Genomic DNA, 105,300 nt, shown 5'->3' with positions numbered 1-105,300 from the left:
GATCGCAAGGCGGCCGCCTTCTATGCCGGCGTCTTGTCATCGCTTGATCCTGAGATCAGTCCCGTCAACAAGACGCTGAATGCAGAGCTGGTGAGCGAGTTCAGCAACGACGAGATGACGGAATTGGATACTGCAGGCATCGTGTGTTTCAAGAAGACGCTCAAGAAGGGCGTTGTCTGTGCAACCTCCAGCTGCGCGGTGGCCACGGAAGATAGTGCGCACAAGCACATTGCCAACTTCCGGATTGCCCAGTGGCTGATACAAGAGATTGCTGAGCAGCAGGAGCTTCTAGTAGGGCGGACAGGCTACGCACCAGTCCTGGAAGATCTCAGACGCATTGCTGAAGACACACTTCAAGATTACGTCGATCTGAATCGCATCAAATATGGCACGTATGAAGTGAGGTCCGAGTGGCCTTACATGATGACGGACATTGAGGTCGTCCCGATCTTCTCTGTCTATCGCATGACTTCGACGTCCCAAGTGAGGGTGAGACAATGAGTGCTGAAACGTTTGTAAGTGGCTACGATCCAACCAAAGATCCGTATCTGGACTCTCGGCTTCGATCGGAGAAAGCGGCGACGTTCCTGAGCTTTATCGACGATCTGGATCGGCTCTGGAAGCTGGCCGGCAAGCCCGGCGTGATTAAGCGGGAGTCCCCACTTGATGATGAAGCCCAGTTTCCAATGGTCGCGTTCAAGATTCTGCGGCGCCTGGTTAATCAGGAGTTCAAGGATATTAAGCCGCGGCTTCGGACCACCATCCGTCATCCGTATGTTCCAGACGAGTACGTCCAGCTGTACGGGCAGATCTTTGATGTCTGGGTTCAGTTCACCGTGCTTTCGACATCGGCCGAAGAAGCCGATCTGATCGCGGATGAGCTCGACGACTTCATCCAGATGTATAAGGGCCAGTTCAAGAAGAACGGTGTTCATGAAATGCTGTTCTATGCCCAAGAATCCGATCAGGTGATCACGGACTACCGGTTCCCAATTGCCGTTAGGCCGATCCAATATACAATGCGGTTTGAAAAAATTACCCCTGTGTTCTTGAACCAAATTGAGCAGATTCTTGCTCAAGCGAGTGCAGTAAAGCCCCAAGCTTAATTAAAGGAGGAGACTGAACATGGCAACGACGGAGAAGTATCAAAATCTCCCTGGTGTCAAAGTCACCTATGAAGATGGCAATCTTTATGCAGGTGATCAGCGCCTGGCAGCCGGCACGCAATCCATCTTGATCATTGGTAGCGCGGTGGACGGTCCGGTAGGCGAGCCGATCTCGGTTCGTGATCTTGGCGTGAAATCTGCCGAAAAACTTTTCGGTGGACTCATTGACCGTGTAACGAAGGAACCGGTTAGAGCAAGCTTGGTTCGCGGCATGTACGAAGCAATTCGCGCCGGCAACGAAGACGTTCGCTTGCTTCGGGTCGATGGCGTTTCGGCGCGCACGGAACTGAAGGCAAAAGACATCGCCCGCAGCATGGAGCAATTCCTTGATTATGCGGATGGCAACAAGGCTTTCTCGGTCGATCTGAATGTGCCAGCAGGCGGCACGTTTGTTGATATCACAAAGGTAGAAGCGGTCGATGCCCTGAACAACGCGACGGTCGTGGCAAACGCTATCGATTATGTGGACCGCACGGCTGGCGCAGAAGCAGCATACTTCTTCGCTGATAAGATGCGTCCGGGCGAGGACATCAAGGTGTCCTACAACTACGAAACCCGCAATTACATGCTGGTTCCACGGTTGGACGGCGGCGGCCTGCCGGATCTTACGGATCCGGACTACACGCTGACGCGCGATACGGTGCGTACGCACTACTTCTATTCGGCCCGCCGCAACTGGTCGGATAAGTTGGAAAGCGGACATATTCCAACGGTCACCGTGAAGGACTTGACTAACAACGCGGTATTCACGATTCCATCGTTGACGCCATCCGGCGACTACATCTACCGCGTAGGTAAGGGTGCTTCCGGCGATCCGCTGAAAGACGCTTGGTCGGCGGCAGATTATGCAGACGGCGGTATCTTCTTCACGGCAGCTTATGACGCAGAGGTGGCAAAGGGCACGTACCCGAACATCACCAGCAACGTCAAGGTCTTCGTGGAGTATGCATGGTACACGTCGATGAACAACGAGGGATCGGTAACGGACCGCATTCCTGGTGTCGATGCCGTATACGATCTGAGCTATACGCCACAGGCGGACGGTTTCAGCGTGTACTACATGGACGGCGCGAACAAGGTTGAGCTGGTTGAAGGCGTGGACTACACGTACAGCGCGCTTAACAAGAATGTGACCGTATTTGCAGGAGCAGCTCCGGTAAGTAAGCAGCTGTATGCTTCCTACAAAACCAACGCGAGCACAGTCCAGGATCCGAAGATCGTCGTTGAAGGCAAATACCCGGGTACCGTGTATGGATCCCTGACGGACATCTTCGATGCGGAGTCCATTCGCGGTGTATCCGTGAAAGTCGAGATCGACCCGCAGCATGCGGCTGACAACGAGAAGATCATCACGTTCTTCAAACCTGCGGAGAAGAAGCTGTTCGCAGCTGATGAATCGCTGGTGTACAAGACGGTCGATCTGGCGAAAGTCAAAGTCCGCACGGTTCGCGAGTTTATCAAATACGTGAATGCTGATCCAATGAACAACATCGTCAACCTCTCGGCTGATAATGCGTTCGGCAGCGTCCCGGCTAAAGGTCTCCTGCAGACGGGCGATGGTGCGATTCCTGAAGCGGTATTCCTCGGTCAAGAGGCTCCTGGACAACTGAAGGAAGATCCTGCAGCTGAGAAGAACACGCCAGCTCGCTACCCATGGCTCGGCCAAGACGGTATCTTCGACGTCACGAAGGAAGCGGACATGAAGAAGATGTTCGAGAAGCTCGGCGGCGTTTACACGGAGAACGCGAGAGGGGAGACGAAGCTCGTTCAAAACGGCATCTACTCCAACCTCGAGAACTACGTGGTGGACGTGATCGTCCTGCTCGACGCTTACGCAAACACGGCAGTTGACAGTGAAGTTCCGAACAAGAACTTTGCCACGCAGCTGGCGCAGCACTGCGCAGTCGTAACGGCGAAGACGTGGGAAACGATCGGTGTCCTCGGCGTATCCCCGGCACTTGACTCCAGCCTGGTATCCATCCAAGAGTACGTGGACATCTTGACCGGCGAGATCACGGCGGACAGCCTGAGCGACGCACGTAAGGGCCTCTATGCCGGCATCGGCGTACGTCTGGACTACGTGAACAACCACTACATGTTCAACGAATCGAACTTCGATTATGTCCTGGATGAAGAAGGGACGCAAATCGATATTGGCCGCTACGTCAGCGTAGTCTTCGGTCCGGAGCTCGGTCAATCGAGTGACAAGCTGGGCAGCTACGTAACGAGTGGTGCGGCAGTATACGGCGCGCTGATCACGACGCTGAGCGCTGAGAGCGCAACGACGAACAAGGCGCTGGATTCGGTAACGGGCCTCCGTTATATTCTGTCGGAAGCACAGCACAACCAGTTGGTTGGCGGACGCTATGTCACCTTCGATCGTAAGATCTTCGGCGGCACTGCAGGGCAAGCTGCACGCTTCATCGTCAAGGACGGTGTGACGGCGGCATCCTCGATCTCCGACTACAGCCGGCTGTCCACGCTGCGGATTACGCATGCTGCTGTTCAGCTGATCCGTCAAAAAGCAGATCCGTTCATCGGCCTGCCGAACGGAATGGCACAGCGCAACGCGCTCTCCGCTGAGATTCAAGCCGGACTGGACAAGTTGAAGGAGAACGGCGTCATCCAGCGCTTCAAGTTCACCATCTACAGCTCCGTTCAAGACGCGGTGCTCGGCAACGCGTTCATCACGCTCGAGCTCGTGCCGCAGTTCGAGACTCGGAAGTTCATGACCTCCGTGGTTCTGAAAGCTTCCTAAAGGTTTGGTTAGGTTCAATAAACTAAACTAATAAGATCAATCATGCGGGGGCCTTGCGCCCCTTCATGAATGAATATAAAGGAGTGAAACAATCATGACTGCGCCTAACATGGAAGGCTACTCCCGCACGTTCAGCTCCTTCTCGGGAGCGGACATCGTGGCTACGTTCAACGGCCGTCTCATTGGTGAGCTGCAAGCGATCAGCTACTCGGTTGTTCGCGAGGTCGCTCCGATCTACACGATGGGTTCACCGGATCCAAGAAGCTTCAGCCGCGGCAAGCGGGGCATCAGCGGCTCGCTGATTTTCACGCAATTCGATCGCGATGCGCTGATGGACGAAATGAAAAAGCAATACCAAGGCGCGCCGGTTATGCAGACGTTCCAACAGTTCGTTGCAAACTCCAGCCAGTTCGAGAATGCAATCATCTCCGGACTGAAGGGCACCGAGCGCGGCTATGGCGTCAAAGCATGGGATGATGTCATGACCCAACTTGGCTATGCCAATGTATCGGGTGCTGGCGAGTTCGATGACAGCGCCATTACCGGTTTCTACACGCCGGAATACGCGGACCAGCTGATGCCATTCAACATCGCCATCTCGATGGCGAACGAGTTCGGCCAACGTGCAGGTATGGAGATTTACGGTCTTCAAATCCTGAACGAAGGATCCGGCTTCTCGGTTGACGACGTGGTAACGGCAAAAGCCTACACCTGGGTTGCACGGAAGGTCAAAGGCGTTACGCCGAAAGAAAACCTCCGCAGCGAAGGTGGCGACTCCTACAACGGGACGGTCGGCAACTACTTCAAAAACCTGTTCGCTTAAAGCGATTGGGCCAGGTGGGGCAGCTTCGCGGCTGCCCCATTTTTACATACCAAAGCGAGGTGAGATAGATGAAAATTGCACCAACGGATTACATGAGAACCTTTGCCAGCTTCGGTGGCACCGATATGGTTGCCACGCTCAATATTCCAGGGAGCGGACCGATCGTGTTCGGCGAGCTGTCCACCATCTCCTATTCTGTGTTTCGTGAGAAATTCCCGGTCCGATCGCTCGGACGTGTTACCATGAAAGGCTTCACGCGCGGGATGCGAACGATCACAGGCATTCTGAGCTTCACCGTATTCGACGAGACGATCGTGTACCGAGCCATGCAGGAAGTCGCCGATCGTGGCTACCGGATGCTGATGGACGAGATGCCGATGTTCGACGTTACGATCAGCTTCGCCAACGAGTTCGGGCAGCGGAGCAAGATGACGATCTACGGAATCACGACCTATACAGAAGGTAAAGTCCTGTCAGTCAATAACCTGCTGACAGAGAACACCTACGAGTTTTATGCACTCGATCTGGATCCAATGACCAAAATCAAAGAGCCAGGGGTGAGCATGTAATGGCGAATCTATATGGAGCATCAGGTCGATCCCAGCGCGATGTGCAAGGCGTCTTCCGAAACACAATTCCAGCGCCACAGGGGAATATCTATCGCAGACCCGACAGCCGGCTGGAATATCAGCTGTTCTCGGAGGACTACTTCTCCGGCGCCGACGTGAATCTGTTCTTCGGTGACATCTGGGTGGACGAAGCCGTCGCGCTGAATTTCTCCATTCAAGAAGAAGTGCTGCCGATCTACGGCTATGCGTCCTACACGTTCGACACGGCAGCCCGCGGCCGCCGGTTGGTGCAAGGCACCTTTGGCATCAACTTTAAAAATGTTGGCTATCTTCAACAGATTCTGGCCAACGCTAATGCTGTCCAGTACGCGGTTCAGTCTGCGCAGCAAGAGGGCGTGATCAAGCCGGGTGACTTCAAGAAATACAAACTGGATGAAATCCTGAAGAAGTACGGCAAGGAAAGCTTCGATCAGATCGCTGATGAATACGAGAAGGCGCTATGGGGCGTCCAGGATGACGAGAGTAATCTGCTGTCCTCGCCGGCCAACACCTATTTCGGATACGACCCTTTTGGATTCGATATCAAAATCAATTACGGAGCGGTATCCGAGGCGATGAGCCCGTATGCGCGGAATTATGCGACGACGAGCCTCAACGTGAAGCCAAACATTACGGTGGAGACGATCAATGGCGTGCAGATCAACGGCATGACCAAGAACGGGATCGCGACCGATGCGCAGGGGCAGCCAATCGTGGAGTATTATACATTCCTGGCCCGCGATATAAATGGCCCTTTATCCAGATAGGGAAAACAAGTATAATGAAGATAATGTAATACATTACAATGAAGACCAGGGAAGGGGATCAACCATGAGCCAAGAACAGCTGCAGTTGCCATTGGATGGCGAAGGGGCGCCGGATAATGAGCATGAGGATGCAAACCAGCAACCAGAGGAGCCGTTGAATGAATACGGCTACACAGAAGCAGAATGGAATGCACCGGTCTTTGACGGATTCGGGCCAACACGCCGAGAAGTTGAAGAATGGAAAGAGAAGCATCCGAAAGGCGTTTACTTCACGCCATTTGATGGCGAAGTCTACATCTGGCGCGTGTTGGAGCGTGAGGAGTATAAGGGCTTCATCAATAATCGTGAGCTGACGACAATGGACCGGGAAGAAGAAATGACAGTCAAGTGCGTACTCTATCCGCGTAACCTGACGCGCGAGAAACTTCGCACGGATAAAGCCGGCGTACCGAGTCTCTTGTCTGAAATGATCATGGATAAGTCCGGCTTCGTAGCACAAAGCGCGCCGATCAAACTCTAATACATGCCAACCAGCAGGGCCACCGAGTCCTGCTTGAATTTTATATAAGGACTGATGCAGGGTGCTGACAGAAGATCTCGTAATGCACTACAAATCCATCTATGAAGAAGTGTTCCTGCTAAACTTGCTGGAGCAGCAATTCGTCTTCCGTGTTATCGGACGGGAGGAGTACAAGGCTATCCTGGCCGAGAATGAACAGTTGAGCGACGTTCAGGAGGCGATGTGCAAGGCGGCCGTCGTGTACCCGGCGGACTACGACTTCCTCGACAATGTGGCCGGACTTGCAGAGACGATTAGTAATTTCATACTGGATGCGTCCGGTTTGCAAGAAGGTCAGGCCAAAGGGCTGCTGGACCAATACCGGCAGGATATGCAGATTTTCGATTATCAGGCGGACGTCATTATTCACGAGGCGTTTCCGGAGTTCTCGATCGAGCATATTCAGAATTGGACCGTCAAAAAGATGATGTTCTATCTGGCAAGGGCGGAATGGGTGCTTGTGAATCTGAAAGGCGTGCCGCTCATGCCGATTGATCAGATTGCACAGGCGCATGCTGTGGCGGAGATGGATGAGCCGGGGGCGCCTATGCCGCAAGAGCCGCCGCAATTTATCACACCGCAGCAGCGCGCGGAGATGTCGCCACTTGCCAACCCGCAGCAGCCTGTACCTCGTCAGCCGGCGGCGCAGAAGCAAGGCGATCTGTCCAAGGAAGATGTGGAGCGAATGCTGTCTCAGGCAGAGGGGCGAAACATTAACCTCGATCAACCAACCAGCATGAAAGAAGTCTTCCCAGAATTGGCATGGTTTAAAGCCGAAGAATCACTGAGAGGCGAGTATGATTGATTTTGGTATAAATACGCAGACGAGTAGGTGAAGGTCATGGCCGATGAAAACGGACAATCCAAATATGCACAATTCTACGGGACGGATGATCGTCCCTTCACTCGTTTCTTATCGGATAATGAAGATACATCGCCGGCCCGATCTTTGCTCGTCAAAGCGGCTATCGGCATTGGCGCTGCTGCTGTCTTGCACCGAACCGGTGCGCTCAGGCAAGCTGCCCGTTTCATCGGGACAGAAGGAAAGGGCTCGCTCATGGCGCTCCGCGAGACGCTCGATCATGAAGGTACGCTCCTGCAGGATCTGAGCAGCACGCGGCTCGACCGGATGCGGCGCAGTTTTTTGGACCGGCGTCGCCGGATCGTCGATGATCGCAAGCAGCGGCTGAATGACTTCTCGAGCGCGCGCGAGTACGACCTGCAGCGGTATATCCGTCAGGTCAATCAGAACGTCAAAGAGCTTGTGCCTTATGGCATCCAGAGCGAACTGCGGCATCGGGACGTCATGCTGGAGCTCGGCCAATTGGCCGGCCGGGAAGATGCGCACCGCGTCCGTGAAGCGTTCAAGGTTGGCAACCTGGATGACATGGACTTTCTTCATAACTTTTCCGACGAACAGTTCCGTGGACTCCTGCGGCAGCAGGGCATCGAAGACAACCTGATTCAGCTCGCCGAGCAAGCCCGCGGCGTTCACCGCAATACGGTTTACAAAGACTCTAGTGAGTACAAGGCAGCCGTATCACGCATGCAGGATAAACTCACGACAAAGGCTGCAGAGAATGCCGGCGGCGTCGTGCGAAAAGAATGGGCTCATAAGAAATACATCCGCGGCCAGCGTCAGGCGACCGTTGAGGACGTGCTTGCCATGCACAGTTCTGGCCGGATCAATCTGGATGATGCCACGCGAGTCGACCTCGAGCACATGATCAAACGCAGTAGCGACTTCCGCAAGCAAATCTTCGACTCGAATCTGTTTGTTAAAGAAGATGCTGCCGGCAACATCGTCGATTACACCGACTATAAAGTATTCGACGAGATGATGCATGGGCTCAAGAAAAAGGCAGCCAACACCGTCCCGGGTGGCCTCATGCACCTACGTGACCAGTTGAACATCCGGGAGGCGCGTGAGATCGGCAGCTTCCGCGTTGTCCGCCGCGGCACTCGGCACCAGAGCTTGCAGGCTCAGATGGGGCAGGATATCAACTCGACGCTGGACCAGAACCTCGTCTATATCAATGGCGACTTCGTGCCACTGTATGATGTGGCGGCTATTAACGATCCGCTCAAGGAGCTGACCGTTCTCAACCAGAAGCGTAAGATGTTTGCGACGTCCTCCCGCTTCGGCACGATCGCCAAGCTTCACCGCAGCACCGGCGGTCTCATGACAACGCAGGAGGATAAGCGCGGCGCGATCCGAAAACTGTTCGACATCGGCAAGCAGGATAAGGATGCTGTCGGGCCCAAACTGCTAAGTCAGGTAACCAAGCTCTGGAGCCCAGAGTGGGAACGCAATATCATGACCGAGGCAATGAACCGAGGTGTGGATGAGGAGAGCTTGCGTTCGATGCGCGGCTACTTCGACAAGTATACGCAAGAGCTCTCCCCGCGCGTACTGAATCGGATCCGCACGTACTTGCCAGGCAACATTCAGCAGTTTCTGGATGACAACGAGATCAGCTTCTCGAATGAGGAGCACATTATGAAGCTGTTCAGGTTCATGGGTGAAGCCACTGACATTCCAGGTGACACCGCGATCAAGCGGACGTGGCGCAATTATAGCCGCGACCCAGATTCATTCCTGGCCGCCAAGCGTCCGATCGGTGAAAGTAACCTGATTCTTGGTGAACACACCCGCATTCAAACCGGACAGGATAAGATCAAGCGAGATGTCAGCATGGAACTTATCAGGCAGATCACGGCGCCGAACAGCACAAGCCCGCGCAACTTGAACCTTCGCAAGGTCTTCAATGACCTGTATGAAGGCCGGCACATTCATACCGATGAAGCGGAGAATGCCAACTTTCTGCTGAACTATCACTTCCTTCGGGAGGCGGGTGGAGATGCCTATGGAAACCCAACCGCTGCCGTCGATGAAGTCAATCACATGATTCTTGGCCAGGGCGCCTTCTCATCGCAGTTCCGAAGCGACGTCATGAAAGCCGTGAAGCGCAACAACCCGATCTATGAAAAGTTCACCGGACAGAAGCCGCCTAACACGGTCAACGACGAGTTCCTCTACGTAAACAAAGCGATCAATGGCTGGGAAGGCATTGGCACGATTAAGGACATCGCCAAGCAGCTCAGCTGGACGACCGGCCGTCGCAATATGGAAGATGTGACGACGCTCTCGATCTTCGGCGGTCAGTACCCATGGTTCCGTCTACAGGATGCGCTCGGGGACTGGGGCTTAGGCTTCTCAGATGACTCCCTATCGAGTCCGCTGAAGATGGTGTCCTCTTTGTTCCTGAAACGGTTCCTGCCGCTCTACGGGGCGTACGAAGGCTACCAGTATGCAGACTACGAGGTGGACAAGCATACGGGCATGGGCATCACGGCGCGCTGGCAGAACATGCGGGCTCGCAGTGATCTCTCGGCAGCCTTCACACGTGATGCCATGGGCACGAACGAGGGGCTGGCGCACCGCCAAATGCTGCATCCGGGCATTGAGCACTTCGCCGCCATGCCGGATTGGTATCTGCCCGGCGTCGGGGAATTTGGGCCCGGCCACGTCTTAGGCGCCTTGTTCGCACCGGGCACGCCGATTGACGAGAAAGACACCTTCACTGGCGAGGAATATCAGAACTACCTGCAAAATGGCGTTGAGGAAGTGCGCAAAGGTCGTTGGTGGCTATGGGGATCCAAGACAGCTTTCCGTGGCGACCGCATTTCCGAGTTCAGGCCGAACGACTGGCGCCTGGCGATGAGCGACTGGGAGTATTCCAATACAAGCCTCACCGGCGAAGAACGTTATGGTGAGATGAATATCCTTCCGACCTTCGAGAATCCACTCGGGATATTCAAGCGCATGCTGGACGGAAATGAATACTATTGGGAGCAGAAGCATTACTATGACCGGCCTTACATGATGACCGGCTCCTTGTTCAATCCGAACACAATGTTCTTTGGCGATATCGGCAATGCAACAATCGGGCAGCTCGTGAAACCAAGCCGCCGCATGCATCCGGATTACTGGGGTGATCCGGTACTCATCGAGCAGGAGAATGAAGGGCTCGGCAATCGTCCGACTGAACCGGTCGTCACACGGGTGTCGCCGGCAGGCCGGACCGAGGATGTCGTCTATGCAGGGCCAACCAGCTACGGCGCGCCATATAGCGGCAAATGGGCCGGAACCGGTGATGTGAATCCGGGTGCCGTTGCCGCACCGGTGAAGTATTTCGTCTCGAGCGAGCTGGATGAGCAGGGCAATCAAACGGGCGCCTACGTGGCGCAGGACATTACCTCTGGCCAGGCCATGTACGTGCCAGCCAACATCGCCAAAGAAGGCTACAGCATGGATCGGATGTTTGCTATGGCCGGAACCGACGAGCCTATGGTCGAGACAAAGCCGCGCGCAATGCATGCGGAGGAGTACGCCTACAGAAATGAAGTTCGAAACCGTAAGCTGCGGGAGATGAAGGATCCGAGCAGCATCAACTGGCGGCTGCAGGAATCCGCGCAGAACTGGGCGGAGCCGCTCGGCGTCTACAAGTGGATTGCTGATGAAGTGGCCGGCGACGACCCGTACACCGGTAACATGGTCATCCAGAAGGCGGATGCCGCGAACAACCTGTCGAACCGGTTTTGGGGCATGAACCTCGGATCTGTTGGCGGACCGATCTCCGAGATCGGGCGTCGTTTCATTCGCGCAGATGATGGCCAGCTGGACGAATACAACCCGATTCGCAACACGATGCCGGACTGGTTGCCGGGGGGCGATTATTTCATCAACTTCCAGGTAGGCGATCCCTATACAAAAGTGGCCCACGGGGATTACCGGCTGCCTGGCGATGCCTATGAGAAGCTGAACCCGCTTCATCCCGATCAGACCGGACGCTACGGCAGCTTCGACAAGTTCAAGATCTTGGCCGACGTGGCGCCGTGGAGCGACGAGTACAAGTTTTGGCGGGACTATGTGGTCGACAATGAAACAGATCCGGAGGTCCGAAAGCAGGCCGCTGAGATCAAGCGTCAGGTGGCCAAGCGAAAACAGAAATACGACTTCACGGAGTATCGCTTTAAATACGCCGAACTGGAAAAAGAGCAAGTGACGGTCACCAAGATGCTCGACGACTACACCTTCCTTACAAAGGAATACGGCGATACGCCGATCCGGCTGGCCGGTATGGATTACAAGCCGGCAGCACACGGGGTGCTCGACTCGTACATCGGGGTAGGGGATAAGGTAACGGTGGGGATCAATGCGGACCAGAGCCAGCGGATCTCCGATGACCAGTACGGCACGATGCGCGCTGTTGTCTTCGATGGACTCAAGAATATCAACCAGGACATCCTGCGCCGTGGCCTCATGAAGGAGAACCTGACGGACTTCTCCGCACCATCAGTCTTCGCCCGCTTCACGCCGGACGAGATTGCAGAGGGCACACGGTGGGAGTCGATCGCCCACTACGAATCGCCGCTTAATACGAAGTTCCTGCAGGTGCGCACTGCACTCGAAGAATACGAGCGGGATCAAGTTTACGGCAAGGACTGGGCGACCTGGCGCAACTTCCTGACGAGCGACTATCTAATTCCAGGCTTTCAGTCGGCCTTCCGGCACGACACACTGGAATCGATGATGCGCGGCGGAATCACCGGCGGGGTCATTATGGGCGTACTCGGGGGCGGCGGCAGCAAGCGGGTCGCAGCGGGCGCCATTATAGGCGCGCTGGTTGGCGGCCTTGGCCACGGGTATGCAAGGCATTATGAATACACGCATAACGGCGAGACGTGGATCCCGGAGCGCCGGCGCAAAGAGAACGAGATCAATGAATACTTCGACCTCTTGAAGTATATGAAATACTCCGGACTCTATGAAGCGACAAAGCGGGAAGCTGAAGCGTCGGGCTACGATGTCGATGGTTTCATCAATGACATCGAGCAGAAGCAGGCGAACACAAAGGAGCGGCGCCAACAGCTTAACGAAGAAAAGCGACAGCTTTATTTAAAACAGCCGGATGGATGGGTCGATCGCCGCAAAGCAATCAATCAAGAACTGAATGACATGCAAGAGGGCGGCTGGGACGAAATAATGCTTCCCGATATTGTACGTCAGGCATTACAATATAAAGAGCAAAGTGAAGAAACCTTATATGCGATCGATCCATACGACGATCGGATGAAGGTGGCCCGAGCATTTCCGACCAAGGATAAGTGGTTCTTCGATGACTTCGTGAATGCACCGGAGCGGGACCGGGAACGTATCCTGCAGCTTGTGCCTGAAAATGAAAGGCGCATCTATAAAGCACTTTGGGATTATGGGGACGAATACGTGCCGCCACTTGAAGACTACTTCCAGAAATACGCGCTGCCGGATGCAAACTGGGCCGGTTGGCGGCCGGACTTCGATCTTGAGAGCATCAAGCTCAAGGTCGTGCAGAATCAGAAACTGGATCTGAGTGACTTCAATTTCTGGCCGGACGACGTGGAAGCCTCGCGCATGACTCCGAACCTGACGAACCAGGGCAACAATATGTACCAGCAATCGGATTTCAGCTACAAGCGAATGGAGCGCAATATCCAAGACGTGCTCCAAGGACAAGGACTGAAGAACGTCAACGTGACCGTGACGCCTTCAAGCGGGGCTGCGACACGAGTTGGCGTGCAGTACGAGCAAGATCGCAGCGGCGAAATTGATAACTATCTGCGCAACAATATGGGATCTTTGATGTAAGCGAGGGTGTGAACTATGGCGACAACAAATTACGATCAACTCTATTCAAATGTTAACGCGGGGATCGGAGCCGGCCTGGAATATGTGCCGGCCGATCGCCATAAGCGGGTCATGCTGTCGGCATACAACCCGATAACCCGGCCCGCCACGGAGCGGTCTGGCGTCAACCCATCTCTGATCCGGCTGAATGATGCCATCAATAAGATGCCAGCGCTGCCTACCCAGAGCGGCGTAATCAATATGGGCGGCACCAACATCTGGAGCTTCCTGAACCCGGTCGGCAGCGCTGACCCTTATAGCGGGTTCGCGATTGATGCGCAGCGTCATATCGAGTCGTTTCGCGATTTTGCACGACGCGCCAAGGGGGGAGGCGGTGGTCCTGGCCGGTTCTTCGGCCTCGACATCGAGACGCTCGGAGATACGGACTCGAAGAACTTCTTCATCTCAGAGATCTCAGCCAATGGCATTAATTACCGCGGGGGTCAATACACGGGCGAATCCAAGACGCATCGATTCAATAAGCTGGTTGCTCCAAACAAACACATGCAAGGTGAGCTTAACAAGCTGATCCGTAAGGTGCAGATAGGGCAATTTGCACTGCTGAATCCAAGCGAACAGCGGACAGTCGTCGACTTGATACGGTATTCCTCGATCGGCGGTAACGGAATCAGTGCTGCTACGTTTGGGGCTGAAGTGATGCATAACTCGGCTATCAACTCCGTTTTGAGCGGCAAAACCATTCTGACCGATGAGATCACGCGCAACCAGACGCAGTATCTGCGTCATATGCGAGATGGAATTAAGAATCTGGTGAAGCACGGTGCAGATTATGCGAGTGCCATTGATGAGTATAATGCGTTCGTCGGCAAGCACAAGAACAGCTACTTCGTCACGATGAATGGCGACAGCTTCGACTTGGAGCGGATGCGCCGGTTCTCATCCATCACCGGAAAGGAAATGGTGTTGCCGCAGAATCACATGGACTATTACCGCGTGATGCAGTCTGTGGCGCGTAATCCGATCAAACTTCACGAGCAGCACGGCCGTCCATCGTCGCTTCCGTTCGAGGAGGGCCCATGGTCGCTTGCCGAATGGCGGCGCACGCTCGGCATGAGCACAGCAGGCTCCCACTCCGCAAGCTTCGATACCGGCATGAATGGGGTCGGCGGACTTGTCGCGAACACCTGGAATTACGTTGACGATCTGCTTGGATCCACGGAGGTCAAGGCCGACTACAAGCCAAGGCAGCTGGGGCAGAGAACGCCTTATCTCATGCACAGCAATAAGCCGCTCACGACGAGCGATCTGCTGTTTGCCACGCGCGGCGTGCGCAACTACAAGGGCAGCCAGCTGGATTATCAAGCGGAGCTTACGGAAGACGGCTCCTATAAGATCTTCCGTCCGGGCTTTAACCAGAACGTCATCAATGCCGAGTCCTTCTACCGGGTGGCTGGCGTTCGCGATTTGTCTTCTGGTGGTGTCCCGAAATGGGCGATTGAGTTCGTGAACCAGGACAATCCGCAGCTCCGTTCGTTTGTTGTCCGTGAGGGCGAGAATGCCGCCTATGAGATTGCCGACTTCTATCATCGCAGCTTCACGCCGATGAGCAACATTAGTAAGAAGATGCGCAAGCAGATCCAGCACTTGCGTGAGTCTGACCTCGGGCGCCGCCGGTACGAAAGCTTGTTCAGTCTCGACAAGAAATCGACCGCCGGCTTCGATGCCGCTAAGCGGATGTACGCCAATGCCGCAGTCTACAATAAGTTTACTTCCGGCCGCTGGAGCGCAATCGAGGCAGAGGCCTCCCGCAAGCTGGACGAGCTGACGATGAAGAACGGGCAGTTCATGCGCTCCTGGACGCCAGAGCAATACGATCAGGCACGCGAAAAGATCATCGGCCGCCTGCTCAAGCAGCGTATCAGCCGCGATGAAATGAAGGGCATGATGAACTTCAATTCCCTATGGGATGGCACGAGCAAGTCCTTCGTCTACAATCCGGACGAGGAGAAGGCATTCTGGAAGATGCTCCCGCGCCTCATGTCCGAGCACTCGCTGTACCAAGGCGCCATCGAGGCCATCGACGCTTCCGGCATGGAAGCCGAGCAGAAAAACATTGCCTGGTCACTCTTTCATGAGCGCGTGAATGAATCGGCCGGCCAGCATAAAACCGTTCGTGCCTCGCTTCCTTACGAGCAGAATGGCTTCCAGTTCCGTGACCGCCTAACCGGCAAGAGCGTCAGCGTGTCGCTACAGAATGCCAACAATGCCATCAATTCATTCCGAAGCTATGTTTTCAAAGGGACAGGAGACTTGGCAGAGACAGAGAAAGCTGTGGAGCGGGCCGAGCGCTTTAAGATCCTGCTTTCCTCGCTGAAGGGATCTGGCATCATCGACGACGATTATGTGCAGGGCGCTATCACCGGGATTCATGATCGCAAGCTGACGATCCCGGCATCGATTGAGCAGCTGGCACTTGATCTGATGGAGCAACAGCACTTGACGATTCGCCGCATTACAGAGGAGTCGCTGGGGCGCCGGGAATCCGTGGAGAGGATTTCCAAACAAGCGGGCCAGCAACTGGTGAAATCGGCCATCAAGCAGACGCAAGGTATGCGCGGCTACCTCTTAAATAACGGCTTTATCCCGGGGCCAGGGACAGATATCGGCGATATGTTCGCTAAGCTGGATCGTCAGCACAAGTTCACGGGGATGAATCCGAATAATCGCCAGGCCATCGAAGGTATGATGGGCACGTTGAAGAAGATGAATCCAAGCTTGAACATGGCGCTCTCGATGAATCCGGAGGCGACCCAAGCCTTCATCACAATGTTCCATCCAGATGACAGTGCAAGCGTGCTTCGCCATATGGCCGGCGGCGCATCGGAGGCGCATCCGAAAGCGTTCGAGTTCACGGTACCGCTGATTAATCAGCAGGGCACGCTGGTCTACGGCAACCGACATTTCAATGCCACACGCGATATCATCCGCGTCAACGGCGTGAATAGTGAGATTTCCACCGTGGAGAAGATGGGGCATATGCTGGCGGATCCGCGCCTGCTCGATCACAGATCGGAATGGAACATCAATACGATGGCGCAGCAGCTGAAGGATGGGGAGCTATCGGAGGCCACGGCCTCGGCCCGCCGACTCATGAACAACTTTGTCAGCGAGCTCTCCGGCGTGAAGCGGGACTTTAACGAGAACCTGCTCGTCACGAATACAGAAGCCGACTTGCTCAAGCAGGGCCTCAAGTATCCGGCAGCCGCGATGATTCAGCAGTATTATGAAGACGGCACGTTGACCGACCGGAGCTTCCGAAATACGGACGTGATTCTGAATGCCGGCAAGAAACAGTTGATTCCATTCGTCAAACTGGATGACCTGCATGACGAAGCCAAGTTTATGATCCGTCGCGACATGCCGGAGTGGCTGGAGAAGAACGGCTTCGGACGGGGCTTCTACTCCTCGGCTAAAGCAGACGTCGTAGCAAGGGGCGGCATCGGCTCCATAGATGCTCGAAATCTATTCGCCTACGGCCATTTCACGGTACAGAATCGAGACAACTCCGTTCAGGCGATGAACAGCTACCGGATCGACAAGGACTTGGAAGCTTCCTTGAAAGAGGCAGAAGGCGTGGCTTCGACCAACCACATGGTATCAACGGCTGTTCAGCGGCAGCACAGTAAGCTCTATCCGTACAAGCCGGAGGTCTACGTGAATACTGTCATGGCCAACCAGGCAGATGTTACCCGCCGGGTAGATGACTTGATCGCGCAGGCGCAGGGCGACGATAACATACGTCGTATCTTGACAGAAGAAGGGATACTACGGGCGGACGGAAGCGTTAATGTACTCCGGAAGCCGAACGTCTACGAACAGCAGATGATCTTTAACAAGGATCTCGTTAATCGCCTGCAGACGAAGAACTACAAGTATTACCGAGGCGATGAGATCAAGTGGGATGGCAAGTACCTGGATGCTGACGGGCAGCTCCGGCGAGACATGGTGATCAGCCCGGGAGACCGGTTGGGTACCCGCATCGTTGACGGGCAACGGCAGTCCGTATTCTATGATCAGAAGTATGCCGGCCGGATCGCATCGGCAAGATCAACCGACAACGCCTTTGCCATTGAATATACCGAGCAGGCCAACAAGGTCTACCTCGATATCGAGAAGGGCACGATCGGCGGCAACATGCACAACGGCCAATACGGCTACGGATCCGAGTTCTTGAAGGAGCTGTTCGGCGAAGAAAACGTCGGTGTCGTCTACAACCCGAATATCGGCAAGCACGGTGACCTTGGTGGCGCGCTGCGCGGTCAGGCCAACAAGCTGATGTACACCATGCAGAACGCGATAAAAGAGAACGTGCTTAATGAGGCAGATATCCAAGAAGCGATGCGGATGATCAACCAGGGCCGGATCGGCGTGAATGCATCGTACAAGAATGGCGAGCTGCTGTTCGATGACGTGAGTGCGAAATACAAGCGTATGGACTACCGAAACTTCGGTCGGCTCTACGGAAAGTTGAACGATCGATTCGGGCTTGGGCTTGCCGAATCCAATAGCGCCGGCTACATCACAGGTGTGCAGGCTATGCGGATCGCGCAGGTGCAAAACTATTCGACCGTCGTTGATGAGCAGCGCCGAGCCGTCCTTAAGTACAATGTGGATGACAACGGCAATTTGATCGACGTGGCCTATAAAGAAGGCGGCGATGTGAAGGGCGTCAAGTACGGCTTCCGTGAACTAGGCATGCTGCAAGTCAAAGGGCTCGACAAGACCAGGGAGCACATGTTCCGTTACCTTGTCGATCAGTCGAAAGAAACCGGCCGGCTGCAGGAAGCGATCGGCATGGTCAATGCTTTGCGCGGTGCTGTTGAAGGGCCAGGATTCGATCCTGACTTCGAAAACCGGACGCTGCGCCTCCACGACTTCCATGCGCTGCCGACGTTGGACACGAACCTCACGACGATCTCACGCACGATTCTGGATGACGAACACGTCCGGAAGCTGGTCGGTGAAAATGACTACCATGGCTTCTGGATGGAGCTCCCGAACATTCATGTGAACGGGCAGAAAGAAGCCATACTGCCGGAAGTGGAAGGCCGTAAAATGGATCGGGTCTTCATCCCGTTCACGAAGACGGACGGCAAAGGGGAAGAAATCTGGCTGCGTGATATGCGGCGCCACATTGCAGACATCTATCGGCGCGCCGAGGCGGTAACCAAGGCGGACGGCGAATCAGCGCAAGTGAAGGCCATGCAGGGCTTGAATCGAAGCCTGGGCAAATACTTCGCAGGAACCGTATCTGCCGTGACGGCATCCAGTGATCAAACGGGTAACAGCGTACTGAAGGTGAATATGCCGACATCCTCCAGCGGCCTTGCAAAGGTCATGCCGATCGAAGAATCGATGCGGCTCGATGGTGAAACGGTCTTCATTAACCCGAACGAAGCGAAGACGATGGGGATTTATGAGCACCTGCTCGGCGGCAATGAAGGCGCACTTCATAATCCAGCGCTTCAGAAAGATTTCTATGCGCCGGACCTGCGCTTTCCAACCTTTACGGAGAACGCCATCCAGTCTGTCAAAATTAAGATGGATCCATCAGTGCCTGCCGGCTTCCATAATACGACGTCTTTGCTTGCATCCTTGCTGAAGGAAGACTCAGACGGTGACTACAACCACATCGTCGCAATTCACGATCAGGGCGTGCAAGAGGAGCTGGCCCGTAATCATGCTGAGCAGCGGGAGGTAAGAGCGGCCCGTCACGAGCAGGCTTACCAGAATGCGCTTAATAACTCGATGACGTATGAGCAGGCGCTTAACGAGGGCGAACTCAAGCTTGATAGCTCTCGAGAGTTCTCGTTGAAAAGCATCTTCGAGGATTACAATGTCCGAAGCGGAAAAGAGAAAGGCCTTGAGTCCGTGGATCGGTTTGAGGCCAATCAGCTGCCGGAGATCATGGCGAAATCCGGTAAGGAGTTCATCGGCCGCGCATCGGACCTCAACTATCGGATGCGTCAGGTTGCGGACACCTTCTACGCCGATAGCCCCGAAGTCAAAGGGCAGATCTATAAACTGGGGCAAGGCCTGGAGCAAGACTTAACGATCTCCTCCAAGCACGGCACCGGCCAGGGGTTATTTACGAAGTCAGGCGCTGCCGATCTATTGAGTGCCATTGAGCGAGGAAATACGAAGCAGGCCATCGAGGTGGACAACAAATACTTCAATGGTCAATTCGGAGACAACCTGAAACTGGCGATGGGGCACCTAACCCGCGCGCTCGATGTTATGAAGAAGGGGATGGACAATCCGGAGCTGCGGGCCGGCACGAGCCAAGGCATGAGACTGGGCGATCACAGCCTGGAGGAAATCGTAGACACGATTATGGGGCGCAACCCGAACGCCACGACGGCGAATCCATTCCTGAATCCGTTGCAAGACATCCTGCGTAGCGAAGGCGGAATGACGATCGACAGGCCGCAACAACCGAGCCTGACGCCCGAATACCGCAAGGTGAATCCGCTGGAGCCATTTAGCTCCTCGCCGATGACCAAGCGTCTTGAGGGACCGGCCGGCACCATTGCCGAGATGATCGAAGACGGCACCGGCGGGATGCTCGGCCCGAAGGCCTACGAGAAGATTTCGGGGGCGATGGACAAGTTCTTTAACGGTAAGAACGGGCCCAGAAATAAAAAGGCGGCGCTCATCGGAGGTCTAGCGCTTGCAGGTATAATGGGGTACAATACATTTAATGATAAAGATCCTGTAATGCCTTACAATCCCGAGTCTGAAACTGAAGCGAGAGCAGATGCAGCAGCCCTATATGGCGGAACACCAGCTCCCGCAATGGCCCCGATTGATGCCGGCAACTCCGGCGCTAATATTAAGATTTCCGCGCAGGGGAGCGGGTCGCAGAACTTTGGCCCGATGCTCGGACAAGCTATGCAGCGATCCGGGTATAACGGCGGGAAGATTAACATGTCCGTGAACCAATCCGATAACGCCAACAGGCTGAATCGTATCTGGTATCGAGATAAAGTCCAGCAATACTCGTAGGAGATGAGAGCCTATGTCTACGATCGGAGTGGATGACCGTGACGCCCTTTATGGGGCGTTACGGGATCATCATTTGCGCATCGGGGATTCACAGTATTATGTGCCCCCGACCGCAATCACCGTAACCAAGCGAATGAAAAACGAAAAGGTCAATGTGCTCCGCAGCCGTAGCAGTATGGTGAAATCGGCCGGGCACTTTGACCATATTATTGAACTGAATCTGTTCTTCCCGGGCCTGCAGAGCATCAACAATGAGCTGCGTCCGCTTCTGGCACAGGTCCGCAAGTGTCCATTCCTGCCTGTCACGAACATGCTCCTGAACGACACGTATCAGGTAGAGGCTGTCACAATCTCATCGATCTCTGTGCAGACGGTTGATGGCTTCCCCGGTTGCCTCATGGCGCAGGTTCAGATGTACGCGTTCAATCCGTTCTCCTACATCTTCGACCAGTCGGAGCGCAGCTACGAGGAGATGTTCAACTGGCCGCTGTTTCGCTGGCATTATCGTCGCAGCTTGGAGCCGAATCCAAAACGAAACCTTGTCTTCTATGAGCCACTGCAGATCGACCTGCATAATGAATACATGTTTCGTATTGCCGCAGAAGAAGACCTGGAAGCGATGAAGGACTGGAAGGACAAGCGCGACAAGCTGATCAAGCTATGGATGGATGACAAAACCGACAAGGCCGGCTTCGATGAAGAAGACTGGACCTGGATCGGCGGTATCTTCCCAGTGCCAAAGCCATTAGGCAAGGATGAGGATGGCGTGCCACACGGCTTCTATGATGAAGCCAAGCAGGTCATGTTTGACAGCGAGATCGACAAGATGTACGGCGATGATATTTATAAGTTGCTGCAGACGAATGAGTTTCGAATGGACAATTGGGATATCCCCGGCCTGTACCTGCAGGAGCTGAGCGTCGGCTACCAGAATATCATCACGCCGACCCAGATTCAGATGCATGAATCGCCAACCCATCAATACTTAGGATCGCAAGATGCCGTATATGTTGCGCGTTTCAAAGCCGATGATCCAGAAGCCCTTGGAAGCTTGGAGAATCTGGTTCGCCGTTCTACGTATCTGAATCGGGAATATCATTCGGTGCTGTCGAATGGCTTTATCGAGTTCGACCATCAGCTTACCCGATTGTTTGGCTGTACGTATGTCGTCATTGAAGACATGGTGTCCAGCACGGTTGAAGGGCAGCCCGGCGTGCATGAAATCACGCTGACGCTCTCCGCTTTCAACCGGGCAGCCAAGCGCCTGGAAGAAACGCAGATGCTTTACGATTCGGCGAATAACAAGACGATCCCGTTCGAGCTCAGTAACTACGCCTGGTGGAATCCGTTTGATGATCCTGCTTCACGGGACTGGCTGCAGTTTGCCGGCCTCGCCGACTGGACGAGCGACCAAGACTTCCAGAAGCGGGCGATCTACGAATCAAAGGTCAAGGAACTCATGAAGAATGTCGAGCTCTATCCAGACCTCGAATTGCCGACGTACAAAGAGGTGGCGGATGCCGGCTTCGTAATCCCGAATCTAAACAATGGCGTCTACGTCGATCCTGACTTCTTCCTGATCTACAATGACCCGATCGATTATGGGGAAGAACTCGATCAGTACATGAACGCCAACTCGACGACGCCATCGGAGTGGCGGGACTCCATGAATGGATCGGCCTCGGTCGTGCCGGGAAGCGTCGAGCCTGGCCAAGTAGTCACGGATGACATTGCAGCGAAGCAGCAGACCACGCCGTCGCCCGTCGCGTCCACGCAAACACCGAGCTCAGTCGATACCGTAAACTTGTCCGTTCAAGACATCGAGACGCTGATTCGAAAGAAATCGCAGGACGTGGCCAACGCGCAGTCCGACAATACCGTCTCTCGCGTGGATCAAGTGCTGATGCTGGCGCTGGCCAAAACGTTTGATCCGCAGATGCGCCAGTTCTACACGGTCGGGCCCGGAGCGAATAAAGAGCTCGGCAATATCGAAGTGACCACAGCGTCTGTGCCGATCCTACAGATGCATGACCTGCGCTACTTCAAGGATGAGAACTTCATCCGGGAGGCATCATTCATCGGCGTCATGCGCGTCAGCCCGCTCATGGGGGATCCGAACAGCCTTGCACGCAACATCGAGTACAACGTTGAGCAAGGATGTAAACTGATGCAGCATTACCTGGATATTGTCGCCGGCGTCAATCTGGTCGGAGACAACATCTATACGACGTTCGGCCTGACGAGCACACAGAAGCAAAAGGCTATCTGGGTCGGCGCGATCGCCATGTATCTCGGCTACGAGCGGGAATACAATCTACTGCTGAACAGCAACAAGAAGATGCCGTACTTGATCGTCAATCTGATCAAGACAGTGCTCAGCAAGGTGGACAAGATCGGCAGGTGGACCGAAGCGCAGCTCACGGAGAAATACAGTACGCTGCCGGTGGCCGACTACAAAACGGCAAGCGCCACGAGTGACACAGCGCAGTTCCAGGAGAGCAACCTGACGGAGGAAGATTACGCCGATATGGACGTGACCTTCCGCGAGAGCTTTCATGATATGCGCAAGTACGACCGCCGCGGCCGGCTGGTGAGGGCGTTCCCGACGTTCCTGCTGTTCTTCATTGATGAGGGGCAATTCGTAGCGGCGACCAAGATGTCCGACAACTACTTCAATTACCGGGCTGTCATGGATATCATGTATACGAACAGCCGAAAGACAGCCTCCAGCACGCTGGTGCTCGAGATGTCGAACGTCTTCGGTTCGCTGGATGACGCGGCTAAAAGCTTTGACCTGACGAACACGAACGGCTGGGATATCGTGCAGCTCATGTTCAATCCCGCTTCGCTCGCGCGTGAAGCAGAGAAGGCGCGCCGCGGTCGTAATCCGAACTGGTACAATTCGATCTATTTGCGCACCGGCGCCCGCGTTCACTTCCGAATGGGGTATGGATCCAACGCCATCAACATGCCGACGATGATGAACGGCGTCATCACGCAGCTGCAAAACAACGGCGAAACAATCACAGCCGTCTGCCAGGACGACGGCATCGAGTTGACGCACAAACTGAAAGCCTCTCCGGGCGATACGACCCGCGGCTGGGTGTTCAGCAAGAAGGAACCGACTGAGATCCTCGATGAGATCCTGACGGACCACACCGGCTTCTGGGGGGACCTCAAGACGCAGTTCAGCAATGCGGATTACCAGCAGCACTCACTCGGCATCATGCACTTCGGCATGCCGGGGCCGCCAGTCAGTCACCTTGCGATCAATTTCAACGGCGCCTTTGAGGATCGGCAGCGCAATGAGATCACGCAGAACATTTACAAGACGACCGGTCTGCTGCGCTTCCAGGAGAACAGCTTCTGGAACAAGCTCGGCAATTTCTTCGGAATCGGCAAGGGCGACGAGGACGGTATCAACATTAGCCTGTACGACAAGACGGTATGGGACGTGCTGAACATTTGCGCTGCGGTGGGCGAGGACTTCATAGTCGCGGTTCATCCCTACGACTTCCGCAACACGATTTTCATGGGCAAGCCATACTTCCCGATTGCGTATGCCTACGACGTCGCCGGCGGGAAAAGCATGCAGGATACGAACCTGGCGAGCTATGATATCCAAGCCGTGTCGAAGCCATTCCGGCAGTATCACATCTATGACAGCTGGACGTCCATCGTCGAGAATCAGATCATCGCCACGACGGAGAACATGTACACGGTCGCGGTCGGCGTCTACAGCAACGAGGGCAACCTCGATACGACGCAGGCGATCTACGTAGACACGAACATTTGGCCGGAGATGCAGCGGACAGTGCAGATTGATACGCAGCTGAATGCGCAGGGTATCCGGCTGATCGAGAATATCCCGATCATCGGACACTTCCTGAACAAGCTGCCGAAATGGTACTTCGATGAATGGACGGCCATCAAGATCGCCGCAGCTGGCCTCCGGGATTACGTGAAGCAAATGTACGACGGCTATCTGACGGTCATGGGTGATCCAAGCGTGAAGCCTTACGACATCTGCTATTTCAACGATACGTTCAATAATATGAGCGGGCCAATCGAGGTTCGTGAAGTGAACCATCTGCTGAATTTTGAGACGGGTTACATCACGATGATCAAGCCGGATGCCGTCGTCGTCAACAGCGATCGTCATGTCATGACGATGCTGCAGGGACTGACGCACACAGCCGCCTACATGATTATGTCGTATACGCTGCGTGCTGTCCTCCGGAACATGGGCTATAAAGGCGCATTCCCAGTCATGAATGCGATCTGGTCCGTGGTCAAGCGGCGCTATGAAGCGATGAAAGGGAAGTTCGATGCGACCAAAGTGGGCTCCAAGCTGATGGAATGGACCACGGCGGCAGGAGAGGAACTTTCGAAACCAAGAACGATCGAAACGAAGAACTATCGTGTCGAGATTGATCCTGTAACCAAAGAAGTAAGGCGTTACGATCCTGTTACAGATGAAATGAAGAATCGCTGGACAAAAAGCGGAATACTCAAGGATATGGCGTCTAAGATCGAGAATTTCACCGAAAAAGACGCTCAGGCGCTGTTTGATAACTTGTACGAAGCTTTGTACGACAAGCGTTTCAAGGGCTACAATAAAATAGACGCTGCCAAACTCGCGAAACTCAAGACAGGTGCAAGCAAAATGATGGCGACTGGCTTTAAGGTTACGGCCAAGGCCGGCCGCTGGGGGAAGCGAGGATGGGAGATGGCCACGGGTGCGCTCGCTATTTTTGGCGGACCGGTTGGCATTGCAGCCTATCTGATTGAAACGGCCGTCGTCGAGATTGCCTGTGCCTGCATATCCGAGTTCATCGAGCGCTTCTTGTTCACGCGGAAGTCTTGCATCATTGCGGTGCTCCGCCGCGACGGCATCGAGTTCTCTGCAGGCATCAATGGCCATATGGGCTCGGTGATCGGCGACTCTCCAGACTTCTGGCAGCGGTTCTTGACTAACGATGTGGTCGGTGGTGTTCTCGCCGGATTCCTGGGCGCAGACACGTCTCAGTATGCGCCGATCGCCTCCGATGACGATCTCTCCATGCAGGCCAGCGGCAGTTCCGTTGACTTCTCGCAGTTTGCGTCCAGCTTCTTCGAGAAGCATCGCTACAAGGTGATCGCGGATACGCAGGCCGCCGAGGTGTATAACTTCGAGGTCGGCGAAGCGACCAAGCAGCTGCAGGGACAAGTCGCACGCCAAGAGGCGGATTTCAATCGGAAGCCAACCTATGAAGAAGATCGAACGCTTCTGACCTCAGATGACCTGACGTCCTCATTGGGTGGCAGCGACTCAAGCGGGGGATCTGGCTACGCTGCCGGCACCAGCTTTGACACAATGGACCTCAATCAGCCGAGCGGCATTTCAGCTGACGCAATCGATGCTGCCTTTGAAGGAACCGGTCTTGCGGGGCTCGGCAAATACTTTAAGCAACTTGAGATCTCCATTCCTTCAGCGCCATCGCCTCTCGCATTACAAGGGGACGGAGCGGGAAGTGCTCGCGTCATGAGCGGACTTTACCTCGCAGCGCATGCGGCGTGGGAAACAGGGTGGGGGACATCCAGGATCTTCAAGGACAAGAACAACCTCTTTGGCTACGGCGCGGTCGATAGCAATCCATATGATGGCGCCTATACGTTTGCGACGCCACAGGATTGCATCTACTATGCAGCCAATAAGATAAAGACGAATTACCTGACCGCAGGCGGCAAGTATTACAATGGCTCAACACTTGTTGGCATGAACATTAAGTATGCCTCCGACAAGAACTGGCACAACGGGATTGCGCAGATCATGGCCAAGATCGCCAAGCACGATCCGAATTTTTTGCCGCCGACTCCGGACGCTCCGAAGGCATCGAGTGGGACGAACGGGACTAGCGCGGAAGTGCCAACGACAACTGGGTCGGCCGGGATGAAACAATACTCGTTGACGCCTGAGCAAGCCAAGAGCGTGCTGGTCAGCACGACGAAGGTAACGAGTGTCAATTTCTATGAGCCGATCATGCAGGCACCACTGATCCGCCAAGCATCTGCAGATCTTCTGCAGCAACTAGGCGCGGTATACACGGCGAAAAGCGGCGGCAAGAAGCTCATGGTTACCTCGACGTATCGAAAACCGGACGGATCGCTGAGCTGGCACAATACCGGCTTTGCAGTCGATATCGACACGCCGGACATGAAAGTGGTAGCCGGCAAGCTGCGCTTCACGAACAGCGCCGATCGGGACATGGTGGAAATGGTAATCGACCTGGCGGTCCAGGCAGGCTTCGATGGCATCCTGCATGCGGACGATGATCTGCTGAATCAGATGCGGAAGAAGTATCCGAAGAACACCTTCACCACGCGCGCGGACCACTACAATCACGTCCATCTCCATTATCCGACAAAGTAAGGAGCGATCGCGCATGGCTTATGAGCAAAGCGAAATCAGCAAACGCATCGCCGGCCAGGGCAAGGAGGGAGCTCTTGATCTGAGCTCCCCCGGCCTGATCGGCTATGTGACTAAATACTATGGGCCAAATCACTTCAATGATCCGGCCATCAATCATACCGTGGACGTGGAAGTACGTACCGGCCAGCAGGTCACCAAGTACAACAATGTCCCTTGCTTCGTCTATAGTCAGGGAATCATTGATCACGGCCTCTCGGAGAACGATCGCGTTTGGATCCAGTTTATTAACGGGGACCAAAAGCAGCCGATCGTCACGGCATTCTACCGTGACCCGAGCCAGGCCGAGATGTTCTGGAATGACCTGAAGTACGGCGTGAGTGAGTTCTTCCATAGCCTGTTCCACTTCTGAGGAGGAAACATGATGACGCAATGCCCGGATTGTAAAACCTTTTTAATAGCATGCCCTTGCTGCCGGGAGAGCTTCTGCCCAGACTGCATGGCTACCGAAAGCCAATTGGAGGAACAAGATGATGGCGAATTGGATGGAGCAACTGAATGAGCTCATGTTCTCGGACGAGCAGAATCTGGACGACTTGTTGAAGCAATCGACACAGGCGAAGACGCATGACATCGGCCTCATCAACTCCGTATCCGGAGCGGGCATTTTGGCTAGAGACACAGGCGTCGTCGAGGGGTTTGCGTACTATCATCTCGGCTTCCGCATGGATCCGTCCAAGATGATGTTCTCTGTCTATGCACCAAACATCCAATTCGTCTGCAATAACTTCCAGGTGGTAAATGCGAGCGAAGCCGGCTTCGATCCGGTTAGTGAGGACTACAAGGCTATTTTGGATATGATCGGAGGCGACAAGCATGCCTAAGTATGATGAGAAGGACATTGCCTTTTACGGCGCGCACGACGGGGATTTCGATCTCGGACCGAGTGATGCAGTGGGTACCACGGACTTCCGACTGACCGATAATTACGAGTCGGCCAAGCAGGACATCGCGAACCGTATCCGCACACAGACCAAGGATTGGCGAAGCCATCCGAACATCGGCGGCGATCTTGAGCTGCTGGAGGGTGAGCCTAACACGCGGGAGACGGCTAACAGAGGCGTCAACCAAATCATGAGCACGCTGACGTATGATGGGCGGTTCCGAGCAGCTGATCTTCAGGTGCGTGCGGTACCCGTGAGTATTTATCAGATCGATTATTACACGTTCCTCAATGCCGGCGAAGACGAGCCGATCGTTGTGACGAACGGCAGTAACCTCTAAGGGAGGTGCAAACATGCCCCTATTGAAACGCTCAGTCAGCGATATTCTAGCCGATGCGATGACGCATCTCCAAACGTATTCACCTGTTACGAACTACAGGGCCGGCGCCATTGCGCGCTCGATCATCGAAGCCATCGGACCGGAGTTTCCAAAACTGTACGATTACGGCGAAGCAATTGCCAACATGGGATTCCTCAGCAAGGCACCTGATGAGTATCTGGATCTGATTGGTGCCTTGTTCAGTTACCCAAGGCGCAATGTAACGTCCTACGACCCGAAGACTGGAGCGACGACGACGAAGCCGCTGGATGCCAAGACGTACCGGTATGAGATCTCGCAGCGCGTCCTAACCGCGGCGAGCGCTAACTATCAAGCACTGCGCATTGCCTGCTTGGCTACAGAAGGCGTCTCCGATGTCATCGGCACGGAGTACACGCAGGGTACCGGCAGCTTCAGCTTCGTGGTCATCCCGCTTTACGGCTACAATTTCGATACCGTCCGCGCGGGCGTCGAACAGGCTGTACAGCAAGTGAAGGCTTACGGCAACCGACCGCTTATCGTGCTGCCGTCGCAAATCCCCTTGGAGCTGCGTATCCAGCTCGTATTTCATGAGTCGGCCACGACAGCCGACAAAGACAAGGCACGCCTTGATGCCAAGACCAATCTGTATCAATACTTCGGCAAGTTCACAATGGGCCAAGGCCTTATCTATAACGAACTCGTGCAGCAAGTAATGGATACCAATGCCAAGATCGTAGACTTCACAGTGATGAAATTTTACTTGAACGGTGGGCCCGCGCTGCTGACCAATCAGACTGTCTTTAGTGATGAACTCATTGTTCCAACATATATAGAAATTCTGTAAGTCAACTACAAGAAAGCGTATGCGAAGTTAAGGAGGGGTAACCGATGGCACTTACGAAGATTCTGAAGGGCGACCTTGGATTCGATCTGCAGCAGCTGGTCACGGACCTGGAGAATGCCAAAGGAGCGAAGGTAAACCTGCCGGACCGACTCGATAGCATTGAAGCAGCCGTATCAGTCAACAGCTCGAACATTGCCACAAACACGTCCGATATTTCGGCGCTGAAATCGCAGATGGTCATGATCAATGACGAGGGTAACTTTAGCGAGATTTACCAGTACGATGGAAATGGCAATGTCATCAAGCAGACGGTGGCGGGCGACTTGAACTATACGGTCGATTACGTTTATGCAGATCCCGTAGCCGGCACGCTGAATTACTCTGACAAGAAATACACGGCGAATGGACAGTCCGTGATTGTTCATAAGGTTTATACTTATGACAATGTAACGGGCAACATTACTGGTGTAGATACGACAACGACTATCGTTTAAGGCGGGTGAAGCATCATGGACGTTATATCCCTTGGTAAAGGAACACAAGCAGTCAACAAAATTACCGACTTGGATACCAACGTGATCGCCCTGCAAGCTGAAGGCCGCTTTCCAACCGTCGATGCGCGGTTGGATTGGCTGGCGGGCCAGGCGAATCAAATCAAGCAAACAACGGCAGTAGCGTTGCAGTTGGAGCAGGGCACATTCGTGAATACCGAGCTGGTGAATGGAAAGCTGCAGCTCAAGAAGCTCGGCGTGGACTCATATTTTCCTTCTGGGACATGGGAGTCCAACGTAACGGATCTTGGAAAGGGATGGATCGAAACCGGAGCGGTGAGTATGAGTGGCTCAGTCGTGTCATGGGAAGTTGCAACATCTGCAAACGGGCAGACCTTCTCCGAATACGCAGCACTCAAACTGGATAGCCCGCCTGAAGCAAGATGGGTAAAGTTCAAGGCAACGCTTACGAATCCAGCAGGGCCAACAGATCCCGTCAGCTTGGATTTCAATCAGGGCGATGCGCAGAACACCTTCGTGCTCGACGAGTATGCAGAGGCAAACGGAACGCTTCATCTAAAAACGAGCTATGCGCCTGATGTCGATAACGAAGGGGCGCTTGAAGCAAGCAATTTATTCTCCGTCACCTTGAACAAGGTAACGTTCAAGTCCATTGAGAAAGTGAGCGTGATGTAATATGGCAGCTCCTGCAAACTTCGGCAGCTGCAGACATTGGGCTTTGTGCTGTCTTTGAATACAAGGAATAAGAGGTGAATGAGCATGGCTACAGTAGGACAGCAACTATTGGCTCCTGAGTCAGGGTGGACACGATTTGAGCAAACAGATGTACATTTCGTATTTGCTGGCGATAGCTGGGCTGACAATCCTGGTGCGAATTATTCAGGCGGATCTGCCAAGTATACATTTGGTGCAAACCTGCATTCTGTTTCGTTTGCATTTAACGGCTCCGGGCTGCGGATCATTTCGTATCGAGATTCGGATCGGCAGGCGAATATCTCGGTTGTCATCGATGGTGTAAGTTATAGCTATTCTGCGAGGGGTGCAGCAGGAAGCCAGATTCTGCTGTTCGAGAAGGATGGGCTGACGGACGGCAATCACACCGTCACGATCTCGGCAAGTAACTCCGGTCTTTTTTCTATCTTTGAATTTGATGCAATCGATCTTAAAGGAAGCTTCGCTTTAATTGGAGGAGCACTCACTGGTCCAGAAAGCGGCTGGAAGCGGATTGAAGATTCCGACCCGAGCATTAGATATATGGGAGCGGGATGGTCGGCAGACGATCCGAATAGCGCCTATTCTGGGGGAGGCCGTCACTGGGCGCCGAACACAACCGCCAACTCCAGTTATCGGTTCTTATTAATGGGAACCCAGTTCCGAATTATTGCTTCGATCTATCCGGGATATTCAGGCAAAGTGGCTGTTACCATAGATGGAGGAGCGGTGGAATACTTCACTCTCAATGGCGGTGACATCAACCAAACGCTTGTCTATCAGAAAACAGGACTTTCTGACAGCCTCCATCACGTTGACGTAACAAAGATTGATCAAGGTGCGTACAGCACAGATTTCAATTTGGATGCGATTGACGTAAATGAAAGTGCCCGCTTGGTTGACCCAATCAGCTATCTGATTCAAGATGGATCGGATATTAAGAAGTGCGTTCTTACTGAAGCGACGCCGCCTAGTATCGAGTCCGTGACTGCTACAAGCACATATCAAGGGTCAGCATCCAATTTGATCGATGGAAACACAGGCACAGTATGGTGGTCGAATGGCAGTGGACACCAATCTCTGGTATTCAGATTGTCATCGGCATTCGCCATTGCAAGCCTGGATCTTACCACTGGAGGAAAGGCCCAAGACGTGCCGGCAAGCTTTACGCTATACGGAAGCAATGATGGGGCGAATTACACGCTTATCACTAACATCCCTAGTTGTGGATTCACGGGGGCGTTATATGAAAAACGGTCATTCAGCTTCTCTAACGATACAGCCTACAGGTATTACAAGGTGGATTTATTCAATAATTTTAACTGGATGCAGCTATCAGAGGTTCGCATTTTGCCTGGAACAACATTGGTCGCAACATGGGTGAAGGTTGGCGACGCGCCTGTCACGCAATCCATGTTTGATACCGATGGCATGGTTGATTTGGAGCTCATAAACGATAAAACCATCCAATCCCTTGTATCCGATCAGCCCAAAGTTCTTGCCTCGACCAATGCGTCTACCGTTTCTTCCTCCATGACAGCTGTTCCGTTTGGTCGCGTCATTCTACCAACGGACGACATCACTCTTCCGCCGCAAGGCTTCAAAAGTCTGCAACTTGCTGCCGGATTATCGGGAGCAGGGGAGCTAAAGATCCTGGCAAGCATTGATGGCGGCACAACTTGGATGACGTGGGATGGGTCCACCTGGACAGCATCTGCAGCAGACGCTGCTTCAGCAAAAGCAAATGGTATGACGCCGGCCGTATTTAATGCGGTACCCGTTAGCCAATGGCAACAGCTGATCGGAGAGACTGGAAAAATTCGGTTCGCTTATTATCTTGAACAATCGAACAGTGGGGATGTTGCTTATGCGGATCAAATTACAATTCAACCAAGCGATGTCGCTAATGAAACACCGGTAATTGAATCGGTAGGCATTACATTCGATGAAGTGACATTGGCTGGAAGACTGAAAGATCTGGAGCAGATCAACGCAATCAATATGGCAAAGCTCAATTTTAAGAGCAATGCGCTGCTCGCATCAGCAAAATACAGCTTATACGAGATGGTCGTTGATACATTCGACACCAGCGATGGCGTTGACAGTTCGGCCACAACGGCGACCTATGATACAATTAACAAAAGGTATAATGGCGCCGGCGATGTGGTCATGGCTGCAGGACCTCTGCAGGATGGCCGCAAATCACTTCTTGTTGTGCTGGACGGCAGCACAGATGTTGTTTTGCACTTCTCCCTGGATGATGGTGCAACGTGGCAGACGATCGCGGCAAGCACCGTGACTGACATTCGCACAGTGACAGGAAATGACCTCATGGTGAAAGCGACTCTTCCTGCAGTCGCATCGAGTCTGACCGGCATTGCATGCTCGTGGGCGTAGGGGAAAACCTACTCCCGCTTTTCCTTACTTCATGAAAGAGGTGAGACGTGATGGACATTATTTCGCTTTCTAAAGCGATGAAGGCAAAAAATAAAATGAAGGGCGTTTCAGATCGTCTTGGCTCTGGCGTTCAAGATGTCTTTGCTGATATGGATGATCGGCTTGTTGAACTGGAATCCCACAAGATTCCTAATGCAATCGAATTAGTATCTGACCTTGAAGCGGTTACCGCGGCAAACATGAATAAACATAGTCTGCGCATGAACACTATTGTGAACCAAAATCGTTTCAGTTTAACCGATCTGATCTTGGATGACTTTGGCGATTCTACCGGTATCGACGCAGCAAAATCCAACGGTTACCAGTATGATGCCGCTGGCAAAAAGGTCGTGATTGGAGCCGGCCAGGCGCAAGCGACGGTTGTCACTACGGCAGAGTCTCTCTCCGCGGACCCAATTGCAGTCGTCGTATCGTTGGCCACGAATGAGCAGAAGACGGACAGCCAAGATGCTGATCTGGTTGGCGGCGTAAAGACAAATGTGGATGTTATGAATGGACAAATTCAGTTACATGTGACAGGATCGCAAGTATTCGGATATACAAGCGACGTAGTGCCTGCGCTCACGGGTAACTTGAACGATCCGCAGATCAAAATTTCGGCATCAGGCGAATATAACACGACCACTCATGCGGCATGGAGAGCATTCAGTGATAATGTACCATTAGGGTCGGACTATTGCTGGGAAACAACCACTGTTGCCAGATGGTTAATGGTTGACTTTGGCGCAGGAAATGAAAAGGCTATTGCGCAGTATACGCTGCAAACGAGGAATCTTAACAGCTCGCTTTCTTACAATACGATGCCTAAATCATGGACGTTTGAGGGAAGTGCGGATAATGCTAACTGGACCGTGCTTGATACAAGAGTGAACGAGTCATGGACAACTTACGGTCAGAAGCGTATGTATCCAATATCAAACACGTCCAAGTACCGCTACTACAGGATTAATATAACCGTGCCTTCTTCAGGCAGCGTCATGATCGGCCAAATGGAGTTAATGGAGAGCGGTGTTCAGTATTTTTATGCTCCATCTGGGTCTTATGAAACGCCCGTCATTGACTTGGGAAGTAACTATAAGTCATTTGTCAATGTTGGGAAATCGGTGGTAGTTCCAGCGGGAACAGCGATGACGATTTCAACGGCTACCTCATCTGACGGAGGCGTATTTTCTGACTTCATGCCGATTAACTCAGATGGCACAATTGCTTCGCCAGCTGGCCGTTACATCAAAATGAAAGTGGATATGGTTGCCGGATCTGTAATACAAAACAGCATCTTGAATGATTTTACTGCCGGAGAGTCAGTACAATTTCAAGACGATAATCGCGTCGTTCTCGATGGGTCCGCATATCTTCGGACGTTGTATAAGGATGCAATGACAGCAGATGCTGATTATGTGGAAGGTGGAACGGTGCTAAGAAAGGTCATCGACAAGAGCGCATTTAAAGTGATTGAAAGGATCGGGGTGGAGTAGAATGGCAACTTATACGGGCAAGGCAACCTTGTATGAATATATCATGATGAGTATCCCGGATGGAGATCACATCTTCCAGACAACCGCAAATAGTGAAATAGTTGATCTCCAAGTTGAGTTCGTCAACATCTATGGTGACACGGTGTATGCGGCAACGCCGGTCCTCGGCAACACGACTGCTGATCAACGCATGCTGATCCTTAAATATCACGGCAGCTTGACCATTAACAGCGGCGTAACCATTACGCCACAAGTACGGAAGCGGGGGATGATGATCTTCGTCAATGGCATACTGGCCAACAACGGTACGATTTCCATGACGGCCCGTGGTGCCGCAGCGGCAGGTCAGAATGTCTATATGTATAAGGACTTGAATGGAAACCTATGCTTTGTGCCGGCGGCTGGAGCGGCGGGACTTGCTCAAGCTAGTCAGGGCAGCGAGACGTCAGGCCATACATCGGCATTGTCGGGTATCGCAGGTGCGGGCCGGCAGCTCGGCGGCGGTGCTCCAGGTGCTGGCCGCGGCGGCGCCAGTGGATCCGGTGCTGCTGCAACATCCTATTCAGGCGGATCGGGCGGCGGTGGCGGCAACAATGGGGCGGGCGGCAACGCCGCGGCTAATGGAGGAGCAGGCGGTTATGGCTATTCAACCTCGTCATTCTCCAACAGCTCTGGCGGTGGAGCCGGTAATCCAGGAGGTGCAGGAGCGGCCGGCAACCGGGGGGATGGCCAGCCTGGAGCGGACGGAACCGGCGGCCTACTGATTGTGCACGCCAAAGACATCATCAACAATGGCACGTTAGCTTCCAATGGATCTGCAGGTGGCAACGCGTATCGTGCTGGTGGTGGAGGTAGCGGAGGTGGCCATATTGAAGTGACGACAGAAGTCACACCGACTAAAATCGGCACCACTTCTGTCGTCGGCGGCGCGCGCGGGATTGGTACCCGTGGGGCAGAATCCGGAGATGGTGGCATCGGGGGAGCGGGAACATTCATGTCAGCCATGGCCACCGTATACATGAACAAGTTCTTATTCCAGGACGGCAATGACATAAAAATGTATTTCAGGGCATCTGACGGATTAACCGATGCCGTGCCTAAGATGACGTCCAATACTGCGCCAAGTCCGATATCACTTTCGGCATCGTCGGTTTATATTCCGAATAACGATTGCTGGAAGGCGTTTAATAATACGAACGTTGACACCGATGACTGCTGGCATTCCAACAATACCGACACGGGAAAGCAGTGGCTTCAAGTTGATTTTGGAGCAGGCAACCAAAAGCGAATCGGCAAGTACGCGATCACGACTCGAAACAACGGGTCGTTCCCGCAGTCGCCAAAGAACTGGGTGTTTCAAGGTAGCAACGATGCACTGGTCTGGGATAATCTTCATAGCATCACCGGTGCAGACCAGACGGCCAATCGCCGAACCTTGTATGACTTTTCTGCCACGCCAGCAGCATATCGCTATTATCGAATCTATATTACGGCCACGTATTCTTCGACTGGTCATGTAGCCATTGGCGAACTGGAGCTGATAGAGCCGGCATCTCAAGGTTGGTCCACCATCGGAGCCGCTCCTGTAACCAAAGCGATGTTTGATGCTAACGGGATGGACAGCCTTTTTCTTGTCGATGACGCGGCCATTCGGAAGCTTGCAGCGCCGGAGCTGCTGGTTTGGACTGATGAAGATGACGCGTCGCGATTTATGGTCATAACGGCCGTGCCGCCGGGCAGGCTGCTCATGCCAAAAGATGATCTAATTGTGAAGAACATCGTCTCGCTCAGCCTCTCAGCGACGGTCACCGGCGCGGGCGCGATTGGCGTGCTTGCGAGTGGAGACGGCGGAGTAACCTGGATGTCTCATGCATCGGGCGCGTGGCAGTCCATCGATATATCGGATCTAGTCAGTGTGAAAGCGAACAGAATGACGCCGGATCAGATCAATGCACTCACTGCATCCGAATGGGCCAGCATTGTAAATGGCGGCAAGCTCCGGCTTGCTTATTACTTGGAGCAATCGTCGAGCACGGACACCGCTAAGATTGATCAACTGCAAGTCAACAACAAAATCTACACCCTGTCACCGTCTGTGAGTGATTTGTCCGTGGTTTTCAATGTGTTGATGCCGTTAATGCCTGAGCTTTACGTATCCCGCGATGACGGCGTGACATGGAAGCAAGTGCAGCCGGATCAATTAGCCTACTTGAGCAACTTGCCAGCCGGTAAATCGCTTCGGGTCAAAGCGATTCTGAGCACTGGACAAGAGCTTCAAGGTGTCTCGTATTCTTGGGTGTAAGGAGTGAAAGGACATGGATATTATCGCTTACGGCGTGGCCAACAAGGCTGCGAAAGACGAAAAGAACACGAGGAATAATATCTTGGGGACTGGCGTGACGGGAGCTTATCCGCACGCCAAAGACCGGATCGATGCCCTAGAGGCGGGTATTCAGAATGCGGTGGCGAAAGCTAACGAGCTGATCATTAATGATGCGATCAACATTATGAAGGCGAATGCCAAGCTCAACGTGGTTGCCAAGACGATACGTTACAAGCATCAGAATATGATCTTTGAGGATTTTCTGGATGCAAGCGGGATCGATGCGGGGAAAAGCTCCAGCTATACACTGGATACAACGAATGGCCTTGTGAAAGCAAGCGGGAGCGGGAGCTATACGATTGTCACCACACAGGAGCTTGCCGATGTTGTACCAGAAAAGGCAATCTTGGTGGTTGAAGAAAACGAAAGTCCAACTATTGCCGGCACGTATTCCATTTCTCGCGACGATGGCGTCACATGGGAAACGATCTCACCCGAATCCTTATTCTACTTTACCGCTAAGTCACCGCAGGATAAGAAACTTCGACTCAAAGCAGTGTTGCCTGCCAATGCACAGCTATTAAATTACGGACTCACATGGTCCTAAAGGAGAGATTGTCATGGCAAGAGAACGTATCAGCCTTGTACCTGAAGAAGTAAAAACAGAAGCGACGCTTCGCAGTAAAATCGAAAGCGGCGAGTTAAACGCAGAATCTTATGCGGTGCTGCCGGCCGACGAGCAGGAGCTGGTCAATAAGATCCTATTCGACATCGCGGCTGAGAAGGTGAACCCAGCGGTCAGTGCATCGATCCTGGAGTTCACGCTGTTCTCCTTCATGCGAGTCGTTATGAAGAGGCTGGACGGTATGAGCTTAACCGCGGAAGACGAGGAAGTGCTTGCCGGCATTAAGACAGTTATGGGGACGCACGAGATCACGAATGGACAAACGTTAAAGGCCAATTGGCTGTTCGATTATCTCGGATATGCAAGCGAGAATGCAAAAGCAATTCTGGCTAATCGCGCGGATTATATCCAGAAAAAGAAGAATATCATCGGAAGAGTGTAATGCGCTACAATTAGGGCGCTTGAACTATATGGAGCTTCCCGCTATGATGTAAAAAGGCAAGTTTTTCCTATTGTTAGGGCATTGCCTTGGCATAAATAGATTCATAAGGAGTGATAGACATGGCTGTTTTAGAGTCGAATTTATCGTCCCCCGTGACTGCGATGGCAGGCGACACGCTTGCGCCTGCAAAAGTGCTGAACCTCAATTTCGCGGTTTCCCAAGGCAAGGTAACCCTGAATTGGGATCCGGTTACCACAGATGCTGACGCCTCGGCACTGACCGATCTGGCCGGCTACCGCGTTTACCGCAAAGCCAGCGCTGGAGATTCATTCGCCCTCGTATCGAACGTACCGGCATCTGTTGATGCACAGGTAACGACGTTCGAGGACGCAACGATGCTCGACGGTGCTTCCTACATCTATGCGGTTTCCGCATATGACGACGAAGTTACGCCGAACGAAGGCGCGCAGTCCGACGACCTTGCCGTGAAGACGATCCCATCGGTTCCTCAAAACCTGCAAACGACTTCCGGCGACGCGACGGTTCGCATCACTTGGAACACGGTTACGGACGCCGAGGACGCCAAGCTCAATGAGAACCTGGGCGGCTACCGCGTATACCGTAAACTGTCTTCGGATCAAAGTGCGCATGCGTTCCTGGCACAAGTGGCCGGCGACGTAACGCTGTACGACGACATTACGGTTGTCAACGGCAGCGAGTATAGCTACGTGGTTTCGGCGATTGATAACTCGCTGTAATCCAGTCCCAAAGAAAGAACATTTCTGCCCCGTGCGGAAATGTTCTTTCTTTATGTTCGGGTTCTGATATAATAGAAAAATGTAATGCCTTGCAATAAAAGGAGGTGCGACAAGGTGGCTGACACCCGATACTTATACACGAATGACGAGATTACGATCTCCAGTTCGTATCCGGTGACCTGCGCGCGTAAACTGGACCCGGACATTCAGGGGCAGACGGTCTTTGTGGATGACCAAACTTACTTGCGATACATTCCGACCGCGATGCAATTTGAAATCTTATCGGACTTACCAGAACAGCAGCTGGTCATCACAATCCCCTATGCCAACAAGCTGACCAATACGGAAGCGAAGTATTGCCGTATCGTTCGCTATGATGGCATCAGTATGTGGCGCGTGCTCGACACAAGCCTCGATGAAGGCGAAAAGACGCTCACGGCAACAGGCGATGCAACAGGTATTTACGGTATCTTTCTTAACGATTACTGGTATTCGGAGATTACGCAGCGCATCGCCAATGAATATCCGCTTTGGACTTGGATTCGGCAGTCGCGGGAGTCCAACGGTCAGCGCTTCTTCAACTGGTACGCCATGATGCTGGAAACGGTCGAGGATGAATACGACGAGCTCAAAAGCCAGAAGTTCATCGATCTTCTTGATCCGCAGATACTTGATTGGGTGTGGGTCTATGATCTGCCGGACATCCGGACATCCGACCAGCTTGCCTTCTATGATGATGAGGAACCTATCCCCATAATCGATTCGCTGCGGGATTTCTTTTTCAACAAGCTCGACGGCGGCGGTATCATTGACTTCGATAATCGGCGGATGTACACACGCAAAGAATACGGCGCATTCCGCGGGGAAATCCAGAACATTGACCGGCGGAGCAGCTTCACAGTGACCGCGCTGCCGCATCAAATCTGGAACGCGTTCGATGAGTTTGGGCTGCTCACGGGGACGCCGCGGCTGCACCGAGAGAAGAATGCCGAATATCGCGAGCGCATCAAGGACGTGTTCCGATATCCCGGCAACAGCAGTGACCAAGGGCTTACCTTCGCGATCGCACGTGAGTTAAATCTGATTCGCCGCGTAACCTGGCAGGACGACAACAAAAACTTGTACTTGAAAGGGAAGGGTGTCGAGCCCTATACGATTCGCATTGATGGGCAGCCGCTTGAGCCACTGGATTATGCTATAGACGAGTTCGGCTATATCCTGATTCAAGCGCAGAGCTCCGGCCGGACGCGAACCGTCTCTTTCATTAAGGACGTCGAGAAGCATGAGTTGTATCAAAAGAGCGACGAGGAGCTGTACCGCATCATGTTCCAGGATGACGGGCAAGCATCTGAGACACTCAAGCGCTGGGTGAACTATATCAATACGGTGGCGCCGATCATGTGGGGCCGCTTCAATTGGGATGAAGGCTACTGGGATACGATCAGCAAAGATCTGACCGGCCTCGGATATCTGCCGAACATCTGGGATTCAAGCATCGACAACTGGAAGGACTATACCTTTAACCCGAAACGGTGGGAGGGCTCAAACGTATGGCAATCTTAAATTTCGATTATAAACTGCAAGCCGTGATCCGCCCAATCATCTCGCTCTCATTCCACTATGAAGTCATTGCGACGGTGAAGCACGGAGACGGCAGCCAGCAGGACGTCTGCCTTTATAGGGACACAGCCATCATCACGAATTGGAATGACAGTCTCGCGGCTGGCAAGAAGCTGACAGACCTGAGTACCGCTATGCTCGGTGCGGCTACGCTCGCAGAGCTCCAAGCGACCGATCCGGATCTTCTCGTGGAGGCTTATTATGTCTGGAGCCCGGACACTCGCGTCTCGATCGTGTGCTTGCCGGATGGACTCGACAGCCCTTACGCATGGACCAATGCGCTGCCGCAGGAAGATGTGAACGTAGAGACGGATTGGATTAACGGTCCGCAGATCGATACGTTGACTGCGGGCAGTCCGGAGACACAGCTGCCGGTATCTGGCATGGACATTAAGCCGCTGATCAGCCGCAACAGTCTGACGCCGATGCCGGCCGACTATACGGTCATCCAGCTCGAAGCCACCAGCAGCAATGACAAGATTGTTCTGACGTACAGCGATAAGCTTTATGCCTATGGCCTCGACATCAGTGATCATCTTGTACTCGACATTACGCCGGAGACGACAAGCCTGCAGCTCGTAGTGGGCTTGCAGCAGGCGATCCGCGTGGATATGGAAACGAAGGGTGCCGGCGGTGTAGCCTCTGAAGCTCTCGGATGGAAATTCGATGAACAGAAAGTAGCCAGGGTTATCAGCTTCGACGGCAGCCAGGTGATGCTCGAGGGCATCGCGCCCGGCACGACGAATCTAATGCTTCGTTACGATGACTTTTATGCGAAGCCGATTGCGATCACAGTAGTTGATCCGAAAGGACGCCTCACCATCTCCCGCTCCCAGGAGCGTGCATTTGTCGGCGACACGGTGGCACTACATGTCGCTGCGGAGTATGAGAATGGCGATCGTTTCGCTATCCAGCTCTCGACACTCACGCTGACCAATGGCAATGCATTTGTCGAGAAAGTCAGCGAGACGGATTACAAGATCACGCCGCAGGCTTCCGATATCCTTTCGTTTGATCTTCTCGTCCGCTCCGATAGGGGAGAGGAAGTAGCGGCAACGGTCAAAGTACCGGTATGGAACAAGCAGCTCTACCGGTTCCATACGCTGCCGGAGACATCCACGCTTGTCGTGGGTCAGGAGCTGACAGTTACGGCCTTCTATGATGTCATGTTCGAGGACATGGGTCATGTGGATTCTGCGATTACTTGGGACATCGTGCAGGGTGAGGAGATCGCAAGCATCAGTAGCCGGAGCGGGAAAGGTGTCACCATCAAGGCACTGAGCGCCGGGGACATTCAAGTCCGAGCCACCGCTTACGGCAGCCAGTCGATCACGACGATCACGGCGCAGGGTCAAATGCAGCCCATCCTGAATGTCACGCCGGCAAGCGCGCATATCGCACCCGGGCAGTCACTGACTTTCTTTGCACAAGTGCTAAATGGGGACGCTGCTCCGGTAACATGGGAAGTGCAGGACAATGGCATCGTTCAGATCAACAAGCAAACCGAAAGCGCCTTAACCCTTGAGGGTGTCGTCAACGGCTCCGCTACCATCATGGCCAAGGCCGGATCGCTGGCTAAGCAAGTCGTGGTCACGGTCAGCGAAGAGATGATCAGCATAATGGCTACACCGGACCCGCTCCCAGCCGATGGCTCTTCCGAGCAGACCTACTTCCCTGCAGAGGACACGGATGAACAGTGGAGCGATCCGAAATTTGAATCGAACTACGTGGATGGTAAAGGCTTCAGCACCACACTGTACGGCCGCTCCCACGGCAGCGTCGATATGGCGCATGCGATCAAGTCCGGTATCGGCGATCATGATGATCTCATGGTTAAGAAGCCGCAACATGAAGTGGCCGTTCAGTCATTCCAATATGCCGCGCGGCTCCGGGGGAAACGTAAGCATCAGATCCTGATTTATCCAGAGTTGAACTTCCAGTACAGCATCTGGTACAAAGGCGACCTCTATGTAACCTACAATGAATCGCCTTACAAAATTGGCATCGATGCCTACCCGCCGAAGAAGTTTGGCTTCACGATTAAGGAAGACCGGATGCTTCCTATCCAGAAAGAATACGAGATCAACATGGAGATCGCTGGCGCGGTCGGCAAGAAGACGCTGGAATGGGCGGTCAATTACGAGGCCTTCTACGAAGTGCAGGACCAGGGCGACGTGAAGGATCTGTTCACCTCGTCTGCAGGTGATTATGTTGGCTACGGCAGCAGCGACGTTTGGAAGAAAAGCAGCGACGGCAAATACATCTATGACAACTCGAACCGTATGTGTTTCAGCGGCATCATCGCCAAGGGGGCCGGCGGCGAGTATTATGGGTGGGATAGCTACGAAGTTGAGTTCGATTTCAAGACGATCGGAGAAGGCAACCCGGATCCAACTGTCGGCCCACAGGACGATGACGTCATCGGTATCATCTTCAAGGCCAAGGATAAGCGCAACTTCTACATGATGATTTGGGAATCCGACTATCGCGTGAAAGGCTCGAATCGGATCGGCGCAAACATCGATGGTACGAACATCTTCACGGCCGACGAGACGGTCTGGAATGACGGCAATCACATGGCGTACTCACGAAACTACCTGAGCTCTGATTCGCTCTGGAGTGCGTATCAAACCGGCACCGGCTGGAAGACGCAGCACCGCCGCATCTACAAAGTCACGGATGGCAAGATGTACAAGGTCAACGCGACCGACCTGGGCGGCGGCAACGGATGGGATTACCAAACGATGGAGTCTATGAAAGTACGTTGTACGGGGAAGCATGCAGAAATTTTCGTCCGACACAGCCTGACTGAGGAATACGCCAAGGTCTTCGAGTTTGATACGGATTGGGAAAACGGAGCTTTCGGCGCATGCAACTGGTCCCAAGCCGTCGAGTTCCACGGGATCCGCGTCAAGCACTGGATCAAGTTCACCGGCCGTGAACCACAAACGGGCTGGGCACAGTTCGACGAGATTACGCCTTCGCCAAAGACGATTAATCCAAGCTCGTCCGACTACATCAAGGTCAACCTGCTTGCACGCATGGCGCAACTGGGCGTGACCGGCAAGGCGTATACGATCGGCAGCATCTCGGCAGAGGTGAAAGATTCCACGGCGGGTGCGGCATTCGCGGGCGTCGGTCAGCCAGTCACGGTGAAGACGTTCAACAGCCCGAACGCCGGGACCACGCAGTCGTTCACCTATACCAAGAAAGGCACCTTCGAGGTGACGCCGGACAACATCGATAACACGAGCGGCGCGGTCGTCTTCGAGGATATCGATGACTTCTTCCGGGCCGAGAAAAGCAACTTCCTGGCAAGCCATGCCGATCTGAGTCCGGATGCCATTACGGCAACCTACACGATCGTGAAGCCAGCATCGAGCGATACGGAGTTCGCCTTCGAGAACAATAAGAAGCTGATCTTCTGGCACGGCGATCCGGAACACGTCATCACGGAGAAGACCTACGAGTATTCGGTCTATGCGTATGACGGCTGGGTGGCTGCTCGTGACCTGAAAGAGTTCGTCGGCGGTAAGTGGGCGACGTACACGTTGACGCTCCAGGACTCCGGAGAATATACTATCGACCCGGCGCATCATGCATGGAAATGGGCGAAGGCTGGCACGGTGACGACGCATCACGATCCGACCGATGTGCTCATGCTGAAGACGACCGAATGGTACCAAGGCACGTTCCCGGCCGACATCAAGAACGAAGGCGTGGCCAACAGTGACGAGCCCACATACGTGGACGTACCGCCAAACCATGAGCATTATGTCGATCCGTATACCGGAGCGCCAATGCCGGCCGTCTACGCCAACGTGCATTACGTGCTGCATAAGTATCCGGTCGGCAAGCTCAGCTTCCTCTGGATGTATTGGGAATCGAAGCCGGGACAGACCACACGCAACACAAGCTCGTCGGTAAACGTGATTACAAGCGAACCGCTGCTGTTCACCGATCGGCAGAACGATCGCGTCGTCATCAAATGTGATGCGGATCCGCGGTATGTACCTTGGATCAGCGGTAAGTATATCGGGCAGGGCAAGGTCAACGGCAAGCGTCCGTTCTTCAGCTCCGGCGCCGGCAAAGCGAATATGGTAGATGTCCCAACGGACACCGTATTCCTGCCGCCGAACCTGACCCACATTGAGGGGCCGTTCATCGAGACGGATAACGAGAACGTCACCATTGAATATGACACCTTCAAGAAGACCGTGAACTTCATGTCCGATTACCAGGATGCTTACGTATGGTATACCGACTGGTACACCGACTGGGTGGAAGACCCGCGCAGCTTCTACGCGGACAATGAGTCGGTTACAACGATCGGCGACACGATCTCAATTAACCCGATGCTCGACCCGAATTATGATGAGAACGTCTTTATCGAGAAGATCGAAGCGATCAGCTCGAATCCATTTGTTTCGGTGTGGCTCGACAAGCAGGATGGCGACACCAGCGGCCTGCTCGGCACCTATTACCGGTACCCGCTTCAGACGAAGATCCTCAAGGAATCATTCGTCGTCGGCGGCGACTACCATGTAAAGGAGCAGCTATTCACCGTGCAGGAGGCAGTCGCAGCTCACAGAGAAGACGGCGAGCCGGCGCGCGAAGTATTCCTGGCAGGCCAGGCCGCAGTCCGTGGGCGCGCAGCAGCGACGGAGCAGAAGACCGCACACACGATCTACGTGCCGGCAGGGGAGAGCTCGCTCAAGATTCTGACGTCCTTCATGCAGAATACGGGAGACACGTTCCCGGACATGATCGTGCATGCGCCAAACGGCGAGACATTTGGCATCACCGCCAATAACGGCACCTGGGCGCAGACAGCCATCAGCAAGACGATCTTCGAGAACGGCAACTTAATCACGGCTGCCTCCAAGTACGACTACAGCGGCGGCGCGGATGTGTATGAGCTCATGACGTTTACGCGGCCAATCGAAGGCTCTTGGATGGTGGAGGTCTATAACCAAGGGATCACGGATACCGATTACGCGATCACAAGCAACATCGGCAATACCGTGCAGCAGCAGTTTTATACGGACTTTGCCGCAGACCCATGGAATGTGCAGATCAAAGTGAACGGCATTTCCATCACGGACTTCGTGGTTGATGACAAGCGGATTACGCTTGGGCCGGTATTGCTGAAGACCGACCTGCTGGATATCAACTACACCGCTGGCGGCTATCAGATCGACGAGCTACCGATGCAGAGCACGTTCAGCTTCAACGACCTGCAGCCATTCACGATTCTATCCGTGCAGCGCAATGGCGTTGAGATCCCGCAGAGCTCGACGGAAGGCTACACGGTTGATGGCCAGCAGTTCCAGCTGCATGGCTCGTATGTGACGCCAGGGGACGTGAAGGTGCGTTATGCGACGGGCAGCATCACCAACCTGTTCGAGTTGACGCAGGATCCGGGCCTTGGAGTCACGGTTTACCTGAACGGCGTGAAGCTCGATCCGAGCAAGTACAGCCTGAGCGGCCGCACGCTTGTCGTGGACCGCAGCATGCTGAATCCGAAGGACTGGATTCATGTTCAATCCTATGAGGTCACGGGAAGCTTCGATCCGAGCAAGGCGAATTACCTGGGCGATGTTCAGTTCTCTCGCGTCGATGCTCGCATCGATTTCAACTGGGGCAGCCAATCGCCATTCGTCAGTACGGAGCCGGTCGGCACAAATGCCGCAGCCTTCACGAGCCAATCGGTGATCCTAGACCAGATGTCCTTTAATCTGAACGTCGATCTGGACATTAGCTATCCGTCCGATGAAGTGATCGACATCTCGAACTTCACCGGGGAATGGATCAAGTTCGATGAAAATGTTGGCGCGGACGTGGGGGATTGGCATGGACCTCCGGAAGATGGATACAGCAAGGTGACAAACCTGGCCAACCAAAGCTACCGTTCGGGGTTCTTCAATCCGAACCATCGGGACTTCACCGATTATACCTTTAGCTTCAAGGTGCAGGAAGTAGCCTCCGGGGATGACGACATGTACGGCGCCATCTTCCGATTCGACCCGGGCACACTGAACTTCTACTCGTTCGAGATGGACGCATACTGGTCGCGCAATATGGTCGGCGGAACCGACGCCAAGGGCATGGGCATCTACCGCAACATCTGCCTCAACCCGTCGCAGTACGGCGTGGCCAAGTTGCAGTACACCAAAGTTATGTTGGCGCATCTCGATGAGGGATGGACGTTCGGCGCGGACGAGACAAACGAAATCAAGGTTAAGCTGGTCGGCCGCTCGATTACGGTTTGGGTGAACGGCACCGAGAAGTTCAGCATCGTCGACAGCGCACCGGATGCCATCCTGAAAGGAGCATGGGGGCCGGTCACCGCGTCGCAACCGAAAACGTACTTCTGGGACTTCAAGGCATCGCGGATGCTGCTGAACACGTTCGTGCAAAGCCCAGGCCAGCGTCATACGATTTCGGCACAAGTGGATCGGCCAATTACGGACTCGCCGAAGACACTGACCGTCATCGTAAAGGACATCAGCATCCATGACGAGTTCCTGCAGGAAATCAACAATTTCCTTGCCGCACATCCGGGGATGACGGAAGCGGACATCTCGTGCTCGTTCAAGATTATGAATGATGCCAGCATCACAAAGACCAGCTTCGACAAGGCGGCCGCACATGGCACGCTGACGATTGACGGCACGAGCAGGGTTGTCGCCGAGATCACGACGAAGCCGGCCAGCGCGCCGGACGCACCGGACTGGAGCGATTATCGCCATCTTCCGCGGACGTACCTGGATCCGAACGCGCCGCTCGACGTGTATACGCCGGATCTGCCGGAGCCATATATCGCACCGATCCAGGTGCCGGCGTCCGGATCACCAAGCGATGGGTTTGCCATCAGCTGGCGGGGCAACATCTATGCGCCGACTGCCGGTCTCTATCAATTCCATTCGACGTCAGACGATGGATTCAGGCTCTGGGTGAACAGGGTGCAGGTCATCGACGCATGGCGTGATGAGCCGGACACAAACTCGGGCTCGATCAATCTCGAAGGCGGCCGCTGGTACGAAATCAGCGCAACGTACTACGAGAACACGGGAAGCGCAATGGTGAAGCTGGAGTGGACGCAGCCAGGCGGAACCAAGGAAATCGTGCCATCCAGCCGGCTTGCGCCGTTCCTCGGCTACGCCATCAATGCGCAGGTTCGCAGTGCCGCTCCACTGCCGTGGAATCCGATGCTGCATAACGGCTATTACTACTTCCAAGAGAAGGAGCAGTACCTGTTCGCCGAGAAGATCCGACTCGTCAAGACGCCGGTGGATCAGCAGATCCTGATCAGCCCTCGGCCTCAGCAAGGCGCCGCATTCATCGTCCGGGACAACGAGGGTAATAATCTACGTAAGGTCGCCTTCTTCGAGGAGGTCCGAAACGCAGCAGGCTTGCTGACCGGGGTGAATCAGACACTCGAGAACATCGAATCCATGAGCGGCAACGGGTACGCGAAATACTACCTGCAGTACAAGGCTATCGATCCAGACACGCTGGTTGTCACATTGAATGGCATTACAATCAGTTCAACACAATATATCTTCAATCCTAAAAATTCTTCGATTGAGTTCATGAACAATTTGGGATTTGATGATATAATGGAGTTCAGGTATAAGCTGCTGTATAGTTTCTATGTCGATTACAACTATGATGTAGAGAATGATGTGGCACGGATTGTATTGCACAACAATTACGATCCAACCATGATGCAGGATATGGAGATTATCTATGAGGGTGCGAAGGACACGCCGTTCTACCGGGCGGAGGAAGTCTCGTTTAACCCAATCCTGAATCATAATCATCGCGGCTTCCTGTGCCTGACCAATAAGGTGGATCAGGATCCCAAGGTGCTGGAGATCAGCATCTCGCCGAAGTCGCTGCCAGCTGGCAGCACGGGCAAGGTTCTGGTGACAGGCCGAGCGCTCGACAAATACAACAACCCGATTCAGAACAAGGAAGTGGACATCTACCGCGACGGCGAGCTGATGTTCTCCGGCAAGACGAACCGGGCCGGCGAAGTCTATCTGTACGATCAGCCAATAATGCCGAGCGACAATATCACCAACTACCAGATCGTCTGCGCTGATCTGAGTAATATGGAGCAGCTGAGCTTCTACGCGCCAAACGTGGCGAATCGAGTTTACCTCGAAATGAAGACCAGCAAAGCCGTACTGCTAGCCGGCCAGAATGACGAGGCAACCATCACGATTACGCTTCGGGATGAAAACTGGGGTGTGCTGACGGGCAAACAAATTCGGGTTGCTTATAAGGATACGAAGGGTGTTACAAGATCTTTCGTTCCCACGACGGATGATTATGGTCAGACCTCGATTACAATTTCGGGGCTCTCGCAAGAGCAAGGGGTGTTCGCGGTAACGGCAACATGCACTGTGGGCGCGGAAGAATCGAGTAACTTTATCTTTCTAAAAGTGATAGGGGCGTAACACCCCCTATTGCTTTCTTTACATATTGGCCCAAAAGGAGGATCCATTATGATTCAGTTTTCATACCGCATCAGCTGCGTCGTTGCGGTTCCATCTAAAGAAATTCTCGCGCATGCTTTTCATTACGAGGCCGATAACTTTTCCATCAATGAAACCTTCAATCGCCCAACAGCCAGCAAGACTGTGGCTGAAAATAAAACGATGCACGACCTGTTCGAGCCGCTGATACAGGAATACGCAAGCAGCTACGGCCTGCAGCGGGAAGATGTTCAGGTAACCAAATACTTGGCTTCCTCCGGCAGCCCGGATATCGTTGTCTCCTTCTGGGACGGCGCCGAGCATAAGCTTGAAACGACCTCGGATGCCTGCACGGCGATCGCTTACTATCATCCCGATATGAATCTTGGTTACGGTCTCGAGCTCTACGAGTACATCAGCAAGCTGCCGAACAACACGTTCGCGCTTCGTGTCGGAGAACAGGTGCCCGAGGGCGATGTGAATCTGGCCTTCGTGCATACACCGCGCATTAACAGCAGTGAAAACGTCTCATTCATCGACACGGCTTACGTCAATGAGAACGTTATACCGATGGAGCAAATCGAAAGCCTGGTTGTGCCGGACGAAAATGGCGTCCTTTCGTATGCCGACATCATATCCGATGATCAGCCGATCGTGAAGCGTCCGCCGTATGATCGGTTCCCCTCGAACCAGGTTAACATCACACGGCGCTTTCTGCGCAATGAAGCGAGCATCAGCTCCGCACTCTATTACAAGTTCGAGCTGCTGTATCATTACGATAGCGATCCGGGGGAACCGGGCAAGGTGACTCGGTACCGCGGCAATCAGATTCAGATCACGGACGAGAATGGCAACGTGCTTGGTGACAGCATCAAGTCGCTGATCTATGTCCGCGCGATGGAAGGCAATCCGAAAATCTACTGGGCGAAGATTTATCTGCAGCTCAACACCGACGAGGAGCAGACCTACAAGGTCCGCTACAATCATGTAGATAAGGTTGTCTCGGACGAAGTGCTCAAAAGCGTGAACAAGGCCGTGGAGCTTTACGACAATACCATCAACGTCAAGGACGGAAAGGTGTATGTCGAGGGAGGCAAGCTGCGAGTCATCAACGGCATAAGCGCCTATCAGGAAGTCTCTTCGGAGCAGCTGGCAGCAGCAGATGACACCGAAGAAGTCTACATGATTGAGGAGTACCCGGACAAGGATGGCTATAAAATCACAGTGCCACAGAAGTCCGAATACGACCCGCGCGTAAAGAAGATCTTTAACTATAAACTGACAGCCAGCTTCCAAGATGACGAGGGCAGCACCCGCCGGCTCACGTTCGGCTATGTCACGGATTGGGTAATCAATCCGGAAGCGCTTCTGGCGCACGAGGCGCTGGATTACTCGGAGGCCTGGAAGTCGATCGGCATGCGCACCGGCGCCGGCTTCCTGAGCGCGCGCAGCCTAATCAATACGGTCCTGCCGATGGACATGCCGTCGTTGCCGGCCGACGCCACCTTCGCCATTGAAGACGCAGACGGCAACATCCTCTACACGGTAACGTCGAGCCCGGATAACGGCAGCGTCGATACGAAGGTAGGCCCAAGCGGCAGCGAGGCGCCGCAGGCCAAGAGCAACCTGACGACGGACGACTGGAGCGAAGCTGCGCAGCCAAACGTGCGTATTAAGAACAATCCGATCTCACATCAATGCACGATTATTCCCGAGAAGCAGAAGACAGAGCTCAGCTTCAACTGGGAAGCAAGCGGAGAAGGTCAGATATCCAGTACGCTCAGCTACCACGGCCAGTTCCGCTGCTTCCAGGATTACTCGATTGCCTTGCAGAATCAAACGAAGGTCTTCGACGTCTTTACTGGCTGGGACTTCATCGGTACCAGCGCCACGAAGAACAAATGGTTCTATAACAATTCGTCCGATGTGCTGAAACTCGTGACGAACGCGGTAGAAGTCAGTGGCTATTGGAACCGGGAGCATGTTAGCAAGACGGATTACAAGTTCTCGGCGGTCGTCTCGATCCAGGATTCCAACGACGATGACGTGATCGGCTTCTTGTTCCGCGTCAGAGACGAGCACCACTATTATATGTTCACCTGGGAGCGCCAGCAAATGTGGCAGGCTACTGCACCGGACGGCAATGGCGTCGGCCGCATCCTGCTCAGCAATCGCGGCGTCTCTGCAGCCCAGTATTATACGGCCTACCAGCAGACGCTGCCGGGCGTACCGGATCCGAATTACGATGCGGTCTACGACATGACCCAGTACCTGAACAACACCGGCTTTGGCAACAAGAAGACACGGATCTTCAAAGCGTCACCGAGCTCGCTGCCGCCATACAGTGATCTCGCCGCGCCAAACTGCCAGTACAAATCCGACAACTCGGGCAACTCCTTCACGGACATCACGAACCCGACGACGGCATCCAACCAAGGCTGGAATGCCAATGAAACGGTCAAGATCACGGTCATCTGCCAAGGCAACCAGATGAAGGTTTACATCAGCCGCGATATTAGCGATGCAGCACTCGGCACGCTCGTGGCTGAAGCAATTGACAATGATTACGCTTCGGGCGGCTATGGACTCTGCAACATCTCGCAGGCCGGCTGTGCATGGTCTAAAATGACGTTCCAGGAACTGAACCTGCATCGTGAATACACGGACTGGGTGGACGTCAATCTGACCAGCAATGGCGAAGTGAAGATGATGGACGATAAGCCGGAAGATATCCTGAAAGGGAAGGTCGAGGATTATATCAAGGCCACCTACGGCACGCTGTTTGCCTATCAGCCGTATCCATCCGCCGCGGTCCAGTTCGAGAAGAATCCGGCCGACTTGAATGTACGGATCAAAGACGGCTATCCGTATGCGCAAACGAACAACTATACGGCAGGCGGCACGGAGATCACGCCGTGGAAGACGTCGGAGCATGCGATCAACATTAAGGGAACGGGAAAAGCCTACCTCATGGCGGACGGCTCCATGAGCTACACGCTCTCGCCGGCGACCTTATCCAAGGCGGCGATCCCGGCCGATGTCGAAAACTTCTCCTGGAACCGCATCTGGATCACCGGCGGCGACACTGTGAGTCTCTCCATAGGTCCGTCTAATGAGGTCAATGCGCAGGCAAATGTGCCGCCGATTGTGCCGGTCGGTACGCCCATCACCTGGCCGCAGACGGCAGACATGATCTACAAGCACGAGGACGTGAAGTCGCTTGGCGCACTGTTTGCGGAGGAGGGCATCTATAGCAAACTCGGTATCCCGAGCGATGTGCCGAAGGATCAGGTATTGCTTCGAATCGAGCGCGGCGACATCAGTGGCCGCAACAAGGAGTTCCGCGTCAATTACCGCTGGCGCTATACGCTGGGCAGCATGGAAAAATTCGAGGTTGATCAGGCTTACGCCGGTGTGAACCGCATGCGCTTGAAGAACGTCCTGAAGCCGGGCTCCTCCGATCTGCTGGATGGCCTGGTCGTCGATCTGGCGGCATGGACTAACTTCGAGGAGCTCGAGGCAGTGCCAATCCTGGCCATCAAGCTGGACGACAATCGCAAGATTGAAGTCGAGAAGCCGAAGGTCGCCATGAGCGAGATGGAGACGCAGAACTGGTACGTGCGCGTCAAGAACGGGCGCGTGAAGCGCCGACTGCAGCTGCCGTACTTCGAGGCTGCGGAGAAGGTGCCGCAGATCTACATGTCGTATCCCGAGCTGATCTCCTATGCGCCGCGCAGTGCGGAGCTGACCACGGAGATTGTCATGGATTACACGATTCCCGAATACACGAACCAGTCGTTCTACAAACGGCCGGTCATGCTGGTGGAGCGGGAGACGCCGATCATCCTAAACGAGAAGACAATTCAGACCCGCTTCACGCCGATCGTACTGTCGTCGGACGTCGGCATCAGCTATCTGGAAGTCGAGGCGCTGCGGATCAACAATTCCCGGAAGCTCCGTGTGGCCGACGTGGACGCCAAGAAGGGTATCATTTACCTGCATGACAAGATCCGGGATCAGGATGAAGTAATCGTACAATACGCTTATGAAGAAGACTGGTATACGTACCGCGGCTTCGAGCGCAAGAACGAAACGACAGGGAAGACCGATTTCTTCCACTTGGATCTGAATCCAAGCCCGGGGCACAAGTTCACGATGGCAATGCGCGGCCTACGCCGCTGGGTGCCGGGGGATATGGTGGCTGGCGACTACACGGTCGAGGAGCATGTCAGCAACGAGCTGCTCGTCCGCCAGATGCACATCTACCTGCGGCCGACATCCATCTGGGTGCGGCAGGGGACGGAGCTTACGCTGATCGAAGGCACGAGCAGGACAACGGGCATCTTCCATACGGACGAGGATTTCTGGTTCGATCCGGAGGATTATTATTACGATCCGTCCATGCTGCGCATCGGCAAGTTCACGGTGCAGCCGAACAGCACGGCCAAGAAGGACATGATCATCCTGGATACACGGAGCCGCGGCGGCGGACTCGATGAGGCGCTCTCCAAAGCGATCATCAAGAGCGTCAATCAGGAGTCGCTGTACAACTGGGACATCGGCTACTTCGACGGTGAAGCCTATCAGGAGAACGGCGTGTTCATCATCCGGCTGCCACGGTCCATCCTGCGATCGCCAAACAATCCAGATGGCTTCCACGAGTCAGAGATCCAGGCGGCCGTGGCCAAGTACAAAGCATACGGCAACCTGCCGATCATCGAATACGTGGATCCGGAGGAGGAAGACTTAAACATCATCGGCAACAGCGAGTTCAAGGGCGCGAAGCATATCACCGAGTACAACGAGAAGCTCTCGAGCGGCGTCTACTTCATCGACGAGACAGACCTTGGCAACGGCGAGGACAGTATATTGAGTTTGTTCAATGACGCCGAATATGCCATCACGCTCCCTGGCACGAAGCTCACGAAGACCAAGTACCGAGTGGACGTGAAAGCGCGACTTGATCCAAGCGCCTCGGAGCGCCTATGCGGTGAGATCCAAATCTTCAGCACTGCCGGCCTCGTCGGAAGTATCATGCTTCCGGCTGTCGAGCAGGGCGATTGGATGGTTTACACGGCGGAAGTCGAGCTTCCTGCCGATGCCAACCAGGTGAACATCCTTGTTAATCATACCATCGACCAGTCTACGGGTCTGATGTACGTTGATTATGTCAAGATGACGCCGGTGCTGGATACGGACGAAGACCTAGAAGTCATTGAGATTTAGAGTGAAATTGTAATGCCTTTCATGTTAAAATAAAAAGCGGTTGGTGATAATCGCCAGCCGCTTTTTTAAAGGAGGAATCCCTATGCCAGTGAGCAACACGAATGAGCTGATTCCATTTGTGAATCAGCTCGAAGCGAAGCTGAATGACCTGAGCACATCGATGTCTTCTTGGCAGCAGAATAAAGGCGCGATTCTGGCCGCGGTCCCGCAGGTTGCGATCAATAAAACGAATGCCATTACAGCGATCGTCAAGGCTGAAGATGCGCTGGCCGAGCTCAACACGGCGACATTTGGTGTCGTGGCAGCGAAGGGGCAGAAGTTGAAGAAGCTGCTGGAAGACTTGAAAGCTCAAGTCGTGGAGATCGCGGAGAATGCATCTGGTACTGGAGTCGAGTCTTACATTAAGGATGAGGTCAATAACGCCATTGCCGAAGTGGATTCGGTTGTCGATGACGGCCTAAAGCTGGACTTTAGGCTCCGCCGGATTCAAGAGATGGCACAGGACAGTCTTGATTTCATCAACCGGGATATTGTTATGCCTTACAAGCTGGAGCTGACACACAACGTGACGGAGACCGTCATTCAGGTGCCGGCCGAAGAAGGCATCATCTTCCTGGATGGATTAGTCACCGTTCTCGACGAGAATGGCGAAAAAGGCTTCCTGACTTCCAGTAACCGATTGCTGCTCGGGTCAATCGACGTCACGGGTCAAATCATTTTGGACGAAGCGCCGAAACAGCCGGTCCGACTGTACTTCCCCGTGCAGATGAAATTCAAAGATGTGCCGGATGACTTCCTGTATTTCCTCCTGGAGACGGTCGTGTCCAAGACAAGCCCGCTCATGGAAATGCTGCAGCGCTTCGAGAAGATGCTGACCGGGGTGCTGACGGACATTGAAGCGATGAAAGGTGTCGAGTGGACCGCCGATTTCTCCATTATGCGAAATCAGAAGGAGATCGTAACGGAATCTATTACACCGAAGGGGCTCATGGTGACGGTGCAGGATGGCATGGCGCACGCCACGTTCTCGTACAATGAGCACCCGCTTCTCAGCCATTTCATTTTGGAGAAATGGGACGAGGACGCCAACGACTGGAAGCCGTATGACGGCGACCACGGAATCATCGCAAAGTAACAAAGCGGCAGCCGAAAGGCTGTCCTTTATACATAGGAGGTGAAGCAGGTGGGGAAGTACCTTGATGACTTTCTTTTAACCATGCCTGATACGCAGCGAAAAAAATTGATGGAGCTGCTGGAGATCAAACAACAAGAAGGGCTCATAAAAAGCGACTACGAGCTCAAGGCCGAGCTTGACCGGCTCATGGCCCAGCTCAATCAATACAAGGGCGTGCCGACATTCAAAGCTCGTCACCAAACCGGCAAGACTAATTCCGCCGACTATAACAGCAGTCTCGATGAGATTGCATTCGACCTTATGACGCTTTTCTCCGCGTCCGGGCAGATCGATCAGATTATCACGGACAATCATCAGTTGTCCCGCTCGATGCTGGCCGAGTTGAAGAAGAAAGTGCAAATGCTCGACAGCCAGGTGGAACGCTACAAGCTCATCATGCAGAACACGGACGGCTTCGTCGAAGGCGTTCATGAGCAGTTCCAGGCCCAGCAGTATACGGAGACGGACAGTGAAGCGCTCGCACTGCTTCGCAAAGATCGCTACGGTCAATACCTCGCCGATAAGTACCAGGGCGAAATCGTCGCCGACCGGCTACAGTTGGCCAGCTATGAAACGATCGATCAGTTGAAGAACCCCTACGGCCGCAAGCTGGCTGACATCCGCGTCGTCAACCGCACCGGTGACATGGCAACCAACCCAGAGCATCCGGTGGATTATGCGATCGACGGCTCGCTTGAAAGCTACTGGGCTGAAGTCGTTCTCTCTGATGAGCCGATCACACATGACATCAGCGATATCTGGACGCACGACTATACGGATTATCCGAAGGACGGCGCGATGACGGAGATCGAGATCAAGCTGAGCGGCCTGACCACGGTATCCGAAATCCAGTTCGATCCGTACTGCGCATACCCGCTCGAGATCGTCGCCGTGCATGGTTACGAGTCGGCCGACAAGGATGCGAAGATGTACGCCCTTATCACGCCGGATCACGATAATCCGTCGCAGCGCAGCAAGAAGTCAGTTGGTCTGATCAGCTTTCAGTTCCCTTCGGTGGACATCTCCATGCTTCGCGTCTTGATGCGGCAGGAGAATTACGTCAAAGAAAATTACATCGTCAGCATAGATGAAGCCAACCAAGCGGAGCTGTGGCAGAAGATCGTCAACGACAATCAACTGCTGACACTCGGCACCGATGCCATCGCCGATAAAGTAAGCCCGGGCGAATCCATCGCGGAGTTCGACAAGAAAAACGAGCTCACAGGCTGGAACCGGTATCTATCGGCGCTCAAGAACTGGGCGGCCACGGCTGGCAATGCGGCAAACAGCGTCGTGGATGCGGCGAAGGCAGCCATGGATGTCGTCCGGACGGGCAACTATAAGAACCCGATGCAGCTCGCGCTGCGGTCCATCTCGGCGACCGGGCAGCCGCAGCAGATCCCGGATAACCTAAGCCAGCAATGGACGGCGGTGTCGAAGCTGTCCTACTTGTACGGATTCTATAACATCAGCTTGACTGGCCGCAAGTTCCAGCAGCGTTCGATCTACGTATCGAAGCCGTTACCGATAAACGGGAACATGAAGATGCTGAGTCTCATGACGGACGAGAAGCACCACAATGTAACGATGGATAATGGCGATGCGGTCCGCATAACAGACATAGAATATTACATCGCCTACAAGAAGAATCCGGACGTGGGCGCATGGAAGCCGATCCTGCCGGCTAACAAGGATTACGTCGAAGGCGAACTCCTCTTTGGCAGCAGCGTGACCGAGAGCTATCCGGAGATGTTGGGCACCATCCAATTTAGCTTCCGCTTCCCGATCATCTCAGCCGACACGGTAGTCCTCCGACGCGACGGCATACCGGTGCCGCGCGCGCAGTATGTCATCTCGACTGATGGGAAGAAGCTCGGCATCATCAGCCAATATTATTCGGCCTCCAGTATTTACACGGTGGATTATAAGCCGGTCGAAGATGCATACATCGTCAGCATCGACGAGACGGAAATCCAGCCGATGCAATATATCAATGACCAGGGTGAGACAGGGGAAACGTTCGCTGCGGTGGATGACAACAACACCGTCACGATCAAGCATGTGCCCTTCGTCTTCCGCAATCAGCTATTCGCTTATGACGATACGCTGGAGCGGTACAACCAAGACGATACGCAGCTGCAGGCCGAAGACCTGTACTACCCGGTTATCGTCCGGGTAAACGGGGTGGAGTACAAGAACATCACCGATTACTCAAGCGGTACTTACGATACCAGCCGACTGCAGATCGAAAATGAAGGACATGTCTTTGCGCAGATCGGCAATCAGATCATCTTCCCGATAGCAGCATTCGGGGACGAACTGAAGAACATCACGGTCGATTATTATTACCTGACCACGGACGTCCGCCTAAAGGCGATCCTGCGCCGTAACAGCGCTGGATACGAAAGTGTGACCCCGGCTGTCTTCAGCTATTCGCTTCGCTGTCAAACCTACGATCAGGAGGTTCGCAATGGCTAATCTCAAAAACAACTCCCAGCTCCTATATCAGCAAGCGGTGGCTCAGTTCGACAAAGCGAAGACCGCCTTCGAGAACGGCTCAATTAAGACGGACACTTCGCTGATTAAGAGCGTATTCCAATCCTTCCAAGATTTCTTCGTCAGCATGGGGCAGCCATTGATGCAGCTCCGGCTGGCTCCGATTGACGGGCCGCCATGGAGCGACGACTACAACAACATGATGGACGAGCTGCAGAGCGATCTGCAGATCATGTTCCAGGAAGCGGACATCTTGAGCAAGGCACTGTATGCCGACTTCAACTACAATCAGGTGCAGCATTCCATCCTCGACAATCAGTTCACGCAGATCGCCGACAAGCTGAAGGATCTGGAACTGCTGACAACCAATGCGGCCAGCAACGGCCGCATCACGTTTCATCGAAACGATTTTGTTAATCAGGACAAGATCGATTTCGACCGAATTGTTGGCTCGCCGGCGCACATCGAGAACGGTGCTGTCACACTCCAGCAAAAAAGCGCGACGAACGTGGCCGAAGATGCGCAGGTAGCGATTGTCATCGGGAACAAAACTTATGACCAGTTCATCATCGGCTCCGACTCCAATGGCTTCCCCGGTAACACCCACGAGGTAACGGTATCGCCGGGCAGTTCACTGACAGAAGCCGATTACACGTATGCGTTCGTTGGCCAGAAGAACAGCCATGCCAATTATGGCGCGGTGCTCGACGGCAACGCGAACACCTGGTTTGAATACGAGCTCGTGAATATCCGAGATATTGATAAGCAGAAAGTGGCTAAGAACCTCGGCTTCGACTATCAAGTGAGCGGCAACCAGACACTCTCTTGGGCCAAGGACCCAGCGGACGGCGTACTGCGGCTGCATATGCAGGTCGTGCTTCCGGAAGCCAAGCAGATCAATAAGGTCAACGTGAACCTGTACACCCCGCCGAACTACGGCGCCAAGCCGGCGATCATTCGCGACGTGTTGATCTCAGACGGCCAGAACGCACCGAAGTCGGTACTAAGCGCCAGCAAGAAGGACGAGGACACCACATTCATCTTCACGCCGCAGAATGCCAAGGTCATCTCGATCCTGTTCGAGCAGCCGGCGAAGTATTACACCGACATCGGGCACATCTACTACGAGCAGAAGATGCAGGTCGAGGACGGCACAGCTTATGTGTTTGACTCGCTCACGAAGAAGACGGACGCCGCCGAGCAGCCGCGGATCAATGGACCGGTCATCGGACTGCAGGATCTCGGCGTCAACGTCAAGATTAGCGATGCATCGGTGGATGCAAACTACCCGCTCCGCGGCAGCGATCAAGATCAAATCGCCATGGATGACGTCATCTACAATCTAACCCGCACGATCAATAACGAAAATATCGATGTAGGCGTCGAACGCTTTGAAGGTTGGCGTTACTGCATCGGCGTGCGGGACATTGAGATTTGGTCCTGCGAATACGAGCAATCCGCCGAAATTGTATCCGAGCCATACTACTTCGACAAGCCGCTCGAGAAGATCACGCTCTCCGTGGATGAGGATATTCCGGCGCCGTTCTATGCCGACGATCCATCCCAGAAGTACAAGTGGATCAAATACTTTGTGTCGATCGATGATGGCTCGACATGGCATCCGATCACACCGCTGGAGCGTCAGCCCTTTGTAAGCGGTGGGGAGCCGGCGCCGCCGAAGATTTACACGGTACAGCAAGTATCAAAGTCCAGCCAGGCAACCGCCAGCGACGGATATCTGGAATCCGAGTATCCGGTGTACAGCCTGCGGATCCGAATCTTGTTTCAACGGCCAGAGGAGGAAAGTGCATGAACCAGTTTTCAACCCCTATACTGAAAAGCTTTAACATTAAAGCACATGTCGCTGGTGATGAAGTCGACATGGAAGCATCGACACGGCGCGCGGCGGATAATCAAGACGACGGGGACACGGGCGGCGGAGATACGGATATCCCGTACTTCCCGCCAACGCCGCCTGATCCAAATGGAGATGATACCGGGGGCGGGGGCTCCAACCCGGGAAGCGGCGACGGGAACGACCCGGGCAATGGAGGAGGGGGCACAGACCCGAATGACCCGAATGACCCGAATGACCCCAATGACCCCAATGACCCTAATGATCCGAATGATCCGAGTGACCCTAATGACCCTAATGACCCGAATGATCCTAATGATCCTAATGATCCTAATGATCCAACGGACCCGACCGACCCACACCCAGGCGACAAACCGATCAAAGTTACGATCAGCCCGAAGCCAACTAGCGTACCCAAGGGTGAGGATATCGTGGTCCTCGGCGTAGTTGATAGCGCCTATCCGATTACGAAAGCGGTCGTGTTCGTCAACGGAACCGAAGTGGACCATACCGACTATAGTCTGCCAACGGTTACATCCGCGGTGGGCTATGAGAAGTCCTTCCGCTTCAGTTTGCCGACCGATGGCTATGAAGCGGGTGACACGATTGCTGTCGAGGTAAAAGGTTTCGATGATCAAGGCCGCCAAGCTTCGGACAGCTTCGTGATCTCGACTAAGCTGCCGGCCGATGAAGAACCGAATGCCCGTAACTGCCTGCTGTTCGACTCGCTACACATCGAGTATTTCGATGCGACGCAGCAAGCGATCATCCCCCTCGACATTCCATCCGACTGGCTGCCGTATGAAATCGACAATGGCAACGGCGCGAAGGTGACCTTCGGCTGGGGATCAAGCAACGGCATCATCGCCTGGTTTAAGGCAGGAACGAACACAACCGGCTATGGATTCCAGCTCAGCTCCATCGCCATCAATTATCTGGACGAGAAGAACCTGAGCAAGACAACATGGGCTGCGAGCATCATTAAGCAGACGGACGGGGTAAAGAACGCCGATCTGATGCTTGGCGATGGTTCGACCAAGACGACGGACAACTGGACGAAGCCGATCATAAACAATGGCGATTACTCGGCAAGCCCGAGCATTGGATCGCTTAACGATTACGTGAACTTCTCATTCGGCGGCAATTGGAACATCAACCAGTGTCCAATCAATAAGCAGCTCCTGAATCCGGATGAGGGCCAGACGACACCGAATGATCCGACGCAGCCACCGGTCGAGCCGTATGATCCAACCAAAAATCCGGTTCGCAACTGCTTGCTGCTGGATAAGGTGGCGTTCCAGTATTATAGCGACATCACGAATGATCTGGAGACAGTCATCGTGCCGCTGTCCTGGCTTGTGACGGAGCAAATCACGGTGCAGTCCAAGGCTGGCCCGATTGATGTGGTCGTGGGCTGGTCGGATTATTTCAAAGGCGTATCCGTCATGGTGAAGAATGGCACCGGACAGACAAACCTGCAGGTGACGGGAATCGGCGTCATGTTCAAAGACTTCTACGATGTCGTGCAGACGGCATGGGCGACCAACCTCAACTTTAAATCGGCCGGCGCGAAGAATACGGAGTGGATGAAAGGTGGTCCGAAAGCCATCGGCGATCTGCCATGGATTTCCGAGGTGGTCACTGGCAACTATGCCAATGCACCATGCATCGGCAAAAGTGGGGACTTCGTGGTCAGCAAGCATTACGATGTCTTCACGTCGCAGGTGTGTCCTATCGACAGCTCGCATAACTCCGATCCCGAAACGGGTGTGAACCCGGTTCCCGAGCTGCATGTGACGGCTCCATCGGCGGACCCAACCTCGCTCACACAGTGCAACAACGAGCCGCTAAATATTGCCGGCTATGCGGACATCTACCCAAGCGTTTCGACGGTCAATGCCACGTACCGCGGCGAGGAGGTGTATGCGGGAACGGGGAGCGGGACGCATAAGGATTTCGCGTTCACGATCCCGGCGACTGCATTCGGCACTGATGGCGGAGCAACGATTGGTGGCAAAGCCGACATCATCTTCCTTGTGGACTATACCGGATCCATGTCGAGCTACATCACAAACGTGGCCAATAACCTGGATGCGTTCATCACACGGCTTGCCAATGATGGCGTAGATTACCGCCTCGGCCTGGTTCAGTTCGGCGATGTGACCTACGGGGAGCGGCTCTTCAAGAATGATTATACGACGAACAAGGATCTGTTCAAGACGCAGCTTCAATACATTCTCGTGGGTGGTGGCGGCGATGAACCGGAGTCCGGACTCGAAGGGATTATGGACGGCACGAACGGGGCGCTCAGCTTCGACTTCCGTAGCAATGCGGCCAAGTACATCATCATGCTAACCGACGCCCACGTGCATACCACAAGCGATGGTGGCGCCTATACGGTTGCTGAGGTCGCAAGCGCATGCCAAGGCCGCGGCATCAAGATTTCCGTGATCGGTCCAACAGCATCCACGAATGCGTCGGTCATGGATCAGTTGAAGCCACTGGTGGACGCGACCGGCGGCCAGTACGTGGATATCCTCGGTGACTACGGCTCGCAGCTCGCCAGCATCTCAGGCGAAATTTCTCACGATGCCGGCGAGCTCAACTCCGGCGATCTGGTCATTACGGCGACCAGTCCGGACGGCACAACCAAGTCGATTACGATCGCCATCAATGTCATCGACTGCTCGCCGCCTCCGACCGATGGGGGAAGCCCGGATGAAGGCACGATTAAGAACAGTTATGACATGCTGTTCCGGTTGCGCTGGGGTTACCGGGCCAGCGGCGCTTGCGATCTCGACCTTCATGCCTTTATCGACAAAGACGTAACCAAGCATGTCGCCTACAACTCGCCAACGGTCACAATCAGTGGCGCGACATATCACGTCTATCAGGAGGGCGCGGATGCCGTTTACTTGAACTTCGACTATACGAGCCATACCGCGGCGACCGCCTGGGACAATGAGGTCGAGATCATCACGATTGACGGTTTCGTCGGTCGCAAGCTTACGCTCGTCGTGGACCGGTACGCCATGGCGCAGATCGATGATCTGGACAAAGATCCGCAGGTTGAGATTATCAATGCGGCGAATGGTGCGTTGCTAAAAACGATTGCCTTGGATAAGGCAACCTGGACGCAGCAGTATATGATCATCTGCGATATTAATTTGAAAAATCCTGGTCAAACCACATTGTCAGACATTACAATAAGGAAAGAACAACGTGGTTCTTTGACTCCAGTTTAAGAGGTGACGACCGTGGGCATTCGGCAAAGTCAAATCGGCAGAACGATGGAGCGCATCGTTCGCTATTATCTGGTGCATGGCCGATATCCGACGCTTCAAACTATTACGTATCATTTTAGCCAATGGCTTCGGGAACATGTTCCCGGAGCCCCCTCCTTTACGCCGCTGCACGTGCTGCGTAAATCGAAGTCGGATGCCGACAGCTACAATGAGAACGTCCGTTTGATTCATGATGATATCAGCGATGCCTATCAAGCAACGATCGAGCAGACCACGAAAGTCATGAGCGACTTTCAATTTGCCGATACGGAGCGCAGCAAAATCTATCATGACCTGATGGCTATTGCCAAGAAAATCGACCAGCTGCTGCTCGTAAACAGCGCCGGCGGCGAAGTGCTGATGGAGCAGTTCACGGATATGAGCCGCGTCGATAAAACAAGAAGCTCGGTCTTTGTGGATGTTATAAACCAAGCGATCACGCTTAGCGAGAATAAGCGCGACACCGAGAAGATCCTGCTTGTCGGCTCGCAGGCGAAATTCAACCCATTAACGCCGAACGTGAAGTCGGCCGCACTGGAGTCCACGAACAATGCCTTTGACGATGATATCAATTCGGCGTGGTGGCAGGTACTGAAGACCAGCGGCCCGGGCACGGTTCGCGGCGAGCTCGTCGTGAAGCTGGCGACCGACACAGAGCTGACCGAGATCGAGTATGTGGCGCATCACGGCAAGCCGGTTCTGATTCAGGTGGAGACGTCTACGGACGGCACGACATTCAGCCCGCTCCCAGGAAAGAACAACCAAAAAACAGTGGTAGATTCGGACGTCTGGAGTTTTCCGAAGATGACTGTAAGGGCCATCAAATTCGTCTATGAGAAGAAAGAGCATGACGATAATTCAGCTGGCGTCTATAACTATTACTTCGGGGCCAAGAACATCTCGGCATACTGCAAGAGTTACCTGGGATCTGGCACCCTCATCACGAATCCATTCGTGTTCGAGACGCAGAATCTGAATATGGTCAGCCTCAAGGCGAGCCACGACATTCCGTACAATACCTCGATCGATTACGCCGTGGCCCTCATGCAGGATAGGCAGGATTTCAGCGAGCTTGTCTGGTATCCGATCAGCTCCCAGGACGATAGCGCGCCGAAGTACGCCAAGGTTGTGGAGTTCAATATGCGGGGCGTGAAGTACGTGGAGTTCAACAAGAGCGAGGCGACCGGCCAGATCATCAACGGCATGCAAGTCTTCAAGCTGGCGAATGATTCCGGAGACGGCACGCTGCCTGAGAGCTTCGATGCGATCCACAATCCACTGCTGCTCCGCGGGATCAACCAGTGGCGCCGCGAGCGGACGTATGTAAAATTCGACGGCACGGTCCCGCTGAACAGCACCTGGCAGGAGCAGCTGACAAACCGGCCGGATCAGGTCATCACAGACTACCTGCCGATCGGTAACACGCTGAGTCTGCGCCGTAGTAACGGCGGACCAAACGACAACTTCTACCGGTTCACAGCCTGCATCTATTCCGAGGAGAACCGCGTCGAGCCGCTCAGCTTGGCGGTGATTCAGACTGTAGCCGATACCCGAAAACGACTCGGCGCATTTGCCGTTTATGTCAACAGCGAGCGCATGGTGCCGACCAATGAAGAAGTCACGATGACGCTGAAGGTCGGCTGGAATGAAATTCAGATCTTGTATCACTGGGGCGACATGCAGCTGCGCCGTGACTTCACGCAGAGCGAGCTGCCGAACGAAACCTACCTGGGCAAGTTCAACTTCATGAAGGAGACAAAGGTTCGCGCGGATCTGGCGCCCATGACTTACGTGGACACGCACTCTCTGTACCACAATATCTCGCCGAACAATCACGACTACTTCAGCATCAGCGAAAGTCAGGTCGTCTTAAACTACAAGCCGCAGAACTGCATCTTCCAGCTCTCCTATGAGGTGGACACTGAAGACGCGGCGAACAATCAAATCGTGCTTCAGGCCGTGTTCAATCGGAGCGAAGATACGCCGTATCTGACGCCGAAGATCACAGCCCTGCAGCTCGTTGGGGGATGAGGTGGCAAGGCATGGCGAGCATACAGAAAGCTCTTATTTATTTAGATGATGCCAACAATTTCCCGGTGGAAGTAGACTTCACCGATATTCAAGGAAGCACCGGGATCGTCGCCGGGGATGGCTCGACGATCATCCCGCAGATTAAAAGTGCAGACAATCTTACGCTGCGCTTTGTCAACTTCGCACCTCCGCCATCGAGCCCCGGCTCTAAGTTCGGAGGCATTCTAGCGATTGCCTACGTCTATGATAACGGCGCGAAGTCCTGGGTGAAAGACGTCACGCGCACCGGCCCGAACGCATCCAATCTAACGGTCGCGATCGGCAGCTGGGTGGACGGAAAGACGTATGCGCAGGCCAAGGCAGACTCGCACTATGCGAAGCCGTACATTGGCTATGCGGACGCGACAGACTATGCCGAATACCGCATCGAGGATTACACTGCGCCTACCGCGCCGCCGGATCCGCCAGTCATACATCCCATTACGGTGAACATCATCGAGAGCACGTTGAACATCAAGAAGGGTGACACGGCCACGCTGCACGGCGAGATCACGACGGAAGCCGGGATCGTTTCCTACGGCTGGTCAGCAGACAGCGCCGCGGTGCAGCAGTCAGCCGGCATGACCCAGGCCGTCTATGAGTTCCCGCAACCAGGCACGTACACGGTGAACCTGCAGGCGCTGAACAGCGACAACCAGACTGGACAGGATACGGCCATCGTGAACGTCCGCGACTTATATCCGATCAGCGTCGATATCGTCGAGGACAGCCAACAGCTGCTCAAAGGCAGCAGCTTGCAGCTCCATGCCAGCGTGACGACGGTCGGCATCATCACCGCGCGCGCGTGGACCTTCCCCTACGGTGTGGACGTGCAATCGCAGAACGAGAGCACGGCAATCCTCTCCTTCAACCGAATCGGCACGTATGAGATCAAATTCGGCGCTCGCAACGAAGATGCTCAGGAAGCCTACGACTCCATTGTCATCACGGTTGTTGAGGCACCGAAGAAGGAAATCGATCAGGCCTTGCTCCTGGACCTTGGCACACAGCAGATTGAAGTCAATCCATCTGTGACGCTAAACGATTACGCGGTGAACAAGGACAACATTAAGCTTCGGTTTCGAAATAGTGGGGAGTCGACGTGGACGACGGAAAGCTTCTCGATCGATGTCGGCCGGGAGAGCTTCAAGTTCCAGGACGGGACGACGACGCACAGCAACACGCTGACGCGCGGGCCCGGCGCCGACTATACCCTGCAGGCGCTCATTCAAGACTTCAAGGACACGAACAAGTACACGATTGTCATCAAGTGCGTCGTTCAGGATGACCAAGGGCAGAGCCTAACTCGCTTCTACGAGCTGAAGTGGTTCGCGCAGCAGAAACCGGAGTACCCGCTCGAAATCTATAACCCGGCTGAGAACGCAACAAAGCTGCCGAACACGATGAAGCGCAACAGTCGCTACCGTGGTCAGCGGGAATCGGAGAAGGTGCTCAGTGATCATCAGGAGCAAATCTATGACATCCGCCAGCAATACGTGGACATCGGCAGCTTTACGGAGTTGCAGCAATCGTTAATAGAATCGTGGTTTCGCGGGGAAAACGAAGCTCCTGCAGAAAATATTACGATTGCTCAAACAAAAACCTTCTCAGCTTTTGTAGATCAGACTGCATATCCGCTGAACCCCGGCACCCCGGAAAGCCAGTATACAGGCCTTGTGATACAATTAAATGGAGAAAGAGTAGCCGACGGCCAGTTCCATATTTCTGACGGTTACCTCATAATCGAACGTAATGCATTACAAAACGGAATAATGTTGGTTTCTTATACAGTCACCCTCAGCGTGGAAGAACAGAAGATGTCAGGGATCTTTGATCTGAAATCTCGCATGCAGATGATGGATGAACGTCTCGGAGAGATGGAAAGGAGATATGGTCGCTATGAGAATGCCTACCAGTAAAGGAGGAGGGGCCCGCTTTCGCGGCCCCACTTCTTCCCAAGCCTACAACCAGAATGAAGACGACAAATACTTGGAGATGGTGGAGCTGTATCGACAGAGTAACCAAAATCTCCAGAGTCTCACGGAGGCGCATCAGATCGTGCTCGCGGAGAACACGGCGCTCGGCAACTACATCATGATGCTCGAGCGCCGAATGGGCGACCTCGAAACGAAGCTGCTGAACATGGAGGCTTCTGCGCCGTATGATCCGATCTTCTTTAAGACCGGCTTCATCCATGACATGACGGCAGCCTATCCGAATATCTCCCAAGAGAACGGCGACACATCGCTGCGATGCGATATCGACATGCAGAACCGCTGCGCGCTGGTTCCGCTGATTCACCTCATCCCGAAGACGCATACGGTCAACGAGAAGACGGGCGAAGTCGTCATTCCAAGTGAGCTTGAATTGAAGGTCGGCCGGACCAACACAAAGGGCACGGTAGTAGACAACAACCTGCTGAACTGCTTCAACGGGGATAATGAATCTTACTGGCAGCGGACGGTCACTTACAACTTCGCCGACTGCCCGGATCAAGAGGACGTCATCATTGAGCTTACGCTTCCGAGCCATCTCGTGAACAACTTGAACATCAATGAGATTACGATCCATCCGCATCCGGAGCGGGGCGTACAAATCAAGAATGTCGAGATCCAGTACCAGAATGCCTGGCAGCAGATTGACGGCTTCCTTCAGCAGGATCTGGCTGCCATCAGCAGCTACGAATATTCGCCGCGCAAGCGCTGGGTATTCAGCAGCGTGCCGGTGCAGAAGATTCGGGTCACGCTCGTCCAGAAGAATCCCCTTGATATAAATGGGAAGAAGGTCTTCATCTTGGGCGCACAAGAGATCGGCGTCTTCCTCTCATTATTCGAGCCGGGAGGTGGTATCATCCTGACACCTTTCGAGATGGATGGCCTGTACAATATTGAATCCGTCGAGCACGTCTTCTTGAATCGCACGGCATTCGGAATTGATCTGGATCATGATCTTGAAGGACGAGTTCTGGAATACGACATCTTGAAAGAAATGGATGACGGCATGCTGACACCCATCCGTAACACCGAATGGTCCGGCCAGTCTGCTGTGCGGCTGTGGGTCAGAACGAAACTGATCCCTTACAATGGCGTAAACCCTTGTCTGCACGCAGTAAAGATCAATTATTCCAGATAGAAGGGAGGCAGGTTCAATGCAGCGTTTTATCACCAACAAACCCTTTGATGTCGAAAGCATCGTCACGCCCGTAAAGCTAGTCATCGCTGCGCTCGGTGCCCTTATCGGATCAGGGGCTGAAGTTATTTACGGGAGTGGGGAGGACCGAATGTCCTTAATCGGAATCTATGCATTTTTCATCTTTATGGATTGGATCAGCGGTGTCGCAGCTTCCAAAAAGGACGGCAGCTATGCTTCTGAATACGGGATCAATGGTATTCTCCGGACGATCTTCATCCTATGTTTCCCGGCAGCAGCTAATATGCTGGATTTCGTCTTTCACACTCCAGGCGTCTTCTTTTACGGCGTCACATCCGGCCTTATCTTTCATACCTGGAACAGCTTAACCGCAAACTCCGTCCGCGCCGGATGGGAGAAATGGATACCGAAAGCCATCATCAAGAGCGTTCAGTCGGAAATCAACGCGAAGCAAAAACGCGCGACTTCATCGCGCACCAGAAGTAAAAAGGAGAGTGGAGACGATGAGCAAGAAGCTTAAATCTATCCTGCAGTACCTGACCGTTACGCCGGGCATCCTGATCCTGGTCCTGGAACTGGTCAAAGCTTTCGAGGTCGATGGCAATGGCGACGCGAAGAAGCAAGCCGTGCTCGATTCGGTTGCCGGCGCTTATGACGAGCTGGCTAAAGTCATGACGATGGAAGTATCCAAGGAGTACGTTATGGCGATCGCCGAACGCTGCATCGATATTGCCGTCAAATTCTACAACTTGGTCGGCATCTTCAAGTCCGCAGAAGCGAAGGCTTAAAACGAAAATCAGAGTAAACACGAGGGATCTTGAGTAATCTCAAGAAACCTCGTGTTTTTTCGTGTCTAAGCTTGCCATAGCGACTCCCGCATGTTACTATTATAATGTAATGCATTACATTATTATCCTTGAACTATGTTGCAACTTGCGGCATAATAAAACAGCGAGGAGATGAAAGCATGCAAGTCATTGAAAAATATCTGCCGTCGCTAGAGCAGATTAGCAGCATGAGAAAATCGCTGAAGGCTTGTAAGGACGAATGGCTCGAAACGAAGCCAGGCGGCCGCAACAAGCCGGACAGCAAATACATGGGGGTCAACACGGTCCGCCAGATTCTCGATCATACGGTAGACGGAGTTACATATTGGGATTCCGGCCTGCTTCATCAGTGGCGGGAGGAAGTATACCGCAACGAGAAGAACACCACGAACTGGACGTTCGACGGCTACGTGTATCACGTCAAAGGCTATCTGTTCATCCCGGGCCTCGGATACCGCGAGCAGTACGGATGTAAGATCGCGATTGGCGGCAAGGACAATCAGGACTCGGCGTACAAAGCCGCGGCGTCCAACTGTCTCGTTAAATGCGCCTCGATGTTCGGTGTCGGCGAAGAAATCTACTCGAAGATTAAAGTCGATATGGAAGACGATCAGCAGTATAGCCAGATGCAGCAAGATCCGAATTACCAGTTCGGTCAGCCACAGGGCGGGTACCAGCAGCAACAGCAAGGCCAGCAGCAATGGGGCAACCAGCAACAGCAGCAAGGCTATGGCGGTCAGCAACAACAAGGATGGGGCCAGCAAGGCGGATACCAGCAGCAGCAGGGCGGCTGGGATCAATCTGGTTATGGTGGACAGAACTCGGGAAACGTAGTGCCCTTTCCTAACCAACAGCAAAATGGTTGGGGAGGGCAACAGCAGCAACAATCCTGGGCAGTAGACGTGAATCAGCAGGCCAACGGAAACTTCGAGATGAATCCGAATGACTTCCCGTTCAACCCGCATAACGAAGGCACACCGGAAGCTGCGCAGTGGGACAAACAGAACATGCCGCAGCAGCCAAACACCGCGCAGGAGCAGGGCTACCAAGCACAGCCGCAGGCAAGCGCACAGCCGCAAGGGGACGTGCAGCCGCAAGGGAACGTACAGCCGCAGGGTTATCAGGCACAGCCGCAAGCTACGCAGTATGGTCCTCCTGCACAAGCGGAGCAAGCCGCGCCGGCCGACCAAGGCCCAAGCGCCATCCCGACTGAATGGAATCAAGCGGAGATCATGCGGACGCATACGCATCGTCAGCGGCTGAAGCTCGCAACAGACGACCAGCTTAATCCGTATATCCGCGATTTCCTCAAGAGTGAAACGGCCACGCTGCAGGATCTGACACCAGACTCCCTCAAGGGGTTTAACGATTTCCTTGAGAAGTTCACGGCATAGGGGGCCAGCAGATGGAGGAACAAATCTATCAGCTCGCCGAATGGTTCGTGTTCCAGGCCGTGCAAGCAATCGGCACCGATGAAGCCATGCTTGCACGGCTGCAGCGCGCGACAGCTTCGATTCGCAAGGCGACGGAGGCGGGATGGACAATCCATGATCTGCAATTCGAGATCAGCGAGTTCGCCCGCATTCATCCCGAGCTCGTAAAGAGGGTGTATCACCTGGAGGAGATCATCGGAAACAAGAAGCCGCCGAATAATTTGATCGAGCCGGATGTGTTTTATTATCACAACGTCCTGCGCAACGTACCGCCGGCGCCGCGCATCAGTATCAAGGATGGCGTCGTGAAGCGGATCGAGGAGAGCTTCTACCTGGAAATCAAGAAGCGCTTCACGATGGACGAACTGCAGGAGTATTGGTACAAGACGAACGGTATCACGCCGAACGACCATATGCGCCGGCAGGACGAGGGCAAGTTCAAGTACCTGCTTGGCATCTATAACATCGACGAGTTGCTGTTTGCCATTGACGTGGCCCGCTCCATGCGGGCGGAGATGCAGCTGCTCCCGCTTCGCAATGCGTTCGATCTCGAGCGCTACATGGACGATGCGCGGAAGTTCATCGAGGGCAAGAAGAACGTTCACATTCAGGAAGGGATCAACAAGATCGTCCGGAAGGAGGAATAACGAGTGGATCAAGTTTTTATCGAATGCGGCGCCGATCTGCCTTGGAATCGGGATCCGAAGTTTCAATTCACCCGCAAGCACTTCATGCCGGTCGAATACGCAGAGCAATTTCGCAAGCAGTACAACAATGCTGGCGTATACGAAACCGTGATGCGCTACATCAACCCCATCTGGATGCACAACTCCCGGGGTAAGTGGATCATCAATGCGCCGGACTCACTGAAATACGGAGACTTCTATTTGGACTTCGACTATCCGCTGGAAAGCGACGACGACTTCGATAAGATCCGCTCGGACGTCCAGACGGCCATACGTTATCTCAAGGTTATCCTGTCGGTTGATCCTACGCAGATCAACCTGTTCTTCTCTGGCAGCAAGGGCATTCATTTGACGGTGGATGCCCAGGTGCTCGGCCTGACGCCACATGTTTCACTGAACAAAATCTATAAGGATATCGCCACCGATATCGCCAAATACACGCTCTTTAAAACGCTGGACGTGAAAATTTATGACGACAAGCGGATGTTCCGGATGATCAACACCTGGAACTACAAGGGGCAGCGCTTTAAGATTCCGATAACCTACGAAGAACTGTGCAAGCTTTCGCTCGAGGAGATCCGCTTCCTGGCCCAGTTTCCGAGGGAGATCCAGAAGCCGACAACGATCACAAGTCCAAAAGCAAAGCTCGCCTTGGATAAATATATCGAGAAATGGTCGCAGGCGGCGACGCGCCGCAAAGAGTTCTCCGGCAAGCTCATGAAACTGGAGAAGCTGCCGGCCTGCATCAGTACCATGTTTGAGAAGATCTTTCGTGAGACGATCGATGAACGAAACAACTCTGCTACGGCCCTGACTAGCTTCTTAATGCAGCGCGGGACGGAGCGGGAAGAGGCACTCGCCCGCATGGTGCAATGGGGAGAGGAAAACTGCGTTCCACCGCTTCGGAGCAACGACATCGAAGTCGTCGTCAACTCAGTTTATGACGGGCAATACCGCTATGGCTGCGAAACCTATCACAGGCTGAGCGGTGTATGCGAGGGCGAAACCTGTCCGCTGTTCCGGAAGCCGGCAGCCAAACCAACACGCAGATAAAGCAGAGAGGAGATAGCCATGTCAGAATCAATCAACTTCGCAGATATCATGCGCCAGGTCAACGAGCAGATGCAAACCGACACCTCCATATTCGGAGCCGAGGAAAGCAACCCGCTCAAGCTGAAGGTCCTCAATCATGAGGCCATCTTTGGCCGGCCGCTGTCGCCGCTGGAGCAGCGGATGTTTCAGAACATCCAGAACATGGACGCTTACTCCTGGAGCCGAGGCAGCCGTGGTGGACTCCGCAGCCGCTTCCCGCAGTTCGATGAAGGACTCGAGGGCGGTATACAGCCAGGCCTGATCCTGTTTGCCGCCGCGCCGAACGTTGGTAAGTCTGCGTTTATGCTCCAGCTCAGCAAGGACGTCGCGGAATGCAATGATAACGTATACGTGTCCTACCACTCCCTTGATGACTCGAACAACGAGCTCATGCCGCGTTACATCGCCTGTGACCAACAGATCACGATCGCCCAGGCGAAGACGCCGGAGCGCTTTGCCGAGGATCCGAAGATCATGGAGAAGCGTAACGAGGGCATGAAGAACATGTACCGTCGGATGGACCGTTTCGGCATGTTTGATTCCAATTACACGACGTCGCTCGAAGGGCTGGAGGAGCATCTCAAGATGGTGCTGATGACCAAGCCTGAAGGCACGAAGATCGTCATCGCCATTGACTCCTTCAACGATATCACCGTCGAGAGCATCAACTTCAACAACAACGATGCCCGCAACGAACATGTCGCCAAGACGATTAAGAGCTGGTCCACGCAATACAATGCGACGGTCATGTGCACGGCTCACTTGCGTAAAACCAACGGGCGCCGGCCAACAGTCGATGACCTCAAGGATACGATTACGCTGCAGTATGAAGCCACGCTGATCGTGCTTATGTTCAACGAGGTTGGCGTGAAGGAAGAAAATGCGCAGATTTACTGGCTGCAGGAAGACAGCGATGCGAAGATGCCGGTTATCGAGGCGAAGTTCGGAAAGAACAAACATTCCTCCTTCAAGGGAACGAAGTTCTACGAGTTCATCCCGGACTTCTCGTACAGCGTCGAATCGACGCCAGAGGCCGGCCGCCGCTATGCTTCGCTCATATATCAAGGATAGGAGTGTTTAACGTGGATGAAATCAAGATTCAATCGACCACGCCGCAGGAGCAGCAAGCATTCTTGCGGGACTTCGTTGCCCGCATGACGGTCAACAAGCTGCGCGTGGAAACGCTGCTCGGCAAAATCCGGGGTAACGCGAATGATCTCAGGGAGAATACGATCGACGAAAACGAATTGATCCTGACCATGCTCGACAAGTACGGCGGTGACACGGCGCACCCGCAGATCGTTCAAGCCACCAAGCGCTTGGAGCAGAACCAGGGTTACCTGGCCACAATGGAAGCGAACATCGCGGAGCTGGAAACAACGCACAGCGATACGATCACCGACCTGCAGACGCATCTGAAGGAGCTGGCCGACATCGAAATGTCGATCGGTAACTTCATTGCCCATATCTTCGCGCTGCGTGACAACGTGAAGATAGACAAGGACGACGCATCGGTGCTGCACTTCGAGCCCACCGGCAGCGTCGAGATCGCCATTGCAACAAGCCGCGACAGCTGGAAGGACAGCTCGCAGCTGACCTTGACTAAGAAGGAGGGATAACTCGTGCAATACTCATATTTCTTTGATGCCGACAAGACGCATCGGTTGGAGTTTACGATGACGGTTCTGAACTACACGCCGGACACCGTGAACGATCAAGTCATCGTGCTGCTTGGGGCAACTGTCACGGAGATCATCGACAATGAAGAAGTGGCGAAGCAAACGAAGCTTGGCACATTCCATTTCGATCCAGAGAGCCAGAGTCTGGACGTCAACCGTATTCGGATTGCAGAACAGAACAAATGGATCTTCGAGATCACCAACAACAAGAAGCCGGACGAAGCGATTGTCATGGGCCTCATTACGACCACGACCACCGGCAATCCGATTGGCCTTGATATCGAAAGCATCAACACGGGATTCAATGCCGACCTGCGCGCGAACAATCTGGCCATCCTGGAAGCAACCTATGTGCCGCCAGTGCTTGATCAATTGATCCTCGAGGCGTATTTCGCCACGGCGGAATGGCCGAAAGGCTTTACGACGAACTCGGGCATCTACGATAGTATGCGCCAGATGTATCAGCTGCAAGACTTCACGCAGCGCATCGAGATCGCAGACAGTACCAAGTTCGCCATCCAGCTGAACGCCGCACCGCTCTCGCTGCCGGCAGCTAATAATGATATCTTCGGCATCCGGGTCGATGGTGTAGGCAATTTCACGCTCATGAAGGGGCACATCAAATTTGTGCAAGAAGGCGCCGATCCGGTCTTGGATGCTGTGCTCGTTGCACTTGATAAGCAGGTTGCCCCGGCCGACTTCTACGGCTTCAACAGCTTCCTGGCTCCATCCAAACTGCTGATTGAAGGCGATGGCATCAGCAACTTGACGTTCACGTATGCCGGCAAAGTCCTGCATGCGACGTATAATCCGATGAAGCCGGTCGTCTCCATGCAGATGAACAGCTATGAAGGCGTTCCAGTCAACTTGGACAACATGCTTGTAACGTATTACAAATAAGGGGAGAGATTGAAGATGTTAATCGGAATCCATAAGACGGTAGCAGAGCTGCAGGAAATCATCGAGGGTCAAATCACGGCCAACAAAATGGCCTTGAAAGAAGTGGAGCGGGAGTATACCGACCTGCAGATGGACATGCGCGCCAACCCGCCGCGCCGTGCGACCGAGAACAATCCGGTCGAGGATAACCGCCCGGCGCGCAACCTCGAGCTCCAGAAGAAGATCACGGAGCTGCAGAACCAGAACGAATGGCTCGCCGGCAAGCTAGACGAGGCGGAAGTGGCGATTGAGAAAGACATGAAGCTGGCCGACAAAAAGGTTTACCTGACGCTGAATGACTGCATCATGCTTGGCATCGAGCTCGGCGACGAATCCCAGGAGGCCGATGCCGAATGAGTATGTCCGAAGCTGATCTGTTCTGGACACAGAAGTTGCACAAGGCGCAGACGGAAGGCCTCACGAACTCGGAGCGTCATGAGATCCGGGAGCGCTACCTGGCCGAGCAGGTAAAGACCAATACATTCAAGATGGACAAGCGAACCGTTCTCGGCAAAGAGGACATGATGAACCTGCCGCGACACAAAGTCCATGGTTATTGCTCTGCGTTTCAGGAGTGCCCGCTCTGCTACAAATGCCGTAACTATGATTCATCCCATCAAGCTTGCCGCGATTGCGTCCTGACGGAAGAGAAGCTGCATTGCAACACACAGCTGCATAACGAGAGAGTCCTGAACGTGATGATCAAGCGCGAGCGCATTGATCTGGACGGCACTGACTTCCGCATCTTCTTCGTCATGCAGGAGGATGGTAGCGGCCATATCGCCAGGATCATCCTGCCGGGCGGCAGCGTCGTGCTGTACAACCAAGAGCAGGACACAATCGACTTCGAGCCCATGCGACCGTATATGGGCAGGCAGTTCGAGTATTTCGTCAACGGCGAGAGTCAAGGCAAGGGCACGTTCAAAGGTTATACAGAAGTCAACGGGATCAAGGCGATCCAGATAGAGGGGGATTTAAGGTGAAAATTGAGGGCGGAAAGTTTTATCAGAACAGCAAAGGCCTGATCCGGTATGTCGAAGGCTTCGAGACGAAGAAAAAACGCTGGGGAAACTGGGAAGAGGTTGTCTACTATCCAGTATCTCTAACTGGCAAGCACGGCGCTAAAAGGACGTGCGCCTTGAGCACGATGTCTGGTTGGGCGAAGCGGGAGTGGGATCCGGAAGCAGCCAACTACATCAGCCCGCTCCGCGAGAAAGCAGCCACGCTGCTTGCTAATCCTTCGCTGCTGAACAAGGAGTCAGCGCGCATCCTCGTCGATCATCTGGTCGCGGCAGCCAAGGAGGAGCTCCGCCGAGAGCTTGGTCTGGAGACAGGGCATGGCCAAGAAGAGTAATAGCTTCGGCGACATGGGTGACTTCACCAAGATTATGTTTTCGCAGGCGCAGCGCCAGCTGGATGATCCATGCTGGTGCCGCTACTGCGGGGCTGACATCAAGCAGCCAGGGCAGAACAGCACCAAGGACAATATGAGCAATCGTTGGCATAACGATTGGGAGATCGAGAACAACGCACATATGAAGTGCCATGGGGCACGGGGGAGAAGATAATCATGACAGACATTCATGCAGCCGTAGTCACATTTCGCTCGGAGCTCGAGAAGATCGAAAGCCCGGACGTTCGCACGTTCACGCAAAACGTCCTCTCGGCAACCAGCGATTCTTTCTATAACGACGAGCAAGTTGTAACGCATACCAAACAAGTATTCAAGGTCCTGGCTGCCTTCTTGGACAAGGATTTCACGAAGGGCATGCTGCGCGACATCATGCTGGCCAGCGTCCTGTTGTCCGACATCTGCCTGAACAGCTTGGAGGACGAGCTGAAATACTTGCATCCGATCGTCGTGAAGGAGTTCATCAGCCAAGTTGATATGGAAACAGATTTGCCACAGCCGGTCATGGAAGGCCTGATTGCAATGATCGAGAGCCATGAATGGGAACAATCGCCGTCGAAGGCGCTGGAGCCGAAGCCGGGCACGCCGAACTTCCTCACGGCGCTGGCGAACCGCATCGTCCGTTTCGACTTCGTTGCAATTACGATCTAGGAGGTAAACCCATGAAGACGACTGAAAACGTTTATGTAAAAGGGTCTGCGGAAGCGATGAAGCTCCGCAAGCAGTTGCAAAAGGAAGGGTGGGTGTCGGGTCATTATTTGACAAGGCACGGACACTCTCCGGACCAGCTGCGCAAAATGGCCAAGGCTGGCCAGCTGTCGGCTAAGATCCTATGTAATCTCGGTACGACCACGTATTGGTACAATGCGGCGGAAGTGGCGCAATTGAAGCCGATGGCGTAAGTTTGACACAGGCCCCAACATCTTGTGTTGGGGTTTTTTCTTTGTCAAGATCTTGAATCAAATAAAGTTTAGGAATAAAATGATTCTTATCCAATAATGTAATGCCTTACAAACGAGGTGAAGAATGTTAATCGCCTATAGCAGTTTCACAGGTAAGGTGGACAAGTTCGTTCGTAAGCTCGGGCTGCCGATTCTACGAATCCAAGCAGATACGAGCATCGACGAACCTTTCGTCATGGTCACGTATACATGCGGGAGCGGGGAAGTGCCTGAGCACGTCATGCGCTTTCTGGTCAACAACCGCCAGCACCTCCGCGGTGTGGCTGCGAGCGGCAGTAGAAATTGGCCACTCTTTGCCTATGCTGCAGACCGGATATCTGACCGGTTTGGCGTGCCACTGCTTCACAAGTTTGAACTTGCAGGCCGTCCTAGTGACGTACAATATCTGTTAGAGAGGGTGAAAGATCTTGAGTTACATTGAATCAAACAACATGATTCTACAGAAGGATGAAGACGGTTTCTATCAACTCGAGCACGACCAGGCGGCTATCGCTCAGTTCCAAGAGGAAGTCGATTCCAAAATGCGTAAGTTCAAGTCTCCGGAAGCACGCTTCAATTGGATGGTAAGGAATCGATACTACTATCGAGAGCTCCTGAAAGAATACACGATGGCTCAGATCATGGAAATCCATAACCTGGCCCGGTCATTCAATTTTGCCTTCCAGAGCTTTATGGCCATCAGTAAATTCTATCAGGACTACGCGCTCATGACCAACAACAAGAAACAATACCTCGAAAGCTACGAGGATCACAATACGATCGTGTCGCTGTATTATGCAGCCGGCAACATGGACCGTGCCCGCCGCTACATTCGGACGCTCATGAGACAGCATTACCAGCCGGCTACACCTTCCTACATGAACGCTGGCCGCGCTCGCCGGGGCGAACTGGTTAGCTGCTTCCTGCTTATCATGGACGACTCGCTGAACAGCATCAACTACGTGCTGAACTGCTGCGGCCAGCTCTCCAAAGTCGGCGGCGGCGTCTCCGTCAACCTGTCCAATCTCCGTGCCATGTCCGACCCGATCCAAGGCTACGAGGGCGCCGCGAAGGGCATCATGGTCGTCGCGAAGCTGATGGAGGATACATTCTCCGCCTGGGATCAAATGGGCCAGCGAAACGGCAGCGGCGCCGGCTACGTGTCAATCTTCCATCTGGATGCCGATCTTTTGCTGCATAGCAAGAAGCACAACGCTGACGAAAAGGTTCGCCTGAAGAAGCTTTCGACCGGCCTGATCGTACCTCACGTCTTCTTTGATCTGGCGGAGCGGGGCGATGACTTCTACCAGTTCAGCCCGTATGACATCAAGCAGGAATACGGCATTCAAATGAGCGACATGGACTTCGACAAGATGTATGACGAGATCCTGGCCAACCCGAACGTGCGCAAGAGCGAGCCGAAGAATGCACAGGAATACCTCAACGAGATCGCCAAGCAGCAGGTTGAAACCGGCTACCCGTATCTTATGTTCCAGACGAACGCAAATAAGTTCCATCCGCTTCGCCAGCTCGGTAATGTCTCGTTCTCGAATCTCTGCACCGAAATCATGCAGCTGATCGAAGTGTCCGACATCAAGGACTGGGGCAAGAAGCACACGATCCGCCGCGACATCAACTGCGTGCTCGGCTCGCTGAATGCCTACAACATCATGAATGACGAATCGATCGAGGAAGCGGTCTACGATGGCGTCGATATGCTGACCGACGTGGTGCGCAAGTCGAACGTAAAGAATGCTCCTGGCGTTAATCTGGCGAACCGCACGATGCACAGCATTGGTCTTGGCCTCATGAACCTGCATGGCTATCTGGCCAGTGAGCTCATTCCTTACGAGAGCGACTTCGCGCTTGAATATGTGACCGCACTGTACAATGCGCTGAACTATTATAGCTTGAAGCGGTCGATGGAAATCGCAATCGAGCTGGGCGAAACGTTCGAAGGCTTCGAGAAAAGCGATTACGCAGACGGCAGCTACTTCGATCATTACCTGACGAACGATTACCGGCCGACATCGGACCGCGTTAAGGCACTGTTCGGGTCGCAGCATCTGCCGGGGCCGGAAGACTGGACGTGGCTCAAGGGCGAAGTCAAGACGCATGGCATCTGGCACTCGTACCGCCTCGCCGGCGCGCCGACGCAATCGATCTCCTACGTGCAGAACAGTACCCAAGGATTCATGCCGATTACAGACCAGGTGGAAACGCGGACTTACGAGAAATCGAAGACGTACTATCCGATGCCATACCTTTCGAAGCGCACGAATTTCTCATACAAGAGCGCCTATAAGATGGACATGTTCAACCTGATTGACCTGGTGGCCGCCGCGCAGGTTCACGTAGACCAAGCCATCAGCTGTATCCTGTTCGTGGACTCGGATATTCCTACAAACGAACTTTCAATGTATCTCGTATACGCAGCAAAGAAAGGCTTGAAGTCCGTGTATTACGTGCGGACGCGCGAGTTGGCCAAAGAGGAGTGTGAGTCCTGTGCCGTCTAATCCGGAACTAATCGATGACAGCCAAATGATCCTGCACGCCGTGAACTGGAACCGCAAAATCGACGAGTTCACGGAGTATTTCTGGGAGCAAAACAACCGGCAGAACTGGATCGATACCGAGTTCGTGCCGTCCGACGATATCAAGGTTTGGAAGCAGATGGACAAGGCGCTTCAGACAGCTTATGCCTTCGCATTGGCGGGCCTTACATTTCTGGATACGATCCAAGCAAATGTGGGCATGTCGCAGCTGGCCATCCATCTGAAAGAGCTGAAGCGCAAGTCGGTCGCCGGCTTCATGGCCATGATGGAGCACATGCATGCCAAGTCGTACTCGACCATCTTCACGACGCTGATCACCGATGGCTCGTACATCGACTGGCTGCTCGAAGACTGGGTGCGCAGTCATCCGCTGCTGCAGAAGAAAGCCCGGATCATCCAGAGCATCTACCTGAGCATCAAGAACGACGAAGACCTGTTTATGGCTATGGTCGCTTCGGTGTTCCTGGAAAGCTATCTGTTCTACTCCGGCTTCTTCCTGCCATTGTTCCTCGCCGGCGGCGGCGTCGATGGCAAAGCGATGCTGACCAACTCCGCGGAGATCATCAACTTGATCCTGCGGGACGAAGCGATCCACGGCAACTTTGTCGGCATGCTTGCGCAGGAACTGTTCGAGAGCTTCGATGCCGAAACGCAGGGACGCCTGCAGACAAAGATGTTCACGCTGCTCGAGGAACTGCACGAGATCGAGATGGCTTACACCGAAGAAATCTACGCCGAGATCGGCCTCGCGGATCAAGTCAAAGCCTACGTCCGCTACAATGCGAACCGCGCGCTGCAGAACATGGGCTTCGACGATTACTTCCCGGAGGAGCCGGTCAACGTCATCGTCATGAATGCGACATCCAAGATTGCCGAGTTCATCACGCATGACTTCTTCTCGCAGAAGGGCGTGTACAAGAAAGCAAACGTGCAGCCGATCACGCAAGCGGACTGGGATCGTGTAAACGCGCGCCTTCAAGTACGGGCGCATTTAAACAGGGGGATGTAACAACGATGAGCGAACTGATTCAAGCTTATACCGCAAGCATGGACGAGCGTGGTTTGGACCTGGCCTTCAATCAAGTGAAGGCCTTCCACCAGGCATTCAACCATCCAGTGGCGAGCCGGCCTACGATGATGGAACAAGCGCGCGCGGAGAACCGCATGCACTGGTGCCAAGAAGAAATCCAAGAGTTCCTGGATTCGGATAACGTCGTCGATCAAGCAGACGCCATGATTGATCTGATGTACTTCGCGCTCGGCACGCTGGTCGAGCTCGGCGTGAAGCCGCAGGCGCTGATGGACATCGTGCAGCATGCCAATATGTCCAAGCTCTGGCCGGACGGCAAGCCGCACTACCGCGAGGGCGACGGCAAGATCCAAAAGCCGGCGGGCTGGGAAGATCCATATCCGAAGCTGAAAGCCGCAATTGAATCTATGTAATCATCAGGGGGATGAGAGAGATGAAGCATTTGCTGGCAGCTGCTTTGCTCGTGGTCGGTGTGCTCTATACGAGCACGCCGGCGATCGAGGCTGAACCAATTAAATTACCGGGGAGAAGTGAACATGCAAAACATCCTACTGGGCGCAGATAATCCGCAAGGCGAAAAGCTAGAAGAGGTTCTCGCGCAGCTCCAATTCGAGATCCTGGGCAAGACGAAGAAGATCGTGCGTGACGATTCTGAGCCCGCTGCACAGGTCAAGCGAAACAACTATGAGATCCTGCGCCTGCTGAATCAGGCTGAAGAGCTACAGCGAATGTCGATGGCGCTGCTTGAAAAGGTCGGACCGAACCAAGGGCCAACCGGCGCGCCGCGCATCGGCGTCCAGCATATCGGAGACTAGACGATGGAGCTGCTTGCGGGATACCTTAACGCCCACAAGATACCTGATCGGACCTATAAGCCATTCACTTATAGGTTAAAGTCTGGCCAAGAGGTTAAAGTCTCTTGGTCAGCACCAGATCAGCCTCAAATTGATGGGCTCAACAATTTGCTTTTAGCCTACATACAACGAGACGAGATCAGACAACGAGTGCTGCAACAGGGAATCCCTCTATTTGCTTAGGAAGGAGCGACCAAATGAGCTACGCCTATTCTATCCAGCACCTGAAACGAGCGCTTGGGTCGCTTCTGATCCTGAAGAAAACCAGGACACGCACCAAGATCAATCTGAATGCACGGATCCGTGAATTAGAAGAAGCCATAAAACTGCTAGAGAAGGAGCAAGCCTAATGGAATTATTGCAGTCCTATATTGATGGACATCACTTGCGTTTCTTTGCAGAGATCGCCAAGATTCAAGAACGCGTTTCAAAAACGCCGATTCATGAGCAGCACCGGCGCACCGGTCAATCGATGCGAGGGGACGGCTGGTCGAATCTGATGACGTTGGAACATAAGCCGGCGCCGCACACCGAACTGGTCTACGTTAACGGTGTCATGCAGCGAGCGGGGGCCGACTACGATGTGCATGACAGGTCGGTCGTGTTGCGGGAAACACCGAGTAAGGGAGACGTTATTCAGATTCAGTATTCCTGCCCGATCGAAGTGGACGAAGCGGCGCCGCAGAACGAGGCCAGGGTTTTCTTGGGCGGTCAGGAGGTCGGCCGGGTGCAGAACGTTCGCTTAACGCCGGAGATGCGCGGTCACAATGAATCCCGGATGGGCAGAAGGGGACGGAGATAATGGAGCTCATCAACGCCTACACCCGAAGCCAGATCCAAAGCGGAGCTGACTTCAAAGCCATGATCGACAACTTTCTGGCCGTACAGTCCGAGGAGTTTCGTTATGCCAAGAATACGCTTCACGCGCGGCTCGAGATGGCGAAGAAGCTAAAGGATCTGCTTGACGTACACTTCCACACGTACCTGCCGTCCCTACATTTCTTCGATGTCGTCTGTTACGGAGACGACAGTATGGTCAGCATTATGTGGAGCATCATGAATGCGCGCGGCATCTTCGTGCCGGTGCATGAAATCTTTGGAGGCGATGACGATGGAAATTACCGTTGAGCAGCTGTATGACTTTAAAGCCTGCCCGCTTCGGTACAAGTTCATCGAGATCGATAAGATGCCGGTTAAGCTCTCGCAGAATGACGGGCTCCGCGAAGCGATCAAGACAACGATCAGCTATTTTTATCTGAACCTGCATCAAGGCAAGTTGGTTTCGATGGAAGACCTGAAAGCGAAATTCGGCAGCATCTGGTACGACAAGAACAAGATCTACGACATCCAATTTGATGATAAGCAGGCACAGCGCAAGAAGGAACTTGCCGCCATCGAGATGCTGGCTATTTTTCACCGGCAGCAGAAGTTTAATCCCGACAAGGTGATTGCGGTCAACGTAGACTTCCGCGTGCCAATCGGCGATGACTTCTTTGTCCGCGGAAATATCCCGGTCATCCGGGAGACGACGCGTGGGCTGGAGATCGCCAACTTCAAGACGAGCCCGCAGCGCCCGGACGACTTCTGGCAGCGGACGGATATGGACCTTACGCTCCAAGCGATTGGTTTCCACTCCATGTTTAAGAAGGAGCCAGACTCCATCTGTCTGCAGCATTTGAAGACGGGCGTGCCATATTACACGGAGCGCCGGCAGAAGGATTACCAGCGCCTGTATAAATCGGTGCGCATGATGAAGAAAACGATCGACGAGGAATGGTTCTATCCACGGGAGAGCTATCATTGCGACAGCTGTCCGGCCAAGAGCTTCTGCATGGAGTGGCGCTGATGGATCTGATTGTTGAATACATGAAAGAGCATTACCGGGATTCCCCAGCTTATCAGACATACCTGAACCGCTTGAAAATTAATCAATACAAAAACCGATCAGAACGATATTTAGAGGAGCGTGCCAATGATGAGCATTACACAATCGACAAGACAAGAAAGCTACAAGGTAATTCTTGAGACGCTGGGGCAGCGTCAAGCCGCCGTCTACCATGAACTGGAGTTGCTTGGCGACACAGGCGCAACAGCTGGCGAGCTGGCGCTGATCATGCATGAGAAGGAGTATTTCCCGAAGCCCGAACGTAACTTCGTTCACCCGCGGCTTACGGAGCTTCACCTAGCGGGCGTCGTCGAAGTGTGCGGCAAGCGCAAGTGCGGTGTCACCGGCCGGACCTGTGGGATCTACCGCGTCGCATTGGATGACGGAGAGCAGGCGTACTACGCCGAGCCGGCACCTGAATCCGAGCAGCTGACACTGTTTTAGTAGACCACGATGAGAATGAGTTTGGGAGGTCAATAACATGCGCAAAGACTGGGATTCCTATTGGATTGATATTGCGAAGAAAGTCGCCGATCGAGGCACCTGTAATCGACTGCAGGTCGGCTGTATCATCGTGAAGAATAACCGCCTGATCGCAGCCGGCTACAACGGCAGCATCCATGGCCATGATCATTGCGACGACGTGGGCCATCTGCTAAACGACGAGGGGCGCTGCATCCGGACGCTGCATGCTGAGGAGAACGCTATACTGCATACGAACCGGAGGGACCTGATCGGCGCAACCGCCTACGTAACGCATGAGCCATGTGAGAACTGCACGAAGCGACTGAACCAGGCAGGCGTGAAGCGGGTCGTCTTCTTGAACGCCTATCCGAATAAATGGAATAAGCATTTCAAAGTCGGCATGGAGTGGGTGCATTATTATGGAGCTGATCGAAGCGTATCTTCATCAGACGGACGGGAACATAGCTGAACCTGATGAACATGAAGATCTCGAGCGTGCCACGATGGAAGCATTCGCCGAGAACATCATCAAGAACTGCCGTGCGAAGCTGGAGAAAGAGTGGCACAAACGCGCATACACTTACGATGAGTTCTGCAGGGAAGTCAGACGTGCCGCCTTGGAGCGGGCAGATGAATACACCAGGCTCAGGGAGATGGAGGGCGCAAATACACTCTATCTTGAGGATTTTGTGCGGCGACTTCCGATCCGTCCTATCGGCCGCTTCGAAGGGCCAAGCATCTTTACAGTCGTCATGACCTCCTTGTCGATCCTGGTAATCGGTGGAGCTTTCACTTCCTTTTTCCTGCATCTTCTGGGTAAAGTCTAAGCTGAATAATGGAATGTAATGTGTTACAATTTCATATAAGGATACAGGGTGAAGACACAGGAGGACATTATGAAACAAGCATTCAAGCTGGCGAATCACGAAGTGGTAAGTGTTCATCCGTCAAGCGCAGGCGACGATCTGATCGACTGGGGGCTGAACGACATTGGCGCACCGAACGTGTGGCCTAAGTCTACCGGACTGGATGTCCGGGTTGCAATCCTCGATACCGGCGTGGACTTCCATCATCCGGACTTGAAGGAGAACATCAAGGCTGTTATCGATTTCACGGGCTCATCCTACGGCGGCCGCGACCGCCAGGGGCACGGCTCGCACTGCGCCGGCATCATCGGCGCCGAAGACAACGGGCAGGGTATGATCGGCGTTGCGCCACAGACAGAACTGTACTGCGCCAAGGTGCTCAGCGACAACGGAAGTGGCGGCTTTGACTCGATTATCAAGGGGATCCGTTGGGCGATCGACAAAAAAGTCCATCTCATTTCCATGAGCCTTGGCTGCGCCATGGAACCTCCGCAGGAGCTGCATGATGCGATCAAAGCAGCCGCAGCAGCCGGCATCATCATGGTCGCCGCAACCGGCAACGAAAACCATTACGTGGATTGGCCGGCGATGTATGACGAAGTGATCGCAGTATCGGCGATGGGGCGTAATCACGAAAGGGCGAGCTTCTCGAATTATGGCCTCAAAAATGAAATCATGGCTCCAGGCGTTGATATACTCTCTTGCTATAAAGATGGCGGCTATGCCCGCTTATCGGGAACAAGCATGGCGACACCACTTATGGCTGGCAGCATTGCACTTTATCTCTCGTATCTTTTGAGACGCGGCGAAGTGATCCCGGCTACAGACGCGCTGCATACCAAATTGCTTGCTTCCAGCATCGATCTTGGAGCCCCAGGCAAAGACGCTTACTTCGGCGACGGTGTGATAAATCTGGAGAAATTACTAGCATAATCGAGCTAGAGGGAGAAATCCCTCTTTTTTTATTGGTAGATTATGATATAATGATTCCATAAAGTAATGCATTACATTATTGGGTAGGTGATAAAGATGGGGAAACTATTTGATATCGTCGAAGACATGGGAAAAGGAATCAATCGAGAACAACTTGCACAGAAAGGGGATGCACGCAATGTCCGAGAACAACAAACGGATCGGTCCAAGGAAGAATTACATGGTGGAAAGCCAGCTGAACGACCAGGAAAGCAACAATAAGCTGCTTGTTCTGAATCAGCGTACCGATGGCGGCATCACGACCATCGATCTGATTCTGGAGCCGAACAAGTTCGATCAATTCGGCAGCGAGGTTCGCCTGACGTTCGAGGAATACTGCGAGGTCATTAACAACCTGGTTGAAACCGAGGAGAAGGAATGGCACGAGCTCCGCATGAAGGACCAGATCAACATCACGCGGGACGCGATTATCGAGGCTACCATGATTAAATATGCCGCCGAGGAATTGAAGCTGAACAAGGATCACTACTCCGGCCGCGACATCAACTACGAGAAGCGTTATGACGGCGAAGGCCGGTTCATCGGTGAGGCCGTGATCATCACGTTCACCATGGTCTCCGTGCTTGGCATGACGGTCGTTCGATAGGTGTCTGCGATGACGGATAAGCTGATCCTTCCAATGATGATGTTCGGCAGATACAAGGACTATGTGAAGGAACCGGATCCGGAGAAGCCCGGCAAGTATCGCACGGTCTATGAAAAGAACAAGCGTGGCAAGCTGAAGCCGAAAACAAAATGGATCGTACATAGCGAGGCCAATGGCGATCCCGGCTTCTTCCCATCCGTGAACCATATCTACAACAACACCCGCGGCGGCGGCAAGAAGCTGACCAAAGCTGCAGAGGATCTGTTCAATCGCTGGCAGCTCGCCGCTCGCGATTGGTGTTTCCGCAATCAGTGGGAGATGGCCGTCAAAGAGAAGGTCGTCGTCGAGGTGACCGCCTACTTTCCGAATAAGCAGGTGCGCGATACGAACAACGTGTTCAAGCTGCTGATGGACTCCCTGGAGCATGTCATCTTCGACAATGACTATTATGCGCTCCCGCGCGTCAAGGACTTCCTGATCCTCGATAAGGACTGCGGCATCCGGCCGTACTTCGAGCTCGTCATCTTCAGGAAGGAAGACGAAGCGCAGATCGAACTGGAACGCGCCGAGCAGCTCGTGGGCTTATGAGCGAGGAACTCATCAAACGATATCAGGAAACCGGTGAGAGCGAGCAGCTGGTGACCGAGTATCACGCCTTCATCATGAAGTATTACAAGATGATCACCCAGGGTCTGATCGATTTCGAAAATTACGATACGAGGAAGTTCATCTCCTGCTTCATCAAGGACTCGGAGACGCGCAAGGCGCTGATTCGGGGTAAGTACCAAACAAAGGCCGCTCACGGGGCCGCCCATTATGTCGTCGGCTATCTGCGCCGCACGTTCCGGGATTACGACACGTACAAGCCGTGGGAAAAGCATTATCCCTTCGATGAAATCTACCGAGAGCTTGCGATCATCTTCCTGACCTGCGCCAAGAATTATACAGATCAGGGCAAGAGCTTTAAGCGATATCTGTACCACAGCTACCGGTATTACCTGAAGGATCTGATCAACAGCAAGATCTTCGATGCAAGCAGCAAGAAGTCCGGCTATGTCGATATCTTCGCTGCCGATACCATCGCCCCGATCGACGAGGCCGGCGCGCTGAAGTATGAAGACAATCCGTTCGCCATCACCATGGACGAAGACACGGATCTCGAGCACAACATCCTCTGGATGAATGGCATACATTGTAACGAGCTGTTCCAGGACTTGAATTATACGGAGCGGTTGATCTTGGTAAAAGCATTTCTCGATCAAAAATCCGACAAAGAGATAGCCCAGCTAACAGGCCTCCATCATCGGTCCGTATATCGCATCAAGAAAAGACTCGTGGACTATTACAAGGAGCTATGGGCGAAGGGAGCAATCAAATGGATACGATAACGAATCCTGAAATCATCGCAGTTGTATGCACGACACCTGGACCGGAGGTACATATCACTGACGTGAATCCGGTTTTGCTGGATAAGGTTGTACAAAATGATTACTGGGTCGAAGTCGGCAACGTGGTTTTTCCGTTTGACTGGTACGACTCCATGGAACTGTGCGATGAAACAACTTTGAAGCGGGTTAAAAGGGAGTATAAACTTTAGTTATCTCCCGTTTTCTCTTGATTTCTAGGTTTTACAAGGTTATAATAAATAATGTAATGCATTACATTATTGGAGGTTCAACCGTTGGAATTATTAGAAGCCATGATCAACAGCTATTATAGCGAAAAGCTCAAACATGATACCCGCCCGATGCGGAAGTTTCATCCTTCAACGATCGGTATGTGCCAACGCAGGATCGTGTTCGACATGCTCATGGTTCCTTATAAGCCACATGAATCTCAGCTCGTTCGCATCTTTGAGAATGGTCACAGCATGCACCATCGGTATGAGAAGCTGTTCAAGGATATGGGAATCTTGGTTCAAGCGGAGATGAAGCTGGAGAACGAAGACATCAGCGGCCACACGGACGCGTTGGTCAAGATCCAAAGCTTCATGAATCCGTTTGGCGAGTATTATCTGATCGAGCTTAAGAGCGCCTTCAGCAAAAGCTTCGAGTGGATGCAAAAGAACAACTCGCCGAAAGCCGAGCATAAAGCGCAGCTGACGTTCTATCTGTATCTCGCACAGACCATGCTGAACCTGGACGTCCGAAAAGGCATCATCTTCGTGGAGAACAAAGACACGCAGGAAGTTTGGGAACATCATCTGGACTACGATCCGCGGTTCGGCGAGCAGCTCATGGAAAAAGCTCGGACGCTGATCCAACTGGCGAAAGAACGCCGGCTGCCGGAGATCCCGAAGGGGCACACGCCAAGCTTTTACAAATGCGCGCAGTGCAACTACAACTTCTACTGCCACGGTGACTCCCGTAAAAATGATGGACAAGTTCGGTATCCGATCCCCTTCCAATTCGGCAGTCCGATCTACCAGGACGTGCTGACCATTCTGCACGCGATTCAAAATGGCCTTCCCATCCCTGATGTGATTAAGGGCGACACCAACGGAGATCTGGTGCGCGAAGTGACAGAACGCAATACAACAAATCACAACATGCAAAGGTGGATGGATTTAGATGTACGTTGACGTTGGATTTTCTAACTACGTTGAAGCAAACAAAATCGTGACAATTAGCCGGCCGGATTCTTCTCCGATTCGTCGGATGGCTCAAAAGGCCAAAGAGGAAGGCCGCTACATTGACCTGACGCAAGGCAAGAAAACGCGCTCTGTGATCGTGTCTTCCGACCAAAAGGGAACGATCATCATCGGCTCGGCCGTGCAAACCAGCACGATTATCAGCCGCCTGGACCGGGCAAGAGCGAAGTACGATTCTGCGTCGATCGGTGAAATCAAAACTCTTGAGCTGATCGGTGAGGGCAGCTCGGAGCAATAAAGGAGACGGGCTCATGTGTGTGCATCTTCATGTGCATAGCGAATTTTCGCAGCTGGATGGCTTGTCTCAAGTCACTACGCTTGCGAAGCGGGCCAAAGAACTCGGGAGCATGGCACTAGCTATCACCGACCACGGTGTGTGCGGTGCCATTCCTGGTTTTATAAAGGCCTGCAAGAAAGAGGGCATCAAGCCCATTCCCGGCTGCGAGGCTTATATGACAAAGGATCGCCTGCTGAAAGGCGATTTCATGAAAGAGAAGCGCACCGCCTTGATGGACAAGTATGCCGTCAAGGATAAGCCGCTCAAGCAATTCATCAAGCATATTGAACGCAACCCGCAGGACTTCGAGGTCATGGCCCGTCAGTTGCTGGCGGAACTGCTCATGAAAGAAGACGGTCTTGAAATGGCTGCTCCGGTTGGTGATGGCCAACTCGACCTGTTCAGCATGGCAGAAAACGCCGCTCCGGAAGAGAAGCTCAACACGCTGGATCAATTCCGTGAGGATATCTACGATTACCTGCAGTACGACAACTACCATCTGGTATTGATCGCAATAAATAATAAGGGGCTGGAAGATCTCTATGAAATTGTTTCAGACGCTCATCTTAACGGTTTCTATTCCGATCCTCGCACTGATCTTGCTTTTATTCGTGAACGTAATTTGGGTGCTGATCTCATTGCTACTTCTGCTTGCCTGGGTTCTTGGTTCAGTCGGCTGGCTCTTGCTGGGCGTCTGGAGGATGCTCGAGCATTCATTCAAGAATGCAAAGAAACGTTTCACTCGTTTTACCTCGAAAAGCAAGCAACCCGAATCCCCGACCAGCTTAGATTAAACGCGCTGATTGACCAGCTCGCTGCGGAGACGAACACCCCGAAGATCGTCACGACGGACGTGCATTACGCCTACAAGGAAGACAACGTGACGCATGATGTTCTCGTGGCTGCTTCGATCGGCAAATGCGTGTCTGACGAGGACCGACTCATCTATGCCCACGAGTTCTGGATGAAGGACGAACAGGAGATCCGGGAGATCGTCAACGACGACGAAGCGATCGCCAACACGCACAAAATCGCCGAGCTCGTCAATGTGGACCTGCCAAAGACGCAAGTATTCCCGCGGTATACGATCGAGGAGGGCGACACTGCAGAGCTGCAGCTGGAGAAGCAAGCGTGGAACGAGCTGTTCACCTATGCGCTTAAGAAGCCAATCAACCTAGAGCAATACGCCCGGCAGCTGAAGTATGAGCTGGAGATCATCTGCAAGCAGGGCTTCGCCGATTACTTCCTGATCGTATCGGATTACATCCAGTGGGCGAAGCGCAACGGCTACCGCGTCGGCCCGGGTCGCGGCTCTGCAGCCGGCAGCCTTGTGGCGTACCTGATCAAGATCACAACGCTCGATCCGATTGAATGGAACCTCATGTTCGAGCGCTTCCTGAATCCGGAGCGCGCCGGCTATCCGGACATCGACGTGGACTTCTCCTATGAGGGCGCAAAGGCCGTCCAAGAGTACATGAAACAGAAGTACGGCGCCGATCGCGTCGCGCAGATTGGCACCTATGGCACGTTGGCCGCACGCGCGGTCATCCGGAAGGTCGGCAAGACGCTGGGCTACAGCCTGACCGATCAGGACGTATTTGCAAAGTCGATCCCAGAGAAGCCCGGCATCGAGCTTTCGGAGGCCCATGCTGCTGAGCAGGCCGTTCAGCACTATGCGAATATGTGGCCGCAATGGTGGGAAACTGCGCTGAAGCTCGAAGGTCATGTCAACCAGGAAGGTGTTCATGCCGGCGGCATCGTGCTCTCGCCAATCCCGCTGACCAAGACAGTCCCGCTCCGAAAGGATAAAGAGGGGCTCACGACCACCATGTACGACATGGAATGGATCGAGAAGTTCCTGGTCAAGTTCGACATCCTGAAGCTTGACACACTTGACCTTATTAAACTGACGATGGAAAATGCAGGGCTCATCAATTTCGATATAGACGCAATTGACTTGAACGATCCGAGGATTTACAGCGAGATCTACAATACCTTGAATCTCTCCGGTATCTTCCAGGTCGAATCCGACCTATATCGAAAAATCATTTCGGACATGAAACCGAACAGCGTGCAAGATATTTCGGTTATCGTGGCACTCGGCCGGCCGGGCCCGATGGATCTGATCCCATCCTATGTTCGCCGTAAGTGGGGACAGGAGCGGGTCACGTATCCATTCCCGCAGCTACAGGAAGTGCTCGAAGGTACCTATGGCGTTTGGGTCTATCAAGAGCAGATCATGAAAGCGTCCGTTATTATGGGCGGCTTCACGACTGGCCAATCCGACATGTTGCGTAAAGGGATCTCGAAAAAGAAGCACGACATCATGAACCGCTGGATTGACCTAATGATTTACGGATCCGCGGCGTACAAAGAGATGCAGCAGCAGCGCATCGCGCAATATCCAACGCAGGAAACAATCCCGGTCGATGCCGAAGGCAAGCCGACTGTTTGGGTGGACTACGACTATGCAGAAGAAGCGCCAGATAACATTCCAGGAGCACTTAGCCGCGGCTATGACGAAGCAACGCTGCTCCGCATCAAGGAGCAATGGATCAAGTTCGGTGAATACTGCTTCAACTACGCTCACAGCGCCTGCTACGCCGTACTCTCCGTCCAAACCGCATTTCTTAAGTGTTATTACCCAACCGAGTTTATGGCCGCTCTGCTGACCATTTCGGAGGGCAAGAAGGACAAGAACGGGAATCCAAAGTCGGTAGGCTACATGCATGAATGCGAGGAAATGGGCATCCGTATCCTGCCGCCCGACATCAACCAGTCCAACGCTTCGTGGACACCGATTCCGAATACGGATCCGAACATGAAAGGGAAGGGTCTGATCCGCTACGGCCTCGGTAGTATCGCCGGCATCAGCGGCGACTCTGTGATTGAGATCACCAACAAGCGGCCGTATGACAATCTGGAGCACATGTTGTTCCAAGTGAACCGCTCGAAGGTTAATAAGACGAAGGTTGAGGCGCTAATTAAGTCAGGCTGCTTCGACAGCACGATGAACCCAAACCGCTACCTGCACTGGCGGACGTACATCGGCAGCCGCGGCGAGGCGTATGAGGACATCCCAGCCAAGACGATGAAGCGGGACATTCTCGCCTTCGAGAAAGAATACCTGGGTGCGAGTGTGTCCGTGAAGTCGCGCTGGGAGATGATCCCGGACGGCAAAGAGGATGTCTCGATGACCGGTATCGTACAGAAGGTCGAGCCGTTCAAGGCGAAGAAGACGGGCACCGAACATTGCCGCATCATGATCGAGACGGCCGAGGATGAAGTGAACGTCATGGTCTTCAATAAGCTGTGGAAAGACCATTACGCCGACCTGCAGGTGGGTCGTAAGGTTCAGATCCGCGGCAACAAATCCAAGATGGACCTGCTGGCTGACAAGATCACCTACGTCACGCAGGCCATAGAAAACTGGGAAGTGGATTTCGCTTAATGCTTAGGAAGCGTGGGGCATTTTCGGCTTCCTCCTTGGGAGTACTCCTTTAATATCGCGGCTTTTTTGCCGATGATAGAAGAATAGAAAATGTCAACACTTCACTTTTTGGCCAGCATGAGCGATAATAAGAGAACAAAATACGAACATATGATCTTATTTTATGAGAATGAGGGATGAACCATGAGTATCCTGCTGGTCAATTACGAGCTTGCCGAAACGTTGAAACAATGCGAACAGCGCAGTCCACGCCCGGAGCTGCACTGGTTCATCGAACGGCTTGGTGAGGGGCCGCTCGCGCAAGATTATAGCTGGATGACGTCGCCAACCTGGTGGTTGATCGAGCAATTGAACCGGGAAACTAGCGTCATGAACCAGGCGCTGGCCAATGCGAGCGTGAGCACCGATCCGGATGCCTTCGGACGGGCAATGCAGGACGCAACGGACTCGGGCAAATACTGTGCGTTCATCTCGGACCTCATCGAGATCTCGCGCCATGATGTGCGGCTTGTTTGCTAAAAACATGCCGCCCCTTTTTTGGGGATATTTACGGAGAGGAAGATGGACTTGGAACTGATGGATGCTTATTTAACCAATCAGATCACTCGATTCCGCCTTTGGATTGCCGACACCAATAAGCAGGTCAAAGAAATGAACTGCGAAACCCTGATCCTCAAGCCGCATCCTACATACATGGGCTATCAGCAGGGCGTGATCCAAATCGAAAAGTGGGTATGGGAGTCCGTGGAGCGGGACGCCCCGAAATGGCGGGAGCGGCTGATCATGCTGCTGACTGAGGATGGATACCAGAATGTAAGGGCCTACAAAATTGTGAGTCATGAAATTGTAAACGCCATGCCACCGGCGGAGAAACTCTTTTTTCAATTCGTATGTAAGGAAGATCGGGGTGATGAATAATGGAACTGCTGCAGCAGTATATCTTGGAGCTTGACGTCGAGAAGCGGCATGTCTTTACACATTGGGAAGATGAGCCGCCTGAAGGCTATTACTGGGTCACGATCGCTACGCTTTCGCATGCGCGTCAGCTGATTGGCCGTGTCATCAAGACCACTTTGCATCGGCAGTATGAGCCGACTGCCATGGACGGGGTAGAGCCAGCTGGATTCACGCGCAGCCGCCCGACCGGCGTGGAGTACACCATCGAACTACTGCTGAAAAGCAATCGCGAGATCGATTCTTTTTACATGCTGACCTGGGGCGCGACGTTTACGTTGACGATCAATGGCACCAGCTATGAGGACTCCCGCATCATCGACCAGAATGTCGAGCTGCTGCGGGAGGAGAACTTAATCCGGGCCACAATCGACCTAAATGCGGCAAATATGAAAATCTACAATAGGACTTAAAAAATGGAGAATACTTGTGATATACTAAGATAGAAATTGTAATGCATTACAATATATGTTGGAACCGCTCAGGGACCAAGCAATCCATACATACCGCTGAGCGGCGGTGTGAATCCAATCAAACGAGGTGATAAGTCACATGAGCGACACATTCTTAATGAAGTACAAGATCGAGCCCCAGTACCTTACACATTACGCTGGTGTAGAGGAACAGCGCCGTCAAAAGGTTCTGATTCCGAAAGGGCAGGTTCGATTCGGCGTCAACCACGATACTGGCAATGCAGGATCGACCGCACAAAACAACGTCGATTTTTACGAGCGTACGGCAAAGGGCAACTATCCTGCAGCGCACATCTTCGTGGATGACAAGCACATTATCGAGTGCGTGCCGATGCTGACAGCAGCTCCAGAGAAGGCTTGTCACGTCTTGTATAACGTAAAGACGGACAATGCGATGTTTGGTGAAGACGCGAACGACGGCGCCATTGGCGTGGAGCTTTGCTTCGGCGACGGCATCGACTTCGAAGAAGCCTACAAGCGCTATGTATGGGTGCAAGCCTATGCGGCCTGGAAGCTTAACTTCCCGCCAACTGCATTCGCTGGGCACTTCCAGCTGGATCCCGCCCGCAAGACCGATCCGGTCAATGCTTTGAAGCGGTATGGCAAGACGTATGACCAGCTGCGCAAAGACATCGTACTCGAGTATCACGCATGCTTGAACAAAAACTATGGCAAGGAGGAAGAGGATATGTATGAACCGTTGAAGTACGAAAAATGGCAGTGGGCTATGTTGTTGACCGTCATGACCGATTCGAACAAGAAGGGCCAGATCGATTCGATTTGGGTGGCGAAAGTCAAAGAGGAGAAGCTGACGCCCGCAGACCTGTTGTTCCTGAATACGATTTTGGATGCGCGTATTGACCGCAAAGTAAGCGTGTAATCGACATCAGAAATAGGAGCGATGCGAGTGAGCTTCATCACTAGCAGCGCTCCAGGAGATCAAGAGGGGCGGCCGCAAGGGGGGTTAGGGGAAATCATCTATGAGGTGATCCTTATGGCCAAAAACTTCTACAAATACAAAATCGGCGACATCGTACAGATCGTAGATCCGCTTTCTCCATGCGAGAACAAGATCGGTGTCGTTCGCAAGGCTGACAACCGGCAGCTGCGCTATGAGGTTGAATTGAAGGACGGCTACATCGACACCTTCTGGTACAACCAGATCATAGCGCATCGCCCCAAGGAAGCCATGTGTGCCCTGATTGATCTAGCTCTTTCACTCGGTCCTGCTGCCAAAGACATGTTCGAGGAATGGGTTGTTGAAATGAATCAACGTTTTCCCGAGGAGAGGTAAACGCTGAGCGGCCATAAGACAAGGACCAGGGGTGAACATCTTGAGTAAATGGAGCACGCCACAATACCAGGAGATTCTTTCTTATGCGTACGAGCTCAAAAGCGCTTTTACCTATAAGGAGCTTTGCGAAAAAATCCAAACCAAGTTTGGCGAGAAGGTTGATCACGAAGTGCTTCGTAAGTACCTGAAGCGATATCAGAGCGTTGCAGTCGCGCAGCTGAAGCTGCAGACAGCCATCAGCGAAGATCAATCGAACTTCAGGGCCACAGTGGAAGCCTATGCGGCTACGGTAGACGAGGAGGCCAATGCGGCCATCACCGGAGATCCTGATCCGGATTTCAAGGAATTGATGCAGGCCGCCAAAGAGAAGGCTCGCAAAGAGCGTGACGAGAAGCTGTTGAAGAAGCTGATCAAAGAGCGCGCCCAAACCGAGCTCATCATCGACACGCTGCGGGACTCCATTGCCACCTTGCCTTTCGTAGACATCAAGCAGCCGACGCCGGTCGGCACCGAACGCGCAGAGGAAGAAGCCTTGCTTCTATTCTCGGATGCGCAGATCGGTGAGGAAATTACGCTGGCCGAGACGAATGGCATTGGCGAGTACAACTTCGCCATCTTCCAGGCCCGCTTCGATTATCTGACGAAAGAGGTTCGCCGGATTGCGAAGCGCCAGGGCGTGGACGGAAAGATTAAGAAGCTGCACTTCGGCATGCTGGGCGACAACGTGGATGGCATCAACATCTACCGCGGTCAGGAACATCATCTGGACCTATTCGTTACCGATCAAGTGCTGCTTGGCTGTCAGGAGATCGCCAAAGGCTTGATCGAGATGCTCGACCAGTTCGAGACGATTGAGATCACCGGCATCGTCGGCAACCACGGGCGCATCGGCCGCAAGGGAGAGAACCCGAGCCACATCAACTGGGACTACCTGATGTACCGGTTTCTGGAGATCATGCTCGGCAACTACAAGGAGCGCATCATCTTCAACATCCCGATCAGCAACTGGGTCATTGTGGACATCATGGGCAACAAATTCTTGTTCCTGCATGGCGACACGATCAAAGGATGGAACGGCCTGCCGTACTACGGCATCGACCGTGCCGACTCGCGTCTGACCAAGATGCTTTCGGCACACGGCAAGTATTACAAGTACATGTGCCTGGGCCACCATCACAATCCAGCCGACATCGATTCTCCCGGCGGGGAGAAGATCCTAAACGGCACGATGGTCGGAGGCAGCACCTTCAGCATCAACACGCTGCACACCAGCAGCCGGCCAAGCCAGTGGTTCTTCGGCGTCAATGAGAAGGGCATCACCTGGCGCCATAAGATTTTGCTCGACGAATAAGCCAAAGAAGAGGAGAGGTTTCCATGAATGCAAATCCAGAGAAGATTCAAGAATTGATCGATATGCAAGAAGATCCGAAGGTCAAAGCTGATCTTCAACGCGAATGGAACACGTTTCAAAAGCATTACACCGTTGTCGCCGCGCCGGCCAAGCCGAAAGACAAAGACAAGCGCCGGACCAAAGCTAAAGCTGCCAAACAGGCGCGCAAGCAAAACAGAAAGAAGTGATCCCCGTGAGCCGATACTTGTGGCTTCGAATCCGGATCGTGGTGATCCTCGCTATTTTCTACGCGCTTTATGAATATACCAAACCGGTTTTCGGGTTTATGTGGGTCTTGTTCTTCCTATATGGAGACATCGCTGACATTGACGACGACACCAAAACCTTACTGGAGGAGAAGGATTCATGGAAGAGTTTCTCAATCAGACGCGAGCATTTCTAGGGGTGATCCAAGCGATCATGTCGGAGGAAGAAAAGGAACGCTCCAGCCAAGCGGCAGATGAAATGTATGAGCAGCTGCGCCAAATCACGAACAAGCATGAGCTCAATATCCGCGAGATGCTGAATACGCAGCTCGCCCTCGGCGCCACTGTCCTGCAGCTGGCCATGGATCAAATGGAAGACGTTCGCAATAAGGAGGCCAACTAGATGTTCCCATTCGATCAACTCGATCAATCCGGTATGATCTTGCCGCCGCCACCACCGTGTGAGCATGAAGTCATGATCCACTGTGTCCAAGCCCTGAATCAAGTCAACGAAAACTTGATGCAGCTCTCCGAGACAATTGCGGCCAATGCCGCTTCTATTCGGAAGACGCTTGAAGCAATGATCGCGCCGCCCGCCGAAACAATCGTTACAGCTGAGGCCGAGAAGGGCAAGAGTCTTGCCGGCGTGATGAAGTTCCCGGGCCAGCCGGGCGTCTACGCCGTGCAAATCGATCCGCTCAATCCGCAGGCTGCCTTCGACATCATTGATGATCTTATTAAGAAGAAGTTTGGAGGCGGTCACGGTGGTATCTAATCTTCGCATGAAGATCGTGGCCATCGAGGGACTCGATAAATCTGGTAAGGCGACACAAACCAAGCTGCTCCGAGAAGCCCTGGAGCAGCAAGGCCATAAGGTGGCCACCAGCGAGTTCCACCGCTACGATACGCCGACAGGAAAACTGGTCATGGACTGGCTGACAGGGAAATATGATGTAGATCAGCTGACCATCGAGTTCATCATGGCGGCTGACAAGCAAGCGCAGCAGGGATGGTTCCGAGAGCTTGACGCCATGGGTTATGACATCCTTATTCTGGATCGCTACACACTGAGTCAGCAGGCATACGCCAAAGCGAACAAGGTGCCAGCCTCACTAGTAAACGAGCTGCAACGGCACATGATCGCGCCGGACATCAATATCATCATCGACATCCCGGCCAACATCAGTATGACTCGCAAAGGCAAGCACAATGACGGCCAGAACGACCGGTATGAATCGGATCTCGCCATGCTCATGCGAGTGCGCGAATATTATTTAAATTCATGGAACTGCTTCATCCTTGATGGAGAGATGTCCATTGAACATATTCACGAGAAGATGTACCGTTTTACAACGGCGCTCATGGAAGGAAGATTGGCCTCATATGAAGATCATTGGTGTAGACTTAGATTCAACGCTTAATAACCTCGATGCCGTTTGGCTAGAGCGCTACAATAAAGACTATGGCGATAACCTGACAAAGGCCGACATGATCAGCTGGGACGTCACGCACTACGTGAAGCCAGAGTGTGGCAAGAAGATGTACGACTACCTGCGGGAGCCGGGCTTCTTCCGGAACCTGGGGATACAGCCGCATGCTGCAGAGGTCATGAGCTTCCTACATGAATACTTCGAAGTCTATATCGTCTCGTCGTCCCATCCGAATGTGGTGGCCGACAAGTGGGCTTGGGTGGAGAAGCATCTCCCGTTCATCGACTATCATCATTTCGTTCCGCTTCACCATAAGCACAGATTCGAGATGGATTACCTGATCGATGACGGCCCGCACAACTTCGACCGGTTTAAAGGAACCGGCATCCTGATCGACATGCCGTACAATCAGCACCTGAGAAGCAAGTACAAGCGCTGCACGGACTGGCTGGATGTGAAGGACTACTTCCAGACACTGATCCGGAAGGAGGAGCGCTGGTGAGCTGTGAGCGGCAAGACAAAACTCTCCGGTGACTTGCATAATCCTCCACCATTAGATGGTTAAAAAGAAAAGGCGCTCATCCCTGATAATAGGGGAGAGCGCCATCTTTATGACTTCCAAGCTTGCCAATTTGGCGGGTTATCATACTTATAATTAGATTCACACTTTTTCGAGCAGAAGTATTCAACATAAGCACCGTAGACGTCGGTGACTGGATGGTCATGCGGCAACTCTACTTTGCAATGACCACATGCTTTCGGCGAGTACATCAATCGTCGGATATGAACGCTATGGCATTCGTCAGAACAGAAATCACTGTAGCCAGATTTTTCTTTTGTATATGGACGAAGACACATTTTGCATTGTTTAACCAGGTTCTGCCAACAAGTATAGGAACAAGTTAAATCATATTGATAGATTCTATCAGTAAACTGCTTACATACTGGACAGATGCCTTCATATGCCAAGACTAATCATCCCCTATAAATTCATGATATCATATCTACTACAAATTTTCATTTGGGGCTTGATATTCCAGTGGATGCTGCAGGCGGTCGCGGCGTCGGCGCTCGGCGATGACCTGATCGGTGAAGCCAGACCCAACGGAATCGAGCCTCCGAATAAGGGATTCATTTTGATGACGCGAACGGTCGTGCTTGGTGATCTCCATGTTGACGAAACCAATGACCAGCAGCACGACCATGGTTGCCAACAGAAACACCTTGTTCCTAAACATGATCCAACCTCCAATATGAAACTCTCATTATGTGAAAAATTCACACTCTAATAAAAAGCAAGGTGCTCTCTAGTTACTTTGTACGTTTGCACGCTTGACAACGCACCTTGACTCTGCGACAATTTCCCTGTTAAAACAGTGAACGTCTGTTCGGACTGTGAATTTTTCATACAATGAAAGTATGGAAGTGGGTGGCCATGAAGGACGAATGGAAACGACAATTCGATTCGTATGAGGAAGCGAAGGAATATCTGTATGCACGGGGGCAGGTCTGGTACTTCGGCCGCGAACAGGATTATTACGTGCTCAATTTCGAAGCACATAACGGCCAGCGATTTAATGTAGAGATGCACATGGATGGTTTACTCGTTGTGAGGAGGGCGAAGGGATGGCATTTATGATCGCGCAGCGCGCATTCTTGAAGCTGTACATGATCACGCTCGTGGAGAAACACCGTGGGTATGGGTATCAGATGCTTGAGGAGCTAAAGCAAGATTTCAAATCGCTTGGCTATGAGCCTCCGCAGTCGGAGATCTACCGATCGCTACATGATCTGGTGGAAGACGGGATCCTGTATCGCAGCCGGCACCAAAAGCTCGGCGTGGAATACCAGGAAGTCATCATGTATCACTTCACCGAGGATGGCCATGACAAAGCGCAGCTCTACAAGAAGCAGGTCAAGGAGGATCTCGATCGCTGCCAAGCGCTGCTGCAAAAGGCGGTCCAGGACAACTACTAAGCTGCAGCTCTAGTTGCAATTAAGTACCATGGGGATTGCCATCCAGAACTGGTATAATGGGGACGGGTGAGAAACAATGTTCATTAGTCCTATGTTGCTCCATTATGCTCCAGGAAATGCGCCATTTGAGAAGGAAAACCATATTGCGGAATTAAAGCTGGATGGTATCCGATTAATCGTGTCCAACATGTCTGAATTGAAACTATATACCCGACATCAAAATGATGTCACGTCGCAATTCCCCGAGCTGCATGACGTACCATTTGGGCCCGGCACAATTTTGGACGGCGAACTGATCGTCACCGATTGTGAAGGCAAGCCCGATTTCGAGGCCATGATGAGCAGGTTCCAATCGAAGAAGTCGAATACGAAAACAACGTTTTGCGCCTTCGATATCCTCCGCCATCGCGGGATCGATGTCACTTCATTGCCGCTGGCCAGAAGGAAGGAGCTGCTTGCCGAAGCATTCCAAGACACGCAGCACTATTCCAAGGTCCAGCATATTGAAGGCAACAGCATCGCTTACTTTGAAGCGATCAAGCAGAATGGTCTTGAAGGCATCGTGATCAAGGATATGCAGTCGAAATATAAAGTCGGTCAGCGATCCTGGTCATTCCAAAAGGTCATCAACTGGACATACGCAGATGTCTATATAAGCGGCGTGAAGAAGGATGACTTTGGATGGCTCACGTCTATCCTTGGCGACGATGGCAAGTTCAGACCATCAGGCATCATCGAACTCGGCGTATTGGATGAGCACAAAAAAGCCTTTCGATCTGTGATGAAGAAGCTTGTCTACAAAGAGGATCGCCGTTTCATTCACCTGCAGCCGGTCATCAAGGCGAAGGTGAAGACACGAAACTGGACGAAGAACGGCATGCTGCGTTCACCGGTATTCGTGGAGTTTATTTTATAAATGGCTTTTTTAAATTAGAATGAGTTGATTTACGACCAAAGGAAAGCCGCCCAGTTTAAGGGCGGCTTTATTTAACTATCGTCTCCGTTAATAACGTTTTTCTTCATTATCTTTCTTATTTCGTTTCCATTCAGTTCTACATTCTATACACCAAGCCTGTTTCCAGTTCTGCCCTGTGGCTTGCATTCCGAAATTTTTACGGTTGTCCAACAAATAGCTGCCACATCTTTCACACAACTTATACTTTGGTCTTTTATACACCATTGTTATTTCCCCTCCTCCCAATGATTGGCTCGATTTGTGTTATTATGCTAAGTGAGCTAATCAGCTCCCTCTACTATAGGCTGTGTTTTTTTTGCGACGAATGAAAAAAGGACTGCACGAGGCAGCCCTTTTTTGTTGCACCGGTGTTCGTGGAGTTCCTCGTTTAAAGAAAAGCTAGGTATCCGCACTGGATACCTAGCTTTTTGCTGCGACGAAAGCCTGCTGGCCGTCTTCGCCTTCAGCGCCCAAATCAAGGTTCTCAATCAGGAGATCCTCGAGCAGCCCCATGCGGTCTGTTTCGAGCACTTCTTTCTTCTCCAGGAGTATGCCTTTATGTATGCTGATGAGTTGGCTAACATCAATGTAGCGCTTGAGGACCTTACCGTCCGGCAGTGTGCGCGGAACGTAAATGAAATAGGGGTGATCATCATCGATGATCTTTTGATACCCGGGTTTCTTTTCATCGTCTGGCTTGATCGTGAAGATCGGCGCCACCATGATATACTCGAAATCGTGATGCTGGTTGATCTTATTATTCGATACGATGACGACACGGCGTGGCTTGATCCCAATAACAAGCCTCTGCGGCCTAGCAGCATAAGTTCGTCCAATTTTCTTCGGAGCGAAATCGCCAACTCTCCTAACGACTACGCCAGTCGATGGATCCGCAGGATCTTCCTCAAAAAAATAAAGAGGTCTGTTCGTGTCGGAAGGGGAGTAGAGCATTGCCGCTTCGAACACATGACCTCTTTCGATTTCATGCCAGTTACTTTTGCTCATGTATCTAGTGCTGTTGCGCGATGACAAACTTACTCCTCCTTGCCCCAGCCGTGTGGCTCACTGCCGAATCCCCGTGTGGCCTTGGTCATTTCATTCGCAGCTTTCATTTCCTCGGATGTCATGCTGTCCAGCCGGTTCTTGGTCACGGTACGACGAGCTGGCCGCTTACGAGCTGTGTGCGTTAATGTTTGTGGAGCCATTTTAAACACTCCTCGCTGTTTGCTGCCTAGTTTTTTGTGCATCCTTGCGCCTCGATTCTACTAGAATTAGTAGAAAGTCTTGGCAGATACACCTTTCATTATACTGCAGACGAGTGGCATTGTGAAGAAAATTCAAGAAAAGGGCGGATAAATATAGAAATGAGCCGCGCGCCGGCGGCTCATGGCCCAACAACGAATGACTGCATGCAACCTGCCACCCATTGAGTGAAATGCTGATTATGAGCAGCTCGGTCGATGGTGACGTTCGCCTTCACCATGTTGTCCTCGATCCAGACGAGCTCGATCGTGCCGATTACCTGCGTGCGCTCCGGGTTGAGCACCGGCTTGCCGATCCAAGATTGGATCGCCTCTTGCATCACTTTCTGGTACTCGCCAATCTCCATCAGATTCATTGTGAGCTTCACCGGCTCATTGAGATCAAGCAGTGGTCGCATCAGTATTCACTTCTTCCCAGGATGCTTCAAGGCCTTGCGCCTCGAGCTCCTCAATCTTCGCGTCTCGTTCCATTTCGGTCATGCATTCATAGTCCTTGGTCTGGCCAAGCTCGTTGACCCAATTTACATTATACATGTGATTACACCTCCTTTCGGATGAAGTTCTCCTTGATCGACTCGACCTCTTCATCCGTAAGCGAGATGTAGGTTTCATCCACGTCGATACGGGTAACGAAGAACGTTCCGAAGATCGGCCCGCCGACATATTGATTATTAATCGGCAGCCGAAGCGTATCGCCGTCGAGGTTATATATAAGAACGAACTTGTTACTAATCTGGACCTCGTTTAAATGCCCGTCTACGATATCCTTCATGGCATCAAGGGTATACTCGATTTCTTTGTCCTGGATCGAATCAGGTTCAACGACTAAAATTCTTAGCATACGGTGTGCCTCCTCTGGAGTTCTCCCATTGTAATTTCAGGAACGTCAGCGCATCTTCCGCTTGAATTGACCATTCCCGATCGTACTTTTCTCCTTTGAGCTTACCTTCCTTGATCTGCTTAATCACTGCGGTCGGGCTGATGCCGGCCATAAGCGACAGCTGCTTCGAGTTGATCGGCTCGCCGTTCTCCAGCGCCATGGCGATGAAGGAGCAGCGGACGAAGAACCCGATCTTGGTGCGCTCCCAGCGCTCCCATTCAATCGAGAAGTCACTTGCTTGTGTGAATGGGTTGAACCAAACCAGGTCGCAGATGCTCCGCGTCGTCTCATACATATGTTCTGGCTGGTGGCCTTCGCCGACCAGATAGAGGTACACATGGTAGATCTCAGCAGCAAGAGGGAAGGGGAAGTCCCGGCCTTCAACGTTGATGCGCGTCGGCCGCGGGTAAGCTCCGGGAGAGAAATGGTTGTACTTCATGGAGAGCTCCTCGAAGCCTTTCTCCAGCTCCTCGATAATTTCCTCATAGGCCTTCTCATTCAGATTGCGAACCATTCGCATGTCCCTAACCTCCTTTGGTTAGGTTCAATATACTACACTGAACTTTGAATAGTCAAGATATTCCATAACAAATCTCAAGATATCTGATCTATTCTAATGAAAGCTAAAGGAATCTAATCTATTTGGAGTTGATAAGGCGTAGGAGCAGCAGTGGAAAATTCTATTTTTATATGAACATATTTTCCTATGGATTTTTTCATGCATAATTGCGACAGCGTTCCCAACATTTGAATTGTAAATTATAATCGAATCTAGTAACATTATAGACAAAAGAAAAAGAACCTATCAGCTTGGCGGCGAGAAGGTTCCTTTTCGGGGTTCTGCACAAGGCAGAAGTATGCTTTTTATGCCTTAAATATAGCAGAGTCCCTACTAGATTGTAAAGTGGGGGAGAAGAAATTGGAAAAGAAATTCAAAGGATTCAGCATACCGAACTTCGTTCAAACACCGCCAGAGTTTTTCGATCTGCTGATCTATGACCGCGACATCAACTGCGCCGAAATGCGGCTGCTCGGGTTTATGATCCGGGCCACTTATGGCTGGCAGCGCAAAGGTTACTCATTGGAGTTCTCATTGTCCGATCTGCAGGAGTATCTCGGCTTCGGCCGGACAACCGCCACGAGAACAATCAAGGCCCTTATGGACCGCGGCTACATGGAGCGCATCAAAGTCGAAGGTACTGACCGATACAAATACCGCCTCGTTTTATCGAAGGAAGACGAACAGCAGCTCGATGTGTCCTGGGATTCCACATTTAATTGGAAGAAGGTCTTCGAGGAGCCGGACAAAAAGCCGAAGCTGGCGCTGGTTGGCCAGTCCCAAGGTGATACCAGGGAGTCCCATGATGACACTAGCCAGTCTCATGTTGAGACTACCCAGTCTCATGATGAAACCACCCAGTCCCATGATGAGACTACCCAGTCCCAAGATGGGACCACCCAGTCTCATGACGAGACTGCCCAGTCTCACGGTGAAACCACCCAGTCTCCTAATGAGACCGAAAGTGGTCCCGTGACGATACCAGGCCAGTCCCATGATGATACCGATATCGGTACCACGGTGAAACCACCTGAGAGCCCACAAACCCAGGCAGGACAAGGGGTTGGCGACTCTCTAAAGATAGTAAATAAAGTAGAAGATATAGATAACATAGATACATATAATAATAATAAAGATAGAATAATAGAGGAGGAGGAGGAAGATATCTGCGCTTCGCTATGTAAACAATTTTTTCAAGTCGAAGTCGTCAACAAACTCCGCCTCCCACAAAGGGTTATCGATCTGATCTACGAGCAACTCGAGTGGGACACCTACACGCCTGCTGCTTTTGAGAAGGTGTGCATCAAGTTCCGTAACGGCATGAAGCTTGGCAAGATTAACATCAACCCGATCGAGTGGCTCAAGAGCACAGCAGCAAACGAGGAAATTATTTATTATAATGAATTTACGAATGTGAGGTGATGAAGGTGGCACTTAGTAAATCGCAGCAAGCGCGCGATCGACAAGAGGCGATAGAAGCAAGGCGTCGGGCAGCTAATGTGCTTGCCAGCGCCAAGTCGCTGATTGACGATGCCAAGAAACGGCTCAAGTACAACAAGAGCTATACAATTGAAATAGAGCTTACTCGAATCGCCGGTGACCTGCAGGAGCAGATTGAAATACTGAACGACCCCGAATATG

General features: G+C 53.2%; 91 protein-coding genes and 1 pseudogene (1 of these 92 cut by a window edge). 84 read left to right on the top strand and 8 right to left on the bottom strand.

The window, feature by feature from the left end:
- From BMZ79_RS34510 to BMZ79_RS26845, 79 genes and pseudogenes are all read left to right on the top strand, one after another.
- Positions 1-501 (top strand): annotated as a pseudogene (locus BMZ79_RS34510) (hypothetical protein); the annotation flags it as partial.
- Entirely contained in the window at positions 498-1,106 is a 609-nt protein-coding gene (locus tag BMZ79_RS27225) for a hypothetical protein (protein WP_090646564.1), read from the top strand. The pseudogene BMZ79_RS34510 and the gene BMZ79_RS27225, both read left to right, overlap by 4 nt.
- 19 nt (positions 1,107-1,125) lie before the next feature.
- Positions 1,126-3,924 carry a hypothetical protein gene (locus tag BMZ79_RS27220; protein WP_090646559.1) on the top strand — a complete coding sequence of 933 codons (2,799 nt, stop codon included), beginning with the start codon at positions 1,126-1,128 and terminating at the stop codon, positions 3,922-3,924.
- A gap of 94 nt (positions 3,925-4,018) precedes the next feature.
- A complete protein-coding gene (locus BMZ79_RS27215) occupies positions 4,019-4,747 on the top strand; it encodes a hypothetical protein (RefSeq protein ID WP_256253164.1) in 729 nt (242 codons plus the stop codon).
- A gap of 68 nt (positions 4,748-4,815) precedes the next feature.
- Complete coding sequence (locus BMZ79_RS27210) at positions 4,816-5,316, top strand: hypothetical protein (RefSeq protein ID WP_090646557.1); 501 nt, start codon at positions 4,816-4,818, stop codon at positions 5,314-5,316.
- The gene (locus BMZ79_RS27205) at positions 5,316-6,122 is read left to right on the top strand and encodes a hypothetical protein (RefSeq protein WP_090646554.1); all 807 of its coding nucleotides are present in this window, start codon (positions 5,316-5,318) and stop codon (positions 6,120-6,122) included. Before BMZ79_RS27210 ends, BMZ79_RS27205 begins: the two co-directional genes overlap by 1 nt.
- A gap of 64 nt (positions 6,123-6,186) precedes the next feature.
- Positions 6,187-6,642, top strand: a complete 456-nt coding sequence (locus BMZ79_RS27200) for a hypothetical protein (RefSeq protein ID WP_090646552.1) — start codon at positions 6,187-6,189, stop codon at positions 6,640-6,642.
- A gap of 82 nt (positions 6,643-6,724) precedes the next feature.
- On the top strand, positions 6,725-7,486 hold the full coding sequence (locus BMZ79_RS27195) for a hypothetical protein (protein ID WP_143089129.1): 762 nt from the start codon (positions 6,725-6,727) through the stop codon (positions 7,484-7,486).
- Positions 7,487-7,513: 27 nt separating this feature from the next.
- Complete coding sequence (locus tag BMZ79_RS27190) at positions 7,514-13,372, top strand: glycine zipper family protein (protein ID WP_256253162.1); 5,859 nt, start codon at positions 7,514-7,516, stop codon at positions 13,370-13,372.
- A 15-nt stretch (positions 13,373-13,387) separates the two neighbouring features.
- On the top strand, positions 13,388-20,437 hold the full coding sequence (locus tag BMZ79_RS27185) for a hypothetical protein (RefSeq protein ID WP_090646544.1): 7,050 nt from the start codon (positions 13,388-13,390) through the stop codon (positions 20,435-20,437).
- A gap of 13 nt (positions 20,438-20,450) precedes the next feature.
- Positions 20,451-26,849 carry a glucosaminidase domain-containing protein gene (locus BMZ79_RS27180; protein ID WP_090646541.1) on the top strand — a complete coding sequence of 2,133 codons (6,399 nt, stop codon included), beginning with the start codon at positions 20,451-20,453 and terminating at the stop codon, positions 26,847-26,849.
- 13 nt (positions 26,850-26,862) lie between these two features.
- A complete protein-coding gene (locus BMZ79_RS27175) occupies positions 26,863-27,258 on the top strand; it encodes a hypothetical protein (RefSeq protein WP_090646539.1) in 396 nt (131 codons plus the stop codon).
- 133 nt (positions 27,259-27,391) lie between these two features.
- Positions 27,392-27,730, top strand: coding sequence for a hypothetical protein (locus BMZ79_RS27170; RefSeq protein WP_090646536.1), 339 nt, complete (start codon positions 27,392-27,394; stop codon positions 27,728-27,730).
- A complete protein-coding gene (locus tag BMZ79_RS27165) occupies positions 27,723-28,130 on the top strand; it encodes a hypothetical protein (RefSeq protein ID WP_090646533.1) in 408 nt (135 codons plus the stop codon). Before BMZ79_RS27170 ends, BMZ79_RS27165 begins: the two co-directional genes overlap by 8 nt.
- A 13-nt stretch (positions 28,131-28,143) precedes the next feature.
- Complete coding sequence (locus tag BMZ79_RS27160) at positions 28,144-28,995, top strand: hypothetical protein (RefSeq protein WP_090646531.1); 852 nt, start codon at positions 28,144-28,146, stop codon at positions 28,993-28,995.
- A 44-nt stretch (positions 28,996-29,039) separates the two neighbouring features.
- A complete protein-coding gene (locus BMZ79_RS27155) occupies positions 29,040-29,489 on the top strand; it encodes a hypothetical protein (protein ID WP_090646528.1) in 450 nt (149 codons plus the stop codon).
- 15 nt (positions 29,490-29,504) lie between these two features.
- Positions 29,505-30,182: a hypothetical protein gene (locus BMZ79_RS27150; protein WP_090646526.1), complete on the top strand. Its 678-nt coding sequence runs from the start codon at positions 29,505-29,507 to the stop codon at positions 30,180-30,182.
- A gap of 84 nt (positions 30,183-30,266) precedes the next feature.
- Positions 30,267-32,615 (top strand): discoidin domain-containing protein, encoded by a 2,349-nt coding sequence (locus BMZ79_RS27145; RefSeq protein ID WP_177222367.1) that lies wholly within the window; start codon positions 30,267-30,269, stop codon positions 32,613-32,615.
- A 50-nt stretch (positions 32,616-32,665) separates the two neighbouring features.
- Complete coding sequence (locus BMZ79_RS27140; RefSeq protein WP_090646521.1) at positions 32,666-34,150, top strand: discoidin/SUN/FTP domain-containing protein; 1,485 nt, start codon at positions 32,666-32,668, stop codon at positions 34,148-34,150.
- Position 34,151: 1 nt separating this feature from the next.
- The gene (locus BMZ79_RS34505) at positions 34,152-36,452 is read left to right on the top strand and encodes a discoidin domain-containing protein (protein ID WP_090646518.1); all 2,301 of its coding nucleotides are present in this window, start codon (positions 34,152-34,154) and stop codon (positions 36,450-36,452) included.
- A 13-nt stretch (positions 36,453-36,465) separates the two neighbouring features.
- Entirely contained in the window at positions 36,466-37,080 is a 615-nt protein-coding gene (locus BMZ79_RS27130; RefSeq protein ID WP_090646515.1) for a hypothetical protein, read from the top strand.
- A 13-nt stretch (positions 37,081-37,093) separates the two neighbouring features.
- On the top strand, positions 37,094-37,540 hold the full coding sequence (locus BMZ79_RS27125) for a hypothetical protein (RefSeq protein ID WP_090646513.1): 447 nt from the start codon (positions 37,094-37,096) through the stop codon (positions 37,538-37,540).
- A 119-nt stretch (positions 37,541-37,659) separates the two neighbouring features.
- Complete coding sequence (locus BMZ79_RS27120) at positions 37,660-38,298, top strand: fibronectin type III domain-containing protein (protein WP_090646510.1); 639 nt, start codon at positions 37,660-37,662, stop codon at positions 38,296-38,298.
- A 114-nt stretch (positions 38,299-38,412) separates the two neighbouring features.
- Complete coding sequence (locus tag BMZ79_RS27115; protein ID WP_090646508.1) at positions 38,413-39,861, top strand: hypothetical protein; 1,449 nt, start codon at positions 38,413-38,415, stop codon at positions 39,859-39,861.
- A complete protein-coding gene (locus BMZ79_RS27110; RefSeq protein ID WP_090646505.1) occupies positions 39,849-48,386 on the top strand; it encodes a PA14 domain-containing protein in 8,538 nt (2,845 codons plus the stop codon). Before BMZ79_RS27115 ends, BMZ79_RS27110 begins: the two co-directional genes overlap by 13 nt.
- A 48-nt stretch (positions 48,387-48,434) precedes the next feature.
- The gene (locus BMZ79_RS27105) at positions 48,435-53,630 is read left to right on the top strand and encodes a hypothetical protein (RefSeq protein WP_090646503.1); all 5,196 of its coding nucleotides are present in this window, start codon (positions 48,435-48,437) and stop codon (positions 53,628-53,630) included.
- Between the two features lie 82 nt (positions 53,631-53,712).
- Entirely contained in the window at positions 53,713-54,765 is a 1,053-nt protein-coding gene (locus BMZ79_RS27100) for a hypothetical protein (protein WP_090646500.1), read from the top strand.
- 48 nt (positions 54,766-54,813) lie between these two features.
- Positions 54,814-57,282 (top strand): hypothetical protein, encoded by a 2,469-nt coding sequence (locus BMZ79_RS27095; protein WP_090646498.1) that lies wholly within the window; start codon positions 54,814-54,816, stop codon positions 57,280-57,282.
- On the top strand, positions 57,275-59,113 hold the full coding sequence (locus BMZ79_RS27090; RefSeq protein ID WP_090646496.1) for a hypothetical protein: 1,839 nt from the start codon (positions 57,275-57,277) through the stop codon (positions 59,111-59,113). Before BMZ79_RS27095 ends, BMZ79_RS27090 begins: the two co-directional genes overlap by 8 nt.
- Positions 59,110-62,400 carry a vWA domain-containing protein gene (locus BMZ79_RS27085; protein WP_090646494.1) on the top strand — a complete coding sequence of 1,097 codons (3,291 nt, stop codon included), beginning with the start codon at positions 59,110-59,112 and terminating at the stop codon, positions 62,398-62,400. The genes BMZ79_RS27090 and BMZ79_RS27085 overlap by 4 nt, the downstream gene beginning before the upstream one ends.
- Before the next feature lie 12 nt (positions 62,401-62,412).
- Positions 62,413-64,470: a discoidin/SUN/FTP domain-containing protein gene (locus BMZ79_RS27080; protein ID WP_090646581.1), complete on the top strand. Its 2,058-nt coding sequence runs from the start codon at positions 62,413-62,415 to the stop codon at positions 64,468-64,470.
- 11 nt (positions 64,471-64,481) lie between these two features.
- Entirely contained in the window at positions 64,482-66,428 is a 1,947-nt protein-coding gene (locus tag BMZ79_RS27075) for a PKD domain-containing protein (RefSeq protein WP_090646491.1), read from the top strand.
- Positions 66,409-67,641, top strand: a complete 1,233-nt coding sequence (locus BMZ79_RS27070) for a hypothetical protein (RefSeq protein ID WP_090646488.1) — start codon at positions 66,409-66,411, stop codon at positions 67,639-67,641. Before BMZ79_RS27075 ends, BMZ79_RS27070 begins: the two co-directional genes overlap by 20 nt.
- A 16-nt stretch (positions 67,642-67,657) precedes the next feature.
- A complete protein-coding gene (locus BMZ79_RS27065; protein ID WP_090646485.1) occupies positions 67,658-68,179 on the top strand; it encodes a phage holin family protein in 522 nt (173 codons plus the stop codon).
- A complete protein-coding gene (locus BMZ79_RS27060; protein ID WP_090646483.1) occupies positions 68,163-68,447 on the top strand; it encodes a hypothetical protein in 285 nt (94 codons plus the stop codon). Before BMZ79_RS27065 ends, BMZ79_RS27060 begins: the two co-directional genes overlap by 17 nt.
- A gap of 179 nt (positions 68,448-68,626) precedes the next feature.
- Complete coding sequence (locus tag BMZ79_RS34500; protein ID WP_177222366.1) at positions 68,627-69,880, top strand: hypothetical protein; 1,254 nt, start codon at positions 68,627-68,629, stop codon at positions 69,878-69,880.
- 11 nt (positions 69,881-69,891) lie between these two features.
- Positions 69,892-70,566 carry a hypothetical protein gene (locus BMZ79_RS27050; protein WP_090646481.1) on the top strand — a complete coding sequence of 225 codons (675 nt, stop codon included), beginning with the start codon at positions 69,892-69,894 and terminating at the stop codon, positions 70,564-70,566.
- A gap of 3 nt (positions 70,567-70,569) precedes the next feature.
- On the top strand, positions 70,570-71,658 hold the full coding sequence (locus tag BMZ79_RS27045; protein ID WP_090646478.1) for a primase C-terminal domain-containing protein: 1,089 nt from the start codon (positions 70,570-70,572) through the stop codon (positions 71,656-71,658).
- A gap of 18 nt (positions 71,659-71,676) precedes the next feature.
- Positions 71,677-72,768, top strand: coding sequence for a DnaB-like helicase C-terminal domain-containing protein (locus BMZ79_RS27040; RefSeq protein WP_090646475.1), 1,092 nt, complete (start codon positions 71,677-71,679; stop codon positions 72,766-72,768).
- A gap of 11 nt (positions 72,769-72,779) precedes the next feature.
- A complete protein-coding gene (locus BMZ79_RS27035; RefSeq protein WP_090646472.1) occupies positions 72,780-73,316 on the top strand; it encodes a hypothetical protein in 537 nt (178 codons plus the stop codon).
- 3 nt (positions 73,317-73,319) lie between these two features.
- A complete protein-coding gene (locus BMZ79_RS27030; RefSeq protein WP_090646470.1) occupies positions 73,320-74,276 on the top strand; it encodes a hypothetical protein in 957 nt (318 codons plus the stop codon).
- A 15-nt stretch (positions 74,277-74,291) separates the two neighbouring features.
- A complete protein-coding gene (locus BMZ79_RS27025; protein ID WP_090646467.1) occupies positions 74,292-74,672 on the top strand; it encodes a hypothetical protein in 381 nt (126 codons plus the stop codon).
- Positions 74,669-75,298: a hypothetical protein gene (locus tag BMZ79_RS27020; protein WP_090646466.1), complete on the top strand. Its 630-nt coding sequence runs from the start codon at positions 74,669-74,671 to the stop codon at positions 75,296-75,298. Before BMZ79_RS27025 ends, BMZ79_RS27020 begins: the two co-directional genes overlap by 4 nt.
- Positions 75,295-75,669 (top strand): hypothetical protein, encoded by a 375-nt coding sequence (locus BMZ79_RS27015; RefSeq protein WP_090646464.1) that lies wholly within the window; start codon positions 75,295-75,297, stop codon positions 75,667-75,669. Before BMZ79_RS27020 ends, BMZ79_RS27015 begins: the two co-directional genes overlap by 4 nt.
- The gene (locus BMZ79_RS27010) at positions 75,653-75,883 is read left to right on the top strand and encodes a hypothetical protein (RefSeq protein ID WP_090646460.1); all 231 of its coding nucleotides are present in this window, start codon (positions 75,653-75,655) and stop codon (positions 75,881-75,883) included. Before BMZ79_RS27015 ends, BMZ79_RS27010 begins: the two co-directional genes overlap by 17 nt.
- Before the next feature lie 2 nt (positions 75,884-75,885).
- On the top strand, positions 75,886-76,377 hold the full coding sequence (locus BMZ79_RS27005) for a hypothetical protein (protein ID WP_090646458.1): 492 nt from the start codon (positions 75,886-75,888) through the stop codon (positions 76,375-76,377).
- A gap of 11 nt (positions 76,378-76,388) precedes the next feature.
- Positions 76,389-76,628, top strand: coding sequence for a hypothetical protein (locus BMZ79_RS27000; protein WP_090646449.1), 240 nt, complete (start codon positions 76,389-76,391; stop codon positions 76,626-76,628).
- Between the two features lie 124 nt (positions 76,629-76,752).
- Positions 76,753-77,109 (top strand): class Ib ribonucleoside-diphosphate reductase assembly flavoprotein NrdI, encoded by a 357-nt coding sequence (gene nrdI / locus BMZ79_RS26995; RefSeq protein WP_090646448.1) that lies wholly within the window; start codon positions 76,753-76,755, stop codon positions 77,107-77,109.
- A complete protein-coding gene (nrdE, locus tag BMZ79_RS26990) occupies positions 77,096-79,183 on the top strand; it encodes a class 1b ribonucleoside-diphosphate reductase subunit alpha (protein WP_090646447.1) in 2,088 nt (695 codons plus the stop codon). Before nrdI ends, nrdE begins: the two co-directional genes overlap by 14 nt.
- A 31-nt stretch (positions 79,184-79,214) precedes the next feature.
- A complete protein-coding gene (nrdF, locus tag BMZ79_RS26985; RefSeq protein WP_090646578.1) occupies positions 79,215-80,231 on the top strand; it encodes a class 1b ribonucleoside-diphosphate reductase subunit beta in 1,017 nt (338 codons plus the stop codon).
- 5 nt (positions 80,232-80,236) lie between these two features.
- Positions 80,237-80,665, top strand: coding sequence for a pyrophosphohydrolase domain-containing protein (locus BMZ79_RS26980; RefSeq protein ID WP_256253157.1), 429 nt, complete (start codon positions 80,237-80,239; stop codon positions 80,663-80,665).
- A gap of 20 nt (positions 80,666-80,685) precedes the next feature.
- The gene (locus tag BMZ79_RS35370; protein ID WP_256253156.1) at positions 80,686-80,817 is read left to right on the top strand and encodes a hypothetical protein; all 132 of its coding nucleotides are present in this window, start codon (positions 80,686-80,688) and stop codon (positions 80,815-80,817) included.
- Complete coding sequence (locus tag BMZ79_RS26975) at positions 80,789-81,067, top strand: hypothetical protein (protein WP_090646446.1); 279 nt, start codon at positions 80,789-80,791, stop codon at positions 81,065-81,067. Before BMZ79_RS35370 ends, BMZ79_RS26975 begins: the two co-directional genes overlap by 29 nt.
- 236 nt (positions 81,068-81,303) lie before the next feature.
- Entirely contained in the window at positions 81,304-81,456 is a 153-nt protein-coding gene (locus tag BMZ79_RS34495) for a hypothetical protein (RefSeq protein ID WP_177222365.1), read from the top strand.
- Positions 81,456-81,908, top strand: a complete 453-nt coding sequence (locus BMZ79_RS26970; RefSeq protein WP_090646444.1) for a hypothetical protein — start codon at positions 81,456-81,458, stop codon at positions 81,906-81,908. Before BMZ79_RS34495 ends, BMZ79_RS26970 begins: the two co-directional genes overlap by 1 nt.
- The gene (locus BMZ79_RS26965; protein ID WP_090646441.1) at positions 81,908-82,234 is read left to right on the top strand and encodes a hypothetical protein; all 327 of its coding nucleotides are present in this window, start codon (positions 81,908-81,910) and stop codon (positions 82,232-82,234) included. The genes BMZ79_RS26970 and BMZ79_RS26965 overlap by 1 nt, the downstream gene beginning before the upstream one ends.
- Complete coding sequence (locus BMZ79_RS26960; RefSeq protein WP_177222364.1) at positions 82,218-82,952, top strand: PD-(D/E)XK nuclease family protein; 735 nt, start codon at positions 82,218-82,220, stop codon at positions 82,950-82,952. Before BMZ79_RS26965 ends, BMZ79_RS26960 begins: the two co-directional genes overlap by 17 nt.
- 129 nt (positions 82,953-83,081) lie before the next feature.
- Positions 83,082-83,435 (top strand): hypothetical protein, encoded by a 354-nt coding sequence (locus BMZ79_RS26955; RefSeq protein ID WP_218154811.1) that lies wholly within the window; start codon positions 83,082-83,084, stop codon positions 83,433-83,435.
- 37 nt (positions 83,436-83,472) lie between these two features.
- Positions 83,473-83,925, top strand: a complete 453-nt coding sequence (locus BMZ79_RS26950; RefSeq protein ID WP_090646436.1) for a deoxycytidylate deaminase — start codon at positions 83,473-83,475, stop codon at positions 83,923-83,925.
- Positions 83,876-84,283, top strand: coding sequence for a hypothetical protein (locus BMZ79_RS26945; protein WP_090646435.1), 408 nt, complete (start codon positions 83,876-83,878; stop codon positions 84,281-84,283). The genes BMZ79_RS26950 and BMZ79_RS26945 overlap by 50 nt, the downstream gene beginning before the upstream one ends.
- A 69-nt stretch (positions 84,284-84,352) precedes the next feature.
- Positions 84,353-85,255, top strand: a complete 903-nt coding sequence (locus BMZ79_RS26940; protein ID WP_090646572.1) for a S8 family peptidase — start codon at positions 84,353-84,355, stop codon at positions 85,253-85,255.
- A gap of 178 nt (positions 85,256-85,433) precedes the next feature.
- The gene (locus BMZ79_RS26935) at positions 85,434-85,901 is read left to right on the top strand and encodes a hypothetical protein (protein ID WP_090646431.1); all 468 of its coding nucleotides are present in this window, start codon (positions 85,434-85,436) and stop codon (positions 85,899-85,901) included.
- A 9-nt stretch (positions 85,902-85,910) separates the two neighbouring features.
- The gene (locus BMZ79_RS26930) at positions 85,911-86,489 is read left to right on the top strand and encodes a RusA family crossover junction endodeoxyribonuclease (RefSeq protein ID WP_090646428.1); all 579 of its coding nucleotides are present in this window, start codon (positions 85,911-85,913) and stop codon (positions 86,487-86,489) included.
- Positions 86,486-87,289 (top strand): helix-turn-helix domain-containing protein, encoded by an 804-nt coding sequence (locus BMZ79_RS26925; RefSeq protein ID WP_090646425.1) that lies wholly within the window; start codon positions 86,486-86,488, stop codon positions 87,287-87,289. Before BMZ79_RS26930 ends, BMZ79_RS26925 begins: the two co-directional genes overlap by 4 nt.
- Entirely contained in the window at positions 87,277-87,498 is a 222-nt protein-coding gene (locus tag BMZ79_RS26920; RefSeq protein WP_090646422.1) for a hypothetical protein, read from the top strand. The genes BMZ79_RS26925 and BMZ79_RS26920 overlap by 13 nt, the downstream gene beginning before the upstream one ends.
- 84 nt (positions 87,499-87,582) lie before the next feature.
- Entirely contained in the window at positions 87,583-88,482 is a 900-nt protein-coding gene (locus BMZ79_RS26915) for a CRISPR-associated protein Cas4 (protein WP_090646419.1), read from the top strand.
- Positions 88,472-88,789 (top strand): extracellular matrix/biofilm biosynthesis regulator RemA family protein, encoded by a 318-nt coding sequence (locus BMZ79_RS26910; protein WP_090646415.1) that lies wholly within the window; start codon positions 88,472-88,474, stop codon positions 88,787-88,789. The genes BMZ79_RS26915 and BMZ79_RS26910 overlap by 11 nt, the downstream gene beginning before the upstream one ends.
- A gap of 13 nt (positions 88,790-88,802) precedes the next feature.
- Positions 88,803-92,279, top strand: a complete 3,477-nt coding sequence (locus BMZ79_RS26905; protein WP_090646408.1) for a DNA polymerase III subunit alpha — start codon at positions 88,803-88,805, stop codon at positions 92,277-92,279.
- Between the two features lie 183 nt (positions 92,280-92,462).
- The gene (locus BMZ79_RS26900) at positions 92,463-92,798 is read left to right on the top strand and encodes a hypothetical protein (RefSeq protein ID WP_090646407.1); all 336 of its coding nucleotides are present in this window, start codon (positions 92,463-92,465) and stop codon (positions 92,796-92,798) included.
- A 42-nt stretch (positions 92,799-92,840) separates the two neighbouring features.
- Positions 92,841-93,197: a hypothetical protein gene (locus tag BMZ79_RS26895; protein WP_090646406.1), complete on the top strand. Its 357-nt coding sequence runs from the start codon at positions 92,841-92,843 to the stop codon at positions 93,195-93,197.
- Entirely contained in the window at positions 93,197-93,646 is a 450-nt protein-coding gene (locus BMZ79_RS26890) for a hypothetical protein (RefSeq protein ID WP_090646405.1), read from the top strand. Before BMZ79_RS26895 ends, BMZ79_RS26890 begins: the two co-directional genes overlap by 1 nt.
- Before the next feature lie 139 nt (positions 93,647-93,785).
- The gene (locus BMZ79_RS26885) at positions 93,786-94,586 is read left to right on the top strand and encodes a peptidoglycan recognition protein family protein (RefSeq protein ID WP_218154809.1); all 801 of its coding nucleotides are present in this window, start codon (positions 93,786-93,788) and stop codon (positions 94,584-94,586) included.
- A 27-nt stretch (positions 94,587-94,613) separates the two neighbouring features.
- Positions 94,614-95,000, top strand: coding sequence for a hypothetical protein (locus tag BMZ79_RS26880; protein WP_090646404.1), 387 nt, complete (start codon positions 94,614-94,616; stop codon positions 94,998-95,000).
- A gap of 40 nt (positions 95,001-95,040) precedes the next feature.
- On the top strand, positions 95,041-96,351 hold the full coding sequence (locus BMZ79_RS26875; protein ID WP_143089127.1) for a hypothetical protein: 1,311 nt from the start codon (positions 95,041-95,043) through the stop codon (positions 96,349-96,351).
- A 23-nt stretch (positions 96,352-96,374) separates the two neighbouring features.
- Positions 96,375-96,578 carry a hypothetical protein gene (locus BMZ79_RS26870; protein ID WP_090646399.1) on the top strand — a complete coding sequence of 68 codons (204 nt, stop codon included), beginning with the start codon at positions 96,375-96,377 and terminating at the stop codon, positions 96,576-96,578.
- A gap of 178 nt (positions 96,579-96,756) precedes the next feature.
- Positions 96,757-96,999, top strand: coding sequence for a hypothetical protein (locus BMZ79_RS26860; protein WP_090646394.1), 243 nt, complete (start codon positions 96,757-96,759; stop codon positions 96,997-96,999).
- The gene (locus BMZ79_RS26855; RefSeq protein WP_090646392.1) at positions 97,000-97,371 is read left to right on the top strand and encodes a hypothetical protein; all 372 of its coding nucleotides are present in this window, start codon (positions 97,000-97,002) and stop codon (positions 97,369-97,371) included.
- Between the two features lie 7 nt (positions 97,372-97,378).
- Entirely contained in the window at positions 97,379-98,017 is a 639-nt protein-coding gene (gene tmk, locus BMZ79_RS26850) for a dTMP kinase (RefSeq protein ID WP_090646389.1), read from the top strand.
- Positions 97,899-98,528: a 5' nucleotidase, NT5C type gene (locus tag BMZ79_RS26845; RefSeq protein WP_090646387.1), complete on the top strand. Its 630-nt coding sequence runs from the start codon at positions 97,899-97,901 to the stop codon at positions 98,526-98,528. Before tmk ends, BMZ79_RS26845 begins: the two co-directional genes overlap by 119 nt.
- 505 nt (positions 98,529-99,033) lie before the next feature.
- Here the strand turns inward: BMZ79_RS26845 and BMZ79_RS26840 are convergent.
- On the bottom strand, positions 99,034-99,264 hold the full coding sequence (locus BMZ79_RS26840) for a hypothetical protein (RefSeq protein WP_090646384.1): 231 nt from the start codon (positions 99,262-99,264) through the stop codon (positions 99,034-99,036).
- A gap of 173 nt (positions 99,265-99,437) precedes the next feature.
- Here BMZ79_RS26840 and BMZ79_RS26835 point away from each other — a divergent pair, with 173 nt between their 5' ends.
- The 3 genes from BMZ79_RS26835 (at position 99,438) to BMZ79_RS26825 (ending at position 100,919) form a co-directional block, all read left to right on the top strand.
- Positions 99,438-99,665: a hypothetical protein gene (locus tag BMZ79_RS26835; RefSeq protein ID WP_218154808.1), complete on the top strand. Its 228-nt coding sequence runs from the start codon at positions 99,438-99,440 to the stop codon at positions 99,663-99,665.
- Positions 99,653-100,003, top strand: coding sequence for a replication termination protein (locus BMZ79_RS26830; protein WP_090646379.1), 351 nt, complete (start codon positions 99,653-99,655; stop codon positions 100,001-100,003). Before BMZ79_RS26835 ends, BMZ79_RS26830 begins: the two co-directional genes overlap by 13 nt.
- 91 nt (positions 100,004-100,094) lie before the next feature.
- Positions 100,095-100,919 carry an ATP-dependent DNA ligase gene (locus BMZ79_RS26825; RefSeq protein WP_090646566.1) on the top strand — a complete coding sequence of 275 codons (825 nt, stop codon included), beginning with the start codon at positions 100,095-100,097 and terminating at the stop codon, positions 100,917-100,919.
- 87 nt (positions 100,920-101,006) lie between these two features.
- Here the strand turns inward: BMZ79_RS26825 and BMZ79_RS34850 are convergent, their stop codons facing one another.
- The 7 genes from BMZ79_RS34850 to BMZ79_RS33895 form a co-directional block, all read right to left on the bottom strand.
- Positions 101,007-101,183, bottom strand: coding sequence for a hypothetical protein (locus BMZ79_RS34850; RefSeq protein WP_218154807.1), 177 nt, complete (start codon positions 101,181-101,183; stop codon positions 101,007-101,009).
- A 195-nt stretch (positions 101,184-101,378) separates the two neighbouring features.
- Positions 101,379-101,963: a type II toxin-antitoxin system PemK/MazF family toxin gene (locus BMZ79_RS26820; RefSeq protein ID WP_143089125.1), complete on the bottom strand. Its 585-nt coding sequence runs from the start codon at positions 101,961-101,963 to the stop codon at positions 101,379-101,381.
- Positions 101,964-101,992: 29 nt separating this feature from the next.
- Positions 101,993-102,205, bottom strand: coding sequence for a hypothetical protein (locus tag BMZ79_RS33900; protein WP_143089124.1), 213 nt, complete (start codon positions 102,203-102,205; stop codon positions 101,993-101,995).
- Positions 102,206-102,342: 137 nt separating this feature from the next.
- On the bottom strand, positions 102,343-102,618 hold the full coding sequence (locus BMZ79_RS26815; protein ID WP_090646373.1) for a hypothetical protein: 276 nt from the start codon (positions 102,616-102,618) through the stop codon (positions 102,343-102,345).
- The gene (locus BMZ79_RS34490) at positions 102,602-102,754 is read right to left on the bottom strand and encodes a hypothetical protein (protein ID WP_177222360.1); all 153 of its coding nucleotides are present in this window, start codon (positions 102,752-102,754) and stop codon (positions 102,602-102,604) included. The genes BMZ79_RS26815 and BMZ79_RS34490 overlap by 17 nt, the downstream gene beginning before the upstream one ends.
- 4 nt (positions 102,755-102,758) lie before the next feature.
- Positions 102,759-103,061, bottom strand: a complete 303-nt coding sequence (locus tag BMZ79_RS26810) for a DUF3846 domain-containing protein (protein WP_090646371.1) — start codon at positions 103,059-103,061, stop codon at positions 102,759-102,761.
- Positions 103,039-103,620 carry a hypothetical protein gene (locus BMZ79_RS33895; protein WP_143089123.1) on the bottom strand — a complete coding sequence of 194 codons (582 nt, stop codon included), beginning with the start codon at positions 103,618-103,620 and terminating at the stop codon, positions 103,039-103,041. Before BMZ79_RS33895 ends, BMZ79_RS26810 begins: the two co-directional genes overlap by 23 nt.
- Before the next feature lie 399 nt (positions 103,621-104,019).
- Here BMZ79_RS33895 and BMZ79_RS26800 point away from each other — a divergent pair, with 399 nt between their 5' ends.
- Entirely contained in the window at positions 104,020-105,081 is a 1,062-nt protein-coding gene (locus tag BMZ79_RS26800) for a hypothetical protein (protein ID WP_090646366.1), read from the top strand.
- Positions 105,081-105,300, top strand: the 5' portion of a protein-coding gene (locus tag BMZ79_RS26795) for a hypothetical protein (protein WP_090646363.1). It continues 11 nt past the right edge of the window; the window shows 220 of its 231 coding nt (coding positions 1-220); it begins with the start codon at positions 105,081-105,083; the stop codon falls past the right edge of the window. The genes BMZ79_RS26800 and BMZ79_RS26795 overlap by 1 nt, the downstream gene beginning before the upstream one ends.

This window comes from Paenibacillus sp. UNC496MF (genome assembly GCF_900113915.1).
Taxonomy (GTDB): Bacteria; Bacillota; Bacilli; order Paenibacillales; family Paenibacillaceae; genus Paenibacillus_Z; species Paenibacillus_Z artemisiicola.
The sequence above is the reverse complement of the archived record's forward strand: the minus strand, read 5'-3'. Positions and strand labels throughout refer to the sequence as shown.

Coding starts and splice junctions, on each gene's coding strand:
- BMZ79_RS26810 (WP_090646371.1), bottom strand. CDS start 103,061: ATGCTAAGAATTTTAGTCGTTGAACCTGATTCGATCCAGGACAAAGAA.
- BMZ79_RS26965 (WP_090646441.1), top strand. CDS start 81,908: ATGGAGCTCATCAACGCCTACACCCGAAGCCAGATCCAAAGCGGAGCT.
- BMZ79_RS26905 (WP_090646408.1), top strand. CDS start 88,803: ATGTGTGTGCATCTTCATGTGCATAGCGAATTTTCGCAGCTGGATGGC.
- BMZ79_RS26955 (WP_218154811.1), top strand. CDS start 83,082: ATGAGCATTACACAATCGACAAGACAAGAAAGCTACAAGGTAATTCTT.
- BMZ79_RS33900 (WP_143089124.1), bottom strand. CDS start 102,205: ATGCACAAAAAACTAGGCAGCAAACAGCGAGGAGTGTTTAAAATGGCT.
- BMZ79_RS26900 (WP_090646407.1), top strand. CDS start 92,463: ATGAGTATCCTGCTGGTCAATTACGAGCTTGCCGAAACGTTGAAACAA.
- BMZ79_RS27210 (WP_090646557.1), top strand. CDS start 4,816: ATGAAAATTGCACCAACGGATTACATGAGAACCTTTGCCAGCTTCGGT.
- BMZ79_RS27130 (WP_090646515.1), top strand. CDS start 36,466: ATGGATATTATCGCTTACGGCGTGGCCAACAAGGCTGCGAAAGACGAA.
- BMZ79_RS34500 (WP_177222366.1), top strand. CDS start 68,627: ATGCAAGTCATTGAAAAATATCTGCCGTCGCTAGAGCAGATTAGCAGC.
- BMZ79_RS26890 (WP_090646405.1), top strand. CDS start 93,197: ATGGAACTGCTGCAGCAGTATATCTTGGAGCTTGACGTCGAGAAGCGG.
- BMZ79_RS26935 (WP_090646431.1), top strand. CDS start 85,434: ATGTCCGAGAACAACAAACGGATCGGTCCAAGGAAGAATTACATGGTG.
- BMZ79_RS27040 (WP_090646475.1), top strand. CDS start 71,677: ATGTCAGAATCAATCAACTTCGCAGATATCATGCGCCAGGTCAACGAG.
- BMZ79_RS34490 (WP_177222360.1), bottom strand. CDS start 102,754: ATGTATAATGTAAATTGGGTCAACGAGCTTGGCCAGACCAAGGACTAT.
- BMZ79_RS27220 (WP_090646559.1), top strand. CDS start 1,126: ATGGCAACGACGGAGAAGTATCAAAATCTCCCTGGTGTCAAAGTCACC.
- BMZ79_RS26825 (WP_090646566.1), top strand. CDS start 100,095: ATGTTGCTCCATTATGCTCCAGGAAATGCGCCATTTGAGAAGGAAAAC.
- BMZ79_RS27145 (WP_177222367.1), top strand. CDS start 30,267: ATGGCTACAGTAGGACAGCAACTATTGGCTCCTGAGTCAGGGTGGACA.
- BMZ79_RS26970 (WP_090646444.1), top strand. CDS start 81,456: ATGGAATTATTGCAGTCCTATATTGATGGACATCACTTGCGTTTCTTT.
- BMZ79_RS26945 (WP_090646435.1), top strand. CDS start 83,876: ATGGAGCTGATCGAAGCGTATCTTCATCAGACGGACGGGAACATAGCT.
- BMZ79_RS26950 (WP_090646436.1), top strand. CDS start 83,473: ATGCGCAAAGACTGGGATTCCTATTGGATTGATATTGCGAAGAAAGTC.
- BMZ79_RS27065 (WP_090646485.1), top strand. CDS start 67,658: ATGCAGCGTTTTATCACCAACAAACCCTTTGATGTCGAAAGCATCGTC.
- nrdI (WP_090646448.1), top strand. CDS start 76,753: ATGTTAATCGCCTATAGCAGTTTCACAGGTAAGGTGGACAAGTTCGTT.
- BMZ79_RS27225 (WP_090646564.1), top strand. CDS start 498: ATGAGTGCTGAAACGTTTGTAAGTGGCTACGATCCAACCAAAGATCCG.
- BMZ79_RS26930 (WP_090646428.1), top strand. CDS start 85,911: ATGACGGATAAGCTGATCCTTCCAATGATGATGTTCGGCAGATACAAG.
- BMZ79_RS27185 (WP_090646544.1), top strand. CDS start 13,388: ATGGCGACAACAAATTACGATCAACTCTATTCAAATGTTAACGCGGGG.
- BMZ79_RS27075 (WP_090646491.1), top strand. CDS start 64,482: ATGGCGAGCATACAGAAAGCTCTTATTTATTTAGATGATGCCAACAAT.
- BMZ79_RS27125 (WP_090646513.1), top strand. CDS start 37,094: ATGGCAAGAGAACGTATCAGCCTTGTACCTGAAGAAGTAAAAACAGAA.
- BMZ79_RS26920 (WP_090646422.1), top strand. CDS start 87,277: ATGGATACGATAACGAATCCTGAAATCATCGCAGTTGTATGCACGACA.
- BMZ79_RS26830 (WP_090646379.1), top strand. CDS start 99,653: ATGGCATTTATGATCGCGCAGCGCGCATTCTTGAAGCTGTACATGATC.
- BMZ79_RS27070 (WP_090646488.1), top strand. CDS start 66,409: ATGAGAATGCCTACCAGTAAAGGAGGAGGGGCCCGCTTTCGCGGCCCC.
- BMZ79_RS26815 (WP_090646373.1), bottom strand. CDS start 102,618: ATGCGACCACTGCTTGATCTCAATGAGCCGGTGAAGCTCACAATGAAT.
- BMZ79_RS26855 (WP_090646392.1), top strand. CDS start 97,000: ATGTTCCCATTCGATCAACTCGATCAATCCGGTATGATCTTGCCGCCG.
- BMZ79_RS27195 (WP_143089129.1), top strand. CDS start 6,725: ATGCACTACAAATCCATCTATGAAGAAGTGTTCCTGCTAAACTTGCTG.
- BMZ79_RS27215 (WP_256253164.1), top strand. CDS start 4,019: ATGACTGCGCCTAACATGGAAGGCTACTCCCGCACGTTCAGCTCCTTC.
- BMZ79_RS26845 (WP_090646387.1), top strand. CDS start 97,899: ATGGAGAGATGTCCATTGAACATATTCACGAGAAGATGTACCGTTTTA.
- BMZ79_RS26925 (WP_090646425.1), top strand. CDS start 86,486: ATGAGCGAGGAACTCATCAAACGATATCAGGAAACCGGTGAGAGCGAG.
- BMZ79_RS27050 (WP_090646481.1), top strand. CDS start 69,892: ATGGAGGAACAAATCTATCAGCTCGCCGAATGGTTCGTGTTCCAGGCC.
- BMZ79_RS26840 (WP_090646384.1), bottom strand. CDS start 99,264: ATGTTTAGGAACAAGGTGTTTCTGTTGGCAACCATGGTCGTGCTGCTG.
- BMZ79_RS26980 (WP_256253157.1), top strand. CDS start 80,237: ATGAGCGAACTGATTCAAGCTTATACCGCAAGCATGGACGAGCGTGGT.
- BMZ79_RS27005 (WP_090646458.1), top strand. CDS start 75,886: ATGACAGACATTCATGCAGCCGTAGTCACATTTCGCTCGGAGCTCGAG.
- BMZ79_RS27180 (WP_090646541.1), top strand. CDS start 20,451: ATGTCTACGATCGGAGTGGATGACCGTGACGCCCTTTATGGGGCGTTA.
- BMZ79_RS26860 (WP_090646394.1), top strand. CDS start 96,757: ATGGAAGAGTTTCTCAATCAGACGCGAGCATTTCTAGGGGTGATCCAA.
- BMZ79_RS27000 (WP_090646449.1), top strand. CDS start 76,389: ATGAAGACGACTGAAAACGTTTATGTAAAAGGGTCTGCGGAAGCGATG.
- BMZ79_RS26870 (WP_090646399.1), top strand. CDS start 96,375: ATGAATGCAAATCCAGAGAAGATTCAAGAATTGATCGATATGCAAGAA.
- BMZ79_RS27165 (WP_090646533.1), top strand. CDS start 27,723: ATGCCTAAGTATGATGAGAAGGACATTGCCTTTTACGGCGCGCACGAC.
- BMZ79_RS27205 (WP_090646554.1), top strand. CDS start 5,316: ATGGCGAATCTATATGGAGCATCAGGTCGATCCCAGCGCGATGTGCAA.
- BMZ79_RS27025 (WP_090646467.1), top strand. CDS start 74,292: ATGTTAATCGGAATCCATAAGACGGTAGCAGAGCTGCAGGAAATCATC.
- BMZ79_RS27170 (WP_090646536.1), top strand. CDS start 27,392: ATGGAGCAACTGAATGAGCTCATGTTCTCGGACGAGCAGAATCTGGAC.
- BMZ79_RS33895 (WP_143089123.1), bottom strand. CDS start 103,620: ATGCGAATGGTTCGCAATCTGAATGAGAAGGCCTATGAGGAAATTATC.
- BMZ79_RS26940 (WP_090646572.1), top strand. CDS start 84,353: ATGAAACAAGCATTCAAGCTGGCGAATCACGAAGTGGTAAGTGTTCAT.
- BMZ79_RS27010 (WP_090646460.1), top strand. CDS start 75,653: ATGGCCAAGAAGAGTAATAGCTTCGGCGACATGGGTGACTTCACCAAG.
- BMZ79_RS26895 (WP_090646406.1), top strand. CDS start 92,841: ATGGACTTGGAACTGATGGATGCTTATTTAACCAATCAGATCACTCGA.
- BMZ79_RS27150 (WP_090646526.1), top strand. CDS start 29,505: ATGGACGTTATATCCCTTGGTAAAGGAACACAAGCAGTCAACAAAATT.
- BMZ79_RS27105 (WP_090646503.1), top strand. CDS start 48,435: ATGATTCAGTTTTCATACCGCATCAGCTGCGTCGTTGCGGTTCCATCT.
- BMZ79_RS34850 (WP_218154807.1), bottom strand. CDS start 101,183: ATGGTGTATAAAAGACCAAAGTATAAGTTGTGTGAAAGATGTGGCAGC.
- BMZ79_RS27160 (WP_090646531.1), top strand. CDS start 28,144: ATGCCCCTATTGAAACGCTCAGTCAGCGATATTCTAGCCGATGCGATG.
- BMZ79_RS26960 (WP_177222364.1), top strand. CDS start 82,218: ATGGAAATTACCGTTGAGCAGCTGTATGACTTTAAAGCCTGCCCGCTT.
- BMZ79_RS35370 (WP_256253156.1), top strand. CDS start 80,686: ATGAAGCATTTGCTGGCAGCTGCTTTGCTCGTGGTCGGTGTGCTCTAT.
- BMZ79_RS27110 (WP_090646505.1), top strand. CDS start 39,849: ATGGCAATCTTAAATTTCGATTATAAACTGCAAGCCGTGATCCGCCCA.
- BMZ79_RS26820 (WP_143089125.1), bottom strand. CDS start 101,963: ATGAGCAAAAGTAACTGGCATGAAATCGAAAGAGGTCATGTGTTCGAA.
- BMZ79_RS27200 (WP_090646552.1), top strand. CDS start 6,187: ATGAGCCAAGAACAGCTGCAGTTGCCATTGGATGGCGAAGGGGCGCCG.
- BMZ79_RS26910 (WP_090646415.1), top strand. CDS start 88,472: ATGTACGTTGACGTTGGATTTTCTAACTACGTTGAAGCAAACAAAATC.
- BMZ79_RS26975 (WP_090646446.1), top strand. CDS start 80,789: ATGCAAAACATCCTACTGGGCGCAGATAATCCGCAAGGCGAAAAGCTA.
- BMZ79_RS26885 (WP_218154809.1), top strand. CDS start 93,786: ATGAGCGACACATTCTTAATGAAGTACAAGATCGAGCCCCAGTACCTT.
- BMZ79_RS27085 (WP_090646494.1), top strand. CDS start 59,110: ATGAACCAGTTTTCAACCCCTATACTGAAAAGCTTTAACATTAAAGCA.
- BMZ79_RS27155 (WP_090646528.1), top strand. CDS start 29,040: ATGGCACTTACGAAGATTCTGAAGGGCGACCTTGGATTCGATCTGCAG.
- BMZ79_RS27090 (WP_090646496.1), top strand. CDS start 57,275: ATGGCTAATCTCAAAAACAACTCCCAGCTCCTATATCAGCAAGCGGTG.
- BMZ79_RS34495 (WP_177222365.1), top strand. CDS start 81,304: ATGAGCTACGCCTATTCTATCCAGCACCTGAAACGAGCGCTTGGGTCG.
- BMZ79_RS27020 (WP_090646466.1), top strand. CDS start 74,669: ATGAGTATGTCCGAAGCTGATCTGTTCTGGACACAGAAGTTGCACAAG.
- BMZ79_RS27060 (WP_090646483.1), top strand. CDS start 68,163: ATGAGCAAGAAGCTTAAATCTATCCTGCAGTACCTGACCGTTACGCCG.
- BMZ79_RS27100 (WP_090646500.1), top strand. CDS start 53,713: ATGCCAGTGAGCAACACGAATGAGCTGATTCCATTTGTGAATCAGCTC.
- BMZ79_RS27120 (WP_090646510.1), top strand. CDS start 37,660: ATGGCTGTTTTAGAGTCGAATTTATCGTCCCCCGTGACTGCGATGGCA.
- BMZ79_RS27140 (WP_090646521.1), top strand. CDS start 32,666: ATGGACATTATTTCGCTTTCTAAAGCGATGAAGGCAAAAAATAAAATG.
- BMZ79_RS26835 (WP_218154808.1), top strand. CDS start 99,438: ATGAAAGTATGGAAGTGGGTGGCCATGAAGGACGAATGGAAACGACAA.
- BMZ79_RS27175 (WP_090646539.1), top strand. CDS start 26,863: ATGGCTTATGAGCAAAGCGAAATCAGCAAACGCATCGCCGGCCAGGGC.
- tmk (WP_090646389.1), top strand. CDS start 97,379: ATGAAGATCGTGGCCATCGAGGGACTCGATAAATCTGGTAAGGCGACA.
- BMZ79_RS34505 (WP_090646518.1), top strand. CDS start 34,152: ATGGCAACTTATACGGGCAAGGCAACCTTGTATGAATATATCATGATG.